The sequence below is a fragment of the Allocellulophaga tsushimaensis genome, assembly GCF_055383085.1.
In genome coordinates this window covers 4,036,998-4,152,340 of record NZ_AP039451.1, presented here as the reverse complement: position 1 = coordinate 4,152,340, position 115,343 = coordinate 4,036,998, and the positions used below count along the sequence as shown (strand labels likewise).

Genomic DNA, 115,343 nt, shown 5'->3' with positions numbered 1-115,343 from the left:
TTTCATATTCCAATCTTTAACAGATTTCATTTATTGAGTTTTTTTAAATTATGTTTCTATAATTTTATATGAATAAAAACATTTATGCAATTTATTTTCTACATAATATTATTTTATTTATGTTTGTTTAATAAAATTAAATAAAAACAAAAATCAAATTATGAAAAAAATATTTGTAGTTGCAGCATTCACATTATTTGGATTTGTGAACATAAATGCACAAGATGCAATATCTGGTGGACAAACTGATGAAGGAAGTTGGTTGATTGAAGCAAATACAGGTTTTGGTACTCCAATAGGTGCAAACACTTCTTTTGGACTACTATCTGTAGATGGCACTACGATTTGGTCTTTAGGTGCAGAAGGAGGTTATTTTGTTGCAGATGATTTAGCAATAAAACTAGGTTTAGGTTATACTGATCAAGGAGTAGGTATATTTTCTTATAAAATAGGGGCAAAGTATTATATTTCGGGAATGATTCCTATCCAAGTAGATTATACTGGTGCTAGTATCAATGACGCTGACGTTAGTCTAAATTTTATTGGTTTACAAGGTGGTTATGCTATCTTTTTAGGAGATAATGTAAGTATTGAACCAGGTTTTCGCTATAACCTTACATTGGATGATGCATTAGCAGAAAGTGCATTACAATTTAATATAGGTTTTGCTCTTCATTTCTAAATAGTAAATAATATAATATAAAAAACGGAAACACTTAATGTTTCCGTTTTTTTGTTTTAAAGAATATTTATAAAAAACTAAAGCCATTAGTTTGTACGTATCTATTATATCAATTAATTTTGATTAAACTTAAAACAAACAAAAACAATAGAAAATGAAAAAAATAGGAACATTAGTTTTAGTTCTTTTTGCATTTGGAATCATGAAAACCAATGCGCAGTCTGATTATAAAATAGCAGCAGGTCTTGGTTTAGATTTTGGTGGAGGATCTACTTTTGTAGGCCCTAGTGGAAAATTCTTCTTGGCTGAGCAACATGCTATTCAAGCAGAAATTATGTTTGAAACAGGAAGAACACTTATTACTGGAATCTATCAATATCATGGGGATATTACCAATGCCGATGGCTTAAATTGGTTTGCTGGTGGAGGACTATCAATTGGTTTTATAGAAGGAGGTGATTCTGCTTTCGCTTTAAGACCTACGGCAGGTTTAGAATACAGAATTCCTGATGTTCCATTGGCTTTTTCGTTTGATTGGAGACCTTTTATTGGTTTAGGGGATAATGCAGGAAATGAAGTAGGCGCTTTCGGATTAGGAATTCGTTATGTAATTGAATAAATTATATAGGTAAGATTTAAAAGCAGAAGTTTTACTTCTGCTTTTTTTATGCCTTCTAATTTGATATTTTTACAAAATGAAATTATTACTTTTAAATGGCCCCAATCTAAATTTACTTGGAAAACGAGAACCAGAAGTATATGGGAATACTACTTTTGAAGATTATTTTAAGCAACTACAATCTAAATTTTCACAAATATCATTAGAATATTATCAGTCTAATGTAGAAGGAGAGTTGATTAATAAATTACACGATTGTGGTTTTAATGCTTATGAAGGTATCATTTTAAATGCAGGCGCTTATACACATACTTCGATAGGAATAGGAGATGCTATAAAGGGCATAGAAACTCCTGTTGTAGAAGTACATATTAGCAATACCTTTGGCAGAGAAGAGTTTCGGCACAAGTCCTACATATCTCCTGTAGCGAAAGGTGTTATATTGGGTTTTGGTTTAGAAAGCTATGATTTAGCTATTCAAAGCTTTTTAAATAGCTAAACTATTCTTGCTCTTTATGAGTCTGTTTTTGTATTTTTTTTAAATCCATACTTTTTTTGATGCCTGCTCCAGCAATCACTGCCCCCACAATACTAAAAAAACCAGCTACACCAATTTTTCCAGCTACATCATAGATACCCCATAGTATTGAATTTAGTCGCATTTCTTCATTAGAGTTTTCCCAAGCTGCTAAATCATAATACATATAAATACCAAAAGCAATAAAACCAATGCCTACTAGTACACTCCATATCATGGATGTATTAGGGTTTTTAGACGATTTTCCTGTGTACATGTTATCCTTCATGATTTTAATTTTTAAGAAGTTAATAGTATATTATTCTGATTGTTCTATTTCAAAAATACCACCAGATAATTCTTGATTTTTAGGATCAAAACCATAAAACACACCCAACTTAAAATAAGTTAAGGATAATTTTATCGTCTTTTCAGTAAAATTCTCATTGTTTAAGTTAAACTCAAAATCTTCATCTTTACTAAAAGATTTATGGCCTTGTAGCCATATGCTATCTCCTTTAATCTCTTTTACTAAAAACCAGGTATGACCACTTTTTTTGGTGTCATTATTTACTGAAGTAATCAATCCCATTACCTTATCTCCTACACCAACATTTTTTACAGCAGCCATATTGTTGTTATAATTATTAGATTCATATGCAGAATACCCAATGCCACCAATTACTGCTATTACTAATATTATAATGATAACAATGAGCCCTTTAGAGAATTTAAACTTTTTAGGTGCTAGTTTAAGTTTTTGTTTTTCAGTGGTAAAATAGTTCTCAATTTCATCTGTCCATACAACTGGATTTATTTCTGTATTTGTGTGATGGCATACCAATATACCAGTAACTTTATTTGTGATATTGGTAATAAATGGAGTTTCTATTTTTTTTTGATAAAAGTTGAGTTCTAAACAATCTATATTTCCACAATCTGGACATTTAGAAGGTATTCTTTTACTTCCTACTGGATCATAAATTTCTTTAACTTGATAAAACATATTTAGTTAGTTGATTAGTGCAACAAATATAAAGGAATTGGTTAATGAGGCACTCCCTGAAAATGGTGAATTTATAGTTGCATATTTATACAAATCATTTCTATTAAGAAATATCCCTCATCTAAAATAGGGTACTTTTACGTATACACTAAAAAGAGATTATGAAATTAAATTTTTTTATTTCCTATGCGCTATGCATATTTTTTATATCCTGTAATAGTAATTCTGAAACGAATACAGTAGAAGAAGAGCCCCAGCCTCTTGAAAATACTACTGTTACTTTAGTAAATGCATATCCTGCACTTAGTTTTCAAAATCCATTAGATTTTCAAACAGCTAAGGATGGTACTAATAGGGTGTTTGTTCTTGAACAAAGTGGTATTATTAAAGTATTTCAAAATAATGAAGAAACAACTGAAGTTGAAATATTTCTAGATCTTAGAAATAAGATTAACACCAATGCAGGAGAACAAGGTTTGTTAGGGCTTGCATTTCATCCAGATTTTGATACTAACGGTTATTTTTATGTGAACTATACACCTACAACAACATTATCTTTAGTATCTCGATTTCAAGTTTCTACTACAAATAATAATGTTGCTAATCTAGATTCAGAACGTATCATATTAGAAATACCACAACCTTTTACCAACCATAATGGTGGACAATTGGCCTTTGGAGTAGATGGTTATTTATATATTGCATCTGGTGATGGTGGATCTGGTGGTGATCCTCAGAATAATGCACAGAATAGAGCTAATTTATTAGGGGCAATTTTAAGAATCGATGTTGACCAAACTGAAAATGGATTAAACTATGCTATCCCTACTGATAATCCATTTATCAATGAATCAAATGTGAGATCAGAAATTTATGCTTATGGATTAAGAAACCCATGGCGAATGAGTTTTGATGCCCCAACAAATACACTCTGGGTTGGAGATGTAGGACAAAATGTTATAGAAGAAATAGATGTTATTGTATCTGGTGGAAATTATGGATGGAAACTTTTTGAAGGAACTTCTTGTTTTTCGGGTGCTTGTGATTCTAATGGGCTAATAGCGCCAATATTTGAATACGACCAAACGAATGGAGATAGATCAATAACAGGCGGTTATGTGTATAGAGGAGAGGCAATTAGTGCTTTAAATGCTAAATATATTTATGGCGATTTTGCTAGTGGTAGAATTTGGGCCTTAAATTTAGATGGTAGTGCGAATACCTTAGTAGTAGAATCTAATTTAAATATCGCCTCTTTTGGTATTGATGCTCAGAATGAATTATATATCTGTGCTTTTGATGGTATGATATATAAATTTGTAGAAAATTAATTTTGTAAGGGTTTTAAGTACTTTTTATCAATATAAAAAGTAGCGAAAGGAAGCAGAGAAGCTATAAAGAGAATAATAAACCTTTTTATACTCCATTTCCGTTTTATACAAAAAAGAGCTGCTAATACTACATAAGCTATAAATAAAAATCCATGCGCATAACCAATATAAATATTAGGCTCTGGTATCTTAGCCATATATTTTAAGGGCATTCCTAAACCAAAAAGTAATAAATAAGAAATTCCTTCTAAGAGTGCGGTAATCCTAAATATTTTTAGCATAAAAGGATATTTAGTTTTTTACCTATCTGGTTTTAAAAACCAGATAGGTAAAATATTTTATAAATGTATTACTTCATCATAAGCAGCAGCAACAGCTTCCATTACAGCTTCACTCATGGTTGGGTGTGGGTGTATTGCTTTTAAAATTTCATGACCTGTAGTTTCTAATTTACGTGCCACAACAGCTTCAGCAATCATATCAGTTACCCCAGCACCAATCATATGGCAACCTAACCATTCACCATATTTAGCATCAAAAATTACTTTTACAAAACCATCTGGAGTACCACCAGCTTTAGCTTTACCACTAGCAGAAAATGGGAATTTACCAACTTTAATATCAATGCCTTTCTCTATAGCTTGTTTTTCTGTTAAACCTACTGATGCTATTTCAGGAGTACAATAGGTACAACCAGGAATATTGCCATAGTCTAAAGGATCTACATGCATATTTGCTAATTTTTCTACACACAGTATTCCTTCAGCAGAAGCCACGTGAGCTAATGCTGGTCCAGGAGTTACATCACCAATGGCATAGTAACCAGGAATGTTAGTTTGGTAAAAATCGTTTACCAATATCTTGTCCCTATCTACTGCTATACCTACATCTTCTAAACCAATATTTTCTATATTGGTCTTAATTCCTACAGCAGATAAAACAATATCAGCTTCAAGGATTTCTTCTCCTTTACTGGTCTTTACTGTAACTTTTACACCTTCTCCAGAAGTGTCTACTTTAGTAACTTCAGAAGATGTTTTTATTTTAATGCCAGTTTTTTTGAAACTACGTTCTAATTGTTTAGAAATATCTACGTCTTCTACTGGTACTATATTAGGTAAGTATTCTATAACAGTAACTTCTGTCCCCATAGCATTGTAGAAATAGGCAAATTCTATTCCTATGGCACCACTACCAACCACAATCATTTTTTTAGGCTGACTTTTTAAAGTCATTGCTTGTCTATACCCTATAATTTTATTTCCATCTTGCGGTAAACTTGGCAATTCTCTACTTCTTGCTCCTGTTGCTATTATAATATTGGTAGCGTTATATTCTGTTTCTGTACCATCTGCTGCCGTAACCGCTACTTTTTTTCCAGATTTTAATTTTCCGAAACCATTGATGACTTCAATTTTATTTTTTTTCATTAAAAATTGAACACCTTTACTCATACCGTCAGCAACTCCACGACTTCTTTTTACAACAGCTTCAAAATCTTTATCAACACCATCAACTTTTAATCCATAGTCTTCAGCATGCTGCAAATAATTAAATACTTGAGCAGATTTTAATAAGGCTTTTGTAGGGATACATCCCCAGTTAAGGCATACACCACCAAGGTTTTCCTTTTCTACAATAGCAGTTTTAAAACCTAATTGAGAAGCTCTAATTGCAGTTACATATCCGCCAGGACCACTACCTAAAACTATAATATCAAAATTACTCATGTATGTATTTTTAAGAAGATTAAATTTTAAAGTTGCAAAAGTACGGAATTCAAGCCCCAATTACCAAATAGAATAGTGTTGAATAAAGGTTAAATTAAAGTAGTTTTTAATCTTTTTGAGACTTATAAAGTGATTATGATTTTTTAGACACTTGGATATATTCTATGTCATTAATTTTATTTCGGATCAAACCCGATACTTGCAGAATTAATACAATAGCGTTGCCCAGTTGTTTCTTTAGGACCATCGTCAAAAATATGCCCTAAATGTCCGCCACAATTAGAACATACGGTTTCAGTTCTAATCATTCCATGTGTAGTATCTCTTATGTAAGTTACTGCTCCTTCAATAGATTTATCAAAAGAAGGCCAGCCACATCCACTTTCAAATTTATGCTCACTCGTAAATAATTTAGCATTACAGCCTTTACAATGGTAATCTCCATTTTCAAAATGAAGATTTAGGGCTCCTGTATGGGGGTATTCGGTCCCTTTTTTTCGTAATATTCTATATTCTTCTTCTGAAAGTTGTGCTTTCCATTCTGCTTCAGATTTTTCTACATTGTATTTTTTTTCTAGCATAGTATAAATTTAAGAAGAATAAGTAGAAATATAAAATGGGTTAAGAAATATCAAATTTCATAAACCCATTTTTTTAAAACATCAACCAAATAGGATACGTCTGAATATATAATTCAGCAATTGTATTTTTTTATTTTGAAGGGACAAATTTTAATGCCCCACCATTAATGCAATGTCTTTTTCCTGTAGTTTCTCTTGGTCCGTCAGAAAAAACATGACCTAAATGACCGCCACAATTTGCACAATGTTCTTCAGTTCTGGCATAACCTATTTTATAGTCAGTATCAAAGGCTACATTTCCCTTTATTTCTTGATCAAAACTTGGCCATCCTGTACCAGAATTAAATTTATTTTCACTTTTAAATAAAGGAATGTCACAACCCGCACAAGTATATACACCTTCTTGTTTATTATCTAATAAGTTACTTGTAAATGCCCGTTCTGTACCTGCTTTTCTTAAGATATAATATTGTGTATCTGTAAGTGCTTTTCGCCACTCTTCATCTGTTTTAGTAACCTTATAAACAGTTTCTTTAGTACTAGAAGTACTATCGTCTAAAGTAAGTTCTTTCTCTTGTGAAATTCCTTTGCAACTTGCTATAAGTATTACAATACTAAATGCTATATTTTTAAACATATGGGACTTTTTTTTAATAGGTCGTAATTGATCTTCATTACTTCCAAAAATTAACATGCTTTAACAATCTAGAAGTCAATTTCTTACTTAATAATTAGAATTTAATTCAAATTACTTTTTCATATAAAACCTCTAGTTGATCTTTGTATGGGCTCCCAAATTAATATTTTTTTAAATAAAAAACCTCAATATGCAAAATGCTATTGAGGTTTGTATTTTTCTTTAGAAATGTATTATTTCATTTGAAAACGTTGAATGTCTTTTTCTTCAATCCCTATACTTTTTAAAACAGCAGTCATATCTGTTCTATCAAATTTACCGCTTGCTGCGTCACTAGGAATAATAACCACTCTGAATATTTGATTATCTGTAAAATCTGTGCTTAAATTTATCAAATCAAAATTCCCATCAATAAATATATCAGTATCCACAAAATTGTGAGCAAATGTATATTGAATAGTTCCTTCGTTCAAGAAAAAATTCTGCGGTATTAAACTCCAATTATTAGCAGGCCCATCACTTAAGTCTACAGTTCCATCAAATCGATAGATTAATATAGCATCAGTTTCTCTTACTTCAAAATTGGTAAAATCACCAAAAGTAAGCCTGGTTGTATGCCAATTATTAGCATTTTCATAAATAAAATTAACATTTTCTATTTCAAAAACCTGCCCTTGTACACCAGGTTCTCCATCAATTCCGTCTCTTCCAGGTGTACCATCTCTTCCAGTATCTACACTACAAGATGTGGCTATAATTGCTAAAAATATTCCGAATACTACTGTAATTTTTTTCATATACTTTGTGGTTTTAAGTTCTATAATTTTTAATATTTATGTTAGTATAGCAAAGAGCGTTCCAAACTTTTTATTGTATGGTATTTAAAAACTAACGTCATATAGGTTTATGTATTATATAAACTTGTTTTATATTGCGATAAATACATTAAAAAATGCCAGAAGTTTTAGTTCACAGCTTATTTACAGATTTTGATATTAACTTATTTAAGTCAGGAAAACATTTTAAATTATATGAAAAGCTAGGTTCGCATGTAACCGAAATTAATGGTGTAAAAGGTACTTATTTTGCTGTTTGGGCTCCTACAGCCAAATCGGTTTCCGTTGTTGGAGATTTTAATTTTTGGGATAAACATACACATCAACTCAATGTGCGTTGGGATGAAAGTGGCATTTGGGAAGGTTTTATACCTGAAGTTAAAAACGGTGCTTTGTATAAATATAGTATTACCTCTAATAATAATGACATTGTTACAGAAAAGGCAGATCCTTTTGCTAGATATTGTGAAACGCCCCCAAAAACTGGTTCTGTAGTTTGGGAAGAAAACTATCAATGGAAAGATACCAATTGGATGGGATACCGATCTGATAAAAATGGATTGGATAAGCCTTATGCTGTTTATGAAGTACATTTGGGGTCTTGGAAAAGAAATGCAGCAAATGAATTTCTTAGTTATACAGCATTAGCTGAAGATTTAGTGAATTACGTAAAAGAAATGAATTTTACACATGTAGAATTTATGCCTGTGATGGAGTACCCTTATGATCCTTCTTGGGGGTATCAACTTACTGGGTATTTTGCACCCACATCAAGATTTGGGAATCCTGAAGAATTTAAATTTTTAGTTGATACTCTGCATCAGAATGATATTGGCGTAATTTTAGATTGGGTGCCTTCTCATTTTCCGGAAGATGCACATGGACTCGGTTTTTTTGATGGATCTCATTTATATGAGCATCCAGATAGGAGAAAAGGCTATCATCCAGATTGGAAAAGTTTAATATTTAATTATGGTCGTAATGAAGTACGTGCCTTTTTAATTAGCAATGCCGCTTTTTGGTTAGATCAGTTTCATATAGATGGCTTAAGAGTAGATGCAGTTGCTTCTATGATTTATTTAGACTATTCTAGAGAAGAAGGGGAGTGGGAACCAAATATATATGGTAATAACGAAAATTTAGAGGCCATATCATTTATTAGAGAAATGAATGAGTATTTGTATACTACATTTGAGGGTATACAAACCATTGCAGAAGAATCCACAGCTTTTTCTGGAGTTTCTAAGCCTGTAAATTTAGGAGGTTTAGGATTTGGAATGAAATGGATGATGGGATGGATGCATGATACTCTAGAATATTTTAAAAAAGAACCGATCTACCGAAAGCATCATCAAAACGATATTACGTTTAGTTTAACCTATGCATTTACAGAAAACTTTATGTTGCCTTTTTCTCATGACGAAGTCGTTTATGGGAAAAAATCACTTCTGTATAGAATGCCTGGAGATGAGTGGCAGCAGTTTGCAAACCTAAGATTACTTTTTGGATATATGTATACACATCCTGGGGCTAATCTTATTTTTATGGGAGGTGAATTTGGGCAATCTTCGGAATGGAACTTTCAACAAAGTTTAGATTGGCATTTAACGCAATACGATTTTCATTCTGGTGTTCAAGATTTGGTAAAAGATTTAAACGGTATTTATAAAACTCATCCAGCACTTTATGAAAAACAATTTAGTCCAGAAGGTTTCCAATGGATAGATTATAGCGATCATGAAAATTCTGTATTAAGTTATATCCGTAAAGGCCATGACACAAAAAACGACCTTATTATTGTTTGTAATTTAACACCTGTAGTACGAGAAAATTATCACCTTGGTATTCCTATTTCTGCTGGCGTAGAAGAGTTATTTAATACAGATTCTAAAAAATATGGAGGTAGCGGAATACACAATACAGTTATAAAAAAGATAAAAAAACCATTACACGGACATCAGAATTCTATTAAAATTAATCTACCTCCTTTAAGTATTATCATTTTAAAGTAAAAAAAATAGGTATCTCATAATAGTTAATAACTCATAGTAATATCTTTTTATTATGTAATAGTAATTCTATTAATTTATACCGCAAAAGAAATTAAACTATGATCACTAATCAAGAATTAGAATATAAAGGGAATCTTTATCCCAATCAAATTAAAGATTTTAAAAGAGACGCAGATAAATTCTATTTTACAACTGCTAACGGAGTTATTTTAGAAATAACAGTTTTACGAGATAGCGTTGTACGTTTTAGGTATGCCACAGAGAATACTTTTGAGCCAGATTTTTCATATGCTATTAGTGATGATAGTAATAGTGGATACAATACATTAGAAATTGAAGAAACCAAAGGAGAGTATTATATCATTACTTCTAAAATAAAAGTATTAGTTGATAAGCAAACCTTAAGAACTCAAATTTCTGATTTAGAAGGTAATATTATAAATGAGGATGAATTGGGCTTTCATTGGGAAGAAAACCACCAATATGGAGGTAATACCGTAAAAATGAGTAAGATTACGCAATCTGCTGAGAGTTTTTATGGAATGGGAGATAAGGCTACACACTCTAATTTAAAAGGGAAAAGAATAGAGAATTGGGCAACAGATCAATATGCTTATGGAAAAGATCAAGATCCACTTTACAAAGCCATTCCTTTTTACACCGGATTGCATCATGGAAAAGCCTATGGTATTTTCTTTGATAATACCTTTAAAACACATTTTGATTTTTCTCAAGAGCGTAGAAATGTAACAAGTTTTTGGGCAGATGGTGGAGAAATGAACTATTATTTCTTTTATGGTCCTAAAGTGTCAGAAGTAGTTCTTGCTTACACAGATTTAACAGGTACACCAGAAATGCCACCCTTATGGGCACTAGGTTTTCATCAGTCTAAATGGAGTTACTATCCAGAAAGTAAAGTAAAAGAAATCACTAATAAGTTTCGAGAATTAAGAATTCCATGTGATGGTATTTATTTAGATATTGATTATATGGATGGTTTCCGTTGTTTTACATGGAATAAAGAATACTTTCCTAATCCGAAGAAAATGATTCAGGAACTTAGTGATGATGGTTTTAAAACGGTTGTTATTATAGATCCAGGAATTAAAGTTGATAAAGAATATTCTGTTTACCAAGAAGGCGTAGCAAATGATTATTTCTGTAAGCGTGGTGATGGGCCTTATATGAAAGGGAAAGTTTGGCCAGGTGAATGTAATTTTCCAGATTATACCAATCCAGAAGTTAGAGAATGGTGGGCAGGTTTATATAAAGAACTTATTGGTGAAATGGGTGTAAAAGGTGTTTGGAATGATATGAACGAACCAGCAGTAATGGAGGTTCCGGGAAAAACATTTCCTTTAGATGTGCGTCATGATTATGATGGGCATCCATGTAGTCATAGAAAGGCACATAATATCTACGGAACGCAAATGGCTCGTGCAACCTATGAAGGAGTAAAACAATTCTCATACCCTAAAAGGCCTTTTGTTATTACACGTTCAGCATATTCCGGAGCGCAGCGTTACACCTCTACTTGGACAGGAGATAATATTGCAACTTGGGAACATTTATGGATTGCAAATGTGCAAATGCAACGTATGTGTATGAGCGGTATGTCTTTTGTAGGATCTGATATTGGAGGTTTTGCAGAACAACCCAACGGAGAATTATTTGCAAGGTGGATTCAACTTGGAATTTTCCACCCGTTCTGTAGAGTACATTCTAGTGGTGATCATGGAGAACAAGAGCCTTGGTCTTTTGATACTGATATTACTAATATAGTAAGAACATATATAGAATTAAGATATCAATTATTACCTTACTTGTATACCATGTTCTGGAAATATTCTGAAGAAGGAACACCAATGTTACAATCTTTAGTACATTATGATCAAGAAGATGCACAAACGCATTTTAGAACAGACGAATTTATTTTTGGAGATCAGATTCTTGTATGCCCAGTTCAAGAGCCTAATGCTAAGGGCAGAAGAATGTATATTCCTAGAGGGCAATGGTATAACTATTGGACTGGTGAACTTTTAACTGGTGGAATGGAAAAATGGGTGGTAGCAGATATCGATATTATTCCTTTATTTATTAAAGAAGGTGCTATAATCCCTAAGTATCCTGTACAGCAATATGTAGGAGAAAAAGAAATTAAAGAATTGGTTTTGGACGCTTACTATAAATTGGGTGTAGAAAAATCTACCGTGTATGAAGATGATCAAGATGGTTATGATTATAAAAAAGGAAGATATAGTTTAAGAAACTTTAGACATAAAGGAAAGGAAAACGAAGTGATTATTCAACAATTTAAAGATGGTAAGTTTATTACTGCTTATGAAACGTTTAAATTTAATTTTCATGGACTTCCTTTTGAAATAGGGACTATAGAAATAGACAATGAAATAGTGTCGTTAGAATCTGTAAATTTAAATGGGAATACTATAGAAGTAAGTAAAGATTTTACAGAGCTGCATATTACAGGAAAGTAATTTTTTTTGTAATTTTAACATACACTAACTAGTTTAATAATTTTGATTTAAGATGCTTATTTTAAGTTATTTATAATCAGTATTATTAGGCATAACAAAAATATCATGAAAAAAATAGTATTAGTTGTATTCATTTTTTTAGGTGTTGCAGCTTGTAAAACAAATCCTTTTACTGGGAAAAAAATGTTGAATTTTTATCCCAATAGTCAAATTTTCCCAACTGCTTTTGCACAATACAATCAGTTTTTAACTCAAAATAAAAAAGTTGAAAACACTCCAGAATCACGTATGATTTCAAAAGTGGGTCAACGTATTGCAGTTGCGGCAGAACGTTGGTTAACAGCAAATGGACACCCAGGATATCTTAAAGATTATAAATGGGAGTATAATCTAGTAGATGATAAAACTGTGAATGCTTGGTGTATGCCAGGGGGTAAAATTGTTTTTTACACAGGAATACTGCCTATTACACAAACAGAAACTGGTATAGCAGTAGTTATGGGGCATGAGGTGGCGCATGCACTAGCAGATCATGGAGCACAACGTATGAGTGCAGGTACTATCCAACAAGGATTAGCTGTAGCAGGTAATGTTGCTTTTAAAGACGATCAAAAAAGAGCAATTTTCAACCAAGCATATGCAGTTGGTTCTCAAGTAGGTGTTATGTTACCATTTAGTAGAAGTCATGAAATAGAAGCTGATAATATAGGTTTACATATTATGGCAATTGCGGGTTATAATCCAGATGAAGCAGCAAATTTATGGAGACGTATGAAAGCAAATAGTGGTGGACAAGCACCACCAGAATTTATGAGTACGCACCCTTCAAACGATACCAGAATTAATAACTTAACAGAATGGGCACCGCTTGCTAGAGCTGAGGCAGCTAAATTTGGAATTACTTCTTTTGATTAGATAAAACATATTAAAACCTTATATTTATAAGCTGTTCTAAATCTAGAACAGCTTTTTTTAGTTCATTTTTTAAATACCAATCCTAACTATGGCAAGAGTACAAGCAGAAAAAGGAAGTAAAAAATTATTAAATGCATGGGCATTTTACGATTGGGCTAATTCGGTATACAGCTTAGTTATAGCTTCTGCTATATTTCCTATTTTTTATGGTGCTATATTTAGAGCTGCTGGGATTGAAAAAGTTAACGTTTTTGGTTTTGAATTAGAAAGAACGCCACTCATAAGTTATACTACTTCCGTAGCATTTGTTTTTATAGCTATCATAACCCCTTTACTCTCTGGAGTAGCAGATTACCTAGGGAATAAAAAGATTTTTATGAAATTCTTCTGCTATTTAGGAGGTTTATCATGTATAGGGTTATATTGGTTTTCTATAGAAAATATCTATTTAGGTTTAGCTTGTTACTTTTTTGGTTTAGTAGGCTTTTGGGTCAGTTTTGCTATTAATAATTCGTATTTACCAGATGTGGCTTTTTTAGAGCAGCAAGATAAAATTAGTGCAAAAGGCTTCTCTATGGGCTATGCAGGTAGTGTTTTATTACTATTAATTAATTTAGCAATGGTGATGCAACCCCATTGGTTTGGTATTATGGCTGATTCTGAAACAGCAGAGATAAAAGCAATGAAAATATCATTCGCTACTGTTGGGATATGGTGGATTGGTTTTGCACAATATACCTTCTATCATCTGCCAAAAGGGGTAAAAAGAGAAGGAGAACGTAAAAATGTGATCTTAAATGGTTTTAAAGAACTAAAAGGAGTTTGGAAACAATTAGGGAACGAAATAAAACTAAAAAGATATCTAATTGCTTTTTTTGTATACAGCATGGCTGTACAAACGGTAATGCTAATAGCGACTTATTTTGGAGAAGAAAAAATAAATTGGGGAGGCGATACGGAAAGGACAATTGGACTTATTGTAAGCATATTAGTAATTCAATTAGTTGCTATACTAGGAGCTCTTTTTACAGCCAAAGCATCAAATGCGTTTGGAAATGTTAAAACCTTAATTGGTGTAAATATCCTTTGGGTAGCGATATGTATTTATGCTTATTTTGTAATTACGCCAACAGATTTTTATATCGCAGCGGGTTGCGTTGGTTTAGTTATGGGAGGTATCCAAGCGCTTTCTAGATCTACCTATTCTAAATTTATACCAGAAACAACCGATACTACTTCATTTTTTAGTTTCTATGATGTTTCAGAAAAAATAGGAATTGTTATCGGTACGTTTATGTTTGCATATATTACACAAATAACGGGTAATATGCGCAATGCTATTATATTTTTAGGTTTGTTTTTCTTAGTAGGAGCATTTTTACTGACTAGAGTAAATAAAGTGAAATAAAAATAAAAACAAGCTTATTTATTTGTACTGAATTTATTCGGCTAATACATTTAAAAACAGAAAATCCCGTTCAACATCTTGAACGGGATTTTTTAAAGTCTTAAAAAGTATATATTATAGTACTCTTACGTTTACCGCGTTTAATCCTTTTCTTCCTTCTTCTAGATCAAATTCAACTTCATCGCCTTCACGAATTTCGTCTACTAATCCAGAAACGTGTACAAAGTGATCCTTGTCTACGCCTTCTTCAGTGATAAAACCAAAACCTTTAGTGTCATTGAAGAATTTTACTGTTCCTTTACTCATGTTAAAAATTTAAATTAATTATGTATTAAAATGCAAAGATGGTGCCAATAATTTTAAAAAACACCATTTTATGAAAAAAATTAAATATAATTTTATTTTAAGCTTTATTTAGCAGCCTAGTTATCATGTGGTTAGCTGCTAAAAACCTATAGTATATCAGTATTTTTCTGATAAATATCTTATCTAAACAGTAATACTAATGCCATCTGCATTTATGTTTTGGTTATCATCAAAATAAAAATCTATCTTGCCTAGGTTAATACCAAAACAACCAACCTGATTTATTAAAACTTTTTTGCCCTTTGCATTAGTAGCTATAGTGGGTTTATCTAAAAAAGTATGCGTATGCCCACCAATAATTAAATGTGTATGTGCTGTTTTTGAAGCTAATTTATGGTCATCTGGTTTATTACTATCCTCATATTTATACCCTAAATGTGATAAGCAAATAATAAGCTGGCACCCTTTTTCTTCTTTTAATTTACGTTCCGTATCCAAGGCTATTTCAATAGGGTTGAGATATTTAGTTTCTTTATATAACTTTTTGGTTACCAAACCATTTAATTGAATTCCTATACCATATACACCAATTTTAATACCATCTACTAAATAGATAGTATATGGTTTAGTGTAGCCATCTAAGATAGTATTGCTAAAATCATAATTTGCAGAAAGTAGTTTAAATTTTGCATTTGGTAATTGGGCATATAAGCCTTCAATACCATTGTCAAAATCATGATTACCTATTGTGGCTGCATCATATTTTAACATACTCATTAGTTTAAATTCTAACTCGCCACCATAAAAATTAAAATATGGAGTGCCTTGAAAAATATCACCTGCATCAAATAATAGGGTATTTGGATTTTCTTTGCGAATAGAATTCACTAAAGTAGCTCTACGGGCTAAACCACCTAAGTTTGGATATTGAGAATGTGTTTTTGGGAAAGCATCTATATGGCTATGTACATCATTAGTATGCAAAATAGTAATCTTTTTACTTTTCTGAATGGAACAAGCATTTAAAGAAAGTCCTCCTAAACCAATAAAACTTAAAGTAGCACCAGTACTAGAAATAAATTGTCTTCTTTTCATAATTATTTAATCTAGTTTTTTAAATCTATCATCTCTTACCGGAAAAATAGTGTCATACTTTATAAAATAATCTATCATAACATTTCTAATTAAATAATCCGTTTCAGTAAGCGTAATCTTATCTTCAAAAAAAGTCATTTGATCACCTCCATTTACTAGATAATTAGATGTAGCTACATGGTAAATTACGTTTTCATCAAAAGGTTTCCCCTGTATGTTTACTTCTGATAAGCTATTATTTTTATCTAAAATTATTTGTATGCCAGCTATGGGATGAGGTCTGTTAGACTCTATTAAGTATTTTACAAGATTCCGTATTGCTTTTCCTCGCAATGCAACCACTACTACTGTATTCTCAAATGGCATAACTTCATAGGCTGTTCTTCTTGTAATAGTTCCTTTGGAGATAACACTTCTAATGCCTCCATGGTTTAATAATACAAAATCTATTTCTTTTTGAGTTCGAGATTTAAAAATAGGATTAGTAAGTTCAAAAACAGCATCAGCCATTAAATTCCCTGCGGTGGTATTGTATTTTCCATCTTCTTTAGAAATTGTTTTGGGTGTGTACGCTAAAGCACTATCTAAAACTTTATTGATGTGTTCTTGAAAAGGTGCTACAAAGTTAGTGATCTCACTCACTTCTTTAAGATCTTTAGAAATAGGGATGTTTTTAGCTTCTATTTCATGCAAATACTTTTTTTTGTCTTCACAGGAAGAAAATGAAATAATTGTTATAAATATAACAAATTGTGTTAATTTTAAAAGCATATAAGTTTTTATCTTCGTATCAAATTGCTCTGAATATTATTTACATTTGTATAAATGTAAAAATACATGTTTTTAAAGGCTTTAAAAGAAAAACTTAAACATAAATCTGGGCAGAAATATGTGAAACAGCTTTTAGCTAATCCAGAACGTAGTTCTAGACCGGGTAAAGGTGGGGTATTATCTATTGGATGTATAGTAGATTTAGATAAATTTGATAACACTAATGTTTTTTATGAGTTAGTAGATGAATTTTCTCTGCGACCTAATTCGGTAAAAATAATTGGATATAAGAATTTTTATGATAAAAATTCGCCTTATTCAACGCCTGTTTTTTCCGATAAGGATTTAGGATGGAATGGGAACTTAGAAAATAGTTACGTTTTAGAATTTATCAATAAAGAGTACGATCTCCTTATAAATTATTATACAGATGATAATTTATTACTACAGCTAATGAGCGTAAAAACAAAAGCTCGTTTGCGTGTTGGTTTTTATGAAGTAGATAAAGATTTTAATGATTTAATTATTAATACTCCAATTACTGATTTCGCACTATTTAAAGAAGAATTAAAAAAATATCTTAAGATTCTTAAAGAAGTTAGGTAAAATGAAAGAATTGCGTGGTACAGGAGTTGCACTAATAACTCCTTTTAAAGAAGATTTATCTGTAGATGTATTAGCACTACAACGTGTTGTTGAATATAATATAACTAATGGTACCGATTATTTGGTAGTACTAGGTACAACAGCAGAAACAGCTACACTGACCCCCTCAGAGAAAAAAATTGTGGTTGATACTGTAGTGAAAACAAATGCTGGAAGATTACCATTAGTTATAGGAGTTGGTGGTAATAATACAGCCTTAGTAGTAGAAGAACTAAAGAATATTGATTTAGCTGAGTTTACTGCTATTTTGTCTGTTTCTCCATATTACAATAAGCCTACACAAGAAGGAATATACCAGCATTTTAAGGCAATAGCTGCTGTTTCTCCAAAACCAATTATTGTATATAATGTTCCAAGTAGAACAGGAAGTAATATGCTGGCAGAAACCACTTTACGTTTAGCTCATGATTTTAAAAATATAGTAGCTATAAAGGAAGCTTGTGGTGATATGGCTCAGATTGCGGCTATTCTTAAAGACAAGCCTACAGATTTTCTGTTAATTTCTGGAGATGATATAACAGCTTTGCCTACGGTATTAGCAGGAGGAGCAGGAGTTATATCAGTGATAGGTCAAGGATTACCTTCAGAATTTTCTAGAATGATTAGTTTAGGAATTCAAAAAGAAATCGGAAAAGCATATGAAATGCATCATGCTCTAGAAGAGGGTATGAATCTTATTTTTGAAGAAGGAAATCCTGCAGGAATTAAGACCATTTTTGAAGTGTTACAAATTGCTAATGCTACAGTTCGCTTGCCTCTAATGGAAGCAACACCGCAATTAAAATCAAAAATTAAATCGTTTGTACAACAAGCTACTCAAGTATTGGCATAGCCATTTATTAATTACATAACGTTAAATCTAAGCTAAATTACTTTGTATACGACTATAGGCTATCTATTTTAGTATGCTAAAAATGTTTTTTATATCCAGTAAGAATCCTTAATTTTGCAGAATGTTTAAAAATATGCGATCTTTTTTTAGTTTGCTTTTAATAGTTATAGCTTTAAGTTCTTGTAGTGAATACCAAAAAGTACTCAAGGAAACGGACATTAAAGCTAAATATGAGATGGCGGAGAATCTTTATAATGAAAAAGATTATAAACGATCTAACCGGCTTTTTGCTCAAATAGCACCTAAGTATATTGGCAAGCCACAGGGAGAAAGAGTGTTATTTTTTCTTGGAGACACCTATTATAAAATAAAAGATTACAACTTTTCTAGTTATCAATTTGAACGTTTTATAAAATCATACCCAAAAAGTGATAAAGCACAAGAAGCAAGTTTTTTAGAAGCTAAAAGTTATTATTTACTCTCTCCAAAATACAGTAGAGACCAAACAGATACAGATAAGGCGCTTACTAAATTACAAGGATTTATAAATATATATCCTACCTCTGAGTTTTTGCCTGAAGCCAATAAAATGGCACAGGAATTAACGGCTACCAAGGAAAAGAAAGCTTTTGAAATAGCTAAACAGTTTAATAAGTTAGGTGAATTCAATTATCCTTTATTGGTTTCTTCAATAACGTCTTTAGATAATTTTATTTTAGATAATCCAGGTTCTAAATTTAAAGAAGAAGCACTATTTGTTAAAATGCAGGCAACAACAAGTTTAGCACTAAATAGTACTGAATTTAGAAAGAAACAAAGATTGCAGAATGCTAAAGATGCATATGCAACATTGAAAAAGTTTTTTCCACAAACAACATTTGAAAAGAAGGCAAATGATTTATTAGAAAAAATTGATAAAGAATTACAAAACTATTCCAAATAAAATATTTTCAGAATGAATATGAATGATTTAAAAAATTCAAAAGCAGCTGTTTCAACGGTTACAATCAACAAAAATGAGTTTGATGCTCCAACAGGAAATATTTATGAAGCAATCTCTATTGCTTCTAAAAGAGCCATCCAAATTAACTCAGAAATTAAAAAAGAGTTATTGGAAAAGCTTGAAGAATTTGCTACGTATAGCGATAGTCTTGAGGAAGTTTTTGAAAATAAGGAACAAATAGAAGTTTCAAAATTTTACGAAAAATTACCAAAACCGCATGCTCTAGCTGTGGAAGAATGGTTACAAGATAAAATATACCATAGGAATACAGCGAAAGACTTGTAAAGGAATGTTGAGCGGAAAAAATATCCTTTTAGGAATTACTGGAGGTATTGCTGCTTATAAAACTACCTTTTTGGTTAGATTACTTATTAAAGCTGGTGCTACTGTTAAAGTTATTTTAACAGAGAGTGCCAGCTCTTTTGTTTCTCCACTTACATTAGCTACCTTATCTAAAAATGCAGTGTTGTCTTCTTTTGTAAATGAAGAAACTTCAGGAGAAATTTCATGGAACAATCATGTAGAATTAGGACTTTGGGCGGATGTTATGTTAGTAGCGCCAGCAACAGCAAATACCTTATCCAAAATGGCTAATGGTACATGCGATAGTCTTTTGCTAGCTGCTTATTTGTCTGCAAAATGCCCTGTTTTTTTTGCTCCAGCTATGGATTTAGATATGTATGTACATCCCAGTTCTAAAAAATCCTTTGATACGCTACAATCTTACGGTAATATAATGATACCAGCTGCTTCAGGAGAATTAGCAAGTGGCTTACATGGTGAGGGTAGGATGGCAGAACCAGAAACAATAGTAGGATTTCTAGAAGCATATTTTTCTGAAAATTTACCATTAATAGGTAAAAAAGTATTAATTACAGCCGGACCTACTTACGAAGCAATAGATCCCGTTCGTTTTATAGGAAATCACTCCTCTGGTTTAATGGGTTTTGAATTGGCTAAAGTAGCGGCAAATCTAGGAGCTGAAGTTTTTCTAATATCTGGCCCATCGCATTTAGATGTCCATCATAATCGTATAAGGCTTGTACGTGTAGTATCTGCAGATGAAATGTATGATGCGGTACATAAGTTTTATAAAGAAATAGATGTAGCAATAGCGGCTGCTGCGGTTGCAGATTATAAACCAAAAATAAAAGCTGATCAGAAAATAAAGAAGAATGATAGCGAAATGGTAATCTCTTTAGTTAAAAATAAAGATATATTGCTTTCTATGGGAGAACAAAAACAAAAGCAATTTTTGGTTGGCTTTGCTTTGGAAACTCAAAATGAAGTGGTGAACGCTAAAGGAAAATTAAAGAAAAAGAATTTAGACGTAATTGTTTTAAATTCGTTAAATGATTCCGGAGCAGGTTTTGGAAAGAAAACCAATAAAATATCTTTTATAGATAAGAATTTGGAGATAAAAACGTTTGAACTTAAAACCAAAGCAGAAGTTGCTGAGGATATTTTTAGTGAAATTATAAACCGTATAGATGCGTAGATTTGTTTTAATATTGGTATTGTTTGCTCTTCCTATAATTATGTTTGCACAAGAACTTAATGCAACATTTACGGTAAATGCAGATCAAGTAAGTCAAACCAATCAGCAAATTTTTAAAACCTTAGAAACTTCGCTAAGCGAATTTGTAAATAAAACCAAATGGACAAATAGAAAATTTGAGAAGGAAGAACAATTAAATGCTCGGTTTTTTATTACAGTTACAGAATTTGAGAACAATAGATTTATTGCTAACCTTCAAATTCAATCTTCAAGACCAGTTTACAATACCTCTTATGAAAGTTCTGTTTTTAGTTTTAAAGACGATAAATTTAATTTTGAATATACAGAATTTCAACCGCTAATTTTTAATGAAACTAATTTTACTTCTAATCTAGTAGGTGTTATTTCATACTATGTCTATATTATACTTGGTATAGATGCCGATACATTTGAATTAGAAGGTGGAACAGAATATTTTAAAAAAGCGCAGAATATAGTAACACAAGCGCAGGGGAGTAATGCTGCAGGTTGGAGTCAAGATGTACAAGGTAACGGGAGGCGTTCTCGTTTTGATTTAGTTGATAATTTACTTTCTAATACTTTTAGAGAATACAGAGTAGTTATGTATAACTACCATAGAAAAGGACTAGATATATTAGCCGATAATAATAGTACTGGAAAACAAGTTATTTCTGGTACAATGCGTTTGTTAGATATATTGCAAAAAAGACGACCAGGCGCTTTTTTGATCAGAATATTTTTTGATGCAAAATCTGAAGAAATTTCAAATATTTTTTCTGATGGACCCAAAGTTGATGTGGTGAAATTAAAAGAAATATTAAATCGTGTTGCTCCTTTTTATTCCAGTACTTGGGCTTCAATAAAGTTTTAGTACAAAATAGTTATATCACTAAAGGTTTTTTAGGCTTATAAATACGTGTAATTTTTGGATTATTACATGTTATATCTTAACAGATATAACTTATATTTACAGCAATAATACACAATACATTGCTGAGTACACTTTCCATACAGAATTATGCATTAATAGACCATTTAAATGTGTCTTTTACGAATGGTTTTACTATCATAACAGGTGAAACTGGTGCAGGTAAATCCATACTATTAGGTGGTCTCGGTTTGGTTTTAGGAAAGCGTGCCGATTTAACTTCCTTAAGAGATCAAACTAAAAAGTGTGTTATAGAAGCTTCTTTTGAAATTGGAAAATATCAATTAGAAGATTTTTTTGAAAAAAACGATTTAGATTTTGAAGTGCATACCATCATCAGAAGAGAGATTTTACCTAGTGGAAAATCTAGAGCTTTTGTAAATGATTCCCCAGTTACTTTAGCAGTATTAAGTAATTTAGGGAATAACTTAATCGATATTCACTCGCAGCACCAGACTTTACAATTAGCAGATAATGATTTTCAGCTTAAAGTAATTGATGCTCTAGCCGATAACGAACGTTATCTTTTAAATTTCAGGAAGGGCTTAGCCCTATACCTAAAAACAGAAAAAGAGTTAGCAGCACTTCTGGATTTTCAAGAGAATGCAACCAAAGAGCATGATTATAATAGTTTTTTATTAAAAGAATTGGAAAATGCTCCTTTAAAAGACGGGATTATTCAAGAATTAGAAGAGCAGTATGAGCAACTGAATAATGCTGAAACCATTATAGAACATCTAGCAAAAGGGCATGCTTTATTAAATGCAGAGCAAATAGGAATTATTTCCGCGATGACCGAATTTAAATCACTTACAGCTAAATTAGCAGGGTATGGTACATCTTACACAGGTTTAAATGAACGAGTACAATCTGCATTTATAGAATTAGATGATATAGCTACAGAATTAGAGCAAATGCAAGAAAATGCAGATACTAATCCTGAATTATTAGAAGAAATAAACGGAAAATTACAATTGTTATATGATTTACAAAAAAAGCATCATGCTAGTGATATAAGTGAATTAATAGCAGTTAAAGACGCATTATCAGAAAAAGTAAGTGTTACAGAAAACCTTGAAGAAACTATTAAAGAGAAACAAGGGGCGTTAGCTACTCAAGAAAGTGGTTTAAATAGTTTAGCAGAAACTTTATTAAATAGAAGGAAAAAAGTAATACCACTCCTTCAAAAACAGTTAGGAGAAAGTTTGATGCAATTAGGAATGGCCAGTGCAACATTTAAAATAGAACTCAATGCAACAACATCTTTTCATAAAAACGGGAAAGATGAACTTATATTTCTTTTCTCAGCCAATAAAGGGGCTAATTATGGTGACCTTAAAAAAGTGGCTTCTGGTGGAGAGTTATCTCGTATTATGTTGACCATAAAATCTATTTTAGCAGAATATGAGCAGTTGCCTACTATGATGTTTGATGAAATTGATACTGGTGTCTCTGGAGAGATTTCTAACAAAATGGGCGATATTATGAAGGCAATGAGTTCAACCATGCAAGTTTTTTCCATTACACACTTACCTCAAGTAGCAGCTAAAGGAGCACAGCATTTTAAAGTATATAAAGAAGAAGTTGGTAAAGAGACGCATACAAGAATGAAAAAATTAGGGGAAGATGAACGAATTGCTGAGCTTGCAGAAATGCTAGGGGGTAAAGACTTGTCTGATTCTGCTTTAGCACATGCTAAACAGTTGCTAAGCTGAGTATAAATTATAGCTACATTACACTTTTTTTAAATATCTTTGAAGCTTCAATAAAACGAAAATAAAGTACACAAAATGTCATACAACCTATTAAAAGGAAAAAGAGGAATTATTTTTGGCGCTTTGGATGAAAATTCAATCGCTTGGAAAACTGCAGAGCGTGTTCATGAAGAAGGCGGAAAATTTGTTTTAACAAATGCACCTATAGCAATGCGAATGGGACAGATAAAAGCTTTAGCAGAAAAAACAGGTTCAGAAATTATTCCAGCAGATGCTACTAGCGAAGAAGATTTAAATAATTTAGTAGCGCAAGCAACAGAAATTCTTGGTGGTAAATTAGATTTTGTTTTACACTCCATAGGAATGTCTGTAAATGTAAGAAAAGGACGTGCTTACACCGATGAGAAATATGATTTTACAACCAAAGGTTGGGACGTTTCTGCACTTTCTTTTCATAAAGTAATGCAAAGTTTATACAAAGCCGATGCTATGAACGAGTGGGGTAGTATCGTAGCACTCACCTACATGGCAGCACAACGAACTTTTCCAGATTATAATGATATGGCAGACAATAAAGCCTATCTAGAATCTATAGCACGTAGTTTTGGATATTTTTATGGAAAAGAGAAAAAAGTAAGGGTTAATACAATCTCACAATCTCCCACGCCAACAACTGCTGGGCAAGGAGTTAAAGGTTTTGATGGTTTTATAAGCTATGCAGAAAAAATGTCCCCATTAGGCAATGCAACTGCACAAGATTGTGCTGATTATACCATTTCTTTGTTTTCTGATTTAACCAAAAAAGTTACTATGCAGAATCTTTTCCATGATGGAGGTTTTTCTAATACTGGTGTAAGCCAAGAAGTTATAGAAAGGTTTACAGAAGAATAACAATTTAATACAAAATAGAGAGCCATTCGCATTGTCGAGTGGCTTTTATGTTTATAGCTATAACAATGAATTTATTTTTTTCTTTTATAGTTCCTGTATATAATAGGCCTAATGAAATAGATGAGCTTTTACAAAGTTTATTAGAACAAACGTATACAAAAGCCTATGAAATTGTAATTATAGAAGATGGTTCTACAATAAGTTCAAAAGAAGTAATAGCCATATATCAAGAACAATTACCAATAACATATTTAGAAAAAACAAATTCTGGCCCAGGAGATTCTAGAAATTATGGCATGAAACATGCTAAAGGAAACTATTTTGTAGTTTTAGATTCTGACTGTATACTACCTCCAAACTATTTATTGGAGGCATCGGAAGCATTAGAAAAAGAGTATGTAGATTGTTATGGAGGACCCGATGCTGCGCATGCATCATTTTCTAAAGTGCAAAAAGCTATTAATTATGCGATGACTTCGCTATTAACCACGGGAGGCATACGGGGTAATAAGAAAGCTGTAGATAAATTTCAGCCAAGAAGTTTTAATATGGGAATATCTAAAATTGCTTTTGAAGCTACTGGTGGATATGGAAATATTCACCCAGGAGAAGATCCGGATTTAACCATCCGTATTTGGAATAATGGCTATAAAACAAAATTACTACCAAATGCTTTTGTGTATCATAAACGGAGAATAGATTGGAATAAATTTTATATTCAAGTCAATAAATTTGGTATGGTACGGCCTATTTTAAATAAATGGCATCCAGAAACAAAGAAAATAACCTATTGGTTTCCAACACTATTTTGTTTGTTTTTTTTAGTGTCAATACTTCTTTTTGTATTGGGCTTTGGATTTCCATTGTACCTATATGCTTTGTATTTTTGTTTAATTTTTATTGATTCATTGCTAAAAAATAATAATTTGGGTATAGCACTGTTATCTATAGTAGCGGTTTGTATACAATTTATAGGCTATGGCTATGGTTTTTTAAAAGCAACTTTAACACTTAATTTTAGTAAAAATAGAGCTGAAGACTTATTTCCTAAATTGTTTTTTAAAACAAAATAATAAGCATGATTAAAAAAATTAAAAATGGACTAAATAAACGCAAAGTAAAAATCTTTGTTGTATTTCTGTTTTGTTCTGCTTTAGCTTGGCTTATTAGTAATTTATCTGAAACCTATACTGGCAATACGGTTTTTGATTTAAAATATAAAAATATTCCAGATAGTTTACTTTTTGTAAAAGCTTCTAAAGAAACTTTAGAGGTAAAATTAAAAGCGAGTGGTTTTGCTTTTTTAAGTTATAATTTTCAAAATAAAGAAGTAGTTATAGATGTTTCTAAGGCGTTACAAAAAGGGGAATTATATTATATTCCTAAAAATGCATACGAAGTTCAAATAGAAAAGCAATTACCTAATGCAATGAGTTTAGAAGGTATTTATGAAAAAGAAGATCTTATCTTAGAGCTGTATCAATTACACACTAAAAAAATTCCTGTAGTTCACCAGTTAAAAATAGATTTGGGACAAAATTACCTTTTAGATAAACCTGTAAAAGTAGTTCCAGATAGTATTGTTATTAATGGACCTAAAAAAGAAATTGAGACTATAAAACAGATAAGTACAGAAAATAAAAGTTTAGAAGAAGTTTCATCCAATTTTTCTGAAAAATTAATGATAGCTATTCCAGAAAAATTAAAAAACACCTCTTTCAATACGAAATTTGTTCAAGTTTCAGGAAAAGTATTGCGTTTTTCAGAGAAAATAGTGAATGTGCCAGTAACTGTAAATAATCTACCAGAAAATTATACGATAAAAGTATTTCCTGATGAAGTCCCTATTTTGTGTAAAGGGACATTAGAAAACTTAAAAAAGCTAAAACCAACAGACTTTAAAATTGTGGCTAATTATTTAGATGTAGCAAATACAGAAGGAGAGACCATTCCTCTAAGTATAAAAACAAGTCCAGAAGAATTGCATAGCACACAATTATTAGAGATAGAAGTCACCTATATTTTAAATAGAAAATAATGGTTGTAGGGTTAACGGGTGGTATAGGAAGTGGAAAGACAACAGTAGCTAAAATGTTCTTAGATCTAGGCGTACCCGTGTTTAATTCCGATAAAGCTGCAAAGCATTTAATGCAAGAATCTAACGATTTACAAATAAAAATAAAAGAGTTGTTAGGTAGCAACTCATATTCAGACAATGAACTTAACAAAGCATATATTGCTTCGATAATTTTTAAAAACCCAGAAAAACTTAAAAAGTTAAACAAAATTGTTCATCCAGCCGTTAGAGCTTATTTTTTACAATGGAAAAAAGAACAAAAATTTCCTTACGTAATTCAGGAAACAGCAATTATTTTTGAAAATTCTTTAGAGGAAAATTATGATAAAATTATTTTAGTTACTGCTCCAGAAGAAATTCGTATAAATAGAGTAATATCTAGGGATAACGTAACTTATGAAGCTGTAATGTCTCGCATTAAAAATCAATGGCCTGATGCTAAAAAAGCAGAAAAGTCCGATTTTATTATCGAAAATATTGATTTAATATCAACATTACCTGAGGTGTTGAAAATACATAATGATATTATAATTTCCATTAAGAATCTTCTTTAATTTTAACATTTTTGTTAAGTTTAGGTTAAACACGTTAACATATATTTTTTTAATATTTAAATTTACCCCTAATGAATAAGCGGTTATTTTTTTTCTTAGTCGTTTTAATGAGTATTTCCCTTATTGGGATCATTTTTGTACAAGCGTATTGGATTAAACAATCGGTAGAAGACAAAGAGGAGCAGTTTGCAAATACGGTTACTGAGATACTGGTTAAAGTTACTGAAAATGTTGAAGATAGGGAGGTTGCAGAATATACAGAAGAATTTCTTAAATTAAATGATACTGTAAAAAGCCAATCAAACAAATCTAATATAATCAAAAGTTTGTTTTTTTATGAGCGTGATTTAAATTCTAATGAGATTAAATACTATTCTCATGGAATCTTAGAAGAAAACTACAGCTTATCATCATCGTTCTTTGACAATGGTATTGATACTGATACCACAACTTTTAAAAATTATACTAGTACTAGAACTGAAAAGATTTTTAAGGAAGAGTATGGTTTAGATGGTAAGTCTTATACACTTACACCGCTTCAAAAAATTGAAAAAATAGGAGGCTTATCAGCTACAGATAAATTACTTTATGAAGACGTTTTTAAAGAAAAAGCAAAATCACGGCCTATACATACAAGAGTTTCTAAAAAAGAGATTGACCTATTATTAAGTCAAGAGCTTAAAAATAGAAATATAGATACAGAATATGAATATGGCATTTATAGCAAAGGGCTTCCAACCAAAATAAAGTCCAAGAAATTTAAATTTGCAAAAAGCACGTTTTTTAAGTATCCAATTTTTAAAGATGTAGAAGGGGAAAGTAATTTTTCGTTGTTAATTACATTCCCTAAAAAGAAACGATACTTAATTGGTGAAATTTTACCAATGGCAATTCTTTCATTGTTATTTACATTAATAATTGTGTTAGCATATTCTAGTGCAATCTATCAGTTAATACGACAAAAGCAGATTTCAGAAATAAAATCTGATTTTATAAATAACATGACGCATGAATTTAAAACGCCTATTGCTACTATAAATCTTGCGGTAGAAGCTATTAGAAACCCAAAAACAATTGAAGATAAAGAAAAAGTGCAGCGCTACCTTACAATGATTAAAGAAGAGAATAAACGAATGCACTCTCAAGTAGAAAATGTATTGAGAATTTCTAAATTAGAAAAGAATCAACTAGATATTAGTAAGGATAGGGTTGACGTTCACGACATAATAAATGATGCTTTAACTCATATAGAATTAATTGTGGCAGATAGGGGCGGATATGTGAATTTAAATTTAAAAGCAGAACAATCTGAAGTATTGGCAAATGATATGCATTTTACAAATGTGCTTACTAATATTTTAGACAATGGAATTAAATATTCTCCAGATGCGCCCAATTTAGAGGTGCATACAGAGAAAGTAGAAAATGATATCATTATAAAAATTAAAGACCAAGGTGCTGGTATGAGCAAAACGGTTTTAAAGAAAGTTTTTGAAAAATTTTATAGAGAACATACAGGGAATATACATAATGTTAAGGGACATGGTTTAGGCTTAGCTTATGTAAAAAAAATAGTAGATGATCACCAAGGTGAAGTTTATGCAGAAAGTGAAAAAGGAAAGGGAAGCACTTTTTATATAAAATTACCTTTAATATAATTTAATATGGAGACAATAAATAAGAAAATACTTTTAGTAGAAGATGATCCTAATTTTGGAATAGTTTTAAAAGACTATTTATCAATGAACAATTTTGATGTTGTTCTTGCCAAGAATGGCATGGAAGGTTTTGAAAAGTTTAAAAAAGACAATTATGACATTTGTATTTTAGATGTTATGATGCCTTACAAAGATGGCTTTACACTCGCTAAAGAAATAAGAGAAAAGAACGAAAATGTTCCTATCGTATTTTTAACAGCAAAAACAATGAAAGAAGATGTCTTAAAAGGATACAAAGCTGGAGCAGACGATTATTTAAATAAACCTTTTGATTCTGAAGTGCTTTTAATGAAGCTTAAAGCAATTCTTCAAAGAAAAGCATCAAGTACTTTAGCAGATAGCCGAAAGTTTGAGTTTGTTATAGGTAATTTTAGTTTAAACTCTAAATTACGTTTCTTAAAGTTTAGAGAAGAAGAAGCTATTAAATTATCTCCAAAAGAAAATGAGTTATTGCGTTTATTAGCATTACATGAAAACGATTTGATGCCAAGAGAATTAGCATTAACTAAAATATGGAGAGATGATAATTATTTTACATCTAGAAGTATGGATGTTTATATTGCAAAACTTCGAAAATATCTAAAGATGGATGATAGCGTGGAAATATTAAATATTCACGGTGAAGGATTTAGGTTAGTGGTTAAAAATGAAGTGGTAGAATAGTTTAAAATATAAATCTCCATAGATAAAAAAAGCCATCTGTTTTCCCTCAACAGATGGTTTACTTGCTTTTATAGGAAGAAATTAATAATGCTAACAGTTATAAATCCTGTAAATGCTAGTATGGTTGTCATTATAGTCCAAGATTTAAAAGTTTGTTTTTCTGTAATTCCTAAGTATTGGCCAACTAACCAAAACCCACTATCGTTTACATGAGAAAAAATACTAGCGCCAGAAGCTACGGCAATAACAATGCAAGCTAATTTAGCATTGTTTAATTCTGCATGAACTAAAAGAGGTGCTATTAAACTTGCAGCAGTTATCATGGCAACTGTTGAAGAACCCTGAATAATACGTACAATAGCCGCACTAATAAAAGCAAAAGCTAAAATAGGAAAACCAGCATCACTTAAGGAGTTTGCTAAAAGCTCACCTGCACCTGTATTGGTTAATGTTTGTTTAAAAACACCACCAGCACCAGTTAATAATATTATGGTTCCTGTTGTTTCAAAGGATTTACTGCTGATTGTAAATAATTTGTCTTTAGAAAACCCTCTGCGAATTCCAAAAAAATACCAAGCTAAAATATTAGCGATAATTAAAGCAACAAAGGGATGCCCTACAAGTGCAATACTATTTTTAAAAGTTTCGTTATCAAAAAACAATAGAAAACGATCTAGACTGCTAAGATTTTCTATATGTTTAGAATCAATAGTAAATATTCCGCTAGAAAAAAATGTATTTAATAATATTAAGACAATTGGTACTGCAATAATTCCTAAGGTTAATCCAATATTTGGTAAAACAAGATCTTCATTTTTTTCATTTTTGCTAGGAGCTTCTATATGAATTTTTTTTGCTATATATTTTCCAAATACTAATCCACTTACCAAAGCTGTTGGAATACCAACGATAAACCCTATTAGAATTACCCATCCCAATTCTGCTCTAATAATTTTTGCAACAGCTATAGGACCTGGGGTTGGAGGTATAAATGCATGTGTAATGGCCAAACCTGCTAATAATGGAATGGCATATAATAAAAGCGACTTTTTTGTTTTTCGCTGTAAAGCATAAATCATAGGGACTAAAATGATGAAAGCAACATCAAAAAAAACAGGAATTGCGATTAAGAATCCTGAGATTACCATTGCAATAGGAGCATTTTTAAGCCCAAATTTGGCAACCATAAAATTGGCAATGGCTTTAGCTCCACCAGAATATTCTAAAATGGCTCCAAACATGGCACCTAAACCAACTACAGTAGCAACAAAACCTAATGTACCCCCCATTCCATCTTGTACAGTGGCTATAATTTCAGTAGCATTTAACCCTGCTATAAGACCAACAGTAATACTTGCTATTAATAAAGCTATAAAAGCATTTATTTTTAATTTAAGGATTAAAAAGAGGAGTATGCTTATACCTCCCACAACTGCTATAATTAGTTGGTGCTCCATTATTGTATTTGTTTTAAAACGCTATGTATAATCTCTTCTGGAGTATTTGTAATGGGTACTGTAATAGCATCATTTGGTACTTCTAAGGTGTCAAATTGTGACTGTAATAATTCTGGAGGCATAAAATGGTTTTTTCTGCTGTTTAATCTGTTTAAAATTAAATTAAAGTCACCTTCTAAAAATATAAATTTTACTTTTGGAATATCTAGAGATAAGCTTATCCTATATTTTTCTTTTAAAGCAGAGCAAGCTATAACTGCCCCAGTGGTACTAGATTCTTTGGCTAAATCATTCAAGCGTTCTAGCCATCCTTTTCTGTCGTTATCATTTAAAGGCATTCCAGTAACCATTTTATCAATATTTTCTTGTGGATGGTAATCATCACCATCATAAAATGGACTAGCAACTGCTTTTGCCAATAGTTTTCCTATGGTACTTTTTCCTGTTCCGGAAACTCCCATGACATAAAATATGGTAGTATCATTCATAATAAGGCATCAATTTTAGAAAGTGTACTTTTTTCATCATCATTAAAACCTACCCATACTATAGTTTTATTTTTTTTAAACCAAGTAAGTTGCCTTTTTGCAAACCTTCTAGTATTCTTTTTAATTTCAGATAGCGCAAAATCTAGCGTAAAAGTTCCATCAAAATAAGAAAATAACTCTCTATACCCAACAGTTTGTAAGGCGTTTAGGTTTTTATGTTTTTCTAGTGCTTTGGCTTCTTCAACTAAACCTTCCGAAACCATGATATCTACTCTTTGGTTGATGCGATCGTAGATGATCTTCCTCTCAGCATCAATCCCTACAGAAATAAGATTAAAACCTCTTGCTTTTTTTGGCTGATTTAAAAAAAATGAATAGGGTTTACCAGTACCAATACAGACTTCTAATGCTCGGATAAGCCTATGTGGGTTCTCTAAATCTACTTTTTTATGGTATTCTGGGTCTAATGCTTCTAGCTGCTTTTGTAAGGGGGTAATCCCTTCTTTCTTTAAAGTTGTATTTAATTGTAATCGTATTTCTGATGCAACCTCAGGAAAATGGTCTAAGCCTTTAGTTACCGCATCAATATAGAGTCCACTCCCGCCAACCATCACTACAATAGCATGTTTTTGAAACAATTGCTCTAATAATTGTATGGCATCACGTTCAAAATCGCCAACAGAATAGGGTTCTAAAATACTTTTATGTTGAATAAAATGATGGGGAATTGTAGCAAGTTCTTCTTTTGATGGCACCGCAGTACCAATAGTCATTTCTTGAAAAAACTGCCTAGAATCTGCTGAAATGATTTCGGTATTGTAGTATTTTGCAATATTTATTGCCAATTTTGTTTTACCAATTGCAGTTGGACCAACAACAGAAATTAGTGTTTTTTTCATTATAAAATTCCTCCACAATTATAACAATGCTTTGCATTATCTCTATGTCCTTCAGCAGAACAATCTGGACAAGACTGCGTATTTGTATGAACAAAATTTGTGTTATTTTTCTTTTTTCCTTTTGCATTTTTAGCAAACTCTGTGGTAACGATACCTGTTGGAACTGCGATAATGCCGTAACCTAAAACCATAATTATGGTAGCAATAAATTGTCCCCAATGCGTTTGTGGTGCAATATCTCCATAACCCACAGTAGTGAGGGTAACAATAGTCCAATAAATACTTCTAGGAATACTCGTAAAACCAGTTTCATCACTTTCTATATAATACATTACTGTACCCATTATAACAGATAGGATAAGCACAACATATATAAAAACTGCTATTTTGGCTCTACTAGCCTTTAATGCCCTAGTTAATTCAGAAGCTTCCCCAATAAACTTCACTAATTTTAATATCCTAAATACGCGTAGTAACCTAAGGGCTCTAACGGCTAAGAATATTTGCGAACCAGCAAAAAAGTAGGAAATATAAAGTGGAATCGTAGATATAAAATCGATAATACCATAAAAGCTAAAGATATATTTAAATGGTTTTTTAATACTAATAATTCTGGCAATATACTCTATAGAAAAAAAGATCGTCACAATCCATTCAAAAGCATATAGGATATCATGATATGCAGCATCTATCTCTTTTACACTTTCTAACATTACTAAAATAACACTGATAATGATGAGTACAAATAATGTAATATCAAACGATTTACCTAAAGGAGTGTCTGCCTCATAAATAATTTCATGAAGCTTACTTTTCCAGTTTCTTTGTGTTTTTTTAGTTTCCAATTTTTACTTGATAATCGAGATTTAAATGCTTCGACGCTTGCGTCGAAATCAATGTGAATTCTTCCTTTTAATACCTCTTGGACTTGCCCCGAGCTTAGTTATTCAATAAGTGGTATAATTTTTTGCACACGTCGCTTTCTTAAATAATTGTCTATAATATGATTGGTATTTGCATTACCATCCATAGGAGTAATTATGGTTTCTAAGATATGCAAATTATTTATTTGGTGGTTTAAATCGCAATAACCTAGACCCTTAAAAATACCATTTTTAATTAGAATAACACTGCGTTCTCCTATTTCTCTTCCTCTATCTAAAATAACCATGTTTTTATCTACTAGGCTATATTTTTCAATTGCTTTGCTAACTCTTGCATTGTAATTTGTTACCTCCTCTTTTGCTATGCATGCACCAAAACATATACCCTCATCATATTTAGAACAATTATTTTTTGCAGCAGACAAGCCGTTTATTTTATCACATAATTGAAATTCTTTAGAGACAGCATGTAAGAAATTTTCAGCAGAAATTATGCTATTAAAAGTAGTTACTCTGTTGGTGTCCTCATTTAATTTCTGCGCTCTTAATTGCGTATATCCATTTTTATTTGTTGATGCATACACTCCAAAAGAAAAAAACTTTCTTCTATTATGGCGATTAAATTTAGGTTTATTACGCATTAATTCCTCATTTTCTTTTAATAAGGCAATAAGCTGATTTCCCGTTTTTTCATGACTGACACTCCTTGTTTCTTTTTGCAATTTTTTTGCTTTAGTTCCATTCGTAGTAAAATGTTTGTTTACCCTCTTTTTAATATTACTGCTTTCTCCCAAAAAAATAATTTCAGCTTCTTTATTGTGCATATAATACACACCCGTTTCAGATGGTAAACTATCAACCATATCTAATTGCCTAGATGATAATTCCCCTAAAGTTTCTGCTTTAATTACCGTTTTTATAATATTCTTATCTACATCTTTAGACAGTAATAGTTTAAATAATTTTAGGGTAGCTAAGGCATCACCATTTGCTCTATGCCGATCACTAACAGGAATGCCTAAAGATCTTACCAATTTACCTAAGCTATATGATTCTGCATCTGGGATAAGTTTTTGAGATAATTCTACAGTGCAAAGTGTTTTACGTTCAAAATTATATCCCAAACGTCTGTATTCTGTTCGTAAAATACGATAATCAAATTGGGCATTGTGGGCAATAAGCACACAATTTTCTGTAATTTCTATAATACGTTTTGCTACTTCATGAAACTTAGGAGCTGTTCGTAACATTTTATTGTTTATCCCGGTAAGCTTTACAACAAAAGGTTGAATATCTTTTTCAGGATTTATAAGACTTATAAATTTGTCTACTACTGTATGCCCATCAAATTTATGAATTGCAATTTCAGTAATGCCTTCTTCATTAAATTTTCCTCCAGTAGTTTCAATATCTAATACTGCATACATATATTTTAGAATAATCTAAATAATCTTTTCATAATGATTATTTTAATATTTTTAAGACATTACAAGAACCATATTAAACAAATGCTATTTTTTAAATCTCTATTTATCTAAATAAAAAAGTATTACTATATACTTTCATTTTATATGTATTCAACACAAATATAAGGATTACCAATTTTATCGACTCCCAAAAATACTGCTTCCAATGCGTACCATAGTACTTCCTTCTTCAATAGCTATTTTATAATCGCCACTCATTCCCATAGATAAAGTGTGTAAGTCTGGTATCTTTTTTTGGGTGAGATCAAAAAGGTTTTTTAAATTTTTAAATTCTTTTCGAATCTGAAGTTCGTCATCTGTAAAAGTAGCCATTCCCATGAGTCCAACTATTTTTATGTTTTCTAGTTGGTTAAATTCTTCGGAGCGTATTAAAGTATTTAATTCTTCAGCATTTAAACCAAATTTTGTAGTTTCTTCAGCAATATGTATTTGTAACAAACAGTCTATAATTCTTTCATGCTTTTTGGCTTGTTTGTTAATCTCTTTTAGAAGTTTAAAGCTGTCAACACCATGCACTAGAGAAACATATCCACCCATATACTTTACCTTATTGGTCTGTACATGCCCAATCATATGCCATTGTATGTCTTTTGGTAATGTTTCCCATTTTTGGGTCATTTCCTGAATTTTATTCTCCCCAAAGATGCGCTGACCTGCATCATAAGCTTCTTGTAAATCAGAAATAGGCTTTGTTTTAGATACCGCAACAAGTGTTACATGTTCTGGGATAGTTACTTTTATGTTTGCTAAATTTTCTTTAATAGACATGAAAATAGGTTATCAGGTGATGAGCGAAGTTCGGTTATTAGGGGTATAAATTAGCATAAACTTACAAACCAGTGAAGCGAATAGACTCATAAACTATATTTTAAATTGAGATGAAACCTTTTCTGCTTTTCTAGATTCCGAATAATCATAAAAACCTTCTCCAGATTTTACGCCTAATTTATTTGCCATAACCATATTTACTAATAGTGGGCAAGGCGCATATTTAGGGTTTTTAAATCCATTGTACATTACATTTAAAATAGACAAGCATACATCTAAACCTATAAAATCTGCTAATTGCAATGGCCCCATAGGGTGTGCCATCCCTAATTTCATAACTGTATCTATTTCGACAACTCCAGCAACACCATTATATAAGGTTTCTATAGCTTCGTTTAGCATTGGCATTAAAATACGGTTAGCAACAAAACCAGGATAGTCATTCACCTCAGTAGGCGTTTTACCCAATTTTTCAGATAATTCCATAATCGTTTTTGTAGTCTCATCAGAGGTACTGTAACCTCTAATAATTTCAACCAGTTTCATAATAGGAACTGGGTTCATAAAATGCATCCCAATAACTTTATCTGCTCTTTTAGTAGCTGCTGCTATTTGAGTGATAGAAATAGAAGATGTATTGGAGGCTAGTATGGTATCAGCACTACAAATAGCATCTAATTCTGTAAATATTTTAAGTTTTAAATCAATATTTTCTGTAGCGGCTTCAACTACCAAATGCGTGTCTTTTACACCTTCACTTAAAACAGTGAACGTACTAATATTTTGTAGGGTTATCGCTTTTTCTTCCTCAGTTATTTTTTCTTTAGATAGCATTCTATCTAAATTTTTAGTGATGGTTGCTATACCTTTATCTAAAGAGGCTTGGGAGATATCTATAAGATGTACTTTATACTTATTTTGTGCAAATACATGAGCAATTCCATTCCCCATTGTTCCTGCACCTATAACAGCAATATTTTTCATTCTTTTAAATAGTTTAAAATTTATAAATAGTTAAAAGCATTTTATAATTTGTAGTGCCACACGTAATGCATTGGTTCCTTGTGTTAAACTTACAATAGGAACGGTATCATTAGCTATGGCATCAGCAAATGTTTCTAACTCATCCAAAATGGCATTATTGTTTTCTATAGTAGGGTTTTCAAAGTAGATTTGTTTCTTATCACCTTCTGCATTTTGTAAAACCATATCAAAATCGCCTACTACTTCAGGGGCGTCTTTCATTTTTACGACTTCTACTTTTTTCTCCAGAAAATCTACAGAGATATAGGCATCTTTCTGAAAAAACCTAGATTTACGCATGTTTTTTAGTGAAATTCTACTAGCAGTTAAGTTGGCTACGCATCCATTTGTAAACTCAATCCTTGCATTTGCAATATCTGGTGAATTACTAATTACAGATACACCACTTGCATTTATTTGTTTTATATCGGCATCTACAACACTTAAAATTGCATCAATATCATGGATCATTAAATCTAAAACAACAGGGACGTCTGTTCCTCTGGGATTAAATTCTGCCAACCGATGTGTTTCTATAAACATTGGGTTTTTAATGGTATCCTTTACTCCTATAAATGCTGGGTTAAAACGTTCTACATGTCCAACTTGACCTTTTACATTGTATTTTTTTTCTAAAAGGATTAATTCTTCAGCCTCTTCTATGGTATTGGTAATAGGTTTCTCTATAAAGATATGCTTTCCTTTTTCCATAGCTTTTTTAGCACAATCAAAATGAGAAAGGGTAGGCGTAACGATGTCAATTACATCTACGGCAGCTATTAGGGTATTGATATTGTCAAAATAGGTATAGCCAAATTCGTCGGCAACTTTTTTACTTCGTATGGCATCGGGGTCATGAAAACCTACAAGGGTATATTTTTCGGACTGATTTAACAATCGTAAATGTATTTTTCCTAAATGGCCAGCTCCTAAAACTCCTACTTTAAGCATAAAAAAATATTTTTTCAAAAATAAACATACTTTAAAAGTTTATCGCTTAAAGCTCATTTATTTTGTGTAATTTTTAAGTTTGTTAGGATAGACTTTAGCTTTTAAGCTTTCTAGTTTGTAATTTGATAGATTAGAAGCTAACTTTACATTCCAAATTAAAACCAAACCCCTTTTGAAAGATACTCTTAAACATAGTGGTATGCGTAATAAATTAGCTAAAATACTTTTGGCTAAAGGTATTACAGATGCTAAAGTATTAGATGCTATAAAAAAAATTCCACGTCATTTATTTTTAGATAGTAGTTTTGAAGCGCATGCTTACCAAGATAAAGCATTTCCAATAGGGGCAGACCAAACCATTTCTCAGCCCTATACAGTTGCTTTTCAAACGCAACTTTTGGCTTTACAGCCTAATGCTAATATTTTAGAAATAGGAACGGGTAGTGGTTACCAGACAGCTGTTCTTTTACATTTAAAGGCTAAAGTATATACTATAGAAAGACAACGAGAATTATTTAAAAAAACACAGTTGTTCTTTTCTAAAATGGGCTATAGGCCTAAGAAAGCTATTTTTGGAGATGGCTATAAAGGTTTACCAGAAGAAGCACCTTTTGATGGCATTATTGTTACTGCAGGTGCTCCAAGAGTCCCAAAGCCTTTATTGGCACAATTAAAAGTTGGTGGTAAATTGGTAATACCAGTAGGTGTAGACGAACAAATTATGACACTGTTTATACGAAAATCTGAAAAGGAATTTGAAAAGAAAGAATTTGGTTCTTTTCGTTTTGTGCCAATGTTAGAGGATAAGAATTAGCATTTATTTCTTTAACTATTAAAATTCTTCTTAATTCTATCAAGACTTTTCTTATTATCTCTATCTTTTATCGTTTCACGCTTATCGTAGAGCTTTTTACCTTTAGCTAAAGCGATGTTTAGTTTAGCAAGCCCTTTTTCGTTTAAGAAAAGGTTTAAAGCAATAATAGTAAGGCCTGTATTACGTACTTCTCTACGCCATTTTTTTAATTCTCTACGGTTTAGAAGAAGTTTACGTGCGGCTTTTGGTTTGTGATTAAAAAGATTACCGTGTGAGTATTCATCAACTTGCATGTTTATCACAAACAATTCATCTGCATCATTAAACTCGCAAAAACTTTCAGAAATAGAAGCTTTTCCAAGTCGTATTGATTTTATTTCTGTTCCAGATAATACAATACCAGCAGTTAAGGTATCTAATAACTCATAATCAAAACGAGCTCTTTTATTTTTTATATTGATTTTCTTCTGTATCACGATGCAAAAGTATGGAAAAAGTTATTGCTTTTTATGTCAAGAATCTCTCCAATTGTTTTTGAATAGATAGTTCCGTTATTGACTTGAATAAAAAGAGTAAAGTTGGATAGAAATAATTTTAATTGTAAAAAACGTTTCAAAACTTAAATAACCTCATAAAAGTTTATACGCTTGCTGGTTTATAAGTTTATGCGCTGCACGCTAGTTTATATGTTTAAGAAAAAAGTTATGAGTTTATGAGCTGCGCGCTAGTTTATATGTTTATAAAAATATAAATTTTAGAAACCAGAAACCAGAAACCAGAAACCAGAAACTAATTTAGTCCATATTCAAATGGATGTCTGTAACTGCTCCATCAATAATACGAACAATAAAAAGACTTCCATTATCATAATCGTCCATTTGTTGGTATTTTTCTTCTCCAATCATTTTATTTACAAAATCTGGAGTAGTATTGCTATGGCCCACCACTAAAACATTTTCACCTTCATGATTGGCTTTAAATGCTTCTACATCTACTGTACTAGGATCATATTCTCTTACTACAATATCTTTATTTACGGCTAGTGGTGCAGCTGTCATATTAGTGCGTTCATAGTTAGTACTATATATAGCGTTTATGGGTATATTAGTTAATACCTTTTCCCATCGCATAGCACGCCCTAATCCATCTTGATTTAGTTCTGGGTCTGGGTTTTCAGGATCACTTCTATCTTTTTCTGCATGTCTAATAAAATAGAAGGTAGAAACCACAGGGTCTAGCGCTACTTCTTCAGTAGGAACATCATCTTTACAACTTGTAAAAACAACTAGAAATAAAATAGGTATTAATCTGAAAGCTTTCATTTTGTATTTGTTTAAGGTTTTTAGATTGCTTATTTCTATTTACAATAACTAAATATAGTATAAAAAAGTATGTAGATATGGTTTTGGAGTGTAGTTTTCGTAAAATTTGAATTTCCAAACAGCTTTCTTTTATTTTGTTATCTTTTCATAAGCGTAAACAAAAGCATAAAAATAGGTTGCAGATAGCAAGAAAGGTAATTATCTTGCGGGCATTAAAATTAATATTTTAAACCCTATAAATAATACAATACTATTTATAGTTTAAATAGCAGAAAACAAGTAAAATGAACAAAAAAATAGATCAATCAGCAGCAGACAATATTAGGGCTTTATCCATTGCAATGGTAGAAAAAGCAAGTTCTGGACATCCAGGAGGACCAATGGGTGGAGGAGACTTTATGCATATTCTCTATTCAGAGTTTTTTAATTATGACCCTTCTGATATGGAATGGCCATTCCGCGATCGTTTTTTTATGGATGCAGGGCATTTATCGCCTTTAATGTATGCACAGTATTACTTATTAGGTAATTTTTCTAAAGCTGATGTTCAGAATTTTAGACAATGGGGTTCTGTAACACCAGGGCATCCAGAAGTTGATGTAAAAAGAGGAATAGAAAATACTTCTGGCCCATTAGGTCAAGGGCATACTATGGGTGTTGGAGCAGCAATTGCGGCTAAGTTTTTACAGGCTAGGTTTGGAGATTGGATGAATCATAAGATATATGGTTTTATTTCTGATGGTGGTGTTCAAGAAGAAATATCTCAAGGTGCTGGTAGAATTGCAGGACATTTAGGTTTAAGCAATTTTATTATGTTTTACGATTCTAATGATGTACAATTATCTACAAAAACAGATGAGGTAACTTCTGAAGATACTGCTAAAAAATATGAAGCTTGGGGATGGAAGGTAGTGACTATAGATGGTCATGACCATGAAGAGATTAGAAAAGCATTAAAAGATGCTAATGCAGAAACAGAACAACCTACCTTAATTATTGGTAAAACCATTATGGGTAAAGGTTGTGTTGCGGCTGATGGTTCTATGTACGAGGGGCATACCGAATTACATGGTAAACCTATAGGAGATACTGGAGCCGATTATACTAAAACACTACTTAATCTAGGGGCAAATCTAGAAGATGAGTTTGCTATTTATGATGAGGTTGCTAGTGAGTATAAAACAATTATAGAAAGAAAAGTAGCGCAAGCTAAAGCTAAAAAAGCGGAAATAGCAAGCTGGAGAACAGCTAATACTGCTTTAGCAACAAAATTAGATAGTTTCTTATCAGGAGAATTACCAGAATTAGATTTCTCATCTATAGAAAATAAAGAAGGTTTAGCAACTAGAGCTGCATCTTCTACCGTATTAGGGTATTTAGCAGGGAAAGTAGAAAATATGATTGTTTCTTCTGCCGATTTATCGAATAGTGACAAAACGGATGGCTTCTTAAAGAAAACAACTTCTTTACAAAAAGGAGATTTTAGTGGTTCTTTCTTACAGTCTGGAGTTGCAGAATTAACAATGGCTTGTATGGCAAACGGTATGGCATTGCACGGAGGTGTTATCCCAGTAGTGGCTACGTTTTTTGTTTTTTCTGATTATATGAAACCAGCCATACGATTAAGTGCTATTCAAGAATTACCAGTAAATTATGTATGGACGCATGATGCCTTTAGAGTAGGAGAAGATGGGCCTACACACCAGCCTATAGAACAAGAAGCGCAAATACGTTTATTAGAAAAATTAAAAAACCATAGTGGTGATGCTAGTTTTATAGCATACAGGCCTGCAGATTCTGCGGAGACTGTTGTTGCGTGGGAAATGGCATTACGGAATAATAAAGTGCCCTCAGGTTTAATACTTTCTAGACAAGGTATTAAAGATATCCCTGCACAAGGAGACTCTAGATATAGCGAAGCCTTAGCGGCTAAAAAGGGTGGCTATTTGGTGAAAGAAGTTGCTAACCCAGATGTGGTTTTATTAGCAAATGGTTCTGAAGTAGCTACGCTAGTAGAAGCTGCGGCATTATTAGAAGAGAAAAAAGGCTTAAAAGTAAATATTGCATCTGTTATTTCAGAAGGATTGTTTAGGCAACAACCTAAATCGTATCAAGATAGTGTAATAGCACCAGGAAAACCAGTTTTTGGACTTACCGCGGGATTACCTGTAAATTTAGAGGCTTTAGTAGGAGCAGAAGGGAAAGTATTTGGATTAGACCATTTTGGATACTCAGCCCCTGCCAAAGTATTAGATGATAAATTTGGATTTACTGGTCCTAAAGTATACGAACAAGTTTTAGCTTACTTAGGAAAATAAATTTTAAAATAGAATGATTAAAAAAGCCAATATAACCTAAGTTGTATTGGCTTTTTAGTATTGTGTATATCATAAAAATATTTCTGCACAATTATAAATTAATATCTATAGTCCCTGAAGTTAAGTTTAAAATAGCATTATCCATTGATTGTACAGGTCCAGATAACGTTCCTTCAATTTTATTAGCATTATTAATTGTTATTGAAGAAGTAAAAGTACCTACAACATTTGAAGTAGGAGTATAGTTTTTAGATATTATATGTATTGTGAAATCAGAGATAATATCGACACCTGTTTCTCCTTCTTGTACATTAAAAGAAATCCAATCATCAGATAAATTATTTTCTGCTCTAATACTTATAGTAGTGCCATTCGATTGAATAGTTATATTTTTATCAAAACTTGTAGGTAATGTTCCTATTCTTACGTTAATTGAACCTTGCAATATTGTATTAGAACAATCACCTAGACTATCTATTAATAATTGTAATGTACCTAATTCATCACCACAAGAGGATATTTGATTATTTAATGCAGTTTTGTATGCATTACACAATTCTTCTGAATTAGTATTGTTATAATCAGTTGCAGCATTTGCGGTTGCTACTTCTAAATCAGAACAATTACTGTCATCATTACTTTCACTACAACCAATGATTAAACTATTTATACATAAAGAGAATACTATAATTATTATTATTTGCTTTTTCATTTTTATCATTTAATTATAGTGTATAACGATCAATATAAATCTATATTGTTTAAAAATTTAAATATAATAGTAATTATTCTATATTGAAATTAATAGAGTTTAAATAAAATGACTGAAACTAAAATAAAGTAATTAAAACTTTATAAAAATGTAGTAAAAATGAAAAATTTCTATTGTAGGCAAATCGTTGACAATGGTATTTTTATGGTTATTTTGTTAACTCATTTAATTCGCTCTGTAGATTTTTTCGGGCTATGTTTTCATAAAGCCCGTAATACTCAGAAGTATTGAAAATTACTTTTCTAGAAAGCATTTTCTTTAAAAATTGTTTTCGTCCAATTTTATATAAGTAATTAGGAATTTGTATATGTTCTTCCCTTATTTGATTTTTATATTTTTGATAAATTTCTTTGGTCTGTCCTAATACAGAAAGATCCATATCAAGAAATATTTTGGTTAAGGAATTAGAAGATTGATGCGTTTTTGTAGCTCGTATGATATCACAAATTAATTGTGATCTACTGGTTTCAAAGTTTAATTTTTCTAACCAATGATTAGCAAATACAGCACTTTTGTGTTCGTTATCTTTTTTTCCTGCTTTATATATCACATCATGAAATAAAGCAACATTTATAAGGATGGCTTTGTCATCATTTGAAATAGACAAAAAAGCTATTTGTTGAATTAAATCTTTAATATGTTTTAAATTGTGATAATGTCTACTGGGGTTAGCATACTGTTCTGTAACAATTGAATAACAATGTTTTAGATCACTACAAAGCGCTTTTTTAAATGTTCTACTCCAAATAGTATAAATGTCTATGGCTTTCATAATTCAAATTTCTGAATAATGAGGAGTCATAACATTGATGTATGTTAAGATTTACCTTTTAATAAACAATCTCCTGGTAAGCTAATTGTTTGTAGGGGAGGCTTAAAAATATTAAAGCAAGCCTAAGAGCAATTAAATCTCTATTATCAAGTAAAAGTCTTACGAATACGGCTTAGTGATTCTGGTGCAATACCTAAATAAGAAGAAATATAATGATGTGGTATTTGATTTAAGAGTTTGGGATAAAGCTTCAAAAACATTTCGTAACGTTCTGTTGCATTTTGATACTGTAAAGATTCTATCCGTTCTATAGCTAATAAGTAATTTTTTTCAGCCATCAGGCGACTAAAAATATTTAATTCTAAGCTAGTTTTATATAGCTCTTGCCAGTCTGAATAGGATATAGATAGTACTTCCCCTGGTATGATACATTCTATGAATTCTGTGCTAGGTTTTTGGGTTAATAAACTAGCAAATGATGCTACTAATGGATTTCTTTCTTGATAATTAAAATAACTGGTAATTTCTTTACCATCTTTTAGTTGGTAAACTCTATAAACACCTGATAAAACAAATTTTAAAGTTTTTGATATTTGATTCTGCTTTAGAATAAAATCGCCTTTGTGATAACTTTCAATAGTTAATTTTGAATTTATTTTTAAGACATCACTATCTGAGAGTTGAACTATATGAGATATAAAATCAAATAGTTTTTGAGATTGGCTAACATCCATATGAATTGCAATTTATATGAAATAAATTTAGATATACTTTATGAGGAATCTTGTGCTAGATACCTTTATCTTAACCAATTCTTTTTTATGGAATAATTGGAGAACCATATTAAAAATAAACCAAATAGCACCACTAATAAAGGCATTGTAACGGCCTGTGCCGTACCATAAACTTCCATAGATGTTGTAAAAAATACATTGTGAATCATTTGTGGGATGATAGCACATAATGAAATGATAAATGCTAGTTTAGACCATTTCTTTTTTAATAGTAAGCCTAAAGCCCCAAATAAACCAAAAAATACGGCTATTGCAAAAACAACAGTTGTCCATGCAGGATATTCTCCATAAAGTGCTCTTTCATTTTTTGGAAGTGCAGCTAAACTTTCTTCTGATATAAAAGTATGAGAGATGAAAGAAAAAACGCCCATCATATTCCATAACAGAAAAAAAATAGCGAGCGCCCAAAACCAAATAGGTATTTTTATGTTTTCCATAATTGTTTATTTTAATATAAGGAATACAGTATAAATTAGGTGTAACATTTTGATACTGTATTGTTTATATAAAAATACTAATTTTTATGTAATAAGCGCAATACCTATTTTTTTGATAAGATAACTTATGTTATAATTTTCTAAGGTTTAACATCCCAAATATTCCAATAAGGAATGCAATTATTAAAGTTGGTAAAAGTAAACGGTACCAACAGAAATCACGTTTTAAAGTATAAAATTTGGCTTGGTGATTTGCCCAATCAATAGAATCAGCAGCATTATTGTCAAAAATTTTAGTGTAAAACCCTAAACGTAAATTCTTATGAAATTCGGTAAGCGCTTCTAAAAAGTTTAAATGACTCAACATATCTGTACCTGCTAAATTATTAAAGCTAAGTTGGGCATGCATGGTAGGGATAAATAGTGCAACGTTGTTACTTACATGATTACGAAGCAATATTTTTTCTTTCATTTCCCTACTTGTTTCTTTTGCCGCAATATCTCCCATATGTTGCATTCCATAATACCAAATCCAACTAAATTCATCTTCAGGAACGGTATACTTTTTATACTGTGGGTAGGCTTTGTAAAATCCAGTCATGGTAGCATCTTTTTCTAAATCCCATTTTTTATGATACCCATCTCGTTGTTCTACCATAGCATCTAAAGCTTCTGGAACTTGATATTGGTTCAATACATAATTATTAACCATTGCCGGAAGTAAAATAGTAAGCACCATCCAAATAGAAATTAAAACTACGGCATTAAAACTAGAATTTTTTAAAAGGGAAACGATCCATAAACACAAGGCACTCCAGAATAATACATACAGAATGCCTTGCAGAAGTATCGCCCAGAAGTTCTCATCCATCGGTATTTGGAGTAGTATACTTGCCATGAACATAAGAAATAGTAGAATTATAAAAACAAAAGCTATTCGTACCAATAGCTTTTTGAGTAAAAAGCTTGTTTTTCCAGAGGTTTGTGCAGCTAATATTTGCCAAGTCCCTAATTCTTTTTCTTCAGCATATAAATTAAAAGTCATAGCTATTAATACCAACGGAAATAGATAGATGATTACAAAGCCTAAATCTAAATTTCCAGACATTAATAAGGACGGATTCTCAAAATCGGTATCATATTTCTGTCCTTCTAAGCCGCGAATCGTAACAGCTTGTAATGAAGGATTCACATCACTCTGACCAATAGAAAGCGCACTGATATTGTTTGGTTTTTTTATGAATGTAAATCGTAAATAATATAAGAGTAAGCCAAGATCATCATTATAATATTCTTTATTTTTTTCAATACTTTCTTTTTGAAATTCTTGCGCAGCAATAATAGCTTTTTCTTGTTTTACCAAATATTGTTTGCCAATTAAGATGCTTATTATTCCTACTGTTACGAGTAAAACTAGGCTTACCAAGAATATCTTGCTTCTAAAAAATGATTTAAATAATAAATGATACATTTAAATGGCTTTTAAGTTTGTGGATATTTTTAAGAGACCAAAAACGGCTAATACTCCCCATAATAACAGTGCTAAGATGGAAGTTAACTCGTTTTGAAATACGCTTGAAATAGCTAAAAAATGATATCCAAATGGCGGAAATTCTTTCCAAAATTTGTTAGAGATTTTATTGGGTCCAGCTTTTCCTTTATTGGGAATAAAATCCATCTGTAGCTGATTCATTTGTTGCGCTAATTTATAGCGATACGCTTCGGCTTTACCTTTAAAATGAAGATACGACTGAAAGTTGGTCCCTGAGAACCCCATCGATAAGTTTTTTATAGCAGTATATGGATTTATAAAAGCAGAATTGCGCTCTAAATTATTTTGTTTTGTATATACTTGGTATAAGTGTTCTTGATGTTTCAGATAAATTGCTGTACTCATCGTTTCCCCTTTAGCCATAACAAACCCACCGTAGTTAAAAGGAAGATCTGCTACTTTTTCTACATTATTTGCTAAAAGCACAGAATCTTTTAAGGCCTTAAAATGTGGGTCGTCTGGATCATGACTATCCCCTTGCTGAATAAGATCGTGTTCTACAGCAGTTTCCATTTCTATCTTTGAGGGTGTAGGGTAGCGATAGTACCCTATAGCTTGTAATGATTTTGGTAAAATAATGACAAACAGCAACCAAATTCCTAAAAGTTTTACCAAAGCTCCTTTAGCTGTTTTACTAAAAGCAGATACTAGTATGGTAATGGCACAGAGAATGGCAAAAAATAATACATAAGAAATAAATAAGACAATAAACCTTAATAAACTATCGGTATAACTACTATCATGAGATGCGATGAGCACAAAAAATAATACGATTAGAAATACCGAAAAAAGAAAAATTAAAGATAAACCCCATAATCCTAATACCTTACCAAAAACAATTTCCTTTCTACGAATGCCTTGACCTATTAAAAGTTTTAATGTGCCATTTTCCCGCTCTCTTGCTATACTTGCAAAGCCAAGGTAAAAAATTAAAAGGGGTACAATAACTTTTAGTAACATTGCTAAACTTACTTCTCCAAAACGCAATAAACCTGTAGACATGCTGGCTTCTGAAAAGTTGACCGTATTCTGTTTGTGCGCTTCTAAGAATACGGCATTGCCCACAAAATTTTCCATACCTAAATCAAAAACACTTAACACATGTTTTAATCTAAAGGCAAAAGAGCCATAATGTGACATTCGATGCGGATGCTTATCAGGATTACTTTCCCAACTTTCCCGAACTACATCTTGCATTGCATCTCGTGTATTGTTTTGGTCATGATAATTTTCCCAACCACTGTAGGTAGAAAAAAGTAATAAAAATGCCATGAGACCCAAAGCTATAAGCATAACTCTGGATCTAAAAGCATCTTTCCATAGCTGGCTTGCCAACAAATAGACATTTCTTTTTCTCATCCTTAAAATTTAAAAGTGGCATTTAACAAGGCATTTCTTGGTGCACCTGGACCTAATCTAGATGGGTTAAGACCACCTAACCAATACGTTTCATTCAATAGGTTATTTACTTTTAAGGCCAACTGCATCTTTGTATTATTTGGTTTGTAATATAAAGCCGCTTCTAACACGGTATATTCTGGTAATAATACTCTATCTGTGTCGTATGCCGGATTGTACCAAGTAAATCGCTCGTCAACAAATTGAGCTCCAAAACCAATTCCAATTCCTCTTAATTTAGAGTGTGAATTAAAATCGTATCTACCCCATAAATTTGCATTATGTTTGGGCGCTCCACCAATCCGAGCTCCTACAAATTCTTCTACAGTATCTTCTACAATTATTGCATCTGTATAAGAATAAGACACTACTAATTGTAAATTTGGTAATACATAACCAGAAATATCAGTTTCAAAACCTCTACTTCTTTGCTCACCTCTTGTGGTTAAATTATCTAAATCAAAAGTATCCCCTAGTAAAATATTTTTTTGTGTAATATTAAAAATGGCGAGATTGGCAAAGACTTTTCCATTTAAAAATTCTCCTTTAGCACCTAGTTCTACTAAGCTACTTTCTAAAGGGTCAAACCTGCCTGGTGAAGCTGCCCAGAAGAATCCTTCTGCTGTGGGTGATAAGGATACCGTATTAGTGTGTGGCTGAAATCCTTCTAGATACGTGGCATAAGCACTAACAGTATTGGTTACCTCATAGGTTAAACCAAGCCTAGGAACAAAAGAACTAGTCTTAAATTCTTCTTCATCCCCTTTATAATCAAATATATCTGTAAACCACTCATATCTTAGGTTTGCCAAAGCTGAAAATTTTCCGATTTTAAATTGATTTTGAATATAGACACCACCTGAAGTATTTAAATTTGCAGGTATTGTTAATTCAGCAAGGTTGTAATTATCTGTATTTCTAGCGCCGTTAAAAGGATCTTCTAAATTAAAATGCGGAACAGCTGGTACGGGTAAAGTAACACCATCTACAACCATTTGTTGAAAATTATCTGGATTACTGGCGTCAAAATTAGCCTGTCCACCACTAACCGTTAAATACCTTCTAGCACGTAGAAATCCTGCTCCTATTTGTCTTTCCCATCGTGTGGCATCATATCCAAATAATAATTTATTGGTAATATTCCCTTTTTTAATATCATAATTAAAATAAGCGCTGAAGTTATCTGTTTCCCAAAATTGTTGCCTTCTATCGTATCGTAACCTTGCCAATGTAGGAATCACGTTACCATCAATATCAACTGCAGCACCGTCAACTCTATGTTCCGCCAAATCTTCATCCCAAGTTTGTTTCATAAACTGGGCATTGAAACCAAAATTGTCAGTGAATTTTTGATTAAAGTTGGCCATAAAGATGACCTCTTTAGTTTTATAATGGTCGTTTGATGCACCAACATTTCTTGTAATTGGAGTACTGTTTAAATCAAAATTACCGTTAATAGCACCAAAAATAGGTTGCCCTCTGTCTAAATTTCCTTCAGCATCATTGTATATCATTTCAACATTAAATGATGTATTTGGATTAGGCACATAACTGAAAGATGGAGAAATTAAAATAGCATTGTTAGTGACAACATCCCGGAAAGAGTCTGCTTCTTGGAATGCTGCATTAAAACGATATAATACGGTTTCAGCATCATTCAATGGTCCTGTAAAATCTGCTGTAGCTCTTAGCGTTCCAAAACTCCCTGTAGTAAAACCTATTGCACTTCTTTTTTCTGTTAATGGCTTTTTAGTGACCATGTTTACCGTTCCACCAGGATCTGCACTAGAAAAAGTTACCGAAGACGGTCCTTTAATTACTTCTACACGCTCTAAATGAGAGGTAATGGGTTGTAAAAAGTAATATTGCCTTGTACGCATTCCATTCAGCATTTGTCCATCATCGGCTTGCGTTATACCTCTTATGTTATAATGATTGTATAAACCCGTAGCCGATACTCCACTGACTGTTTTTACAGCGTCTGGCAACTGAAATGCAAGACGGTCATCTATAAGCTCTTTAGTTACAGTTGCTACTGCTTGCGGTAATTCTTTGTTTTTGATTGCTATTTTAGTGGCTGAGAAAGAATAATCGCTGTTATAATCCTTTCGGAGTCTACCAGTAACTTCAACGGACTGTAATTGTTCTACATTTTCTTTCAGCACTAATGTACCTAAGTCGTAGGTTTTAGTTTGGTCAAATTGTTTTTGTAACTGTAAAGACCCCATCCCTATATAACTGATATCAATTTGGTAATCTCCTGTTTCTGTAAGTTCAAAACTAAAACTTCCATTTTCTTGTGTAACGGTACCTTTTGTTACACCAGAGTTTAGGTTTTTATACATAATGGTTGCTCCTAGTATAGGCTCTTGATCTATAGCAACAATTTTTCCGGTGACTGAAATTTGAGCAAATGATGTATGTATTGTAATTAGCGTTAATATGATTATAATATAGTTTTTCATGATTTAAATTGTTTCTAAGTAAAGTTGATTTAATTCTCCAGCATTTATTTCACTGGCTTTTAGTTGTTGTATTAAGGTGCCTTCTTTCATAATGCCTATTGTTGTAGCTAGCTCTACGGCATTAAAAATATCATGGGTGGCCATAAAAATTATTTTTCCCATTTGTGCTAGTTCTTTACAGATTTTTGTGAATTCTGCGGTTGCTTTTGGATCTAAACCAGAAGTAGGTTCATCCATAAAAATAACTTCTGCATTTTTGGCAAGTGCTACTGCGATCCCTACTTTCTGCCGCATTCCTTTAGAGTAAGTAGATAGTCTTTTGTGATGGGCATCAGATTGCAAGCCAGTTTTTGTTAGAAAATCTTCTAATGCTGAAGTAGTGTATTTGAATCCTGCCAAACGGCTAAAGAAATTTAGGTTTTCTACACCACTAAGGTTACCATAAAGTTGTACCGTTTCAGGAATATATGCAGTAAGTTTATTAGTATTGTCTTTGCCTATTTCTTTATCAGCTATAAAGGCTTGGCCACCATCTTTAGAGATGAAACCTAAAAAAATGTTGATGGTTGTTGTTTTTCCTGCGCCGTTCTGACCCAAAAGGCAAAATATTTCGCCTTTAGAAACTTCAAAGGAAACGTCTTTTAAGGCCATCTTTCCTTGATAAGACTTACTTATGTTTGTTGCTTTCAACATAACGTTTAATGACTTAAATGATTCGTAAATCGTATAATCACCTATGCTTACCGTTGTGAACAATAATGAGGTGTTATTAAATGTATTGAAGTGATGTCCTGTAAAAAGGACTTAGTCCTATGTATGCTATACGCTTGCGTAATGGGTAAACCCAATTTATACGAAATTTCGAAATATTCCACAATATGCAGAAACTATCAAATCGAGAAAAAATGAATGAATTGGGTATACCTATCCTATTAAAATAAGGATGGTGCTAGATACAAAATGGACTATGTGAGTTGTGGTGGTGGCCTAGTAAAGAGGTAGCTTGATAGGTGCCTGTTGTTAAAAGTAACAAGAAGGGCTTTATCTGTGATTTGTTGTTCTATGAAAAAATATTCAACCTCAGGTAAAACAGTAGGGTCTGTTTTTAAAATGGGTATAAGATTAACTGCTGTTGAAATATCACAAATTTCACAATGCTGAACAGAAGAGTCATCATCATGATGGGTAAGCGCATGCAATCCACCCACTTTGAGTATTAAAAACAAAGTGACAAAAAACATGATAATAAAATTCTTACCTTTTTTCATCGTATGGGGTAAAAATAAATATATTTTAAACTATTAATGGAATTTTGAATAAAAATCTTTCAATTAATTTAATTATTGATTTTTAGCTATTTTATAATGTATATAATTATGATATTAAAAAAATAAGTTGTCTTATGATATAAATATGTTTAAAACTATTTACCATTAGATTCTAAAAACAGGTTTTATTATCAACTATTTTATTACAGAAAACTTGAATCTATCCTTAACTTTGTTATGCTAAAAGTATTATAAGTATGAAAAAGACTTTCCTGTTTCTAAATATATTTCTAATTATTTTGGTAGGTATGCAATGCAAAGAAAATGTACCATCAAAGGAAAAAGAACCTAATAATGCTACTGAAAAAGGCGAAGCAGATTCAACTACAAAAACAATTGCAGTTATAACAGAAAAACCAAAAGATTTAGTAGTTCCTAATAACATGGTATGGATTCCAGGAGGTACTTTTTTACAAGGAGCCGTTTCACAAGATAAAGAAGCAATGCAGCACGAAAAACCAGCCCATAAAGTGGCTGTAGACGGTTTTTTTATGGATATCACTGAAGTTACAAATGCCCAGTTTGCAAAGTTTGTAAAAAAAACTGGTTATGTTACTGTAGCAGAAAGGCCTATTGATTGGGAAGAAATGAAAAAGCAACTTCCAGAAGGAACCCCAAAACCACATGATTCTATCTTAAAACCTGGAGCTTTAGTATTTAAACAAGCAAAAAAACCGGTTCCTAATTTATATGATTTTTCGCAATGGTGGGAATGGAAAATTGGCGCTAGTTGGAAACACCCATATGGGCCTAAAAGTTCTATAAATGGAAAGGATGATTATCCAGTAGTACAAATATCGTATGAAGATGCGCAGGCCTATTGTAAATGGGCAAATAGGCGTTTGCCAACAGAAGCAGAATGGGAGAGAGCAGCTCGTGGTAATTTAAAACAAAAAATATATGCGTGGGGAGATGATGCTACAGAATTGCATAAACATGTAAATTCTTGGGAAGGTGAATTCCCTGTGACGAATCTTAAAATAGATGGTTATGCAAAACAAGCTAAAGTAAAATCATACCCTTCTAACTCGTATGGTTTATTTGATATGGGCGGTAATGTATGGGAGTGGACCAGCGATTGGTATAGTGCTAGGTATTATAATGAAATTGCAAATACTACTATTAAAAACCCTATTGGAGCAAAAAAGACTTATAACCCTAACAATCCCTACGCTATAGAAAAGGTGTTGAAAGGAGGCTCTTTTTTATGTAATTCCTCTTATTGTGCAAGTTATAGAGTTTCTTCAAGAATGGGCTCTTCAGTCGATTCTGCTTCAGAGCATGTAGGTTTTAGAACAGTAGCAACAATTGAAATGCTAAAAAAATAAGAAATGTACTAGGTAACTAGAGTTACCAAAAAGATCAGGTATTATCTTTATTTTTGATAAAAATTGTAGATTCATCCAAACTATGGAAAAATATAGTATCGCTTTTCAAAAAGCTTTTACAGGAAGTATAGACTGGACACTAAAATCTATCCTTTTTGAAGTTCCTTGGTATAAAAATTACTTTTGGGGCTTGTTATTTATTTCTATATTGGTTTGGGGTTTAGAAATACTTTTTCCTTGGCGTAAAAACCAATCTATTTTTAGAAAAGATTTTTGGTTAGATGGGTTTTATATGTTTTTTAATTTTTTTGTTTTTTCGATTGCTATAAGTGGTATTTATAAAATTCTTCAGCTTGGTTTTTCAGATTTGGGCATTTCATCCGCTAGTCTCACCATAATTAATTTATCTACGCTGCCAAGTTGGTTACAATTAGTAGTTTTCTTTATTGTATTAGATTTTGTGCAATGGGTAACCCATATATTACTTCATAAATTTCCCATACTTTGGCAATATCATAAAATTCATCATTCCGTAAAAGAAATGGGTTTTGCTGCACATTTGCGTTATCATTGGATGGAAAATATTTTATACAAACCTTTAAAAACATTAGGTGTAATGGTTTTAGGTGGTTTTGAACCTGAGCAAGCCTTTATTGTTCATTTTATAGCTATTAGCATTGGCCATTTTAACCATTCTAATATTAAAATTACTTGGGGTATTTTTAAGTATATCATTAATAATCCTGTAATGCACTTGTACCATCACGCTTATAAAATACCAGAAGGAAGTTTTGGTGTAAATTTTGGAATTAGCCTTAGCGTGTGGGATTATATTTTTAAAACGAATTATATTCCAGAAACTAGTGGGAAAATAACCTTAGGTTTTCCTGGAGACGAAGAAGTTCCTAAAAGCTTTTTAGGGCAATTTAGGTATGGTATCTTTAGCAATAGAAGTAAAAAATAACAGCTATAGTAGTTAAATACAAGCAATGAAATTTTAGCGTGTTTTTTTCAACATAACTTTTAATAACTTTAAAGTAAGTTTTTTGTTAAAAATCCTACTTTTGTATAACTAATATTAATTGAATAGATTAATTATGTCTGAAAACATAGAAAGAATAAAAACATTAATAGTGGGTTCTGGTCCTGCGGGATATACTGCAGCAATATATGCAGCAAGAGCTGATTTAAAACCAGTTGTTTATACGGGTATGGAGCCAGGAGGACAGTTAACTACGACTACAGAAGTAGATAACTTTCCAGGATACCCAGAAGGTATAGACGGTCCAAGTATGATGGTACAACTACAGCAGCAGGCAGAGCGTTTTGGAACAGAAGTACGTATTGGGATGGTTACCGCAGTAGAATTAAGTACAGAAGTAGGAGGTATCCATAAAGTTACTGTTGATGATTCCAAACAGATAGAGGCAGAAACTGTAATTATATCTACAGGAGCAAGCGCTAAATATCTTGGTTTAGAAAGTGAACAACGTTTAAGAGGTGGAGGCGTTTCGGCTTGTGCGGTTTGTGATGGTTTTTTCTACAAAGGACAAGATGTTGCCATAGTAGGAGCAGGAGACACTGCAGCTGAAGAAGCATCGTATTTAGCTAATATTTGTAATAAAGTGACCATGCTAGTTCGTAAAGATTATATGCGAGCATCAAAAGCAATGCAGCATAGGGTAAATAGTATTAAAAATATTGAAGTACGTTACAATACAGAAATAGATGAAGTATTAGGGGAGCAGGTTGTTGAAGGTTTGCGTATGGTAAATAACCAAACAGGAACTAAAGATGAGATTGCTATTACTGGTTTGTTTATTGCTATAGGGCATAAGCCAAATACCGATATTTTTAAAGGACAGTTAGATATGGATGAAACTGGCTATCTAATTACCAAAGGAAAATCTACTAAGACAAATTTACCTGGTGTTTTTGCTTGTGGAGATTCTCAAGATAAAGAGTACAGACAAGCAGTTACAGCTGCAGGAACAGGTTGTATGGCTGCTTTAGATGCGGAACGCTATTTAGCAACAATAGAAACCCCAGAAGAAGTAGCTTAATTTAGATTTCTTCATAAAGAATAAAAAAGAGCCACTATTTTTATAGTGGCTCTTTTTTTTTAAAAATTATTGGTAAATATAAAAGCAGTAATTATAAGTATATGATTGCTGCTTTGTTTTATTTTAAGAAACCGTTTCTTTCGCTACAATTTTATCTCCAAATTCGGCTAACATTCCAATAAAAGGTAATGCATTTGCTCCTAACGAAGTAAGTGAATATTCAACCCTTGGAGGTATCTCTGGATATGATTTTTTATTTAAAATGCCATGTTCAATTAAATATTTTAATTCTTGATTTAGCATTTTTTCACTAATCTCAGGTAATAGTCTTTTTAGACCACTAAACCGATGAACCTTCTCTTGAAAAAACTGAGCAATAATAAGTAGCCTCCATTTTCCACCGATTATATCTAGCGATTTTCGTACTGGACAGGTGTCTATTAACTTTTGTGCATTTTTTTCCATTTGTAATTATTTGATTTTCAACATATCTAACTTTTAGGTATGTACCTAACCTTTTGGTAAGTTGTTGGTTATTAAGTATTTAGGTGCTAAATTTATAAGGAAATAGACTTAAAATAATACACTTATGAATTTAGTTTTATTCAAAAAAAACCATCCCATACAAGGTACACATGAAATTGAAAATTTGCAAAAAATAAGTGCCAATTTTTAAAATGTGTGTGAATTTAAAATACCAATATTTCATATAAAGCTTTAATAGAAGAAAATATAAAGCACTCCCCTGTACTATTTTTTATGGTGTAAATATTTGTACTCCGGTTCACCACACTTTGAGACACGAGTGTAATTTTTAATTAACTGAATATTAAGTGTTTAGTAGTTTTTTTGGTTGCCTTTGGTAAACCAAATAGGTTTTCTAAATATATTTTTTTAAGAAAGAAAAGAGTTGTTTATAAAAAAGAAAAATGATTATGGTTGAAGAAAAAATTACAAAAAATGCAATGTCAGTAAACAAGACCAAAAAGAGTAAAGTTAAAATTTTCTATGGTTTTGATCCTTTATGTGGATGGTGTTATGGTTTTTCTGATGAATTAAAAAAAATTACAGATGAATTTAAGCAAAATATAGATTTTGAACTGGTTAATGGAGGATTGTTTTCTGGTGTTAGAGGTCCAAAAATGGAATATATGAGTGCGCATATTAAAAGAAATATGGAGTATGTAACTGATCGTAGCGGAAAAAAATTTGGACCCAATTTCGTCAAACTTCTAGATGTGCCAGAATACCCTTATGATTCAATGAAAGCATCTATAGCTATTGAGGTTATGAAGGATATGAATTCTAATAAAGTATTTGATTTTGCTTCCGATATTCAGACAGCGTTTTTTTATGAAGGGAAAGATATTCATATAAATGAAACCTTTCACGAAATTGTTTCTGGTTATGCTATAGATCAAATTTTATTCTTAAAAAAATTAGATACGTCCCTGTACCAATTAAAGGTTGAAAAAGAATTTCAAAGAGCCCAAAAATTAGGTTTTTCAGGCTATCCTGCCTGCAAAATTAAGATTGGAGAGAAGGTACAAAGTTTAACACATGGGTATATCTCTTCCAATGAATTTAAAATTCTTATTCAGAAAATACTGAATTAAAAAGATTAAAAATTTTCTAATTTAATTTATCACCTTTAATGACACCAAATCCAAAGAAGTCACCGGCTTTTGACTATATTGTCTATGCTGAAAAAATAAATAAAAAATATGGAAACGAAAATCGCGGTTTCCTTTCATTTCAAAGAGGGTTCATGCCACTTAAAGCTCCACAAGAAAACCTTCCTTATCCGTTTTCAATTTGGGATGATGTGGCTAAACAAATGCCTCAACATTATAAAAATCAGTCTTTAAGAGCTGCATTAAAACAACTACCAGTCTTAGATGCTAACAAATTAGATGCTGTATATTTATGTAGAGCATCTATGTTAATGAGTATGTTGGCTCATGCTTACGTAAGGAATGAAAGAAATGAAGATTTAGAAATCCCTGAAAGTATTACTATTCCTTGGAAAGTAATCAGCAAAAGATTAAAAAGGCCAAAGCCATTTTTATCCTATATAGATCTTATTATATATAATTGGAAAGTTAAAGATGCGCGTAAAAAGTATACGCTAGAAAATCTAGAACTCTTAACGCCAACAGTAAATAACCAAGAAGAGAATGTATTTTATTTAACGCAAACAGAAATAGCTTTTAAAACAGATAAAATTGTTAATCTAGTAGTTCATATCCAAAATGCAATCATTCAAAATAATGTTAACACAGTTATTAAAGGTTTAAAAAAGCTTACAAAAGTGGTTACTAAAGTTACTAAGAGTAGCTTTTTAAAGATAGATCCTAATCCTAGAAGTAAAACTTATGTAGATCCTGTGGTTTGGGCTAAAACAGTAGCACCATTTGCAGTTCCATTAAGAGAAGGGGTGCAAGGGCCAAGTGGTACTTCGTCTCCTTTTTTCCATTTAATAGACACTTTTATTGAAAGAGCTAAATATGATACCATATTAGGAGAAGAGGCACTTTTTATTAGAGAATGGTATCCAGAGCATTGGAGGAATTTTATAAATGCTGTTAGTGAAGTTTCTATTCTAGATTATATGGAAAAAGTTAATAGCGAAGCGCTGAACGGAGCTTTTTATGATTTTGTAGAAAGCTATGCTGGCGATAAAGGTTTTTTAGGTGTACATAAGCGAAAAGTATACGGCTATTTGCAAATGGCATTTAAAGTTGGACGTTCAGTTACCATAGGAGGATTTAGTGGTTTGTTTAAAGAACGTACTTGGGAAGAAGTAGATGATGAATTAGAAACTACTCGCTTAGAGCGTTTTTATGACAAAAAAATAAAATGCCCTTATGCTGGAGTAATGAGCAAATCTACCATCGGAGAAAATTCATCAAAAAAAATAGTTTTAGATGTAAAAAATAAAGGCTTAAGCTACAGCCATGGTGATAGATGTGCTATAGTTCCTAAAAATACAAAAGAAACGGTTAAAGAATTACTAGACTTAATGCATTTTGAGGGGAGCGAAATCGTAAAATTAGAAAATAACTGGCAGAATTATTTTGATGCGTATTATAACGAAAAGAAAGAAACTGCTACAATAACACAGGTTTTAGAGTCAGCTAAGCTAAGTGATGCTGCAGGAGTACTGGAAATGTGTTCACATATTCAGCATTTTATAGATCAAAAAGAAGAAACTCTAACATTCAAAAAATTAATAACACAATTAAGAAGTGCGCAAATAGATTTGAAACAATTTATGTTACCTTATTTAACGAGTATTTTAAAACCTGAAGGAGAAAGAATGTATAGTATATCTTCTGGATTTAAAAAGGGTAAGATAGCATTAGTTGTAGGTGATGCTACAACAACAATTGGAAACCAAACATATAAAGGAATAACATCATCCTATTTAAATACAAATGAGGTAAATGCAAGTACTAAACTACCTGTAAAAATTATAAGGCCTTTGCGTTTTTCACTTCCAGAACAAGAATCTGAGATTTTCTTATTTGCAGGAGGCTCAGGAATAGCCCCTTTTAAAGGATTTTGGAAAGTATTAAAGAAAAAAGGTCAATTACATAGGCTATCTATATTTTACAGCGTTAAGAAAAAATCTGATATTGTTTTTGAAAAAGAGCTTACTAAACTATTCACCAAATATGGAGTTAACTTAAATATCATAATTACTAGAGAAGGGAAAGAATTAGATAAAGTGAGTACATTATTAAAACATAAATTGGTTTTTAAGAATACAAATCATAAGAGCATTGCTAACCTGATGCTAGAACAAAAGAATTCGAATAAAATACTTAAATCAATTCTTAGTGAGACAGAAAAGAGCAAAGGTTATTTTTTTATATGCGGTAAAGCTGGCTTTGCATTATCAATTCTAGAAGCCATAAAAACTACAATTAATTTAAACTCATATACCAAAGAACAGTCACAAGAAATTTATTATTCGTTGTTTTCAGAAAATAGAGTTAAACAAGACATTTTTACTTCAACACAGGTAGATGAAACATCAAAGAGTGATACATTTTACTTGTCGGATGTTATTTCTCATAATAATAAAGAAAATGGCTATTGGGTTGTTTTAGAAGATAAAGTATACGATTTAACGGAGTTTAAAGAAATACATCCAGGAGGCAATAAAATTGTTGAAGATAATGCTGGGAGAGATGCTACTCATGAATTCAGGAGAGCAAAGCACCACACTTCTAAAGAAATAATGTCTATGCTAAGCATGTATTATATTGGAAAGCTAAAAAAGATTTCTTTTACTTCAGAGGATATAAAAAATAAATATCAGCTGTGGGAAGATAACCTCCATCTTATTACCGAAATGCAAAACACCTTTGTGAACGATTTTTCTTTTAAAAATAGAAAATCTACTATTTATTGTGGTGCTAATGAAATTACACCTTATAAATTAGCATTAATTATTGAAAATCAAAATCGATTTTTTGAAGAATATGTTAAAAATATACATCAGATTTTTAAAGATCTTTTTCATAATAACAGTAATTATAATGCGCTTGTAATACTTTTAAATGAAGTTATAAAAACGAATGTTGATTTAAAAACACAAGGTATTACGCATAAAGAAAGTAAATTGAACAACCGATGGCATGAATTGGTTGCATTAGAAAATAAGCATTTAAATATTTTAAATAAAACCAGAGATTTTTTATGGGAAGGTATAAAGTTATTTGAAATTAATTTTGAAAACCCTTCCATGGAAATCAATTTTGTTTTTGATGCTATCATTACTAATTATCAAATAAGTTTAGAAAAAGTTTTAGCGCATGATACAGAAAAAAGCAATTAGGGGACTATCTACGTTATAGCTTTTATCGTAATAATAGTTGTTTTGATTAATAAATCTATTTAATGTTAGTCTATTTTAAGGAGCAGACAAATTTTATATAAGAAAGCCCACTATGACAATAGTGGGCTTTTTGTTTTTGGTTAGTTGATAAATAAGTGTCTAATTTCTGTGGTTTACACTACCAGAAACGTGTTTTTTAGTATCAGCACTAGCGTCTCCATAGTAGGTAATATTTCCACCGCTACTAGCTTCAGCAGTTAAGTTATCTGTAACATCAATAGATGCGTTACCACCACTACTTGCCTCTGCATCACATACTTTAGCTGTTAAATCTTTAGCCCTTATCCTACCGCCACTGCTCACATCTAAAGAGGCAGTATCTGTTTTACCACTTAATTTAATATGAGCACCGCTACTAGCATCAATATCTAGTGATGTCGCAATTATTTCGGCATTTATTTGAGCACCGCTACTGGCACCAATTTCTAAAATATCACTATTTATAGTATTGATAACTTTTAATTGTGCGCCACTAGAGCTTTTTAAAGTATTGATATTTGGTAAAGAAACATATATCTTTTTTGTGGCGCTACCTATATTTTTAGAAGAATGAATACGTAATTTCCCGTTTTTTATTTCGGTTTCAATTAAATCTATAATATTTTCATCTGCTTCTACTTCTATATTAAATTCATCTGCTTGTGTAATAATAGCTTCTAAACCTTCCGATACTGAAATAGCAGTAAAATCATCAGATACTGTTCTTGTATCTTTTACTACGGTACCATTTCCTTTAATACCACTACCTAAATTAATATCAATATTACATGATGATACGAATACTGATAGGGCTAATGCGATTACGATTCTTGCAAGTGTTGTCATGATTGTTTTTTGTTTTTATGCTGTCCTGATATTACACAAGACAGCTAGTTGATTGTTGTTTTAATTCCTGAAACAAGTTCAGGATAAATGATTGATGTAAAATTGCTGTTTTTATTTGTATTGCTATACTTTTAATTACTGAGTTGTAGTATTATGATGCTGAATTGTGATGAGCAGCTTCTAAACGGATTTAGTCATTTTCATTATTTTCTATTTTTACGCCCTCTTCATTAATTTTCATTTTTACAGACTCTCCATCCTCATTAATATCAATATTAATTCCGTTCTCATTTATTTGTACTTTATTGCGTTCTCCATTTTCATTAATATTAATATCAATACCATTTTTGTCAATTCTAATTCTATTTTCAGTATCGTCTTCTTCTATTTTTTCTGGACAATCTAAACATTTAAATTCTCCATCTGCTCCCATTTTCCAATTATAATCTTGGATTTTTCGCCCATGCATGTTTTTATCATTATTATTTCTGATACGGTACCCATTAGTTTTTTCTAAATCATACGATACCGCAATTCCCTCAGGAATATATAGGGTTACAATAACTTCTTGATCTTTAAACTTATTTGATTTTTCGGTACTTAAAAAACTATTTAAATAAATGGCATTGCCTTTTACCTGATAGGAATAGTCTATTTTTTCTGCTGTTTCTCTAGCGTTCTTAAAAGACCTTCCTCTTGCTTCTTTATGCAATTGAATTCGTATGATAGAATCTTGAGATTTTTTTATATTATACCTCACATCATTAGATAATAACATCTCATTTCCATTGGCATCTTCGTATACTTTTAAATTTCCAAGATTCATAGTGTCATGAATTCCTTGATCATTAGAAGATGAAATTTTTATGTGTACAGGTTCTTGCGCATTTTCTACAAATAATTCTGTTTTATTTGTAGAACTGCCTTGGTAAGCTCTTTCAGTACCCTGTCTAATGCCTAATACAATTAAAGCTATCAAAGAAATTAACCATAAACCTAGTAAAGAAAATTTGGCTATTGCACCAATAGATTTTAAGTTTTTTACCAATATTTTTAAACCTAAATAGAGTAAAAAGAATAGCGGAATTGCTGTAATAAAAAACACAAAAATGGAGGTTAACCATATAGGAGTATTAGTAACATCGGCTATCTGATAAAAATTTACCCCTGGAAAATGCACAGAATCTAGAATAATTCCTAAAGGCAATGTAATAAGTAATGCAATAATACTAACAGCACCAACAAATATGAGTATGATACCAATAAACTTTGCAATTACTTTAAAGAAAAACATGATAATATCTCCAATAGTATCAAAAAAAGTTTTCCCACTACTTTTTACTTTTTGACCAACTTGTTCGTAATCTACGTTCTTAATTTTTTGGGCAACATCATCAAAGCCTTCCTTGACCTTACGTTCTATATTGCTGATGTTGATATCCTCCCCCCGCATGTCTAGCTTTTGAGAAGTTGTAGCTGCTTCGGGAATTAAAATCCATAAAAGTCCATAAATTAAAATAATACCTCCACCAGAAAAAATGGTTAGTACAATCCATAAGATGCGAATCCAAATAGGGTCTACATTAGCATAATGCGCTAAGCCCGATGAAACTCCGGCAACATACTTCGTTTCTACATCTCTATATAATTTTTTAACTCTTCTTCTCTCTCCAGAATTGCCTCTAATTGGCTCATCATCAAAAATATCTTCATCTATCTGATAATCCTCGGGTTGCCCCATAATAGCGATTACTTCATCTACTTCTTTTTGTGTAATTACCTGGCGTTCATCTTTTAATTTTTCTTGAAAAAGTTCTGCAATTCTAGCTTCAATATCAGCTAAAATTTCATCGTTCCCAGGAGTATTTACAAAAGAACGTTTTATAGTTTCAAGATAGCGTCTCATTTTATTGTACGCATCTTCATCTATATGAAAAAGTATATTTGCGAGATTTATATTTACTGTCTTGTTCATTTTTAATTGTTTTTGTTGTTGGTTACAAGATTTGTTGCATTTCTTAATTCATCCCAAGTGGAATCTAATTCTTTTAGAAACAGCTTACCCGTTTCGGTAAGGGTATAATACTTTCTTGGTGGTCCAGATGTGGATTCTTCCCAACGGTAATTTAATAGTCCTGCGTTTTTTAGTCTAGTGAGTAATGGGTAAATAGTACCTTCTACGACTAACATTTTAGCATCTTTTAAAGTGCCTAGAATTTCAGATGCATATTTGTCATTTCCGTTAAGGATAGATAATATGCAATATTCTAGCACACCTTTACGCATTTGTGCTTTTGTATTTTCTACATTCATATCTTCTTTTTGCTTTTTATGCCGTGCCTGTTTTTTATAGGACAAGCTTTTTTCTTGTGCTTTTGTAGTTGAGGTCTGCATAGATTAACTGTTCGTTTTTTGATTGATGAATAAACATTCTTTTTTGATTGATTTTTAATCTCGGTTTTTGCCGAGTGATGAATAAACTGTTTTTATGAGGTATGATGAGTACCTCTTTGATTACTTATTTGATAAATTTTATAGTGATAGGGTATTTAAAACGTTCCCCTTCATTAGTTTTAATAGTTGCTAATATGGTATAAACAATATTAACAATAGTTAATGCGCCATGTAATAAACCAGAAATTCCTAAAGGCCAAACCCAATTTCCATTTCTAAAAAAGTTACTATCAAAATGAAAATTGAAACCGCTGTTTCCAAAATCAAAAATATTTGGCATAAAGCCTACAAAAAAAGGAATGCTTACAACACTTAAAATAATTGCATAAAGCGCTAGGCTAATTTGAAAATTTAAAGCTTGTTTTCCATTGTAGTCTACATATTCGTATTCCTTTTTATTTGCAGTCCATAATACAAGCGGAATGATGAAATTTCCGAAGGGAATAAAATATTTAGAAAAAGTAGAGGCGTGGATGATTGCCGATAAGTTTCGTTCGTGTTTTGATACTGTTTCTGTCATGACTTTTAATTTCTTAGAAAACGTGTTTTTTAGATTAGTTGTTTTTTGTGTATTGATCGTTAATTTAATTGATGATTTTTTATCAGATTTAGTAATCACATAATAGCTGACTATGCAAATATATGGCTAAAAGAAGGTACTATGCAAAACAAAGTACTATAATTTAACATAAAATTAACAAATTAATTATCTTTTCCTATTCATTTTTGATAACCCTTTTTATTCCATATTTTTAGCATTAAATCATACGTAATATGGCAATGTCTACAAGCAAATTCAACACATTTACTTTTTTAAAATTACCATCTGCATGGTGGTGTGGCGTGCGTTTAAAGCATATAGATAAAAAAAAATGTATTGTTAGTGTTAAACATAGATGGGTAAATCAAAATCCGTTTAAATCTATGTTTTGGGCAGTACAAGGTATGGCAGCAGAGTTAAGTACTGGTGCTATGGTAATTGCACAAATTAAAGAAAGTGGACAGCGTATTTCTATGTTAGTGGCTAATAATAATGCTAATTTTTCTAAAAAAGCAACTGGTAGAATAACCTTTACTTGTGAAGATGGTCATTTGATAGGGGAAGCCGTTAAAAAAACAATTGAAACAGGAGAAGGGCAAACGTTTTGGATGAAATCTGTAGGTGTAAATACAGATGGTGTAGTAGTGTCTACCTTTAATTTTGAGTGGACCGTTAGGGTTAAAAAGTAGTTTTTTAAGGAGTTTATGAGTTTATGCGCTGAGCGCTAGTTTATAAGTTTATAGAAAAGGTTATGAGTTTATTTGCCATAGTAGTGTATAAGTTTATTGAAAAAAGATTATGAGTTTATCCTAAACTAACGTATGGGTTCATTTAGAGAATTTCCCCTTGAGGGGACTTTAGGGGTATAAATGGAAAGTTAATTAGGTTTAAAAAAAGTTTATGAGTTTATGCTTTGCGCACTAGTTTATAAGTTTATGAAAAAGTTTTAACCTTAATGAAAGTAATAGTTTTGAAAAATATAGTTTTTAAAAGCCAAAATAATATAATTCAAATATGAGTTTTATAAACCTATTCAATTTTTTAGAAGAACTTCAAAAAAACAATTCAAAAGAATGGATGGATGCTAACCGGAAACGTTATAAAGAAGTAAGAGATTTTTATATTGGTTGGTTAGATCTAATGGATGGTAAATTAGCTGCTATAGATTCTGAATATTATGCAACTCCTGGGAAAAAGGGCATCAATAGAATTAATAATAACTTATTATTTCATCCCAATAAACCCGTTTATAAAGATCACTTTGGAGCAGGTTTAGATAAAGCACCAAATACAGGAGATTTTTATGTGCAAATAGGCATCAATGAATCTCTTTTTGCTGGTGGAATATGGCGTCCAGATGCTAAAACCCTAAAGAGTATAAGAGATGCTATTGATTATGATGGAGAAGAGTTAAAAAAAATTATCAATAAAAAATCATTCAAAATTACTTTTGGAGATTTATATGAAGATGTAAAATTAATAAGACCTCCAAAAGGTTATGCTAAAGATCATCCGCATATTGATTTATTAAAAAATAAAACATTTGCAGTGGTATGTTCTTTAACTAAGAAAGAGGTTTTACAAGATAATTTTAATGATAAAGTAATCACTGTGTATAAAGAAATGTTGCCTTTTAGAAGGTATTTAAATAAAGCAATAACGGTTTAAATACGAAAATTTTGAAAAATGGTAAAGTAAGAAATATTAAAAACGAAGTATTATCAGATAATTGGTACACACTAAACAAAGTAACCTTTGAATACCAAAGAGAAGATGGTACTTGGGAAGAACAACAGCGAGAAGCCTATGATAGAGGTAATGGAGCTGCTATTTTATTATATAATAAAAAAAAGAAAACTGTTATTTTAACCAAACAGTTTAGAATGCCAACTTATGTAAATGGTAATAAAAGCGGAATGATGATAGAGGTTTGCGCTGGGCTTTTAGATGGCAATAACCCAGAAGACTGTATTAAAAAGGAAGTAGAAGAAGAAACAGGATATGAGATTACTACAGTAGAAAAAGTGTTTGAATCTTATATGTCTCCTGGTTCAGTCACAGAAATACTCTATTTTTTTATTGGCGCATATGAAGATAAAATGAAAATATATCAAGGAGGGGGCGCCACTGATGAAACAGAAAATATAGAAGTTTTAGAATATTCTTTTGAAAAAGCAATAGCGATGATGGCTAGTGGCGAAATCAAAGATGCTAAAACAATAATGCTACTACAGTATGCAAAATTAAATGCACTATTTGTTGAATAAAAAATGAAATCTGTATCTAAAATTGCATTAGGAGGTGGCTGCCATTGGTGTACAGAAGCTGTATTTCAATCTCTTAGAGGTGTAGTTGCTGTAGCACAAGGTTTTGTAGCATCAGATGGAACCAATTGTACTTATTCTGAAGCAATTATTGTACATTATACTCCCGAAATAAGCTTAGAAGATTTAATTAAAATACATTTATACACACATAAGTGTACAGCAAATCATTCCATGCGAAATAAATATAGGTCTGCAGTGTATACTTTTAAAGAAGGAGATAAAGATATTATAGAAGGGATACTAAAAAATATGCAAAATAATTTTCCGGAGAAGTTAATTACAAAAGTGCTATCATTTGTATCTTTTAAACCGTCTGATAAAATGTTTCATAATTACTATTATTCTAACCCTCAAAAGCCTTTTTGTGAGACCTATATTGCACCTAAATTACAGTTGCTACTTCAAAAATTTTCAAAAAGCTTAAAACCCGAACTTGTTAAAATTTAATAGGTATCTCTAATTTTTTCAAAAATTAGTTGTGCCCTTTTTTTTACAGCTATGCTGGGCTGAGTATAATGATTGTTCATAAAACTAAAAATCAACGTTTTTCCTGAAGCAGTAATTAAATAACCGCAAATAGAATAATTATTTCCTAGGCTTCCTGTTTTTGCATAAATATAGGGTTCAGGATTACCAGCATACCATTTTTTTAAGGTTCCGGAAACTCCGCCTACTGGGAATAAATTAAATAATTGTTGTTTAGGAACAGTCATATACAATTTGTGTAATACATGAACCATATTTTCTGGTGTGGCTAAATTATACCGTGATAACCCAGAACCATCTACCCAACGCGGTACTTGTTTTAAGTCTTTTAGTTGTGTCTTTAAAATAGTATCAATTACTTTATTGATCTGCAATGTATCAGAAATTGTAGATGATGCAGTGATTAATAATTGTTCTGCTAGAAAATTATCACTCTCTAGCATCATTCTTTTGTAAATAGAATCTGTGGCTATACCATACACTATTTTTTTATTCCCTTTAGGAAAATTTGTGATAAGGCGTATTTCTTTTTTTAAGATTTCTTCTAATAATTTTTGAGTAATAACTGCATTAACTTTAAAAGGGATAGTTAGCGTATCCTTTTTAGCATAGTTATAATAGAAGGTATTGGTATCTTCTTTTCTGCGGATTGCACCTTTATGGAAACGCACATTTTTCTTAAAATAAGAAGGGCTAACCTGTAATGAATTTGTTTTGTGCACTTTAATTACATTGCCATATAATGGAAGACTATTCCTCTCTGTTTGAAAACCATATTGGTAATCTTCCCAGGCCCAACCAGGACCATACCTGTTTTCTTGAAAATGATGTACAGATAAAGCAATATTTTTATAGGGGCGTAAAAAATTAATACAACTACTATCTTTAAAATATGGATGCAATGTAGTTGGGTTTCCGGTTCCTTCTATATATAGTGTATCATTAATAGTGATATATTTTAAGGTGGGTATTTTTTTGGGTAAAAGTTGTAAACCACTAAAAAGACTAAAGATTTTTATAGTACTTGCAGGAGTAAAATATTTAGAACTATTGTTTTTATAAAGCGTATCATTCGTAACTGGATCAAAAATTAGGAGTCCAGTAAATTGATTTTCATAGAATTCCTCTTTTAATATCTGATTCGTAAGCTTACTGATTTTTCTTTTTTTACCACTAGAACAACTAATTAGTGTTAAAATAAAGCAGATGACAATAATTATATTTTTCAATTTTTGCTATTTTTCTAATTTTATGTTAAAAAATTTTGTTTAACTTTTTTGTTTAACTTTTTTTGCTAAATTAGTAACACTAATCTAAACGTAATATATCATATGACGCAAAGTATGTTAGAATACTCAAAAATAGTACTTAAAAAAGTTAGTTTTGATACTAAATTATTTTGTAAAGAACTTGAAAAAGCAATTTCTTTTTTATTACCAGAAGAAATAGAAGAATTACACTCCTGGTTAATACAATTTGTTACAGATAAGCCAGAGTTGGAACAAAGCATCATTTATTTAAAATAAAAAAATAAGCCACTTTAAAAGTGGCTTTGTTTTTTGTTTACAGGACTTATAATTTCAACATCTTGAAAAGCTATAGCCCCCCTTACAATACTAGAAATAACATCTTTTATAGCTTCAGTAATTTGAATTTTTAATTCACTTTTATGATAAATAAGACTTACTTCTCTTGCAGGAGAAGGTTTTGTAAAGTGTTTTAAATTGCTTTGTCTTGTATCATCCAAACTTAAGGTATTTAAAAAGGGTAAAAGTGTCATACCCATACCTTCATCTGCTAAATTAATTAAGGTTTCAAAACTACCGCTTTGTAGTTGAAAGTGTTCTTCTCTAGAATTTTTAGAAGATTTGCAAAGATTTAAAACACTGTCTCTAAAGCAGTGACCGTCTTGTAGTAAAAGCACATCGTTAATATCTAGATCAGAAGTATTTAGTTCTAAATTATTATTTAATTTATGATTATTAGGGATATAACCAACAAAAGGTTCATAATATAAAGGACGCTCTTTTATAAACTCTATTTCTAATGGTGTTACTGCTATACCAGCATCAATGTAACCATCTTGTACATTTCTAATTAAATCTGAGGTATTTTGTTCTTTTATAATAAGATTTACTCTGGGATACTTTTTTATAAAGGTATTTAAAAACATAGGGAGTAATGTGGGCATTACTGTAGGAATAATACCAAGCGTAAATTCTCCACCAATAAATCCTTTTTCTTGATCAACAATATCTTTAATTCTACTTGCCTCGTTTACAACATTTTTAGCTTGAATGATAATTTTTTCACCAACTTCTGTAATTGCGATGGGTTTTTTAGAACGATCAAAAATTTGAATATCCAATTCATCTTCAAGTTTTTGTACTTGCATGCTTAAAGTAGGCTGCGTTACAAAGCTCTTTTCGGCAGCTAAAGTAAAGTTTTTAAATTCTGCTACTGCTAGTACGTATTGTAATTGTGTAATAGTCATTTGTATCTGTATTATAAATCAAAAATTAAAAAACTATATAACAGAACTATAATTTTTTACAATAATAAAACTATAAACTTTATGTTTAAATAATTTTTGTAAAAAGCCCTGCTACATACTTATACGTAACAAGGCTTTTAAACAAACAAAAAACAATCACAAACTTTTACTTTAATTTCTCTTTCATTATGTATTTATGTGGTATCTCCTAGTAAAGAGAGTACCTTTTTGATAATTTATTATTCATTATTAAAAATTCATTTTTGATTTCAACAAGTCAATTTTTTAAAACATATCGATTAAATGGTTAAAAATGAACTACTTAATCAGACAAGAATAGTAGCAGCTTCTTACATCTTAAAACTGTTAAATTCTATTTTTATACTTTAATAATTTGATTTACAGTATATTATGTTTCTTAAATATAAAAGTTAAAAATTTACTCCTCAATAACTTTATGTAATTAGAATACAAAAATGATATTGTCATGATATCTATGTGAACTTTTTTAGTTTTTAATTTTATGAATAGTAAAGTAAGTTGATCAGAATTATATTTGTATAAGAGAGGTTTTACTCTTTATTGTATATGCTTTCTAAATTTTCAGCAACTATTTTAAAGAGTACCTCTTCAAATTTTAGACTGCTTATATTATATTTTATACTTGTTATAAACCTCTTTTAGTACCATTTTTACCATAAATTCAACTTATTTTTCAGAATAAGGTTTATTGCTCCTTTTATTTATTGTCATTTATGACTAAACTTTTTCCTTGTTATTATAATACCATAACAAGTACATGTATAAATAGATATAAGATTTGTTATACCATCTCTAATCTTACTTACGATATATAGAAGACCATGAAAGAATGTTTAAAATGCAAAAAATCTATAATATTTTATTTGGATTACAATACATTATATAATAGGTAGCATCGTGATCATATTTTTCTACCAATACCAATACTATTTTTTAATGCTTATGACTAATTTTTCTCTTCTGATATTTTAGTTACTTGATGGAATTTATAAATACGCCCGTAATTTTTAATAAGTAGCATATATTAATAGATAATAACTATCACAGAAGTATCAACAAGTTATTCTTTTTAGGTTTCGTTTTTGTAATAAAATTCTTGTTTTTGGCTATATTTTTTTTTGGCTTTTTTTTAACATGTTAAAATAATCTTTTCAACTAATTGATTTTCAGTTATTTAAAAATTTTAACACATGTGATGCAAAATATTAGTGTAAGTACTTTTATGTATTCCTGTCTCAACTAGTAATTCATATTTAGGCCTTTTGAATTAAAAAAAATAAGAATAACACAATAGAAATATAACAACATTTAAAAATTGAACATGAAAAATTTAAGAACATTATTTTTAGGAATGGTAGCGACTACAATGTTTGTAGCGTGTACTAAAAATCCAGTAGTAGATGCACCAGATGCACCAGACGTAGAGGCTACAGAAGCAGAATTATTATTAGCAAGTATTGAAGAAGATGGAGGAGTTCCTTATGATGCTGAAAATCCAGCACTTACTTTTACAGCTGCACAAAACGTTTTCTTACCTAGTGTTTTAGGTATTGATTTTAGAACAGATAGATCTGTTGTTCCTGCAGGACCAACTGGAAGATTCCCTATGTTTAAAGGGTGGGAAACTACGCCTAATGGACCAAGAGAATGTTACTACGTAATTACAGAATCTTCTGATAGAGATATGGCTGTAGAAATGGGTCTTATTTTTGCACCAAGAATGGCTAATGCACTCGGTTCTGATGGAGTTCAAAATGCAACATTTACAGAAGATGGTAGACTTATTTTTGAAGGATCTGTTGATTTTTCTCCAAAAAGATCTTTAGTAGCAGGAGCAGGTTCTGGCGATGGGATATTAGATGCTTTTCCACCAGCAGCAGTTAATCCTGGAGCAATTGCAGATGCCGCTTGGTCTTCTTATGTAGTATTACCTAGTGGAATTGTAATTAACGCTCAAATGGTAGCAAATAGTACTGGTATTCATGATAGAATTCCAAATCCAAATGGAAATGCACAAGAAGATGAGGATGATTTTAACAATCCTAACTTTGCTCCAGAAAGAGCATCAGTTGTTATGCAACTTTTAGATGGATGGCATGAAGAAAGACCTTACTATTTCCACCTTGTTACAGATACTTCTGATCCTGCACCAGCAACAATTGAATTAGGAGTTTTTGCACCAAGATTAGCAAACTTACCAACATTTGGTTTATTCCCAGGAGGTTCTATGTTACCTTTTAGCCCAACCGCTAACGGTAGAACTTTTGATAACGGAGATGGTTTTGGAGTACAAGGTTTAAATGCTGCTTCTGCAAGTGATAGACAAGTACAAGATCCAACAAATACATTCCCAATCGATCCAAGTAATGATTTATATTCTCCAATGTGGGATGCACATATTACTGAATTTACAGTTCCAGAAGCTGATCGTCCAATCTTAAGAAGTTTTGGTCAAATTAATGATCTTTTAGCTGATGGTACATTAATTAACTTTAGAGGAAATGGAAATCCAGAGCCTTTAGATAATGCATTATCTAACTTATTAACTGCTACTGGAGCAATCATCAATTGCCCAGTAATTACACAGCCAGATGCTAGTGTTATTGGTACTCAAATAGGTGAGCCACGTAATTAATAAAAGATTTTTTAATCATTAAAAAGCCTAGTTGCATTTGCAGCTAGGCTTTTTTTATGTGTATTATTTTTAGCATAGAACCCGTTTTTTACATTTCAGAAGTAAAAATCGGCAATTCAGTATTTCCTTTTATGTGAGTTTGTTTTTGTAAGCCACTTTTGTGTCAAACAAAAATAATATCATGAAAACAATTACCACTCTTTTACTACTTTGCAGCATATTACAGGCAACTGCTCAACATACTATTTCTGGAACAGTAACCAATAAAAAACAGCAACCAATTGTTGGTGCAAATGTATATTTAGAAGATACTTATGATGGAACTTCTACTGACGAAAATGGAAATTTTTCTTTTATAACTTCAGAAACTGGAACTCAAAATTTAATTGTTTCAATGGTTTCTTTTGAGATTTTTACACAAGCAGGCGATGTTTCGTATTTAAAAGATTTAAAAATTACTTTACAAGAATCTATTAATGAATTAACAGGAGTTACTTTAACCGCTGGGACTTTTGAAGCAGGTGATAATTCTAAAGTTTCCGTATTAAAACCGTTAGATATTGTTACTACCGCTGGCGCTTTAGGAGACTTTGTTGGAGCTTTACAAACACTACCTGGGACATCTACAGTAAGTGAAGATGGGCGTTTATTTGTAAGGGGTGGTGATGCAGGCGAAACACAAATATTTATAGATGGTATACGTGTTTTTCAGCCTTTTAATGCTACAGCTAATAATATTCCAACTAGAGGTCGTTTTTCTCCTTTTTTATTCAAAGGAATGTCCTTTAGTACTGGGGGGTATTCAGCAGAGTACGGACAGGCACTTTCTAGTGTGTTGCTTTTAAATACTACAGATTTACCAGATCAAGAAAAAACTGATATCTCTATAATGTCAGTTGGAGGTGGAGTAGGGCATACTGAGATGTGGAAAAATCAATCTTTAAGTGTAAATACTTCATATATTAATTTAGCACCGTATGAGAGTTTAATACCGTCCGATCAGGGTATTGCATGGAATAAACCATTTGAATCTATTTCTGGTGAAGCTGTATATAGAAACATACAAGATAAAAGTGTTTTTAAGGTGTATACTAACTTTAACCATAGTAATTTAGACATTAGTCAAGAGGATATTAATTTTGAGGACTTCGTTAGGTTTAAATTAAAAAACAATAATATTTATTTTAACAGCACCTATAAGTACTTTTTTGAGAATAATTGGGTCTTATCTTCGGGAGCAAGTATTTCTTATGATGAGAATAAAATAGGAATTATTGAAGATAGAATAAGAACACAAGAAAATGCAGCACATGTTAAAGTAAAAGCAAGAAAAAAAATTAGTAATAAGTTTAAACTTAATATTGGAATTGAACATTTTAATACTAATTATGCAGATATTTTTGAAGGAAATAATAATTTTATAGCCGAAACTGAAGTAAAAGATAATTTAAGTGCGGCATACACTGAAGCTGATTTCTTTTTCAGCAATAGTTTTGCGATTAAATTTGGTGCAAGAGGTGAGTATAGTCAGGTTTTAAAAGATTTTAACTTCTCTCCTAGAATTTCTTTGGCCTACAAGAGCAGTGAAAAAGGACAATTTTCTTTTGCTTATGGAGACTTTTATCAAAATCCATTTAATGATTATTTAAAGTTTGATAAAAGTTTACAATCAGAAAAAACGACTCATTATATTTTAAATTACCAATATACAGGAAATGGAAAAACATTTAGAGCGGAGGCATATTATAAGAACTATACTAACTTAATTAAATTTGATACAGAACGCCCCCAGTTTAATTCTAATTTTAATAACCTAGGAAAAGGTTTTGCGAGAGGGGTAGATCTTTTTTGGCGCGATAATAAAAATATTAAAAATCTAGATTATTGGGTTTCCTATTCTTTTTTGGATACAGAAAGAGATTACCTGAATTTTAGAACACAAGCTACACCAACTTTTGCTGCTAAACATAATTTTTCGTTTATCACTAAATATTGGATAGATAGTTTACGATCCCAAGTAGGTTTATCATATAATTTTGCTTCAGGAAGATCATACGATAATCCAAATACAACTGCTTTTTTAGCAGAAAAAACAAAGCCTTTTAATAATGTAAGTATAAACTGGGCATATTTAATTTCTCCGCAAAAAATACTATACGCATCAGTAAATAATGTTTTGGGTTTTAATAATGTCAATGGGTATCAGTATGCTAATACACCTAATGCACAAAATCAATTTGATAGAAGGGCTATTACGCCACCAGCAGACAGTTTCTTTTTTGTAGGTTTCTTTTGGACTATTAGTAAAGATAAAAAAACCAACCAGCTAGATAATCTTTAAAGCATGTTAAACTAATTATATGACTCGCTTTTTTAAATGCAGTAAAAATATGAGTAATACAATATAATTTACAAAAGGAACACCTTACTCTAAAAAATTAGTATCAAATAAAAATGGATTTTCTAATGAAGGATCTACGGTTACTTGTACAGCTCTTGAACCACCAATGATTTGGACTCTATGGATGTTTTTTTCTTCATAAGGCGTATCATTAATCCAAAAATGTCCATCGCCATTTAAAAATAAGATTGGTTTATCATACATCTTAGCAGACTTTCGGAATTGTGTTGTAAACGTATTATATTTTTCTGGCTCAAAATTTACAATATTGGCGTGAGCAAATAGTACCGTTGCAATTGCTTCATCTTTATAGTCTGTTAAAAGTTGCGTTACCCAATTAGCATCATCGGTAAGTCTTTTTTGCCATTCTTCTGCATCGTGTATTCTACCACCTACCAAATTTATTGCTATAAATAATACATTATCTTGTATCCAACTGAAGTTTTCTAAGCGTTCTGTTTGATAGCTAATTTTATGTAAAAAATTAGGTTTTGTATTAAATGGTAAAAAATACCTATTCCAATTTTCAAGTCCTGTTATAGGATCAATACAATCGTTATATTCATTATCACCTAAAACCACAAAAGTAGGTGCTGAAAAATCGGAAAGAATAGCGCTAACGTCCTTATAAATAGATGTGTCACAGGGCGTTCCACCAGGCGTAATATCACCAACATGAATTATAAATTCTGATGTATTTTGTGCATTGTGTTTGGCCACCATTTCCACAAGATCATTACGTTGTTCACTAGTATAAGGAACGTCTCCAATTGCTGTAAACACAATTTTTGATCTCGCTACCATAGGAGTTTGTTCTGCGGGTTCTACATTTCTATTTCCACATGACACTACTATTAAAACGCTAAAGATGCATAAATATATATTGATTCTTATAGCTTTCATGAGTTGTTTTTTATCAAAGATAAAAGTATAATTTAGTTAAAGATAAACTCTAGTTTTATCTAATTCTTGATAAAGAGATATCATAAATTATAAAAAAGTTTTTTTATTCAAGGTAGATATGGTCTATTAATAAAATAAAATCTTCTTCTTTTTTATTCCCAATTAAAAAGGCTATTTCATTTATTTCTTTTCCATCATAATTTGGAATAGCTAATTTTCTACCTCTAAAAGCAGGATACATTTGGGAGAAATTAATTGAGATAGTCTGCCATTCACCAGTAGTAGCAAAATTTCCAATATAAGAATGTCTATCACTTTTACCAGATTTAATTCTAAATTGATATGATTTTTTATCGCCCTTAACTTTTAAAACAACTTTTTTATAATTTGTAAGCTCTTTTATCTGATTTCGAAATCGTACAGAAGCAAACCCTCCATTATTTTCTAAAGAAACATGCCCTTTAAATTCCCCATAGCCATCATTATTTAAAGAAAAAATAGCAGATGAAACACCACCCATAACGCCGTCATTAATTACATACCAATTAGAAATATCACTTTCGGCATTAAAATTAAATAGCGTTGCGGTATTCATAAGATATAGGATATAAATAATTATATAATTCATACTACAAATTACAATTTTTAAGTCTAAAAACCTTTGTAAGTACTTTTAAAAAATATCAGGCGAGTTATTTTTCTAAAAAAGCGATTTCTTTTTTAGATAATTTTCGGAAAGCAAATTTATATCCTAAATACGATGCAATTCCATAAAATAGTAAGTCTGCATAACTAAAAGTTTTGGAGAGTAACGGAAAAATATTTGCATAGTCAAAGAACAATAAGGATTCTACATACCCAAGCCCGTTTTGACAAGCATTACTGCCTATAATGCTAAAAAAATTTCCTAATATACAACTACAAACTGCCACTATAGCGCCAGTAATACCAAATACTTGCTCTACTCCATTACCAAAAAGGCGAATAGAATACCCTATAATAATTCCTACAACAAATGCTAAATATCCTATTTGATAACCACTAGAAACTACAATAGTTGCCCATAATATAGCACATAATATACCTACAGATATGCCCCCAAATAATGCCATTTTATAATCTTGTTCCTCTTTTATTTTGTGTAAAGATTTTTTAGAAAGGGTAGGTAAAACTGCTTTATGACTTATAGACTCCTTATTATCTAAATGAGCAGTTATAGATGTGTCTAGAATAAAGTGAGGACATGTAGGGTTAAAATCTGCTTTTTGATCTGTTAAACCACATAGAACATCTTGTTCCTTATCTAATTTACGATTTATACACTTTTTACAGTATATCAATTGCTCTTCTCTTGTCATTTGTAGGTGTTAGGTGGGTATGCCGTACTTAAACAATTTGTTTTTGTACACATATACAACGAACAAAAGAACGATAAATTATTTTTCCTACAAATTTTATGTAAGAAATATTATAATTTTTTGTTAGTAATCCGATTACGGTTATTGGATTTTTTCTTGTTGGATTTGTTTTTAGATCTATTTTGAGTGTTATGTTTTGGTTTTTTTGTATGCTTTTGTGTTTCTTTAGTTTCATCAACATAGGGATGCTCTGAAATTACGGGTACTTTTTGACGTATTAATTTCTCAATATCTCTTAAATAAGGTCGTTCTTCAACATCACAAAAAGAAAGTGCTATACCACTAGCTTCTGCTCTACCTGTCCTCCCAATACGGTGTACATAAGTTTCTGGCACATTGGGTAAATCATAATTGATGACTAATGATAATTGATCTACATCTATACCTCTAGCAGCAATATCTGTTGCTATAAGTACCTTTAACTTTCCATTTTTAAAATCACCTAAAGCATTTTGCCTTGCAGTTTGCGATTTATTTCCGTGAATTGCGGCTGCTGCAATTTCTGCCCTACCTAAAAGTTTTACAATTTTATTAGCCCCATGTTTTGTTCTAGAAAAAACTAATACGGCATCACTAGCTTTCGTTTCAATTAAATGAATTAGTAATTTAACTTTATCACTTTTAGCAACATAGTAAAGTGCTTGTGCTACCTTTTCTGCGGTAGCCTGTTTTGGTTTAATGGTAACCTGTTCAAAATCACCTAAAATTTTTCGTGATAATTCTACTATTGTTTTTGGCATTGTTGCAGAAAAGAAAAGCGATTGTCTTTTTGGAGGTAATTTGGCAATGATTTTCTTAATATCATGGATGAAACCCATGTCTAGCATTTGGTCAGCTTCATCTAATACAGCAAATTCTATATCGCGTAAAGAAATAAAGCCTTGGTTCATTAAATCTAAAAGGCGCCCAGGTGTTGCCACTAAAATGTCTATTCCTTTTCGTAATTCAGCCACCTGTTTTCCTTGTTTAACTCCGCCAAAAATCACAGTGTTTTTAATACCAGTAAATTTACCATAATCAGTAAAACTTTCTCCAATTTGTATGGCTAGTTCTCTTGTAGGGGTAACCACCAATGCCTTTATAGTTCTTTTTCCATTTTGTTTTGCATGGTATAAATGATGTAGAATTGGAATGCCAAAAGCTGCAGTTTTTCCTGTTCCAGTTTGCGCAACGCCTAAAAGGTCTTTTCCTTGTAATAAAATAGGAATGGCTTGTTCTTGTATAGGGGTTGGGTTGGTATAACCTTGTGCTTCTAATGCCTTTAGTATAGGGGTGGCTAGACCTAAATCTTTAAATGTCATATAATATATGTATGTAGCAAAGGTAGTTGATTATGAATTGATAAGTTGATCCGTTTCATAATTATTAAAAAGTTAAAATATCTTAAAGTCTATATGGATCATATTTTATAACTATCGCAATCTTTTATATTTGCGCTACACTAAAAATAAGAATATGGAATATAGAGTATTAGGAAAAACTAACCTTAAAGTATCAGAAATAAGTTTAGGTACATGGCAAGTTGGTGGTAAATGGGGTTCTCCATACAACCATGCTAATGCAGAAGAAATTATTAATACAGCTATAGATAATGGTATTAATTTTATTGATACTGCGGATGTGTATAGCGATAAACTTAGCGAGCAAACTGTAGGTAAAATAGTTCGTTCTAGGTCTGAAGAAGTTTTTATTGCTACGAAGTGTGGAAGACAATTAAACCCGCACAATAATAAAGCATACCAAGTTGATGTATTAAGAAAATTTGTTGAAGATAGTCTTACTAATTTAGGAGTAGAGCGTATTGATTTAATACAATTACATTGTCCGCCAAGAGAAGTGTATTACCGTCCAGAAATTTTTGAATTATTTGATACCTTAATGCAAGAAGGGAAAATTAGAAACTATGGAGTTAGTGTAGAAAAGATAGAAGATGCTTTAAAAGCTATTGAGTTTGAAGGGGTGAGTACGGTACAGATTATTTATAATATGTTTAGACAAAGACCTTCTGAATTATTTTTTAAAGAAGCTAAAAAGAAAAATGTTGGTATATTGGCTCGTGTTCCTTTGGCGAGTGGATTGTTAACAGGCAAGTTTTCAGCAACTTCGTCTTTTGATAAAGAAGATCATAGAAATTTTAATAGAGATGGTGCTAGTTTTGATAAAGGGGAGACTTTTTCTGGTGTAAATTTTGATCTAGGTTTATTGGCAGTTGAAGAGTTGAAAAAAGTTTTTGGAGAAAATGAAAACCTCATTCATAAAGCATTACAATGGGTTTTAACGGATGATGCTGTAAGTTGTGTAATACCAGGGGCATCTTCTTTAGCACAAGTAAAAAGCAATATAGCAGCAGCTAATGCTTCTAAACTAAGTGCTGATGAGTATGCGAAAGTAAAAGAGATTTACGAAAAATATATTAAAAAAGAAGTACACCACTTGTGGTAGTACACATAAAATAATTTATGGACGCCAATATCATCAATAATGATATTGGCGTTTTTCGTTTAAATCTAATCGTGTGTTTTAGAAGATGCTTCTACAAGTCTGTTTATTTCTTTTAATTCAGCTTTGGTAAGATCTCTCCATTTACCAACAGGAACATCCAATTCTATATTCATAATCCGGATGCGTTGTAATCTTTTTACACGATACCCTAAATATTCACACATTCTACGAATTTGTCTATTTAAACCTTGTGTTAATACAATGCTGAATGTATACCGATCTATCATGCTAACCTTGCAAGGTCTTGTAACGGTATTGAGAATAGGAACACCCACACTCATTTTACGAACAAAATCTGTGTTAATGGGTTTGTTTACCGAAACAATATATTCTTTCTCATGGTTGTTTCTGGCTCTAAGAATTTTATTTACGATATCCCCATCATTCGTCATAAAAATTAGGCCTTCGCTAGGTTTATCTAACCTTCCAATAGGGAAAATACGTTCAGGGTAATTAATGAAATCTATAATATTATCTTTTTCTACACCAGTATCTGTAGTACAAACAATGCCTACTGGTTTATTAAAAGCTAGGTATATGTTTTTTTTGTGATCCGCTTTTGAAATTAATTCGCCGTCAACCCTAACTTCATCTCCAGTACTAATTTTAGTGCCCATTTCGGGTACTTTACCATTAATAGTTACTCTCCCTTGATCAATTAATTTATCAGCTGCTCGGCGAGAGCAATAGCCAACTTCGCTTAAATATTTGTTTATTCTGGTTGTTTTTTTTTCTTCCATTTATTTGAAATCATACGGATTGTAAAATTACTGTATTATTATGGTAATTGCTTGGTGAGTTTATAAGTTTAAAAAGTTTATTTGTGTTTTAAGTTTAGGAGTTTAAAACGTTTTAGTGTTTATTAGTTTAGGAGTTTATAGATTTATATTATCAAGTACTAAGTTTATATGAGAGTTATTGTCCCCTTGAGGGGATTTTAGGGGTGTAGAAATTAAGGTTAGCAAGGTTATAAGTTTATTTTAAAGGGGTTATGAGTTTATGTTTCGTCTAGAAAAATTGTTGAATCGTTTACTTGTTGAACTATTAAATTGTTTATGAGTTTATACGCTAGTTTATAAGTTTATTAAAGTATTGTCCCCTTTGGGGGTTTTAGGGGTGTAGAAATTAGGGTTAGCAATGTTATAAGTTTATTTTAAAGGGGTTATGAGTTTATGTTTCGTTTAGAAAAATTGTTGAATCGTTTACTTGTTGAACTGTTAAATTGTTTATGAGTTTATACGCTAGTTTATAAGTTTATTAAAGTATTGTCCCCTTGAAGGGACTTTAGGGATGTAGGTACTAAGTTTATTATGTTTAAGTGGTTTAGAAAAATTATTTTCAACCATCAACCCTTGTCCTGAGCGGAGCCGAAGGGAACAGCTACAGTCCTCTAATTGCAGCTTCAGCGCATCGTTCTCCATCCATAGCCGCAGAAACAATCCCGCCAGCATAGCCACCACCTTCTCCGCAAGGAAAAAAACCTGATATTTCTGGATGTTCTAGGTTTTCTTTTCTTGGAATATTTATGGGAGATGAGGTTCTAGACTCTACACCAATAATATTAGCTTCTTGGGTATAATAACCTCTCATTTTTTCTCCAAATGCGGCAAAACCACCGCGTAACCTACTTCCTATCAATTTGGGTAATAAGGAATGCATAGGAACAGAATTTAACCCGGGTTGGTAAGAAGTTGGATTTAGCGTATCTGATAATTTACCTTCAACAAAATCGGTTAAACGTTGTGCTGGTGCCGTCTGTGTGCGTCCACCAGAAGTAAAAGCTAACTTTTCTAAGTTTTTTTGATACTCTAAGCCTTTTAAGGCACCAAACCGTTCAAACTTCTTTAAATCTTCCTCTACATTAATTTCTACAACAATTCCAGAATTTGCAAATAAATTATTTCTTTTAGAAGGGGACATGCCATTAACAACTACCTCACCTGGAGCAGTAGCAGCAGGAACAATAAAACCACCAGGGCACATACAAAAAGAATATACGCCTCTGCCTTTTACTTGTTCTACTAAACTGTATGATGCGGCTGGTAAAAGTTCGTTACGATCACCTGAACAATGGTATTGAATGGAGTCTATAATATGTTGCGGATGTTCTACCCGCACCCCCATGGCAAAAGACTTGGCTTTTAAAGCTATTTTTTTCTGATCTAATAGATGAAAAATATCGCGAGCTGAATGTCCAGTAGCCAAAATAACACGATTTGTTAGCATTTCCTGGCCATCTTGTAATTGGATGGCTTTGATTGTGCTGTTTTCTATCGTAAAATCGATTACTCGGCTTTCAAAATGAACTTCTCCACCATGTTTTAGGATGGTTTCTCTAATATTCTGTACAATTTTAGGCAGTTTATTCGTTCCAATATGAGGATGTGCATCCACTAAAATTTGTGCTGTAGCACCATGATGTACCAAACTTTCAAAAATACGGCGAACATTACCGCGCTTTAAACTACGAGTATATAGTTTACCATCAGAATATGTACCTGCACCGCCTTCTCCATAGCAGTAGTTAGAATCTACGCCAACAGTATGCTCTTGGTTAATTGCTTTTAAATCTCTTCTGCGGTCTTGTACATTTTTTCCTCGCTCTAAAACAACTGGTTTAAACCCTAATTCTAAACATCGGAGGGCAGCCCACATCCCCGCAGGACCAAAACCAATAATATGAACCTCTTTAGCTTTAGAAACATCTTTATACTTAAACGTATAATCTGGTTTTTCAGGAGGTTTTTCTCTAATGTAAACTTCTAGTTTATAATTAAAATAAATTCTTGGTTTACGAGAATCTATAGATTTCCGAAGTACTTTTACCACAACTTCTTCTTCAGAAGCACCTACATGTCTTGCTGCTTTTTTTAGGAGAATGCCATCTATTGCTTCTTCTTTTAAAGAAATTCGTAATTGAAAAGTTCTGATCATAGCACAAAATTAGTGGAAATAGAACAATTTAACTCTGTATGCAAGATTTAAATGCACTGAGATTTTCTGCTAATTCAAATTAATTTTTTCATCTCTTTTCATTTGCTTTGTATCCCTTTGCTAGAGTGTTTTATAAATAACTTAACCACCATTTGTCTTTATGACTTGCTTTATAGCGCATATACCTTCTGCAAATTGGGTAGAGTAGGAGCACAATTCCAATCCAAATGAGATATACCACACTTAGCGAATACCCATAGCCAGTTAATATGTTTGGATCCATAAACTTATCAAAAGTTAAGATCATCAGGGTCCAATCTTTACCAGCAATAAGAAGTACTAAAATAGCAGCGATATGGATGATAAATACATGTAACACATAGTAGAAAAAGGGAACCCTACCAAATACTAAAAAGAAATCTGTAAGCTTATTTTGTATGTTCTCAATAGCATATAAAAATAATAGCGCAGGTCCTAAGGTTATTAAGAGGTAGTCTAATGATGGAGGGTATTTGGTAAGGTTAAAAAATGAAATAATAGTTTTTGCTGTGGTTTCTTGGGTTTCCCATGGCAATAGATTTGCATAAACATTAGCACCTCTTAAAATAAAAAATAGTGTTATAGCACCTAGACCAATATACAAAAGCCATTTTTTGCGTGTAGCTGCAGAAAAATCAGTTGTATATAATTGTCCAAAACTATACCCTAAAAAGATCACTCCAGTCCAAGGTAATATAGGGTATAAAAATGATACAAAAGTATGATCAGAAATAGAAATAAAATTAGACTGATGCAGGATATACCATAAGATTGATGTGGTACTCTTTCCTTCTAATACAATGCTATCTAAAGCATTATGCCCAAAAACAATAAGTAATCCCAAGATAAGAACAATCCGTTTTGGTAGGTATACTGCAACTCCTAGAATGACCATGCATAGTCCAATAGCCCAAATAACTTGTAGGTTAAAAAAACCAAAAGAAACATCAAACCACCAAAGAAACGTCATGATAAATAGTTCTACAAAAACAAGCCATATACCACGGGTAATTAAAAATTTAGAAAGCTGTTTTGAATTTCGTTTTTGCCCATATAAGTAAGCAGATGTACCTGCAAGAAAAATAAATGTAGGCGCACAGTAATGTGTGATAAAACGAGTGAAAAATAAAATAGGCGTTGTAGTGGCTAAGTTTTCTGGAAAATTGGTGGTTAATGCATTGATATGAAAGTAATCGCGGACATGGTCTAATGCCATAATTACCATAACCAAACCTCTTAAAATATCTATAGATTGAATTCTGTTGGATTTTATTTCATTCATTGAGACTTATTTTAAAAGTTTTACAGGCATAAGTAGGTATCTTTCTTGCTTGTGATACTATTTACTTAATTTCTATAGTACTCATATATTTTGTTCATTTAAGAACTCTATTATATAGAGTTTAGATGTTTTATATAATTATTTAACAAGCCCCTAATTTGTTCAGCTGCAACTGGATTAGCAGAATGCACTTTGAATTTTAAATTTCGTAAGTCGTATCCTGAATCATAAACCAACCATTTTGCAGCAGCAAGTCCATCTGGTGCAATATTACCATTTTCTCCAAGTCCTAGATCATTGTCAAAACTGATATAATCTGGAAGTCCATTATTTTTTATATATTCAACAAATTCAGAATATGTTCTTACAATATCAAATTCAGATTCCATTGATTTGTCATAAATCATTTCAATAGTTCTAACATCATCTAAAAAAAGTTTTTTCATTACGTTTGAGAAAATTTCTGCTAAAAATTAAAACAAACCCGAATATAATAACTTTATTTCTGTTATTTAATTGATTTACAATATTCTAAAATAAAAATTAATAGCTAGCGCTCACTAGCATCCTCCAAAGGTTCATTTTTATTAGGGTTTTTAAAAGGATATACAAATTGTTTGGCAAAGCCTTTTGGGAAAGAAACATCTCCTAAACCAGTACTTTCTGGCCAAGTATCTTTCATAGGGTAATAGGTGCCAAAAAGCATATCAATAAATGGAAAATGAATTGCGAAGTTCTTATCATAAGCATCAGGATTATCAGAATGATGCCAATGGTGAAATTGTGGGGTTACAAAAATATATTTGAACCATCCAAAATTAATACGAGTATTAGAATGTGCTAAAACTGCCTGAAAGGAGACAATAACAATATAGGTTGCAAAAACAGAATAGCTAAAGCCGCATACATAAATAGGAATAAATGATATGGCTCTTACCGCAATTAAATCTATAAAATGTGTTCTAGAACCTGCTAACCAATCTAAATGTTTGGTAGAATGGTGTACGGCATGAAATCGCCATAAATAGGGTACTTTATGAAAAATATAATGTCCTGTATACTGAAATAAATCTGATACTAATAAGGCTAAAAAGAGTTGCGGTATAAAATGTATGGATTGTATTGTTGCTTGAAAACTCGCTAAGCCCATATTTTTAAAAAGAGCTTCTGCAGGTAGTTGTACCAATACTCCTGTGACTTGTATTAATAAATGACTAATTACGAAGTAAACAAGATCTGTACGCCATTCTTCATGAAATTTAGATTGCTCGGGTCTTTTGGGTAAGAATAACTCAATAGGAATAAAGATTACTGTTGAGATTAAGATGTCTAATAGTAACCAATCTAATCCTAAAGAGAAACTTTTTGAGGCTATTGTTTGTGTTTCGGGTAAACCAGTAGCTAAGATAATAGTGATCCCTAATAGTATGGTTGCTATAAAGCCGTATTTGCTAGTTTTACTTAATAATACACTGGTAATTGCAAAACCAAAAGATACGGTAAGTACTCCTAGTAAAATCCATTTTACAAATTGCGGTGTGTATAAATCTCTGAAATCTGATGTGGTAAAAAATTCAGGAAAATAAGCACAAATTACTGCGCCTAAAGCTAATATTGCTAAGAATATTGCAATATATCCACTAATTTTTCCTTCTCCAATTTTAAGTCTTTGGTTATTATTCATGTATTTGTTTTAGTTACGATATGATACTAACATACAATTCAGTATCAAAATTGTACAGTTCGGTAGTTCTTTTTTCTAAAAAGGTGTAAAAATATAGAGTTTTGAGGTATCAATTTAATTAAAATTATATTATCATGAAAAAACAAATTACAATCGTATTACTTTTAATCACGGGATTAGTAGCCGCGCAAGACCAATACACTAAGGGCATGCAAAAGGCCTTTGAGTTATGGGGGCAACAAAAAACAAATGAAGCAGCCAATCTGTTTGAGCGTATAGCCAATGTAAACACAGACAATTGGTTACCTTATTATTATGTAGCACAAATTAATACTATTGCTGCTTTTCAGGAAAAAGAGAAAACTGTACTGAAACAAAAACTAGACAAAGCACAAGAGTATATAGATTTAGCAAAAGCAATTTCTCCGGAAAATCCAGAAATTATGGTACAACAAGCCATGATTTACACGGCTTGGGTAGCTTTTGATGGTGCTACATATGGAATGACTTATTCTGGAAAAATTATAGGGATTTATGCAAAAGCTGAAGTAATAGCTCCGGAAAACCCAAGAGTAGTTTTTGCAAAAGCAGAATGGGATATGGGTTCGGCAAAGTATTTTAAACAAGATACTACTCCGTTTTGTAAGGATATCGAACGCTCTTTAGAACTTTTTACTAACTTTAAGCCAGAAACACCTTTTCATCCTAATTGGGGAAAAGAAAGAGCAGAACAGGTAGCTGCTACCTGCAAAAATTAAACACATAAAATGCAACGATTTTTAAAACATTTGCTTAAAGCTTTCCTTTGGGGTACCATAATTTTTATAGTAATATTCGCATATTTTTATTTCACTAATGATAATTTGTCTAGTATATCCTTTATTGAAATATTAGAACAATACGGAAGGTCTCTTATTTTTGGAATTATTTTATACCTTGTTAATTCATATTGGATGGAGTATTTAGCGACAAGATTTAAGAATGCCCTATTTACTCCAAAAATTTTAACTATTGCTATTATTGGAAATGTGGTGGTTTCTTTAATTGGAACATTTATAGCAAGGGTAATTGTTTTAATACTAATTGATAAAAAACCTTTAGAACCTTTTTTAGCAAATGAAAAATTATCCTATTACTATCAATCGCTTATTATTGCTTTAGTTGTTTCATTGGCTTTTTATGGTGTTTGGTATTATAAATACAAGCAAGAAACAAGAGTAAAAGAACAGAAAATTATTGCGGGTACGGCATCGGCAAAGTTTGATGCCTTAAAGAATCAGTTAGATCCGCATTTTCTCTTTAATAGTTTAAATGTATTAACCAGCCTTATAGAAGAAGATCCATACCAAGCACAAAAATTTACCACTTCTTTATCTAAAGTATATCGGTATGTTTTGGAGCAAAAAAATAAAGATTTGGTTTCAGTTGATGAAGAATTACGATTTGCAAGAACCTATGTAAGGCTATTAAAAATGCGTTTTGAAGATAGTATTGTTTTTGATATTCCTGAGCAAAGTACAAATCCAGAAGCAAAAATAGTACCCTTGTCTTTACAGCTTTTATTAGAAAATGCAGTGAAGCACAATGTAGTAACTTCAGAAAAACCTTTACATATAAAAGTTTTTGAAGAAGGAGGGATGCTGACTATTAGCAATAATTTACAAGAAAAACAGGTCGTTAAAAAAAGTACAGGTGTTGGTTTGCAAAATATAATGCAACGCTACAGTATTTTATCGGACAGAAAAATGAATATTAATAAAACAGCAACGGATTTTAGTGTGCAACTACCGATGTTATCTAAAAAAATATCAGTGATGGAAACACAACAAACCTATATACAAGACAAACGTTATGAAAAGGCTAAAGAAAAAGTAGAAGCTATAAAAGGATTTTACGGAAACCTATTAGCCTATTGTATTGTAATTCCTTTTTTAGCTATTTTAAACTATAATACAACTGATTTCCCTTGGGTGTTATTTCCAATGTTAGGCTGGGGCTTTGGACTGTTAATGCATGGTTTTCAGGCCTATGGTTATAATCCTATATTAGGGAAAGACTGGGAAGAGCGTCAGATGAGGAAATATATGGATGACGATAAGTTTTAAAATATTAAAAAATACAATTGAGTATTAAAAAACAACAATTCAGAAAAGCATATTTAGAAAAGAGACACTTACTCCCGAAATTTGAAGTGTAATCAATTAAAAACTTTACAATGGAAAATTTAGATCAGAATAAATATCAAAGAGCAAAAGACCGAGTAAGTGAAATAAAGAAATTTTATAATAAGGTTCTCTCTTCTCTAGTTACAATAGCAATTGTAGCAGCAATTAACTATTATGTAAATGAGTGGCAACACCCTTGGTTTTTATGGGTTGTTTTTGGAGTAAGTATTAGTTTAATTTTTAGAGCTATAAAAACCTTTAATCTAAATCCTTTCATGAATAAAGAGTGGGAAGAACGTAAAATGAAAGAATTTATGGAAAAAGAAAATAGAGAAAACAGATGGAACTAAACGATATAAATTCAGAAAAAAGAGAAAGTGCTAAAAAGCGAGTAGAAGCGCTAAAAGCATTTTATAGACACTTCGTTGTTTATTGTTTTGTAAACACTATGATTACGCTAATAAAAGTAGTTAGTAAAACATATTATGGTGAAAGTTTTGTGGATGCTTTTTTTAGTTTTGAAACACTTGCGGTATGGTTGTTTTGGGGAATAGGATTATTGATTCATGGCTTAAAAGTGTTTTCTGTGATTTCTATTTTTACTAAAAGTTGGGAAGAAAGACAGCTTCAAAAATATATGGATATAGAAGATAAAGTAATCCAAAAATATAAATAAAGCAGTTATGAAAATGGAGCAAGAACAAAATTTAGTATATGACAGCGCTCAGAAAAGGCTTAAATGTATGAAAGACTTTTACAAGCATCTTTCAGTCTATTTAGCAATTAACGTACCTTTATTATTGTTTATAGTTACTTTACATTTAAAAACTTTTGATTCAGCTATTTTAGGACACCCTGAATTTTTTAGCTGGATATACTGGAACGTAGTATTATGGGGAATAGGTTTAGCTATTCATGGTATTTACGCTTTTAAACCTTTTTCAAAACTTTTTAAAAATTGGGAAGAGCGTAAAATTAAAGAGTTGATGAACAAAGAAAATACAGAAAACAGATGGAGTTAGGACATACAAATTCAGCAAAAATAGAGCGAGCTAAAAAACAAGTGGAAGCTGTTAAAGGTTTTTATATACATTTATTAGTTTACATTCTTGTAAATTCATTTATAACTGGTGTTGTTGTGGTAGCACATGTAAACAACGGGCAAACACTAGGAACGGCATTTTCTAACTTAGGAACAATTTTTACGTGGTTAGGTTGGGGGATTGGTTTAGCTTTTCACGCCGCTAGAGTATTTATACGCAACCCATTTTTTGGAAAAAATTGGGAAGAGCGTCAGATTCAAAAATATATAGAAAAAGATAAAAATGAACTTACTAAATATAGGTCATAATTTTAAAGCATAAAGAAATGGAAAATAAGCAATCACCAGCCTTTATAAAGGCAAAAGCAAAACTTAAAATGCTTAAAGGGTTCTATAACCATTTAACGGTTTATATACTAGTATGTGCAGTGCTTTTACTATTTAGGACTAAGATTAAAGTTACTATTTTTAGTGCAGAAGCTTTGGGGAATCCTGAATTTTTAGAATGGATCAATTGGAATATATTTGGCACACCGATTATATGGGGAATAGCATTGCTCATTCATGCTATTTGTGTTTTTAGTCCTTTTTCTAAGTTTTTTAGAAATTGGGAACAACGCCAGATTCAGAAATATTTACAAGACCATAAATAATAGTATTGGCATAACTAATAATTACACTATAAAGCAACAACCTAACTTAAACTATGAAAACAATTATTATAGAAGATGAGAAACCCTCAGCAAGACGATTAAACCGCTTACTAGCAGAACTAGATGTTACCGTTTCTGTGATGTTGCACTCTGTTGAAGAAGCTATCCAGTGGTTTCAGAACAATGAACATCCAGATCTCATCTTTTTAGATATCCAATTGTCAGATGGACTCTCTTTTGAAATTTTTGAAGTGATAGATATTCATAGTTCTATTATTTTTACAACGGCCTATGATCAATATGCTTTGCAGGCTTTTAAATTAAATAGTATTGACTATTTGTTAAAGCCTATAGATGACGAAGAGTTAGAAATAGCGGTAAAAAAGTATAAAAATCGTGCCCCTAAAACAGAAAAAATAGCATTAGATTTTGAGGATATTAAAAAGCTTTTAGTAAATCCGGTAGATCGCGAATTTAAAACTCGGTTTACGGCAAAAGTTGGGCAACATATTAAAATTATAAATGCTGATGATATTGAGTGTTTTTATAGTGAAAATAAAGGTACCTATGCCGCAACAGTAGATGGTAGAAATTACTTGATGGAAACTACATTAGAAAATTTAGAGCCAGAACTGTCTCCTAAAAATTTCTTTAGAGTAAGCCGAAAATTTTATGTGAATATTAATCATATTAAAGATATTGTTTCCTATACCAATTCTAGACTTCAAATTAAACTTCATAAGTTTAATGATCAAGAAATTATTGTAAGTAGAGAGCGGGTAAAAGATTTTAAATTATGGTTGGAGTAGGGGTGAATACCATTTTCTATTATGACTAGGTATTGTATGAGGAGACTAGTAAATATGAATGCTAACTATTATTTTTGATAAACTAAAGCTAGCTGGGGGGATAAAATTTTATTCTGACTTTTTACCCCAAATAGACTGCCTTTCAAGAAAGTATGTTGTTAATTTGTTTCCATCAAATTCTCCATTTACACAGTCTCCCAAGTTTGGATGAGCTTTTAATCTTTTATAAAGAGACTTTCCTTCTCCATCGTTTACAATTAAAGTATCATTAACTATAGAGATGCTACCTTTATTTATGGGTTTATGATAACCTCCTAGTTCTTCTATATAAAGAAAATCACCTTTTAGATGATATTTTACAGATGGTACCCAACCAATCTCGTTAATACGATAGACTTTATCATCGGTTATATAAAATTCAAAGTAGTAATTTTCACCTTCTGAGGTATAAATTGGACACCAATTTCCTTTTAATTCCTTTTTATTGATTTCTTGTGAATTACAAGAAATACAAACTAATAAAGTGAGATATGTTAATATTTTTTTCATCACTATTTCTTAACTTTTATAGTATTCTTTATATACTCCATCTTACGTTATACTTTATCTCAAACTTTTTTTATTCGAAAAATGCATGCATAATATCGTATTGCTCATAGATAATTGATGAATCCAGTACGTTAATATGTTGCAAAATAGCAATAGTATTTATTACGTTGAGTATTATATTGTATAAAACCCGTTGTGCATTTAGAATAAAATTCTGTCAATTCGAGTAATTTTTAGGAATGAAATGAGTAAAAATTGTATCGAGAATAAGAGTTTTAGTTCCAAAACAGTTCTCGATACACTTTTTCGTACCTTAAAAGCACTCGAACCGACATTTTAGGACTATTAAAAATCCTGAATGCATAACGAGTAAAGTATTATTTAATTATTTTCTAGGATCAATTCTAACATTCCATACCCAGACGAGTGAGAGTCTTTTGTTGATTTTAGTAGGCTTTGTCTATAATAGGCTAATCCTTTTGGAAACATAGCTCCATGACCAACTTGCCCTCCTATACTCTTTAAAGTGATATCTAAATTCCATTCTGGCGCTATTACCTGAATTATTTTTGGAATATTTTTTCTTTTACTGATAGCATCCGAACTTGTATCGATAGTTTTTAGTGTAAATCCAGGAATTGTTTCCACTACTATTTTACTTTCTTCTAAAGACCATTTTGTTGCGGTTTGGATTCCTTTATGTTGTTCAAAATGGTAAAACTGACCTTGAATTACTAATGGAATCCAGTAAAAACTTTCAAAATCTCCAAAATCTTTCACTTTTTCTTTTCCCCAACGGATCCTTTCATAGATCATCCACCCAGTTCTTGTTTTTCCTTTTACGGAGGCCGTTGTTCTAAAACCGTATATTTTCTTTTCCTTAGCATTCGTATTTTTTGGCATCAGTACCCATTCTTCCGCATTAGGAATTTTAAATCGTACTTCAGGAGCGTCTTGTATCTTTGAAATTATTTCTCGTGAAGTAGTATTAAATTTAAAAAAAGAATTGTTCTTATGTTCCCAAGCTTCTTTTGGAATATCAGATCCCTCAGACGCAATATCTTTTTTAAAATATCCTATAGGCCAATTTCCTTTTGTACCATACCAAACTTTAAATTCGGTTTTATATCCTTGTTCACTAGGAGACCAATTAATGTCGGCAGGAATTACTAAGGGAGCACCCCCATCATCTGCAATAAAAACAAAATAATCACTGTAGTATGCTATAGGATTGTTGGGAGAAGAGAACTTGTTAAAAGAAGTAATACTAATGAAAACGATAAATAGTAAGATAAATCGAATAGGTGATTTCATATATTCTTTTAATCAATAGCCGTTTTGAATTTTAAAAGCTTACAAAATTATCTTGAAGTGTATAACATACAGAAAAATCTAAATCTCTAAGAAGTATTACAAGGTTTTTTGTTCGGAGAATTTCTTTTTTCTGAAGAAAACTAATCATTAAGAAAAGCTAGATGTTATACTAAAGCTAAAAATTCTTTTTAATCTCATTAAAACTTTTTACCATTATTTCTCCTTTAGTAGGTAGCATATTTTGCCATACCCAATTATAATGATCTATCACTTGTTTGGCTTTTAGTTGAGGTCTGTCTCCTGTAGTATGGCAGTCTGCTACAACAGTAATAGTATAATCTTTTGTAATTGCAGATTGTATGGTAGCTTCAACACAAAAATCTGTGGCACAACCTGTAATATAGATGTTATTGATATTTAATTCTGTTAGGCTATTTTGAAGATTAGAATTATAGAAAACATCATTTGCATATTTATCTATTAAAATATCAGTTGACTCCACTACTAGATCATTTAACAGTTTCCATTCTTCAGTATGTTTTTCAAATTCACCTGTTCCAGAACCATCATGTTGAATATAAATAATAGGAAAATCTAAATTTCTAAAAAGTGTAGCTAGTTTATTTATTCGAGTAACAACTCCATGAGTATCATAACGAGGCGTTTTAGGAATAAAAGAGCCTTTTTGCATATCAATAATGAGGAGCGCACTTTTAGTTTTCATCTACTTCTTTTTTGTCTGATATATGAGATATAGGTATAGGAATATTTTTTTTAGAATCTATATCAGAAAAATCAAAGAAGAGTAGCCTCAATCCAATTATCTCATCAATTTTTTTTCTTTTTTGATTAGACAATTCTGAAATATTTTTTTCGTACCATTTTTTAGATAAGTATTCTTTATAATTATTAATCCCCCTTACAACTTCAATTACTGCTAATTGTAAGTTAACAATAGATGAATATTTGTTATTCATTATGATATCAAATCTTCCAGTTGCAATAGAATCAAAAGAATTTGTCTCTGGAATTTTTACTTTTCTTTTTAGACTAGAAGATATATTAGGTTTGCCAAGTTGTAAATACTTAAAAGAGTTTAGATGCAAAGAGTCTAGATTAGTTAATTCGTGATCAAATAAGACTTGTTTGTTATCGTTTATGTTAACATGGGAATTAAACCTAAAGCAACCACCAAAATCTCCAATACTATCCTTTAGAAAGTTGTATTCTGATAATGCCTCAGAAAAATATGTTGAAGATGGATATTTCTGAATAAATTTTCCATAATCAATATAATTTCTTGACTTTTTTGTTTGAATCCATTCACTTTCTAAAAAACTATTTTTTTTAGGATTTTTACATTGAATGAGAAACATTATTAATACTAAAAGGCTAACGTTCCTCATAAATAATTTTGTTTTAGTGTTTCTTAAGTTTTATTTCTCCTTCGTATCAGCATCAAGATCTAAATAATTAATCTTACCCTCTTTATCAAAGGTGATTTCATCAAAACAAATAGAACGGCGATGGTTGTTCTTAGACAATTTCATATTATGATAAAAAACATACCATTTTCCTTTAAATTCTACGATAGAACCGTGCGAAGTCCAAGAATCTACAGGACTCATGACTTCACCAACAAATTCAAAAGGGCCTAAGGGGTTATCAGCCATAGCATAAACTAATGTGCTTTCTTCTCCCCATCCATTAGAGTACATAAAATAGAATTTCCCTTCTCGTTCAAAAACCCAAGGGCCTTCTCCATAAAATCCACCTTTTTCATTTTCTTTATCACCTTCTATACCCTTAATTTCTAATGGCATTACATCGCCATCCAATTCCATCATATTCTCGTTGAGTTTTACCACTCTAAGATCACGACAGCCAAAGTACATATAGGCTTGGTTATCGTGTACTAATAATGCTGGGTCTATAGGCTCACGACCTATTTTTTCGATCTGATTGGTGTGGTCTATCAAAGGTTTTTTTAACTCATCTACAAACGGGCCTTCTGGAGTATCACTTACGGCTACTCCAATTTTTGCACGCTCTACCGGATAATAGAAATAATATTTTCCATTTCTGCTAATAGCGTCTGGTGCCCATGCCCATTTTTCGGCCCAATCTATCTGATCTATACTTAAAATTGCGCCATGATCTTTCCAATCTACTAAATTATCCGTTGAAAAAACATGCCAATCTAACATATCAAAATAGGTAGCATCATTTTCATCATGCGAAGTATACACATAAAGCTTGTCATTAAAAACTCTTGCGGAAGGGTCTGCAGTGTACATATGTTTTACTAACGGATTGCCTTCCATTTTAAATTCTTTGGTTTCTTGCGCATTACTAAAAAATGAACTTAAAAGGGCTGCTAGGCTTATTATTCGTATTTTATGAAAATTCATGGGTTTTGTTTATTGGGTTAAGATTATGGGAAGCAAAATAATAAAATTATTGGGTATTCTTTGATTTTATATAATAATTAGGATCTACTTTTACAGATATAACATTATTTTCTATTTGCTTAGTTTTCCATTCATTAGATGGGCTTAGCCAAATGGTTGAATTATCATTTATAGCAACCTCTACAGGCATGTCAAAATCTTTTACAATATTAGTGTATCTGTAACTGATGCTTTTTTCATCAAATTTATATTCTAATACTGGAATTTTTGTTGTTCTAAGATATTGGTTAAAAAAGGCTGAGAGGTCTTTTTTAGTATGCTCACTAATATAATCTTCTATTTGTTTCGTAGTTACGGTTTGATGATAGAATTCCGTATTTAAGCCACGTAAAATTTGTCGCCATTTTTCATCGTCTTCTACTAACTGACGTAGGGTATGTAACATATTAGCGCCTTTGTAATACATATCTGAACTACCCTCTTTATTTACATTGTACGGTCCTATAATGGGTTTGTCATTTCTAATCCTTTTTCTAATCCCAATAATGTATTCAGAACTTGCTTTTTTTCCATAATAGTAATCTAAAAATAAGCTTTCAGAATAATTGGTAAAGCTTTCATGCAACCACATATCTGCAATATCTTTATTGGTGATATTATTAGCAAACCATTCATGACCAGCTTCGTGGATAATAATAAAATCAAATTTTAAGCCCCAGTTTGTTCCAGATAAATCTCGGCCTAAATAACCTTTTTTGTACTGATTTCCGTAGGTAACAGAGCTTTGGTGTTCCATACCTAAATAGGGTACTTCTACCAATTTAAAGCTGTCTTCATAAAAAGGATATGGCCCAAACCAATGTTCAAAGGCTTTCATCATTTTTGGCGCATCTTTAAAATGTTCTTTTGCTTTTTCTAAGTTATCTCTAAGTACATGATAATCCATATCTAGGGTTCCTTTTTCCCCTTGGTATTTTTCTCCAAAAGAAACATAATCTCCTATATTGATATTTACCCCATAATTATTTATAGGGTTGCTTACAAACCAGTGGTAGGTGTTATCCTTTTCTACTTTACGTAAACGTCCGTTAGAGATATTCATTAAGCCTTTTGGTACCTTTACACTAATTGCCATACTATCTACCTCATCATACATATGATCTTTATTAGGCCACCATACGCTTGCGCCAAGGCCTTGGCAAGAAGTTGCTACAAAATGATTTCCATTGGAGTCTTTTTTCCATGATAAGCCTCCATCCCAAGGAGCATTTTTGGCCTCTCTAGGATAGCCTGAATAATGAACAATAATTTCGTTAAATGCTCCTTTTTTTTGTTTCTTTTTTAGGGTGATAAAATGCGCATTTCCATTAGACTTTATTTTTAAAGATTTCCCCATTTGGGTTACTTTTTTAATTTTCATGGGGGCTTGTAAGTCTATCTGAAGTATTTGTTGTTCTGCTAAGACTTTATATCGAATAGTATTTTTACCAGAAATAAATTTTTTATGAGGCTGTACTTCAATATCAAGGTGATAATAATTTAAATCCCACCATTCTCGCTCTGGCGTTATGCTCCCTCTTAAGGTATCTTGTTCCGTAAATTTATTTTTGCCTTCTAGTAACTGTGCGTTGAGACTTAAACCAATACAGAAGCTGAAAATGAATACTATTCCTCTCATTTTTTAAAATTCAACATTTATAATTTACAATTGAATGTATTTATCTAAAAATTCCGTTTGGAAAAACAACAGGACTTTCATGTCCATCTTTGCCTACTGCTGCAACTCCGAAGAAAAAATTATCAATAACAATACCATTTAACAGATATTCAGTAACATCGCCAACATAACGGCTATGATCCCAAGTAGGTGATGTGGTATCTCTCCAATAAATTTTATAACCTATGGCATTGGGTACTTTAGACCATTTAAACTTAGCGGATGGTTCTACAATACCACCAATTTCTACTTTTTCCGGTGCTGGAGGCGCCCATGCTAAAGATGCTAAGTTAATGGCGTTTACAGCGGTTAATTTTTTAGCATATTCAAAATTTACGTGTTCTAAAACATCTCCGTAGTTAATACCATTTTCGGTACGCACATCTTGGTGTTGCTGTGTATAGTTTTCATGAGCTTCCATAATACGGATACCTGCAAAACCTAAATCGTTAAAAGGTCTATGATGACCACCTCTACCAAAACGATCTAAACGATAGATCATCATAGGATTCATTTCTGGCATGTATGTTTTTACATTTTTGTGAATATAACGCGCTAATTGTCTTGAAATACCGTCTACTTCACCTCCATAAAAACGTCTAGCATTCCGTTGTTTTTCAGTTTCATTTGCAGGTACAGGTTCAGAAAATATGCGAAAGTCTCGATTGCTGGTTACGCCATCTACACCAGTAATATTTCCAATCATATCATTATTTAAAATACCAATAATATCCCATCCTTTTTCTTTAGCATATTTTGCCAGGCCAGCACCACCAAAAAGTCCTTGTTCTTCACCAGAAAGCCCAACATAGATAATGCTATTTTCAAATTTATATTTGGAAAGTACTCTCGCTGCTTCAATAGTGCCTGCCATTCCGCTAGCATTATCATTGGCACCTGGAGCATCTGTAGTAAAATCCATAGTATTACTTGCTCTAGAGTCTATATCGCCACTCATAATTACATACCTATTAGGATATTTTGTTCCTTTTTGCACCGCTACAACATTTACCACCCATGCATCTTTAGGAATTCTTCTGCTCATAGCTGTAGTAACAAAATCTTTCTGATAAAAAACATCAATGCAATTATTACATTTTTTGGAGATGCTTTCAAATTCAGATTTTATCCAACGTCTTGCAGCTCCAATACCTTGTGTAGTAGAAACCGTATCACTAAAAGTATTTCTGGTACCAAATTCAGTGAGTGTTGTAATATCTTTTTCAATTCTTTCTGCGGAAACGGCATCTACAATATCATAAATACGCTGATCTGTTTGTGCGTATATAGCTGTTGTAATTAAAAGAAGGCAGAGTGATAGTAATTTTTTCATTTTTTGTGTTTAAAAGTCAATTGTTGTTAATTATTTTCTTAGGAATGTAACCTTAGCTATTTTTCCATTTTCAATTTCGTAAATGGCTACAGCATCAAAGTAATTATCATTAGCTCGTACATATTCTTGATCGATAACTTTATTTCCAATAACTATTCTATTTTTAAGTTCGCAATAAAGATTAGGGGCTCTTTCGAACATTGCTTCAAAGTTTTTTCTCATATCAGCTTTACTTGCTACGGAAATTTCTTCTGGAAAATTATACAGTTTTATATCGTCTGCATAGGTATTCATAAAAGTATCGATATCTCTAGCGTTATAGGCATTTAGTTGTCTTTGTACAATGTATTCTGGAGATTCTTTACTTATGGTATTTAAGTCTAGTACTTTACCACTTTTAATAACCGATGTTATCGTAGTTATATTCTCAATATTTTCTAAAGGATTTTTATCCAAAATAACAAGATCAGCCAGCTTACCTGTTGCTATAGATCCTAGTTTTTCTTCTAGCCCAAAGCCTTTAGCAGCGTTTATGGTTGATGCTTTAAGAATTTCTATGGGGCTAAGTACATTTGCCATAGTTGCAGTCTCTTGCAAATAGGAAGAGGCGTGCATTGTGCCAATATTTCCGGCATCTGTACCCGTTGCAATATTGATACCTGCATCTGAGAGCATTTTTAAATTATTCAGCATTATAGCATCTTTAGTAGCATAGTTTTTAAAGATGCTTCTCTCATTTTTACGCATTACTTTAACAATCTCCGGAGCTTGCTCATCGGTATACTGTTTTACATCTGTCATAGTTGCATAGCTAATAGGGTTAGCAAAAGCTAAATCTATAGGGTGGTTGCTAGGTTTGCCTAAAAAAGCACGACCATAATTTTTAGCAACAATTAGTGTTGGGATATAGGTAACCTTATTTTTTTGAAGTAGGGCTATAAATTCATCATCTACTTTTACATCATCCACACTATGCACTAAAATATCTGCCCCAGCTTTCACTACCATTTTTGCTGTTTCGAGATCGGTAGCATGTACCGTAAGTTTTAAATTATTTTGATGCGTTAATTTAGCAATATGCGCTACAATAGGGGCTACCCTTTCTAAAGTCATTTCATTGGTAATTATACCCCAGATTTTAATAAAATCTGGTTTATAAGCCATCATTTTATTAAAATGTGCTGTTGCTGCGGCTATAGTTTTAATTTCCTCAATAGGGATATCTTCTATCTTAGAGAGTGCCTCTGGTTGATAAGGCGAAAATAAAGGTCCTGTTACATATATATTTGGGGCTATATGCTCTGCTGCTATTGAGTCTCGTATAGTAAAATTAGAAAAGGGTCCCCCAACATCCATTACTGTGGTAATGCCTAATCTTAAATACCGCTTAAAATGATCCGTAATAATAGAATTCGCAAATTCTATTTCTTTTTCATAGGGTTTAATAGCAGTTAAGTCTATAGCATCAGGTCTTGTGTATAGACTTCCTGTCTGAAAAAAATGCATATGTGTATCTATCAATCCAGGGATGATAAATTTTCCAGTGGCATCTATAATTGTAGTTTGTTTTTTGGTTTTAATTTTTCGAGAAGAAATTTTTATAATCTTTTCTCCTTCAATTAAAATATTTCGCCCTACCAAACTTTTCCCTGTTTCTACATCAATTAATGTGGCATTATTTATTACTGTAGATTGTGCTATAGTATGTAATAAAAAAAGGAAAAACACACATAAAGTAAGGCTGTATTTTTTCATGCTAGATATTATTTTTTAGTCTGCACTAAAGTACGTTTATCTCTAGGTTTAATTTCTTAAAGTAATGTTAAGAGCTTTTTTGTAGTAAACTCCATATTCCAATGATGGGACCTATAGCAAGTAAAAGGAAAATATAGCTTGGATTGATATCATTTAGTATGCTTGATAGGATTTGAATACTAACGATGCTTATGGCAAAACCAAAGCAGTTTACTAAAGTAAGTCCCGTACCTTTTAGTTCGGGTGGTGCAGCACTAGCTACTAAATTAGAAAATTGCGGAGAATCTGCAATAACAGCCATTCCCCAAATAGACCAACCGATTAGAAATAGTATAGGAGGTAGTGAAAATAATAATGGAGAAAGCAAACACAAAGCTCCTGAAATTAGTAATGCAGTTAGGGCTACTTTATAACTCCCAATTTTCAAAGAAATATAGCCTCCTATAATACAAGATAATGTTCCTACGCTAATCACAACGAAGGTCCATACAGGAATGGAAAAGTTAGTATGGTGAATGCTATTAAATGTTTTAATGGCTAAAGGTGTAAAACCCCAAAAAGCATAGAGTTCCCACATATGTCCAAAATAACCAAATGCTGCTTTGCGAAATGCGCTTATTTTAAAGAGTGATATACCTGCTTGTAATTGTATTTTAGGGCTAGATTTTCTATAAGGGCCATTAGGAACTAGGACGAAAAGTAACAGTCCGCCTATAATAGCAATTATAGTGGTTGTTTTAATGACGATACCAGAAGCTCCACTAAATTGTAATCCATTTATAAAATGTGGAAAAGCGGAGCCTAATACTAAAGCGCCTACCAGATAACCTAATGCTTTGCCTAAGCCCTTTTCATAATAATCAGCAGCAATTTTCATGCCTACGGGATATATACCAGCTAAGAAAAAACCTGTGCCAAACCGCGCCAATAATAAAGTCCATTGTGTTATTTGTTCTAGTAGTAAAAAGGCATTGCAAATGGATGCGAGAAGTGCACAAATTAAAAATACTTTTGATGGGGAAAACCGATCAGCAATCATTAATAAAGCAAAAACAAGCGTACCGATAATAAAACCAAATTGTACTGATGAGAGTACATAACCCGCTAGCGCATCGCCTAAACCTATTTTTAAAGCCAATTCATCTACAATTGCATTACCTGCAAACCACAGCGAGGTACAAGCAAATTGCGAAAGGATAATGATTGGGAGAATATAGGATTTTGGTTTCAAGAATTTTGGTTGTTTATTCGCTCAGTTATCAATTTTTTTTCTGATTCGCTGTTCAATGATTTCTCAAAATGTTTATTAATCCAATAATTAGCTGAGTTAATATCATTCTTTTGTTTGTATAAAAAACCTAAAATATATTCGAATGAAATTATTCTTTGTCCTATTTCATAAGGTGGATTTTTAATATCAATTAATAATCCTGAAATATTTTCTTCAATTGTCTTTTTTCCTTGAAACCATTGATGAAGTTTAGTGATATTTTGAGACAAAACTTTGTTTAAACTTTCTCGGAACTTTTTTTCATTTACAGTACTAATTTTATCAGGATTAATTGGACTATTGTTTTCCATTTTTTCTTGCCAACCTTCAAGTCGTTTAAAGTATATTACTTTAGTTGATTTATCTGTACGATGATTAATTAGTTTCTTTCCGGATAATGTTGGGGTAAAATTGTAACAATTACCAAAAGAAAATGACCCACCATAATATTTGAATACATTATACTCGATTACGTGTTTTATTCCTTGATCATTAAAATCACTATACCATAAATACTTTCCATTCCAATTGTTGAGTCCTATTTCTGCAAATTTAGGTGTAACAACTTCTTTAAATATCTCAATTCTTTTTTCAAGTAAAACTTCATCCAAATTTTGAATGTCATCATAGATGTCATTCACAGCTTTTCGTCTTTCAATTAGATTTCGAATTTTACTAAAAAGATTCATGGTTTTTTATAAAAAAATCAAATATAATAGATAATAATTAGTTTTTTATGTTAGAATTATTCAACAAACTTTTTCAATAATTTCCGAACACTTTCAGTACCATCTACATAGTAAGTAGCTTGTGTTTTTTGCCTTCCTACTTTTACGGTAACGGCATCTTTTGGAAGTTCCTGAAACATATACTCATCTGTCCAATCATCTCCAATAGCAAAAACAAAGTCGTAATTTTGTGCTGCATAGACACGCATAGCAGCCCTACCTTTATTCACATTACCACTTTTTACCTCCATCACCTTATTACCGTTTAATACGCTAAGCCCATCATTAGCAATTAAGCTTGTTAATACGGTATTGAGTTCTCTAGCACGTTTTGTCCCAAAATCTGGATCTGTATTGCGGTAATGCCAGGCTAGAGAATAGTTTTTTTCTTCAATAAAACTTCCAGGAGTTCTATCTACAAAAGATTCTAAAACGGGATGTATTTTTGTCATCCAGTCTTTCTTAATATTCTCTAACATGCTAAATGCAGCTCCGTTTTGAGAAATCCAAACGCCATGTTCTACAATCATGTTATACTTTTTGTGTAGAAACCATTTGCTAAACGTTTCTTTGTCCCTACCACTAATTAAGTATAGATCTGTATTAGGCTGATTGGAAATTTGATCTAATAGCTGATACAATTCTTCATCTGGACTAGCTTTTTGTGGGTCTATATGAAAATTAGCAAGGGTGCCATCATAATCTAGAAAAATAAGCTTACGTTGTGCGGCTTTATATTTTTGAGCAACTATATCCATTAAGGTAGAAGCTAGTTTTTTGGAAATATAGGTTTGGTTACTATCTTTTTGGTTTTTAAGTGAGGTCATAAAATCATTAGCCCATTTTTCTACATTGTATCGTGCCAATCGTTTTTGTAAAAAGCCATTGCGTTCTTGTTGCTCAGTTTTAGGCATTGTAATAGCATGTGAGAGTGCCTCCGAAATCTGTTCAAAATTATTGGGGTTTATCAATAAAGATTCATTCATCTCATTAGCAGAACCTGCCATTTCACTTAAAATTAATACCCCCGTTTTATCGGTTCTGGTTGCAATATATTCTTTAGCCACCAAATTCATTCCGTCTCGTATCGGCGTAAGCCAAGCAATATCACAAGAGGTATACAGATCTATAAGATTCTCAAAAGGCATGGATCTGTAAAAATACCAAATAGGCGTCCAGCTTACTGTAGATAATTCTCCATTAATGCGCCCTACCAATTCATCTACTTCTTTTTTAAGTAATTTATATTGTGGTACATTAGAACGAGAAGGTACTGCCAGAATAATAAGCCTTACTTTTTCCTTGTATTGTGGATTTTTATTTAAAAAATATTCAAAAGCATTTAAACGTTTTGCAATTCCTTTGGTATAATCTAAACGGTCTATAGATAATAAGAACTTTGCTTCTGGATCCGATTTTTTATGGGTGTCTAAGCGTTTCTGAAGTTCAGATTTTTGATCTTCTGTGCGTAAGCTATGCTCTTTTGCAGCATCACTAAATTTTTTATAATCTATTCCCATAGGGAAAGAGTCTACTTTTACAATTCTATCAGCAATATAAATATCATTAAAGCTTACCTCTAAGCCCAATAATCTTCGTACAGAACTTAAAAAATGACGTTCATAATCATAGGTGTGAAAACCAATTAAATCGGCACCTAATAAACCTTCTAAAATTTCTCTACGCCATGGCAGTGTTCTAAAAATTTCAAAAGAAGGAAATGGAATATGTAAAAAGAAACCTATAGAAATATGAGGCAGTTTTTCTTTTACCATTTGTGGCACTAGCATTAACTGATAATCATGTACCCAAATGGTATCTCCTTCATCTGCATTTGCTATAATAGTATCTGCAAATTTTTGATTTACTGCTTTATAAGTTTCCCAATTTTGAAGTTCAAACTCTGAGTATTCTAAAAAGTAATGAAACAAAGGCCAAATAGTACGGTTGCTAAATCCAAAATAATAACCATCTATTTCGTTAGCTGTTAACCTCACTTTTGATGCTCCATGTTTGGCTAGAGCTTTATCAATACTTTCTTCTAAATGCGTAGGAATTTCTTCATCTGTAAGTCCGCTCCATCCAATCCATAGACTATCTCCACCAGAATGAACCGATTTCATTCCTGTGGCCAACCCTCCAACACTTGGTATTGCAGAGATGCTTCCATTGCTAATTTGTAATTGTACGGGTAGTCTATTTGAGATTATGATAGTTTTACTCATAATTTGACTCTTTTTTGGAGTTTTGGTTTTTAATTTTTCTAAATTTCGATAAAAATAGAGTAGAAACCTATAGAATAGGCTTCTGAATTAAGATTTTTACGAAATGGATAATTTAGATTACGGAATAATAGGAAATTGTAGAAGTGCTGCCTTAATATCAAAAAATGGGGCTATAGAATGGTGTTGTCTTCCAGAGTTTGATTCTCCATCTGTTTTTGGGAAACTGTTAGATGATGAAATAGGAGGAAGTTTTGAAATTTTAGTGGATGATTCCTATACTATTGAACAATATTACCACACTAATACTGCTATTTTAGTGACTAAATTTACTTCGGGAACAAATTGTTTTGAAATCCAAGATTTTATGCCAAGGTATAAGAAAACAAACGATACCTATAATACGAGACCCGAACTGATACGCTTTGTAAAACTGCTATCTGGAACACCTAAATTTAAAGTGCTTTACGATCCTAAATTAGAATATGCACAAGGAGAAACCAATACCTTTGTAAAAGACAATTTTATGGTTAGCCTTACCAAAGAAGTAAAATTTGACACCGTATTTTTATATACTTCTTTTGATAAAAATGCTGTTGTAGATAGCACTGAAATAACACTTACAGAAGATGGGTATTTTTTATTAGGCTATAATGAAAAGATTACGCCTCCCAATCAGCAAGATATTGGTATAGAGTTAGAACGCACTAGGTTGTATTGGTTAGATTGGTCTTTACGTACACCAAATTTTAAAATGTTTAATGACCAAATTAAACGGAGTGCTATTACCCTAAAATTATTGAGTTATGATAAAACGGGAGCAGTTTTAGCAGCAGCAACCACTTCTTTGCCAGAAACTATAGGAGAAGTACGCAATTGGGACTATCGCTTTTGTTGGATAAGAGATGCTTCTATGGTTATTAAAGTAGTTTCTAAGCTTGGACACAAAAATGTTGCAAAACGTTATTTGCAATTTATTATAGATCTGATACCGGACAAGGATGAGAAATTACAAATTATGTATGGGATCAATAAAGAAAAGAAACTCACTGAAGAAACCTTACATCATTTAAAAGGCTATAAAGGTTCTAAACCTGTCAGAGTGGGCAATGCTGCTTATGAACAGGTGCAGAATGATATTTATGGCATATTAATGGATGTTATTTATGAACTGCTTGTTAAATTTCAGGTAGATAATGAGTATGGAGAAGAACTTTGGAGTATTACCAAAGGGATTGTTTGGATTGTAGAAAAACATTGGAAAGAAGCAGATAAGGGCATCTGGGAGTTCCGTTCAGAAGACAAGCATTTTACCTTTTCTAAAGTACTGTGTTGGACCGCTATTAACCGAGCTATTATGGTTGCAGAATTATTACAGAAAAAGCATAAAATAAAAAAATGGCAGCCTTTAGAAAGTGAAATTCGGAAAGATATTATAGAAAATGCTTGGAATGAGAAAAAACAAGCCTTCACCCAATCCTATGGTTCCGAACATATGGATGCCTCAGTTTTATTAATGGAATCTTACGGTTTTATTGCAGCGAAAGACCCTAAGTTTATAAGTACTGTTAAAGCCATAGAAGAAGATTTGTCTAATGATGGCCTATTATACCGTTATAAAAATGTGGATGATTTTGGGGAACCTTCTTCTTCTTTTACCATTTGTACATTCTGGTTTATTAATAGTTTGATTAAAATTGGGCAAAAAGAAAAAGCATTGCAACATTTTAATCAGTTGCTAAGTTATAGCAACCATCTAGGATTATTTAGCGAGGATATCGATTTTAAAACAAAACGACTTTTAGGGAATTTTCCGCAAGCCTATTCGCATTTAGCATTGATTGAATGTGCTATGAATTTTTCAGAGCGCGTTTAAAAAGTGTCTTTAAGAATTACCAAATAAAATTACTTGATCACTAATCCTGTAATCTTGTCTAATAGCTGCTCTAAATGTGCTAGAGTGGTAAATGGATTCATTATAGTAGTTCGTAAATAATGTTTGCCTTTTAGTTTCGTTTGTACAATATAAAACTCCCCATCTTCTAAAAGCTTCTGACGGATATTTTTATTTAATGCATTCAGCTCGTTTTCATTTAGATTTGGTCTTACATATCTAAAACAAACAATATTAGAAGTTGGTGTAACAGCCAATTCAAAGTTAGGGTGTTGCACTAACATTTCTCCAAACTGATGCCCAAGATCATATAGTGTAGTTACGTTTTGATTAAAGACTTCTTCACCATAGGCTTTTAATAAAGCAAACCAATGCAAACACATCATGTTTTTGGTACATTCAAAAGTACGTTTGCCAGAATTATACCAATCTTGTTCGTTAGAATTTTCTAAAAGGTAATCTGCTTTTTGACTGAATGTAGCAAAAGAGTCGCTACTATTTTTAAAAAGTAAAGCGGTAGTGACTCCTGGCATCATCATCATTTTATGACCATCGATAACTACAGAGTCAGCGTGTGCTATCCCCTTAAGGGTATGTTTGTATTTAGATGAGAAAATACCAGCGCCACCATGTGCTCCGTCAGCATGAAACCAAATATGGTGCTTTTTAGAAAAAGCAGCTATGGTTTCTAGATCGTCAAACATTCCAGTAGCGGTTGAAGGAGCACTTCCCACTATAGCAAAAACTTCAATTCCTTCTGAGCTTGCTTTTTGATAGTATTCTTCTAAGTATGAGGTATCCATTTTAAAGTCTGAAGTGGCGGGGATTTTAATGATTCCTTTTTCTCCTAGTCCCATAATCTTAGCAGCACGTTCTATACAATAATGCGCTTCTTTGCTTACTAAAATACCTAAAGGTTTTGTATGTCCTTTATTCCAGATATCATCAGAAACTTTAGCTTTTCTGGCAGCTAATAAAGCAGTAAGATTAGCTAAAGTTCCACCTGAAGTTAAGAAACCGTTAGAATTGTTACCATAACCAATTTTAGTACATAGCAAATCTGTAATGATACACTCAATAGCATTAGAAGCCATTCCCATTTCATACACTGCCATACCATTATTAAGCATAGCACTTACCATTCCAGATAAAATAGTAATAGGAGCTGTAGGACTTACTTGATGCCCTATATATTTAGGATGGTGTACGCTGGTAGAATGTTTAATAACGGTATCAAGAAATACATTTTTATTTCCATTTTTTAGAAATTCTTTCCAAAATTCCAATTCATTTTCGGGGCTATTCCAAGGAATTACTTTTGGGTTTTCTGCATTAATTTGTGTCTGCATATGTTGTGCCAACGCATCAATAAGCTGATGTCCATTTTCTTTAAAATCAGTAAGCTTATATACTTTTTCTAGAAGCGTATTTTTCATGGTATAAAGTTACTAAGTATAGTTGTATTGTAGTACTATTTTAATGCTTAGGATACTATATAAATAATTTAACTATTAAATTTGAAAAAAGATAAGTAAACATGTTTTATGAGAATTATAATTTTTTTACTTTTTCAGTATTTAAACAAGAAATAAGTATTATTGAAAAAGAATTTTCAAAATTAGAGAAAGATAAAAATAATATCACAATATCTCATATAGATTCTATTGACTCCATTAATCTTATTGACTTCATTAATCCATTAAATGGAGGTGCGCATTACCCTATCTATTCGCTCATAAAGATTAAAGATATAGCAGATCATACTTTTTTTCTTTCTAATTATCAAGATGGCTTAACAAATATGGTAAATATAGTAGCCGAAAAGTTAAATAGTTATCTTATAGAAATTAGTCTTTCAATAGATAAAAAATATCCTTTTTACCGATATGCAGTTAGATCTGCTGATGGAAATAAAAGAGTAATTCAGTTGATTAAAGATGAGAAATGGGAGTTTTATCAAACAGGAAACCTACTTTTCTATGAGGATGTAGCCATATATAAATCTAAATATTTAAAAAATAGACTTTCAAATGCGCTTATCCTATTTTATTTAGAGCAAGAGAATATTAAAATAGAAAATTTTGAAAAAGATAAATTTGAAAAGGGGTTTCTTTTTAAAAGGATCAATTGGTAACTGATTTAATTAAAAACTTCTTCTCGCTTCCGCTAGTTTTAAAAACTTGTTGTGGTAAGTGTAAGAAAGCATGTGAGATAAAAACTGAAGTATAAGCTGTGATCCCCCTGCTAGCAATTGTCTGTGACGAGTGACGGCAAGAGTAAGCAAATACAAAAGCTATGATTTTAATGTCATAGCTTTTTGTATTTTAGTTGTAGGAGGAAGTATAATTTCCATAATCATGATTATATTATTTGAGTTTTACAATAGTATATTGGCTAGATATATTTATCAAAAATGTGTATTATGATGTTTTGGAAATAGATGCTGTTGACTTTTTGAGATAATAGTAAAGAGATTTAATTAAAAACTGATATGGCACTCGTCACAGACGAGCGCTAGCGAGAGAAATTTACCAAAATAGACATGTAAAAACAGTAACCAAAGGAATAAAACAATAAAATAATGATATGAAAATATTTAAAATAATATTTTTTAGCTTTCTTATTAATAATATTAGCTGTGTGGCTCAAACAAAAATCAGTATAAATGAATTGGAAGAGAGTTTACTTCAGTCAGAAGACAAAATTAATACTTCAAGAATAAAGCTATTAAAGGAATTAAGATCATTTCTTTTTAAAGATGTAACAGAAATTGGGAAAGAGTTTATTTTAATTGAAGAATTGAGCCATACTAGTTTTTTATATAGAGGAGTGTTATATTCTAAATTTAAGACATATTCATTTGAATTAGATTATTATAAGGGTAATGAAGATATACATTTAGAAGAAATATCAAATGAAAACCTTTTTAAAGAGACTTATATAGAGTCATGTATCATACTTGAAATTTTAAAAAAAAATATTCCAAATTTATTAATTGAAGATCAGAATACTATTAACACACATTCTGTATTTTATGCAACAATTGCTAATAAGAGTGATATAAAGTTTCATACAATAAAAAGATTATGCATGATTGATTCAAAAGGAAAAGTGGAGTATAATTGGTAAGGTAATATAAAAAGTTATTATTTAGATTGTAAAAAGGAATCTAATTATTATCCCTTGTGTTCCTGTACTTTAGCTAAGATTTCTTAGTGACGGCAAGAGTAAGCAAATAAACAAAAGCTATGATTTTCATGTCATAGCTTTTTGTATTTTAGTTGTATGAGTAGGAAGTATAAATTTCATAATAAGTCAGGATTATATTTTGTAAGTTTTGCAACAGTATATTGGCTAGATATATTTACCAAACAAGTATATGATGATGTTTTAGAAATAGATGTTATTGACATTGGGATAATAACGAGGGTTAATTAAAACTGATATGGCACTAGTCACAGACGAGCGCTAGCGAGGAATTTATAAAAATAAATTTATATACGATAATATACGTATAAAAACATATCCGAAAGGAATAAAAAAGTTATAATAATATGAGAAATCTTATCGTAATACTATTGATTGTATTTAATTTAAATAGTTGTAGTAGCCAAGAAACTTTAATTTCTCAAAAAATAAATAATGAGTTTCAAAAATTTTTAAAAAAATATGAAGAAAATATCCAAGATGATAGGTACAAATTAATAATTATTGGAAGAGATAGGCTTTTTAATAAAATAGAGAAAAAAGTAAATGTTAAAACAGCAAATCTTCTCGAAGTTTTTATGCCGAATCATGAATATGTTGGGTATTTACAAATAAAAGACAGCATGTATATCTATTCTGACGATTTTCAAAAGTCTATAAGCATGAAAAAAATGACAGTAGTGGATTTTATTAACAAAGGTAGTGTAGAAAGTTGTTTAATGTTTGAATTGATTCAGAAAAATCTAATTGATTTAAATAAAGATAACCAATCGTCCTCTAATCCTAACCATTATTTTGTCACTACAATTAAAAATGATAAAATAGAAATACTTTCGGTAAAAAGTATATGTGTACTAGATAAAAAAAAACCTAACTACAAATTTGAAGGACTTATTCAAAAAGATTACATGAATCATGAAAATATCTTTGGTGGTAATGTCCCAAAATAGTAGTGCAAATCCCCTGCTAGTGCTAGTATGTTAGCGTAATGGCTAGCACTCGTCTATTACGATTGACGGCAAAGAGTAAGCAAGTAAACAAAAGCTTTGATTTTTATGCTATAGCTTTTTGTATTTTAGTTGTATGAGCAGGAAGTATAATTTCCATAATCATGATTATATTTTGTGAGTTTTACATTAGTATATTGGCTAGATATATTTACCAGACAAGTATATTATGATGTTTAGAAATAGATGCTGTTGACTTTTTGGAATAGTATTAGTAAAGGTTAATTAAAAACTGATACGGCACTCGTCAAAGACGAGCGCTAGCGAGAGTATCATAGACTTAATATTAAATTACAGCTTAAAGAAAGCAAACTAAAAATTGAATATGAACAAAGTAAAACGGATAACATTTATTTCTTTATCTTATTTATTTGCTCTGTTGGTAAGTTGCTATGACATAAATAACAAAGATAATTCCGTTTTAGGTAATTGGAAAAGTATTGCAAATGAGGACGCAGAAAAACTTTACACAGAAATTTACATAGATAGTGAAACTATTAATATCTTCTCAGAAGAGGTTAATGAAATTATTTTTTCTGATTACTATAAAATAACTGATACAGAAATTTTTGTCTTGAAAGAAAACAATGGAAATAAAAAAGATACTATTTTTAATATAACATACTTGGTTTCTGGAAACAATTTAAAATTACATAACGATAAATTTGATTCTAACTATAAAAAAATAAAAAAAGGCTACACTTTGGATGAATATATAGATGGATACATCACTATTGAAAATTATTTAAATTCCTTTAACGAAAGAAAGGATTAAGGATAGCTAGAAGAGATTGTAGATCTTACTTTGTCTTAAAATAGGCTTACCCAGTTTTGCTCTAAAAAATTATAATCCTAAAATAACGATATAATCTATTCTTAATCTCCATATAAAAAATAAAAAACCGCTCTATAGAGCGGTTTTTATTCGTATTAAAACCATAGTTTTAATTTGAATTAGTCAAAGGTATATCCATTGTCTGCAGCTACTTTATCCGCAATTTGTGTGCGTAAAGCTACTACATTAGGATGATTGGTATATTTTGTAAAGCGTTTAAGCCCCATTAGCATCATACGCTGCTCATCACCTTCTGCAAAAGAAATAATAGCTTCTTTCCCTTTTTGGATAATCGTTTCTGTAGCGTTGTATACATATAATTTAGCCATGGCTATTTGAGTAGCTTGTGTTTCTGCTCCAAAACGTTTTGCATTCTTCTCTGTTCGTAATACAGTAGATTCTGCCATATAGGTTTCTATAAGAATATCTGAAGCAGCTAACATTAATTGCTGGTGTTTTTCTAATTCTGGTCCAAATTTTTGAACGGCGCTCCCAGCCACCATTAAGAAAACCTTTTTTAAACGGGCTATAATATCTTTTTCTTCCGAAAATAGTTCAGAAAAATCTGGAGCCTCAAAAGATGGGATTCCCATTAATTCTTCCGCTACTGCTGTTGCAGGCCCTAAAAGGTCTACATGCCCTTTCATTGCTTTTTTAACGAGCATTCCTACCGCTAACATTCTATTAATCTCATTAGTACCTTCGTAAATACGAGAAATACGAGCATCTCTCCAAGCAGATTCCATTGGCGTATCTGCACTAAAGCCCATTCCGCCAAAAATTTGGATACCTTCATCTGCAGTTTGTTGTACATCTTCGGAAACCGCAACTTTTAGGATAGAACATTCAATAGCATATTCTTCTACGCCTTTTAATTCCGCCTCCTGATGTGTATTCCCATCTGCTTCTCGTATGGCTATTCGATCTTCTATATTCTTAGCAGCCCTATAACAAGCAGATTCCCCCGCATAGGCATTAATAGCCATGGTCGCTATTTTAGCTTTTATCGCACCAAAATTCATGATTGGCGTTTTAAACTGAATACGCTCATTAGCGTATGTAGCTGCTTCTGCTATCACACGACGTTGTGCATCTAAACAGGCAGCAGCTAATTTAATACGGCCTACATTTAAAGCATTCATGGCAATTTTAAATCCGTTGCCACGAGCAGAAAGCATATTGCCAATTGGTACTTTGGTATCATTAAAGAAAACCTGACGGGTAGAGGAGGAGTGAATTCCTAATTTTTTCTCTTCATCTCCTAATGTAATTCCGTTACTAGGGTCGTTTTCTACAATAAAACCAGTAATATTTTTATCATCTTCTATTCTAGCAAAAACAATAAATAGATTACAAAATCCGGCATTAGATATCCACATTTTTTGTCCAGAAATGCTATAGAATTTTCCATCATCAGAAAGTACCGCTTTTGTTTTTCCAGAATTGGCATCAGAACCTGCACCTGGCTCAGTTAAGCAGTAAGCCCCAAACCATTCGCCTGAAGCTAATTTAGGAACATATTTTAATTTTTGTTCTTCTGTACCATACAGTGTAATTGGCATCGTACCAATCCCAGTATGTGCGCCAAAGGCAGTGCTGAAAGATCCGGTTGCTCCAGAGATATAATCACAAACTAGCATGGTAGAAACAAAGCCCATTCCCAATCCGCCATAAGCTTCAGGAACAGCAACGCTAAGTAAGCCTAGCTCGCCAGCTTTACGCATGGTTTCTTCTGTATAGGCATAGTCTTTCTTTTCAAAGCGTTCCCAATGCGCCCAAAGATCTCGGTCTACAAACTCTTTGGTACTCTCTCGCATCATTTTTTGCTCTTCCGATAAATCTTCTAATGTAAATATATCTTCACATTTGGTTTCTTTAACAAGGAACTGCCCTCCTCGTAATAAGTTGTTTTCTGTTGCTTCCATTTTGTATTTTGATTATAGAAGAAAGAAAATAGAGAATAGACTTAAATAAGACTATTTTGAAACCCCATTGTCATTCTCTGGAATTCTTCTATTTTACTTTCAAGCATTTTTAAATTGTTTTCGGTTATATAATTTCTATGTTTTGCTACTAATAGCTGTGTTCCTAATTCAAAAGAAGAACCTAAAGAGATATCCAAAAAGTGACTGAAAGATTTATCTGTTCTAGCAGATCCTTCTGCAATATTACTTGGCATTGATACAGAGCATCTGCTAATTTGAGAACTTAAATCGAATCTTTCATGATTTGGAAAACTAATTAACAAGTCGGAGATATGATGTGTAATTTCAAGACCAAGTTGCCAAATTTTCAAATTTTTATAATTATGTCTTTGTTTAGTCACACATAAAGTATTTTTCTCTATTCTCTATTCTCTATTCTCTATTCTCTATTCTCTATTCTCTATTCTCTATTCTCTATTCTCTATTCTCTATTCCATTACTATTTAAGAAACTCAAAAATTCCTGCTGCACCTTGCCCTGTCCCTACACACATGGTTACCATTCCATATTTTCCTTGCATGTTACGTTTACGCATTTCATCAAATAATTGTACGGATAGTTTAGCACCGGTACAGCCTAAGGGATGTCCTAATGAAATGGCACCACCATTTACATTTACAATCTCCTGATTTAGATTTAACTCGCGCATTACTGCTAAAGATTGCGACGCAAAAGCTTCGTTTAGTTCTATCAATTCAATATCATCTTGTTCTAGTCCAGCTTGTTTTAATGCTTTTGGAATTGCTTTTACGGGTCCTATTCCCATAATTCTAGGTTCTACACCTGCGGCAGCATAATTAACCAATCTAGCAATAGGTTCTAGGTTTAATTCTTTTACCATTTCTTCACTCATCACCATTACAAAGGCAGCACCATCACTGGTTTGTGAGGAGTTACCAGCCGTAACGCTACCACCAGCAGCAAAAACTGGTCTCAACCTAGCTAATGCTTCTTTAGAAGTTCCTTTTCTAGGGCCTTCATCTTTAGTTACCGTATATTTTTTAGTTGCTTTTTTTCCATTCTCATCTACATATATCTGCTCTACATCTATGGGTACAATTTGATCTTGGAACCGATTCTCTGCTTGCGCTCTTAATGCTTTCATATGTGAGTGATAGGAAAACTCATCTTGATCTTCTCGAGACACTTTAAATTGGTTGGCAACCGCTTCCGCCGTATTTCCCATACCCCAATAGTAATCTTCATGACCCGATTTTGCAATGTCGTAATTTAATTCTGGTTTATTACCTGTCATTGGAACAGAACTCATGCTTTCTGCACCACCAGCAATAATACAGTCGGCCATTCCTGCTTGAATTTTTGCGGTAGCAATTCCTATAGTTTCTATTCCTGAGGAACAAAAACGATTTACTGTTACGCCGGGAACATCAATAATGTCTAAGCCCATTAAAGAGATTAAACGTGCCATATTTAGTCCTTGAGATCCTTCGGGCATGGCATTACCAACAATAACATCGTCAATTCGTTTTTTATCTAATTGCGGTAGCTCTTTCATCATATGCTGAATGGTTTCAGCCGCCAATTCATCACTTCTTTTAAAACGGAACACACCTTTATGTGCTTTCCCTACTGCTGTTCTATATGCTTTTACAATATATGCGGTCTTCATAGTTCTTATTGTTTTTAATAGTAGAGTCTAGAATCTAGATGATTAGAAATTAGACTAATCAGTTAAGTTATCAATAAACTTTCCTAACATTTTTTGAATTTGTAATATTTTATTTTCTAATTCTTCAAACTTATTTTTACTTAAATACGCTTCATTATAAGAAACTATTAATTGTGTTTCCCATTCAAAAGCTGAACCAAGACTATTCTCAAGATATTTCTTGAAATGCCTGTCTGTACTTTTACTAGAACCTTCAGAGATGTTAGAAGGGATAGATACAGCACATCTGTTCATTTGGCTAATTAAATTATATCTTTCAAAATCAGGAAAAGTTTTAGTTAGTCTATAATTTTCTCTAACTAAAGAAATCCCATCTTGCCAAACTTTCATTTTTTTAAAATTGTGTCTTCCCATCGTCTAGCATCTAGATTCTATTTGTCTAACATCTAATTTCTTAGCGGTTTCCCCGTTTTCAACATATGCTGGATACGTTCTAATGTTTTGCGTTCTGTACATAAAGACAAAAATGCTTCACGCTCTAGATCTAATATATATTGCTCTGTTACCAATGAGGGTTCAGATAAATCTCCACCAGCCATTACATAGGCTAGTTTATTTGCTATTTTCTGATCGTGTTCACTAATATAATGACTCGCATTCATCGCGTCTGTACCCACTAGAAACATCCCTAATGCTTGTTTTCCTAAAACTTTTACATCTTTGCGCTTAGGGGGTTGTGTGTAACCAGCTTCTGCCATTAATTTGGCATGTGCTTTTGCAGTAGCTATTTGCCTGTCTTTATTTACAACTACAATATCTTTTCCTTTCTGGAGCAATCCTAAATCATACGCTTCATAGGCCGAAGTAGATACTTTTGCCATACCAATAGTTAAGAAATGTTCTTGCAATACGTTTAATTCTACATCATCTTTTTTGAAGGTATCTGAGGCACGCATGGCCATTTCTTTTGAGCCACCGCCACCAGGAATAACACCTACTCCAAATTCTACAAGTCCCATATAGGTTTCTGCAGCAGCAACGATTTTATCGGCATGAAGCGAAAGTTCACATCCACCTCCTAATGCCATACCATGTGGAGCTGATATGGTTGGTATAGAGGAGTAGCGCATCCGCATCATCGTATCTTGAAACATTTTTATCGCCATATTAAGCTCGTCATATTCTTGCTCAACTGCCATCATAAAAATCATTCCGATGTTGGCTCCAACAGAAAAATTAGCAGCCTGGTTCCCTACAACTAATCCTTGGAAATCTTTTTCTGCTAAATCTATAGCTTTATTTAAACCTGCTAAAACATCCCCACCAATGGTATTCATTTTAGATTGGAATTCCACGTTTAAAATTCCATCTCCTAAATCTTCAACCACTACGCCAGTATTTTTAAATACTTCATTAGATTTTCTAATATTATCTAGAATAATAAAGGCATCTTGTCCAGGGATTTTTTCTGCTGATTTTTTGGGAATATCATAAAAATATGTAGCACCATCTTTTACAGTATAGAAAGATGTTGCACCACTAGCAAGCATTTCAGCTACCCAACTAGCAGGAGTTTCACCCTCCGCTTTCATAATTTCTAATCCTTTTTCAAGGCCAATAGCATCCCATATCTGAAAGGGTCCGTGTTCCCATCCAAAACCAGCTTTCATGGCATCATCTATCTTATAGAGCTCATCTGTTATTTCTGGAATACGATGCGAAACATAAGCAAATAGCGCAGCAAAACTTTTTCTGTAGAATTCGCCAGCTTTATCTTTTCCTGCTACCAAAACTTTAAAACGATCTACAACTTTATCAATAGTTTTGGTAAGTTCTAGCGTTGCAAATTTTGCGCTTTTTTTAGATCGATACTCCATCGTATCTAAATCTAAAGTCAATATCTCTGTTTTTCCTTTAGCATCTTTTGATTTTTTATAGAAACCCTGACCAGATTTACTCCCTAACCATTTGTTTTCCATCATGGTATTGATAAAATCTGGGAGTTTAAATAAATCTAATTTTTCATCGTCTTTACAATTATCAGCAATGCCGTTTGCTACATGTACTAAGGTATCTAAACCAACCACATCAACCGTACGGAAAGTAGCAGACTTAGG

The 115,343-nt window shown here is 31.7% G+C and carries 111 protein-coding genes and 1 pseudogene (1 of these 112 only partly in view); 50 read left to right on the top strand and 62 right to left on the bottom strand.

Annotated elements, in window-relative coordinates; translation table 11 throughout:
* Positions 1-160 precede the first annotated feature (160 nt).
* The 3 genes from ACZ451_RS17830 (at position 161) to aroQ (ending at position 1,800) form a co-directional block, all read left to right on the top strand.
* Positions 161-682 carry a hypothetical protein gene (locus tag ACZ451_RS17830; protein ID WP_464214766.1) on the top strand — a complete coding sequence of 174 codons (522 nt, stop codon included), beginning with the start codon at positions 161-163 and terminating at the stop codon, positions 680-682.
* Between the two features lie 154 nt (positions 683-836).
* Positions 837-1,301, top strand: coding sequence for a hypothetical protein (locus tag ACZ451_RS17825; protein ID WP_464214765.1), 465 nt, complete (start codon positions 837-839; stop codon positions 1,299-1,301).
* Between the two features lie 76 nt (positions 1,302-1,377).
* Complete coding sequence (aroQ, locus tag ACZ451_RS17820; protein WP_464214764.1) at positions 1,378-1,800, top strand: type II 3-dehydroquinate dehydratase; 423 nt, start codon at positions 1,378-1,380, stop codon at positions 1,798-1,800.
* A 1-nt stretch (position 1,801) separates the two neighbouring features.
* Here aroQ and ACZ451_RS17815 read toward each other — a convergent pair whose 3' ends face one another.
* Together ACZ451_RS17815 and ACZ451_RS17810 are read right to left on the bottom strand one after the other, a co-directional pair.
* The gene (locus tag ACZ451_RS17815) at positions 1,802-2,107 is read right to left on the bottom strand and encodes a hypothetical protein (RefSeq protein ID WP_464214763.1); all 306 of its coding nucleotides are present in this window, start codon (positions 2,105-2,107) and stop codon (positions 1,802-1,804) included.
* Positions 2,108-2,137: 30 nt separating this feature from the next.
* Entirely contained in the window at positions 2,138-2,824 is a 687-nt protein-coding gene (locus ACZ451_RS17810; RefSeq protein WP_464214762.1) for a hypothetical protein, read from the bottom strand.
* Between the two features lie 161 nt (positions 2,825-2,985).
* Between ACZ451_RS17810 and ACZ451_RS17805 the strand changes: the two genes are divergently transcribed.
* The gene (locus ACZ451_RS17805) at positions 2,986-4,155 is read left to right on the top strand and encodes a PQQ-dependent sugar dehydrogenase (protein ID WP_464214761.1); all 1,170 of its coding nucleotides are present in this window, start codon (positions 2,986-2,988) and stop codon (positions 4,153-4,155) included.
* Here ACZ451_RS17805 and ACZ451_RS17800 read toward each other — a convergent pair.
* From ACZ451_RS17800 to ACZ451_RS17780, 5 genes are all read right to left on the bottom strand, one after another.
* Complete coding sequence (locus ACZ451_RS17800; RefSeq protein ID WP_464214760.1) at positions 4,152-4,436, bottom strand: DUF3817 domain-containing protein; 285 nt, start codon at positions 4,434-4,436, stop codon at positions 4,152-4,154. The genes ACZ451_RS17805 and ACZ451_RS17800 overlap by 4 nt on opposite strands.
* A gap of 57 nt (positions 4,437-4,493) precedes the next feature.
* The gene (gene lpdA / locus ACZ451_RS17795; RefSeq protein ID WP_464214759.1) at positions 4,494-5,885 is read right to left on the bottom strand and encodes a dihydrolipoyl dehydrogenase; all 1,392 of its coding nucleotides are present in this window, start codon (positions 5,883-5,885) and stop codon (positions 4,494-4,496) included.
* A 176-nt stretch (positions 5,886-6,061) separates the two neighbouring features.
* Complete coding sequence (msrB, locus tag ACZ451_RS17790; RefSeq protein ID WP_464214758.1) at positions 6,062-6,466, bottom strand: peptide-methionine (R)-S-oxide reductase MsrB; 405 nt, start codon at positions 6,464-6,466, stop codon at positions 6,062-6,064.
* Between the two features lie 130 nt (positions 6,467-6,596).
* The gene (gene msrB / locus ACZ451_RS17785; protein WP_464214757.1) at positions 6,597-7,103 is read right to left on the bottom strand and encodes a peptide-methionine (R)-S-oxide reductase MsrB; all 507 of its coding nucleotides are present in this window, start codon (positions 7,101-7,103) and stop codon (positions 6,597-6,599) included.
* Positions 7,104-7,336: 233 nt separating this feature from the next.
* Entirely contained in the window at positions 7,337-7,900 is a 564-nt protein-coding gene (locus ACZ451_RS17780) for a collagen-like protein (RefSeq protein WP_464214756.1), read from the bottom strand.
* Positions 7,901-8,055: 155 nt separating this feature from the next.
* Between ACZ451_RS17780 and glgB the strand changes: the two genes are divergently transcribed.
* The 4 genes from glgB (at position 8,056) to ACZ451_RS17760 (ending at position 14,769) form a co-directional block, all read left to right on the top strand.
* A complete protein-coding gene (gene glgB / locus ACZ451_RS17775; RefSeq protein WP_464214755.1) occupies positions 8,056-9,951 on the top strand; it encodes a 1,4-alpha-glucan branching protein GlgB in 1,896 nt (631 codons plus the stop codon).
* Positions 9,952-10,049: 98 nt separating this feature from the next.
* Entirely contained in the window at positions 10,050-12,446 is a 2,397-nt protein-coding gene (locus tag ACZ451_RS17770; RefSeq protein ID WP_464214754.1) for a glycoside hydrolase family 31 protein, read from the top strand.
* A gap of 105 nt (positions 12,447-12,551) precedes the next feature.
* On the top strand, positions 12,552-13,361 hold the full coding sequence (locus ACZ451_RS17765) for a M48 family metallopeptidase (RefSeq protein WP_464214753.1): 810 nt from the start codon (positions 12,552-12,554) through the stop codon (positions 13,359-13,361).
* 88 nt (positions 13,362-13,449) lie between these two features.
* On the top strand, positions 13,450-14,769 hold the full coding sequence (locus ACZ451_RS17760) for an MFS transporter (protein ID WP_464214752.1): 1,320 nt from the start codon (positions 13,450-13,452) through the stop codon (positions 14,767-14,769).
* A gap of 114 nt (positions 14,770-14,883) precedes the next feature.
* On the opposite strand, the gene ACZ451_RS17755 is transcribed toward ACZ451_RS17760, so the two are convergent.
* The 3 genes from ACZ451_RS17755 to ACZ451_RS17745 all read right to left on the bottom strand — a co-directional run bounded on the left by ACZ451_RS17755 (position 14,884) and on the right by ACZ451_RS17745 (position 16,941).
* On the bottom strand, positions 14,884-15,075 hold the full coding sequence (locus ACZ451_RS17755; RefSeq protein ID WP_464214751.1) for a cold-shock protein: 192 nt from the start codon (positions 15,073-15,075) through the stop codon (positions 14,884-14,886).
* Between the two features lie 183 nt (positions 15,076-15,258).
* A complete protein-coding gene (locus tag ACZ451_RS17750; RefSeq protein WP_464214750.1) occupies positions 15,259-16,170 on the bottom strand; it encodes a bifunctional metallophosphatase/5'-nucleotidase in 912 nt (303 codons plus the stop codon).
* A gap of 6 nt (positions 16,171-16,176) precedes the next feature.
* Positions 16,177-16,941: a 5'-nucleotidase C-terminal domain-containing protein gene (locus ACZ451_RS17745; RefSeq protein WP_464214749.1), complete on the bottom strand. Its 765-nt coding sequence runs from the start codon at positions 16,939-16,941 to the stop codon at positions 16,177-16,179.
* Between the two features lie 66 nt (positions 16,942-17,007).
* Between ACZ451_RS17745 and ACZ451_RS17740 the strand changes: the two genes are divergently transcribed.
* The 13 genes from ACZ451_RS17740 to ACZ451_RS17680 all read left to right on the top strand — a co-directional run bounded on the left by ACZ451_RS17740 (position 17,008) and on the right by ACZ451_RS17680 (position 29,507).
* A complete protein-coding gene (locus ACZ451_RS17740) occupies positions 17,008-17,547 on the top strand; it encodes a DUF6913 domain-containing protein (RefSeq protein WP_464214748.1) in 540 nt (179 codons plus the stop codon).
* A gap of 1 nt (position 17,548) precedes the next feature.
* On the top strand, positions 17,549-18,439 hold the full coding sequence (gene dapA / locus ACZ451_RS17735) for a 4-hydroxy-tetrahydrodipicolinate synthase (protein WP_464214747.1): 891 nt from the start codon (positions 17,549-17,551) through the stop codon (positions 18,437-18,439).
* 133 nt (positions 18,440-18,572) lie between these two features.
* Positions 18,573-19,382, top strand: a complete 810-nt coding sequence (locus ACZ451_RS17730; RefSeq protein ID WP_464214746.1) for an outer membrane protein assembly factor BamD — start codon at positions 18,573-18,575, stop codon at positions 19,380-19,382.
* A 12-nt stretch (positions 19,383-19,394) separates the two neighbouring features.
* Positions 19,395-19,727, top strand: a complete 333-nt coding sequence (locus ACZ451_RS17725; RefSeq protein WP_464214745.1) for a DNA-directed RNA polymerase subunit omega — start codon at positions 19,395-19,397, stop codon at positions 19,725-19,727.
* Positions 19,728-19,731: 4 nt separating this feature from the next.
* The gene (gene coaBC / locus ACZ451_RS17720; RefSeq protein ID WP_464214744.1) at positions 19,732-20,940 is read left to right on the top strand and encodes a bifunctional phosphopantothenoylcysteine decarboxylase/phosphopantothenate--cysteine ligase CoaBC; all 1,209 of its coding nucleotides are present in this window, start codon (positions 19,732-19,734) and stop codon (positions 20,938-20,940) included.
* A complete protein-coding gene (porD, locus tag ACZ451_RS17715; protein WP_464214743.1) occupies positions 20,933-21,832 on the top strand; it encodes a type IX secretion system protein PorD in 900 nt (299 codons plus the stop codon). Before coaBC ends, porD begins: the two co-directional genes overlap by 8 nt.
* Before the next feature lie 119 nt (positions 21,833-21,951).
* Entirely contained in the window at positions 21,952-23,604 is a 1,653-nt protein-coding gene (recN, locus tag ACZ451_RS17710) for a DNA repair protein RecN (RefSeq protein WP_464214742.1), read from the top strand.
* Between the two features lie 75 nt (positions 23,605-23,679).
* Entirely contained in the window at positions 23,680-24,495 is an 816-nt protein-coding gene (locus ACZ451_RS17705) for an enoyl-ACP reductase FabI (protein WP_464214741.1), read from the top strand.
* A gap of 65 nt (positions 24,496-24,560) precedes the next feature.
* Positions 24,561-25,568 carry a glycosyltransferase family 2 protein gene (locus ACZ451_RS17700; protein WP_464214740.1) on the top strand — a complete coding sequence of 336 codons (1,008 nt, stop codon included), beginning with the start codon at positions 24,561-24,563 and terminating at the stop codon, positions 25,566-25,568.
* 5 nt (positions 25,569-25,573) lie between these two features.
* Complete coding sequence (locus tag ACZ451_RS17695) at positions 25,574-26,533, top strand: YbbR-like domain-containing protein (protein ID WP_464214739.1); 960 nt, start codon at positions 25,574-25,576, stop codon at positions 26,531-26,533.
* Positions 26,533-27,126 carry a dephospho-CoA kinase gene (gene coaE, locus ACZ451_RS17690; RefSeq protein ID WP_464214738.1) on the top strand — a complete coding sequence of 198 codons (594 nt, stop codon included), beginning with the start codon at positions 26,533-26,535 and terminating at the stop codon, positions 27,124-27,126. The genes ACZ451_RS17695 and coaE overlap by 1 nt, the downstream gene beginning before the upstream one ends.
* A gap of 71 nt (positions 27,127-27,197) precedes the next feature.
* Positions 27,198-28,784 (top strand): sensor histidine kinase, encoded by a 1,587-nt coding sequence (locus ACZ451_RS17685; RefSeq protein ID WP_464214737.1) that lies wholly within the window; start codon positions 27,198-27,200, stop codon positions 28,782-28,784.
* Positions 28,785-28,790: 6 nt separating this feature from the next.
* Positions 28,791-29,507, top strand: a complete 717-nt coding sequence (locus ACZ451_RS17680; RefSeq protein WP_464214736.1) for a response regulator transcription factor — start codon at positions 28,791-28,793, stop codon at positions 29,505-29,507.
* Between the two features lie 68 nt (positions 29,508-29,575).
* Here the strand turns inward: ACZ451_RS17680 and ACZ451_RS17675 are convergent, their stop codons facing one another.
* From ACZ451_RS17675 to ACZ451_RS17640, 8 genes are all read right to left on the bottom strand, one after another.
* The gene (locus tag ACZ451_RS17675) at positions 29,576-30,964 is read right to left on the bottom strand and encodes a GntP family permease (RefSeq protein WP_464214735.1); all 1,389 of its coding nucleotides are present in this window, start codon (positions 30,962-30,964) and stop codon (positions 29,576-29,578) included.
* The gene (locus ACZ451_RS17670) at positions 30,964-31,452 is read right to left on the bottom strand and encodes a gluconokinase (protein WP_464214734.1); all 489 of its coding nucleotides are present in this window, start codon (positions 31,450-31,452) and stop codon (positions 30,964-30,966) included. The genes ACZ451_RS17675 and ACZ451_RS17670 overlap by 1 nt, the downstream gene beginning before the upstream one ends.
* Positions 31,449-32,351 (bottom strand): tRNA (adenosine(37)-N6)-dimethylallyltransferase MiaA, encoded by a 903-nt coding sequence (miaA, locus tag ACZ451_RS17665; protein WP_464214733.1) that lies wholly within the window; start codon positions 32,349-32,351, stop codon positions 31,449-31,451. The genes ACZ451_RS17670 and miaA overlap by 4 nt, the downstream gene beginning before the upstream one ends.
* Positions 32,351-33,196: an ion transporter gene (locus ACZ451_RS17660; RefSeq protein ID WP_464214732.1), complete on the bottom strand. Its 846-nt coding sequence runs from the start codon at positions 33,194-33,196 to the stop codon at positions 32,351-32,353. Before ACZ451_RS17660 ends, miaA begins: the two co-directional genes overlap by 1 nt.
* 98 nt (positions 33,197-33,294) lie before the next feature.
* The gene (locus ACZ451_RS17655) at positions 33,295-34,662 is read right to left on the bottom strand and encodes an exonuclease domain-containing protein (protein WP_464214731.1); all 1,368 of its coding nucleotides are present in this window, start codon (positions 34,660-34,662) and stop codon (positions 33,295-33,297) included.
* A gap of 177 nt (positions 34,663-34,839) precedes the next feature.
* Entirely contained in the window at positions 34,840-35,490 is a 651-nt protein-coding gene (locus tag ACZ451_RS17650; protein ID WP_464214730.1) for a YggS family pyridoxal phosphate-dependent enzyme, read from the bottom strand.
* A gap of 93 nt (positions 35,491-35,583) precedes the next feature.
* A complete protein-coding gene (locus tag ACZ451_RS17645; RefSeq protein ID WP_464214729.1) occupies positions 35,584-36,474 on the bottom strand; it encodes a 3-hydroxybutyryl-CoA dehydrogenase in 891 nt (296 codons plus the stop codon).
* 30 nt (positions 36,475-36,504) lie between these two features.
* On the bottom strand, positions 36,505-37,464 hold the full coding sequence (locus tag ACZ451_RS17640; RefSeq protein ID WP_464214728.1) for a Gfo/Idh/MocA family protein: 960 nt from the start codon (positions 37,462-37,464) through the stop codon (positions 36,505-36,507).
* A gap of 172 nt (positions 37,465-37,636) precedes the next feature.
* Between ACZ451_RS17640 and ACZ451_RS17635 the strand changes: the two genes are divergently transcribed.
* Positions 37,637-38,278: a protein-L-isoaspartate(D-aspartate) O-methyltransferase gene (locus ACZ451_RS17635; RefSeq protein WP_464214727.1), complete on the top strand. Its 642-nt coding sequence runs from the start codon at positions 37,637-37,639 to the stop codon at positions 38,276-38,278.
* Positions 38,279-38,289: 11 nt separating this feature from the next.
* Here ACZ451_RS17635 and smpB read toward each other — a convergent pair whose 3' ends face one another.
* A complete protein-coding gene (gene smpB, locus ACZ451_RS17630) occupies positions 38,290-38,751 on the bottom strand; it encodes an SsrA-binding protein SmpB (RefSeq protein ID WP_464216940.1) in 462 nt (153 codons plus the stop codon).
* Positions 38,752-39,072: 321 nt separating this feature from the next.
* Positions 39,073-39,600 (bottom strand): SixA phosphatase family protein, encoded by a 528-nt coding sequence (locus ACZ451_RS17625; protein WP_464214726.1) that lies wholly within the window; start codon positions 39,598-39,600, stop codon positions 39,073-39,075.
* Between the two features lie 284 nt (positions 39,601-39,884).
* Here ACZ451_RS17625 and ACZ451_RS17620 point away from each other — a divergent pair, with 284 nt between their 5' ends.
* Positions 39,885-41,918 (top strand): transketolase family protein, encoded by a 2,034-nt coding sequence (locus ACZ451_RS17620; protein WP_464214725.1) that lies wholly within the window; start codon positions 39,885-39,887, stop codon positions 41,916-41,918.
* Positions 41,919-42,009: 91 nt separating this feature from the next.
* Here the strand turns inward: ACZ451_RS17620 and ACZ451_RS17615 are convergent, their stop codons facing one another.
* The 9 genes from ACZ451_RS17615 to ACZ451_RS17575 form a co-directional block, all read right to left on the bottom strand.
* A complete protein-coding gene (locus ACZ451_RS17615) occupies positions 42,010-42,630 on the bottom strand; it encodes a hypothetical protein (protein WP_464214724.1) in 621 nt (206 codons plus the stop codon).
* Between the two features lie 208 nt (positions 42,631-42,838).
* Positions 42,839-43,462: an HD domain-containing protein gene (locus ACZ451_RS17610; RefSeq protein WP_464214723.1), complete on the bottom strand. Its 624-nt coding sequence runs from the start codon at positions 43,460-43,462 to the stop codon at positions 42,839-42,841.
* Positions 43,463-43,608: 146 nt separating this feature from the next.
* On the bottom strand, positions 43,609-44,196 hold the full coding sequence (locus ACZ451_RS17605; RefSeq protein ID WP_464214722.1) for a Crp/Fnr family transcriptional regulator: 588 nt from the start codon (positions 44,194-44,196) through the stop codon (positions 43,609-43,611).
* Positions 44,197-44,261: 65 nt separating this feature from the next.
* Positions 44,262-44,693 carry a hypothetical protein gene (locus ACZ451_RS17600; RefSeq protein WP_464214721.1) on the bottom strand — a complete coding sequence of 144 codons (432 nt, stop codon included), beginning with the start codon at positions 44,691-44,693 and terminating at the stop codon, positions 44,262-44,264.
* A gap of 130 nt (positions 44,694-44,823) precedes the next feature.
* Complete coding sequence (locus tag ACZ451_RS17595) at positions 44,824-46,164, bottom strand: DUF3526 domain-containing protein (RefSeq protein WP_464214720.1); 1,341 nt, start codon at positions 46,162-46,164, stop codon at positions 44,824-44,826.
* Positions 46,165-47,604: an ABC transporter permease gene (locus tag ACZ451_RS17590; RefSeq protein ID WP_464214719.1), complete on the bottom strand. Its 1,440-nt coding sequence runs from the start codon at positions 47,602-47,604 to the stop codon at positions 46,165-46,167.
* Between the two features lie 2 nt (positions 47,605-47,606).
* Positions 47,607-50,108, bottom strand: coding sequence for a TonB-dependent siderophore receptor (locus ACZ451_RS17585; protein WP_464214718.1), 2,502 nt, complete (start codon positions 50,106-50,108; stop codon positions 47,607-47,609).
* A gap of 3 nt (positions 50,109-50,111) precedes the next feature.
* Complete coding sequence (locus tag ACZ451_RS17580; protein ID WP_464214717.1) at positions 50,112-50,801, bottom strand: ABC transporter ATP-binding protein; 690 nt, start codon at positions 50,799-50,801, stop codon at positions 50,112-50,114.
* A gap of 272 nt (positions 50,802-51,073) precedes the next feature.
* Entirely contained in the window at positions 51,074-51,349 is a 276-nt protein-coding gene (locus ACZ451_RS17575; protein ID WP_464214716.1) for a hypothetical protein, read from the bottom strand.
* Positions 51,350-51,633: 284 nt separating this feature from the next.
* Here ACZ451_RS17575 and ACZ451_RS17570 point away from each other — a divergent pair, with 284 nt between their 5' ends.
* From ACZ451_RS17570 to trxB, 3 genes are all read left to right on the top strand, one after another.
* Positions 51,634-52,764 (top strand): formylglycine-generating enzyme family protein, encoded by a 1,131-nt coding sequence (locus tag ACZ451_RS17570; protein ID WP_464214715.1) that lies wholly within the window; start codon positions 51,634-51,636, stop codon positions 52,762-52,764.
* 82 nt (positions 52,765-52,846) lie between these two features.
* Positions 52,847-53,728: a sterol desaturase family protein gene (locus tag ACZ451_RS17565; RefSeq protein WP_464214714.1), complete on the top strand. Its 882-nt coding sequence runs from the start codon at positions 52,847-52,849 to the stop codon at positions 53,726-53,728.
* Between the two features lie 133 nt (positions 53,729-53,861).
* Entirely contained in the window at positions 53,862-54,827 is a 966-nt protein-coding gene (trxB, locus tag ACZ451_RS17560; protein ID WP_464216939.1) for a thioredoxin-disulfide reductase, read from the top strand.
* Positions 54,828-54,950: 123 nt separating this feature from the next.
* Here trxB and ACZ451_RS17555 read toward each other — a convergent pair whose 3' ends face one another.
* Positions 54,951-55,292, bottom strand: coding sequence for a winged helix-turn-helix transcriptional regulator (locus tag ACZ451_RS17555; RefSeq protein ID WP_464214713.1), 342 nt, complete (start codon positions 55,290-55,292; stop codon positions 54,951-54,953).
* A gap of 470 nt (positions 55,293-55,762) precedes the next feature.
* Between ACZ451_RS17555 and ACZ451_RS17550 the strand changes: the two genes are divergently transcribed.
* Positions 55,763-56,443 (top strand): DsbA family protein, encoded by a 681-nt coding sequence (locus ACZ451_RS17550; protein ID WP_464214712.1) that lies wholly within the window; start codon positions 55,763-55,765, stop codon positions 56,441-56,443.
* A 38-nt stretch (positions 56,444-56,481) separates the two neighbouring features.
* On the top strand, positions 56,482-59,673 hold the full coding sequence (locus ACZ451_RS17545) for a cytochrome b5 domain-containing protein (RefSeq protein ID WP_464214711.1): 3,192 nt from the start codon (positions 56,482-56,484) through the stop codon (positions 59,671-59,673).
* A gap of 159 nt (positions 59,674-59,832) precedes the next feature.
* Here the strand turns inward: ACZ451_RS17545 and ACZ451_RS17540 are convergent, their stop codons facing one another.
* The 4 genes from ACZ451_RS17540 to ACZ451_RS17525 all read right to left on the bottom strand — a co-directional run bounded on the left by ACZ451_RS17540 (position 59,833) and on the right by ACZ451_RS17525 (position 63,532).
* Positions 59,833-60,558 (bottom strand): head GIN domain-containing protein, encoded by a 726-nt coding sequence (locus tag ACZ451_RS17540; protein ID WP_464214710.1) that lies wholly within the window; start codon positions 60,556-60,558, stop codon positions 59,833-59,835.
* Positions 60,559-60,748: 190 nt separating this feature from the next.
* The gene (locus ACZ451_RS17535) at positions 60,749-62,533 is read right to left on the bottom strand and encodes a PspC domain-containing protein (protein ID WP_464214709.1); all 1,785 of its coding nucleotides are present in this window, start codon (positions 62,531-62,533) and stop codon (positions 60,749-60,751) included.
* Positions 62,534-62,535: 2 nt separating this feature from the next.
* Positions 62,536-62,871 carry a PadR family transcriptional regulator gene (locus ACZ451_RS17530; protein WP_464216938.1) on the bottom strand — a complete coding sequence of 112 codons (336 nt, stop codon included), beginning with the start codon at positions 62,869-62,871 and terminating at the stop codon, positions 62,536-62,538.
* 205 nt (positions 62,872-63,076) lie between these two features.
* Positions 63,077-63,532 (bottom strand): DUF4870 domain-containing protein, encoded by a 456-nt coding sequence (locus tag ACZ451_RS17525; protein ID WP_464214708.1) that lies wholly within the window; start codon positions 63,530-63,532, stop codon positions 63,077-63,079.
* A gap of 254 nt (positions 63,533-63,786) precedes the next feature.
* Between ACZ451_RS17525 and ACZ451_RS17520 the strand changes: the two genes are divergently transcribed.
* The 4 genes from ACZ451_RS17520 (at position 63,787) to ACZ451_RS17505 (ending at position 66,327) form a co-directional block, all read left to right on the top strand.
* Positions 63,787-64,242 carry a DUF4442 domain-containing protein gene (locus tag ACZ451_RS17520; protein WP_464214707.1) on the top strand — a complete coding sequence of 152 codons (456 nt, stop codon included), beginning with the start codon at positions 63,787-63,789 and terminating at the stop codon, positions 64,240-64,242.
* A gap of 325 nt (positions 64,243-64,567) precedes the next feature.
* Positions 64,568-65,221, top strand: a complete 654-nt coding sequence (locus ACZ451_RS17515; RefSeq protein ID WP_464214706.1) for a DUF2461 domain-containing protein — start codon at positions 64,568-64,570, stop codon at positions 65,219-65,221.
* A gap of 11 nt (positions 65,222-65,232) precedes the next feature.
* Positions 65,233-65,820 (top strand): GDP-mannose pyrophosphatase NudK, encoded by a 588-nt coding sequence (gene nudK, locus ACZ451_RS17510; RefSeq protein ID WP_464214705.1) that lies wholly within the window; start codon positions 65,233-65,235, stop codon positions 65,818-65,820.
* A gap of 3 nt (positions 65,821-65,823) precedes the next feature.
* Entirely contained in the window at positions 65,824-66,327 is a 504-nt protein-coding gene (locus ACZ451_RS17505; protein WP_464214704.1) for a peptide-methionine (S)-S-oxide reductase, read from the top strand.
* Here ACZ451_RS17505 and ACZ451_RS17500 read toward each other — a convergent pair.
* Positions 66,324-67,595, bottom strand: a complete 1,272-nt coding sequence (locus ACZ451_RS17500; RefSeq protein WP_464214703.1) for a D-alanyl-D-alanine carboxypeptidase — start codon at positions 67,593-67,595, stop codon at positions 66,324-66,326. The two genes, ACZ451_RS17505 and ACZ451_RS17500, sit on opposite strands and share 4 nt — an antisense overlap.
* A gap of 102 nt (positions 67,596-67,697) precedes the next feature.
* On the opposite strand from ACZ451_RS17500, the gene ACZ451_RS17495 reads away from it, so the two are divergent.
* Complete coding sequence (locus tag ACZ451_RS17495; RefSeq protein WP_464214702.1) at positions 67,698-67,892, top strand: hypothetical protein; 195 nt, start codon at positions 67,698-67,700, stop codon at positions 67,890-67,892.
* 14 nt (positions 67,893-67,906) lie between these two features.
* Here ACZ451_RS17495 and ACZ451_RS17490 read toward each other — a convergent pair whose 3' ends face one another.
* Positions 67,907-68,860 carry a LysR substrate-binding domain-containing protein gene (locus tag ACZ451_RS17490; protein ID WP_464214701.1) on the bottom strand — a complete coding sequence of 318 codons (954 nt, stop codon included), beginning with the start codon at positions 68,858-68,860 and terminating at the stop codon, positions 67,907-67,909.
* Positions 68,861-70,223: 1,363 nt separating this feature from the next.
* Between ACZ451_RS17490 and ACZ451_RS17485 the strand changes: the two genes are divergently transcribed.
* Positions 70,224-71,537: a hypothetical protein gene (locus ACZ451_RS17485; protein ID WP_464214700.1), complete on the top strand. Its 1,314-nt coding sequence runs from the start codon at positions 70,224-70,226 to the stop codon at positions 71,535-71,537.
* 181 nt (positions 71,538-71,718) lie between these two features.
* On the top strand, positions 71,719-73,878 hold the full coding sequence (locus ACZ451_RS17480) for a TonB-dependent receptor (protein WP_464214699.1): 2,160 nt from the start codon (positions 71,719-71,721) through the stop codon (positions 73,876-73,878).
* A gap of 84 nt (positions 73,879-73,962) precedes the next feature.
* On the opposite strand, the gene ACZ451_RS17475 is transcribed toward ACZ451_RS17480, so the two are convergent.
* From ACZ451_RS17475 to ACZ451_RS17460, 4 genes are all read right to left on the bottom strand, one after another.
* Positions 73,963-74,841, bottom strand: coding sequence for a metallophosphoesterase family protein (locus ACZ451_RS17475; protein ID WP_464214698.1), 879 nt, complete (start codon positions 74,839-74,841; stop codon positions 73,963-73,965).
* Between the two features lie 103 nt (positions 74,842-74,944).
* On the bottom strand, positions 74,945-75,469 hold the full coding sequence (locus ACZ451_RS17470; protein WP_464214697.1) for a CIA30 family protein: 525 nt from the start codon (positions 75,467-75,469) through the stop codon (positions 74,945-74,947).
* A gap of 64 nt (positions 75,470-75,533) precedes the next feature.
* Complete coding sequence (locus tag ACZ451_RS17465; protein WP_464214696.1) at positions 75,534-76,199, bottom strand: hypothetical protein; 666 nt, start codon at positions 76,197-76,199, stop codon at positions 75,534-75,536.
* A 110-nt stretch (positions 76,200-76,309) separates the two neighbouring features.
* Positions 76,310-77,560: a DEAD/DEAH box helicase gene (locus ACZ451_RS17460; RefSeq protein ID WP_464214695.1), complete on the bottom strand. Its 1,251-nt coding sequence runs from the start codon at positions 77,558-77,560 to the stop codon at positions 76,310-76,312.
* Positions 77,561-77,714: 154 nt separating this feature from the next.
* Here ACZ451_RS17460 and ACZ451_RS17455 point away from each other — a divergent pair, with 154 nt between their 5' ends.
* Complete coding sequence (locus ACZ451_RS17455) at positions 77,715-78,701, top strand: aldo/keto reductase (RefSeq protein WP_464214694.1); 987 nt, start codon at positions 77,715-77,717, stop codon at positions 78,699-78,701.
* 65 nt (positions 78,702-78,766) lie between these two features.
* Here ACZ451_RS17455 and rluF read toward each other — a convergent pair whose 3' ends face one another.
* The 5 genes from rluF to ACZ451_RS17430 all read right to left on the bottom strand — a co-directional run bounded on the left by rluF (position 78,767) and on the right by ACZ451_RS17430 (position 84,700).
* On the bottom strand, positions 78,767-79,501 hold the full coding sequence (gene rluF, locus ACZ451_RS17450) for a 23S rRNA pseudouridine(2604) synthase RluF (protein WP_464214693.1): 735 nt from the start codon (positions 79,499-79,501) through the stop codon (positions 78,767-78,769).
* A 640-nt stretch (positions 79,502-80,141) separates the two neighbouring features.
* Positions 80,142-81,695 (bottom strand): NAD(P)/FAD-dependent oxidoreductase, encoded by a 1,554-nt coding sequence (locus ACZ451_RS17445; protein WP_464214692.1) that lies wholly within the window; start codon positions 81,693-81,695, stop codon positions 80,142-80,144.
* 130 nt (positions 81,696-81,825) lie between these two features.
* Positions 81,826-83,016: an acetyltransferase domain-containing protein gene (locus ACZ451_RS17440; RefSeq protein WP_464214691.1), complete on the bottom strand. Its 1,191-nt coding sequence runs from the start codon at positions 83,014-83,016 to the stop codon at positions 81,826-81,828.
* A 110-nt stretch (positions 83,017-83,126) separates the two neighbouring features.
* Positions 83,127-83,462 (bottom strand): cyclic-phosphate processing receiver domain-containing protein, encoded by a 336-nt coding sequence (locus ACZ451_RS17435; protein WP_464214690.1) that lies wholly within the window; start codon positions 83,460-83,462, stop codon positions 83,127-83,129.
* Positions 83,463-83,566: 104 nt separating this feature from the next.
* Positions 83,567-84,700: a sterol desaturase family protein gene (locus ACZ451_RS17430; RefSeq protein WP_464214688.1), complete on the bottom strand. Its 1,134-nt coding sequence runs from the start codon at positions 84,698-84,700 to the stop codon at positions 83,567-83,569.
* A gap of 134 nt (positions 84,701-84,834) precedes the next feature.
* Here ACZ451_RS17430 and ACZ451_RS17425 point away from each other — a divergent pair, with 134 nt between their 5' ends.
* From ACZ451_RS17425 to ACZ451_RS17390, 8 genes are all read left to right on the top strand, one after another.
* Complete coding sequence (locus ACZ451_RS17425) at positions 84,835-85,458, top strand: tetratricopeptide repeat protein (protein WP_464214687.1); 624 nt, start codon at positions 84,835-84,837, stop codon at positions 85,456-85,458.
* A 9-nt stretch (positions 85,459-85,467) separates the two neighbouring features.
* Positions 85,468-86,805: a 2TM domain-containing protein gene (locus ACZ451_RS17420; protein WP_464214686.1), complete on the top strand. Its 1,338-nt coding sequence runs from the start codon at positions 85,468-85,470 to the stop codon at positions 86,803-86,805.
* Positions 86,806-86,915: 110 nt separating this feature from the next.
* Positions 86,916-87,215 (top strand): 2TM domain-containing protein, encoded by a 300-nt coding sequence (locus ACZ451_RS17415; RefSeq protein ID WP_464214685.1) that lies wholly within the window; start codon positions 86,916-86,918, stop codon positions 87,213-87,215.
* The gene (locus ACZ451_RS17410; RefSeq protein ID WP_464214684.1) at positions 87,206-87,541 is read left to right on the top strand and encodes a 2TM domain-containing protein; all 336 of its coding nucleotides are present in this window, start codon (positions 87,206-87,208) and stop codon (positions 87,539-87,541) included. The genes ACZ451_RS17415 and ACZ451_RS17410 overlap by 10 nt, the downstream gene beginning before the upstream one ends.
* A gap of 13 nt (positions 87,542-87,554) precedes the next feature.
* Entirely contained in the window at positions 87,555-87,887 is a 333-nt protein-coding gene (locus ACZ451_RS17405) for a 2TM domain-containing protein (RefSeq protein ID WP_464214683.1), read from the top strand.
* The gene (locus ACZ451_RS17400) at positions 87,878-88,216 is read left to right on the top strand and encodes a 2TM domain-containing protein (protein WP_464214682.1); all 339 of its coding nucleotides are present in this window, start codon (positions 87,878-87,880) and stop codon (positions 88,214-88,216) included. The genes ACZ451_RS17405 and ACZ451_RS17400 overlap by 10 nt, the downstream gene beginning before the upstream one ends.
* A gap of 17 nt (positions 88,217-88,233) precedes the next feature.
* Positions 88,234-88,560: a 2TM domain-containing protein gene (locus ACZ451_RS17395; protein WP_464214681.1), complete on the top strand. Its 327-nt coding sequence runs from the start codon at positions 88,234-88,236 to the stop codon at positions 88,558-88,560.
* A 53-nt stretch (positions 88,561-88,613) separates the two neighbouring features.
* On the top strand, positions 88,614-89,369 hold the full coding sequence (locus ACZ451_RS17390; protein ID WP_464214680.1) for a LytR/AlgR family response regulator transcription factor: 756 nt from the start codon (positions 88,614-88,616) through the stop codon (positions 89,367-89,369).
* 108 nt (positions 89,370-89,477) lie between these two features.
* Here the strand turns inward: ACZ451_RS17390 and ACZ451_RS17385 are convergent, their stop codons facing one another.
* The 11 genes from ACZ451_RS17385 to ACZ451_RS17335 form a co-directional block, all read right to left on the bottom strand.
* Positions 89,478-89,918, bottom strand: a complete 441-nt coding sequence (locus ACZ451_RS17385) for a hypothetical protein (RefSeq protein WP_464214679.1) — start codon at positions 89,916-89,918, stop codon at positions 89,478-89,480.
* Between the two features lie 381 nt (positions 89,919-90,299).
* Positions 90,300-91,232 (bottom strand): hypothetical protein, encoded by a 933-nt coding sequence (locus tag ACZ451_RS17380; protein WP_464214678.1) that lies wholly within the window; start codon positions 91,230-91,232, stop codon positions 90,300-90,302.
* 175 nt (positions 91,233-91,407) lie between these two features.
* Positions 91,408-91,956 carry an isochorismatase family protein gene (locus tag ACZ451_RS17375; RefSeq protein ID WP_464214677.1) on the bottom strand — a complete coding sequence of 183 codons (549 nt, stop codon included), beginning with the start codon at positions 91,954-91,956 and terminating at the stop codon, positions 91,408-91,410.
* Positions 91,946-92,638: a hypothetical protein gene (locus ACZ451_RS17370; RefSeq protein ID WP_464214676.1), complete on the bottom strand. Its 693-nt coding sequence runs from the start codon at positions 92,636-92,638 to the stop codon at positions 91,946-91,948. The genes ACZ451_RS17375 and ACZ451_RS17370 overlap by 11 nt, the downstream gene beginning before the upstream one ends.
* Before the next feature lie 30 nt (positions 92,639-92,668).
* Complete coding sequence (locus ACZ451_RS17365) at positions 92,669-93,643, bottom strand: family 43 glycosylhydrolase (RefSeq protein ID WP_464214675.1); 975 nt, start codon at positions 93,641-93,643, stop codon at positions 92,669-92,671.
* A 46-nt stretch (positions 93,644-93,689) separates the two neighbouring features.
* A complete protein-coding gene (locus tag ACZ451_RS17360; RefSeq protein WP_464214674.1) occupies positions 93,690-95,321 on the bottom strand; it encodes a M1 family metallopeptidase in 1,632 nt (543 codons plus the stop codon).
* Positions 95,322-95,361: 40 nt separating this feature from the next.
* A complete protein-coding gene (locus ACZ451_RS17355; RefSeq protein ID WP_464214673.1) occupies positions 95,362-96,693 on the bottom strand; it encodes a M28 family metallopeptidase in 1,332 nt (443 codons plus the stop codon).
* A 30-nt stretch (positions 96,694-96,723) separates the two neighbouring features.
* The gene (locus ACZ451_RS17350; RefSeq protein ID WP_464214672.1) at positions 96,724-98,448 is read right to left on the bottom strand and encodes an amidohydrolase family protein; all 1,725 of its coding nucleotides are present in this window, start codon (positions 98,446-98,448) and stop codon (positions 96,724-96,726) included.
* Between the two features lie 67 nt (positions 98,449-98,515).
* Positions 98,516-99,679: an MFS transporter gene (locus tag ACZ451_RS17345; RefSeq protein WP_464214671.1), complete on the bottom strand. Its 1,164-nt coding sequence runs from the start codon at positions 99,677-99,679 to the stop codon at positions 98,516-98,518.
* Positions 99,676-100,407, bottom strand: coding sequence for a hypothetical protein (locus tag ACZ451_RS17340; RefSeq protein ID WP_464214670.1), 732 nt, complete (start codon positions 100,405-100,407; stop codon positions 99,676-99,678). Before ACZ451_RS17340 ends, ACZ451_RS17345 begins: the two co-directional genes overlap by 4 nt.
* Before the next feature lie 56 nt (positions 100,408-100,463).
* Positions 100,464-102,671: a bifunctional alpha,alpha-trehalose-phosphate synthase (UDP-forming)/trehalose-phosphatase gene (locus tag ACZ451_RS17335; protein WP_464214669.1), complete on the bottom strand. Its 2,208-nt coding sequence runs from the start codon at positions 102,669-102,671 to the stop codon at positions 100,464-100,466.
* A gap of 103 nt (positions 102,672-102,774) precedes the next feature.
* On the opposite strand from ACZ451_RS17335, the gene ACZ451_RS17330 reads away from it, so the two are divergent.
* Positions 102,775-104,544: a glycoside hydrolase family 15 protein gene (locus ACZ451_RS17330; RefSeq protein ID WP_464214668.1), complete on the top strand. Its 1,770-nt coding sequence runs from the start codon at positions 102,775-102,777 to the stop codon at positions 104,542-104,544.
* Between the two features lie 29 nt (positions 104,545-104,573).
* Here the strand turns inward: ACZ451_RS17330 and ACZ451_RS17325 are convergent, their stop codons facing one another.
* Positions 104,574-105,998, bottom strand: coding sequence for a pyridoxal phosphate-dependent decarboxylase family protein (locus tag ACZ451_RS17325; RefSeq protein WP_464214667.1), 1,425 nt, complete (start codon positions 105,996-105,998; stop codon positions 104,574-104,576).
* Positions 105,999-106,099: 101 nt separating this feature from the next.
* On the opposite strand from ACZ451_RS17325, the gene ACZ451_RS17320 reads away from it, so the two are divergent.
* From ACZ451_RS17320 to ACZ451_RS17300, 5 genes and pseudogenes are all read left to right on the top strand, one after another.
* A complete protein-coding gene (locus ACZ451_RS17320) occupies positions 106,100-106,696 on the top strand; it encodes a hypothetical protein (protein WP_464214666.1) in 597 nt (198 codons plus the stop codon).
* A 452-nt stretch (positions 106,697-107,148) separates the two neighbouring features.
* On the top strand, positions 107,149-107,691 hold the full coding sequence (locus ACZ451_RS17315) for a hypothetical protein (protein ID WP_464214665.1): 543 nt from the start codon (positions 107,149-107,151) through the stop codon (positions 107,689-107,691).
* A gap of 156 nt (positions 107,692-107,847) precedes the next feature.
* A pseudogene (locus tag ACZ451_RS17310) lies at positions 107,848-107,955 on the top strand (transposase); the annotation flags it as partial.
* Between the two features lie 161 nt (positions 107,956-108,116).
* Positions 108,117-108,719, top strand: a complete 603-nt coding sequence (locus ACZ451_RS17305; protein ID WP_464214664.1) for a hypothetical protein — start codon at positions 108,117-108,119, stop codon at positions 108,717-108,719.
* 382 nt (positions 108,720-109,101) lie between these two features.
* Entirely contained in the window at positions 109,102-109,551 is a 450-nt protein-coding gene (locus ACZ451_RS17300) for a hypothetical protein (protein WP_464214663.1), read from the top strand.
* Positions 109,552-109,730: 179 nt separating this feature from the next.
* Here ACZ451_RS17300 and ACZ451_RS17295 read toward each other — a convergent pair whose 3' ends face one another.
* The 5 genes from ACZ451_RS17295 to ACZ451_RS17275 all read right to left on the bottom strand — a co-directional run.
* Positions 109,731-111,536 (bottom strand): acyl-CoA dehydrogenase family protein, encoded by a 1,806-nt coding sequence (locus ACZ451_RS17295; RefSeq protein WP_464214662.1) that lies wholly within the window; start codon positions 111,534-111,536, stop codon positions 109,731-109,733.
* Positions 111,537-111,577: 41 nt separating this feature from the next.
* Positions 111,578-111,907: a four helix bundle protein gene (locus ACZ451_RS17290; protein ID WP_464214661.1), complete on the bottom strand. Its 330-nt coding sequence runs from the start codon at positions 111,905-111,907 to the stop codon at positions 111,578-111,580.
* Positions 111,908-112,035: 128 nt separating this feature from the next.
* The gene (locus tag ACZ451_RS17285) at positions 112,036-113,226 is read right to left on the bottom strand and encodes an acetyl-CoA C-acyltransferase (protein ID WP_464214660.1); all 1,191 of its coding nucleotides are present in this window, start codon (positions 113,224-113,226) and stop codon (positions 112,036-112,038) included.
* A 54-nt stretch (positions 113,227-113,280) separates the two neighbouring features.
* Positions 113,281-113,616, bottom strand: a complete 336-nt coding sequence (locus tag ACZ451_RS17280; protein ID WP_464214659.1) for a four helix bundle protein — start codon at positions 113,614-113,616, stop codon at positions 113,281-113,283.
* 56 nt (positions 113,617-113,672) lie between these two features.
* On the bottom strand, positions 113,673-115,343 hold the 3' portion of the coding sequence (locus ACZ451_RS17275; protein WP_464214658.1) for a 3-hydroxyacyl-CoA dehydrogenase/enoyl-CoA hydratase family protein. Its footprint extends 735 nt past the window's final position; the window shows 1,671 of its 2,406 coding nt (coding positions 736-2,406); its start codon lies off the right edge, out of view; the stop codon is at positions 113,673-113,675.

Excerpts from the sequence above, each read along its gene's own strand:
- ACZ451_RS17830 (WP_464214766.1), top strand. The coding sequence starts at position 161 with ATGAAAAAAATATTTGTAGTTGCAGCATTCACATTATTTGGATTTGTG.
- ACZ451_RS17825 (WP_464214765.1), top strand. The coding sequence starts at position 837 with ATGAAAAAAATAGGAACATTAGTTTTAGTTCTTTTTGCATTTGGAATC.
- aroQ (WP_464214764.1), top strand. The coding sequence starts at position 1,378 with ATGAAATTATTACTTTTAAATGGCCCCAATCTAAATTTACTTGGAAAA.
- ACZ451_RS17815 (WP_464214763.1), bottom strand. The coding sequence starts at position 2,107 with ATGAAGGATAACATGTACACAGGAAAATCGTCTAAAAACCCTAATACA.
- ACZ451_RS17810 (WP_464214762.1), bottom strand. The coding sequence starts at position 2,824 with ATGTTTTATCAAGTTAAAGAAATTTATGATCCAGTAGGAAGTAAAAGA.
- ACZ451_RS17805 (WP_464214761.1), top strand. The coding sequence starts at position 2,986 with ATGAAATTAAATTTTTTTATTTCCTATGCGCTATGCATATTTTTTATA.
- ACZ451_RS17800 (WP_464214760.1), bottom strand. The coding sequence starts at position 4,436 with ATGCTAAAAATATTTAGGATTACCGCACTCTTAGAAGGAATTTCTTAT.
- lpdA (WP_464214759.1), bottom strand. The coding sequence starts at position 5,885 with ATGAGTAATTTTGATATTATAGTTTTAGGTAGTGGTCCTGGCGGATAT.
- msrB (WP_464214758.1), bottom strand. The coding sequence starts at position 6,466 with ATGCTAGAAAAAAAATACAATGTAGAAAAATCTGAAGCAGAATGGAAA.
- msrB (WP_464214757.1), bottom strand. The coding sequence starts at position 7,103 with ATGTTTAAAAATATAGCATTTAGTATTGTAATACTTATAGCAAGTTGC.
- ACZ451_RS17780 (WP_464214756.1), bottom strand. The coding sequence starts at position 7,900 with ATGAAAAAAATTACAGTAGTATTCGGAATATTTTTAGCAATTATAGCC.
- glgB (WP_464214755.1), top strand. The coding sequence starts at position 8,056 with ATGCCAGAAGTTTTAGTTCACAGCTTATTTACAGATTTTGATATTAAC.
- ACZ451_RS17770 (WP_464214754.1), top strand. The coding sequence starts at position 10,050 with ATGATCACTAATCAAGAATTAGAATATAAAGGGAATCTTTATCCCAAT.
- ACZ451_RS17765 (WP_464214753.1), top strand. The coding sequence starts at position 12,552 with ATGAAAAAAATAGTATTAGTTGTATTCATTTTTTTAGGTGTTGCAGCT.
- ACZ451_RS17760 (WP_464214752.1), top strand. The coding sequence starts at position 13,450 with ATGGCAAGAGTACAAGCAGAAAAAGGAAGTAAAAAATTATTAAATGCA.
- ACZ451_RS17755 (WP_464214751.1), bottom strand. The coding sequence starts at position 15,075 with ATGAGTAAAGGAACAGTAAAATTCTTCAATGACACTAAAGGTTTTGGT.
- ACZ451_RS17750 (WP_464214750.1), bottom strand. The coding sequence starts at position 16,170 with ATGAAAAGAAGACAATTTATTTCTAGTACTGGTGCTACTTTAAGTTTT.
- ACZ451_RS17745 (WP_464214749.1), bottom strand. The coding sequence starts at position 16,941 with ATGCTTTTAAAATTAACACAATTTGTTATATTTATAACAATTATTTCA.
- ACZ451_RS17740 (WP_464214748.1), top strand. The coding sequence starts at position 17,008 with ATGTTTTTAAAGGCTTTAAAAGAAAAACTTAAACATAAATCTGGGCAG.
- dapA (WP_464214747.1), top strand. The coding sequence starts at position 17,549 with ATGAAAGAATTGCGTGGTACAGGAGTTGCACTAATAACTCCTTTTAAA.
- ACZ451_RS17730 (WP_464214746.1), top strand. The coding sequence starts at position 18,573 with ATGCGATCTTTTTTTAGTTTGCTTTTAATAGTTATAGCTTTAAGTTCT.
- ACZ451_RS17725 (WP_464214745.1), top strand. The coding sequence starts at position 19,395 with ATGAATATGAATGATTTAAAAAATTCAAAAGCAGCTGTTTCAACGGTT.
- coaBC (WP_464214744.1), top strand. The coding sequence starts at position 19,732 with ATGTTGAGCGGAAAAAATATCCTTTTAGGAATTACTGGAGGTATTGCT.
- porD (WP_464214743.1), top strand. The coding sequence starts at position 20,933 with ATGCGTAGATTTGTTTTAATATTGGTATTGTTTGCTCTTCCTATAATT.
- ACZ451_RS17705 (WP_464214741.1), top strand. The coding sequence starts at position 23,680 with ATGTCATACAACCTATTAAAAGGAAAAAGAGGAATTATTTTTGGCGCT.
- ACZ451_RS17700 (WP_464214740.1), top strand. The coding sequence starts at position 24,561 with ATGAATTTATTTTTTTCTTTTATAGTTCCTGTATATAATAGGCCTAAT.
- ACZ451_RS17695 (WP_464214739.1), top strand. The coding sequence starts at position 25,574 with ATGATTAAAAAAATTAAAAATGGACTAAATAAACGCAAAGTAAAAATC.
- coaE (WP_464214738.1), top strand. The coding sequence starts at position 26,533 with ATGGTTGTAGGGTTAACGGGTGGTATAGGAAGTGGAAAGACAACAGTA.
- ACZ451_RS17685 (WP_464214737.1), top strand. The coding sequence starts at position 27,198 with ATGAATAAGCGGTTATTTTTTTTCTTAGTCGTTTTAATGAGTATTTCC.
- ACZ451_RS17680 (WP_464214736.1), top strand. The coding sequence starts at position 28,791 with ATGGAGACAATAAATAAGAAAATACTTTTAGTAGAAGATGATCCTAAT.
- ACZ451_RS17675 (WP_464214735.1), bottom strand. The coding sequence starts at position 30,964 with ATGGAGCACCAACTAATTATAGCAGTTGTGGGAGGTATAAGCATACTC.
- ACZ451_RS17670 (WP_464214734.1), bottom strand. The coding sequence starts at position 31,452 with ATGAATGATACTACCATATTTTATGTCATGGGAGTTTCCGGAACAGGA.
- miaA (WP_464214733.1), bottom strand. The coding sequence starts at position 32,351 with ATGAAAAAAACACTAATTTCTGTTGTTGGTCCAACTGCAATTGGTAAA.
- ACZ451_RS17655 (WP_464214731.1), bottom strand. The coding sequence starts at position 34,662 with ATGTATGCAGTATTAGATATTGAAACTACTGGAGGAAAATTTAATGAA.
- ACZ451_RS17650 (WP_464214730.1), bottom strand. The coding sequence starts at position 35,490 with ATGTCTATTAAAGAAAATTTAGCAAACATAAAAGTAACTATCCCAGAA.
- ACZ451_RS17645 (WP_464214729.1), bottom strand. The coding sequence starts at position 36,474 with ATGAAAAATATTGCTGTTATAGGTGCAGGAACAATGGGGAATGGAATT.
- ACZ451_RS17640 (WP_464214728.1), bottom strand. The coding sequence starts at position 37,464 with ATGCTTAAAGTAGGAGTTTTAGGAGCTGGCCATTTAGGAAAAATACAT.
- ACZ451_RS17625 (WP_464214726.1), bottom strand. The coding sequence starts at position 39,600 with ATGAAAGCTTTCAGATTAATACCTATTTTATTTCTAGTTGTTTTTACA.
- ACZ451_RS17620 (WP_464214725.1), top strand. The coding sequence starts at position 39,885 with ATGAACAAAAAAATAGATCAATCAGCAGCAGACAATATTAGGGCTTTA.
- ACZ451_RS17615 (WP_464214724.1), bottom strand. The coding sequence starts at position 42,630 with ATGAAAAAGCAAATAATAATAATTATAGTATTCTCTTTATGTATAAAT.
- ACZ451_RS17610 (WP_464214723.1), bottom strand. The coding sequence starts at position 43,462 with ATGAAAGCCATAGACATTTATACTATTTGGAGTAGAACATTTAAAAAA.
- ACZ451_RS17605 (WP_464214722.1), bottom strand. The coding sequence starts at position 44,196 with ATGGATGTTAGCCAATCTCAAAAACTATTTGATTTTATATCTCATATA.
- ACZ451_RS17600 (WP_464214721.1), bottom strand. The coding sequence starts at position 44,693 with ATGGAAAACATAAAAATACCTATTTGGTTTTGGGCGCTCGCTATTTTT.
- ACZ451_RS17595 (WP_464214720.1), bottom strand. The coding sequence starts at position 46,164 with ATGTATCATTTATTATTTAAATCATTTTTTAGAAGCAAGATATTCTTG.
- ACZ451_RS17590 (WP_464214719.1), bottom strand. The coding sequence starts at position 47,604 with ATGAGAAAAAGAAATGTCTATTTGTTGGCAAGCCAGCTATGGAAAGAT.
- ACZ451_RS17585 (WP_464214718.1), bottom strand. The coding sequence starts at position 50,108 with ATGAAAAACTATATTATAATCATATTAACGCTAATTACAATACATACA.
- ACZ451_RS17580 (WP_464214717.1), bottom strand. The coding sequence starts at position 50,801 with ATGTTGAAAGCAACAAACATAAGTAAGTCTTATCAAGGAAAGATGGCC.
- ACZ451_RS17575 (WP_464214716.1), bottom strand. The coding sequence starts at position 51,349 with ATGTTTTTTGTCACTTTGTTTTTAATACTCAAAGTGGGTGGATTGCAT.
- ACZ451_RS17570 (WP_464214715.1), top strand. The coding sequence starts at position 51,634 with ATGAAAAAGACTTTCCTGTTTCTAAATATATTTCTAATTATTTTGGTA.
- ACZ451_RS17565 (WP_464214714.1), top strand. The coding sequence starts at position 52,847 with ATGGAAAAATATAGTATCGCTTTTCAAAAAGCTTTTACAGGAAGTATA.
- trxB (WP_464216939.1), top strand. The coding sequence starts at position 53,862 with ATGTCTGAAAACATAGAAAGAATAAAAACATTAATAGTGGGTTCTGGT.
- ACZ451_RS17555 (WP_464214713.1), bottom strand. The coding sequence starts at position 55,292 with ATGGAAAAAAATGCACAAAAGTTAATAGACACCTGTCCAGTACGAAAA.
- ACZ451_RS17550 (WP_464214712.1), top strand. The coding sequence starts at position 55,763 with ATGGTTGAAGAAAAAATTACAAAAAATGCAATGTCAGTAAACAAGACC.
- ACZ451_RS17545 (WP_464214711.1), top strand. The coding sequence starts at position 56,482 with ATGACACCAAATCCAAAGAAGTCACCGGCTTTTGACTATATTGTCTAT.
- ACZ451_RS17540 (WP_464214710.1), bottom strand. The coding sequence starts at position 60,558 with ATGACAACACTTGCAAGAATCGTAATCGCATTAGCCCTATCAGTATTC.
- ACZ451_RS17535 (WP_464214709.1), bottom strand. The coding sequence starts at position 62,533 with ATGAACAAGACAGTAAATATAAATCTCGCAAATATACTTTTTCATATA.
- ACZ451_RS17530 (WP_464216938.1), bottom strand. The coding sequence starts at position 62,871 with ATGAATGTAGAAAATACAAAAGCACAAATGCGTAAAGGTGTGCTAGAA.
- ACZ451_RS17525 (WP_464214708.1), bottom strand. The coding sequence starts at position 63,532 with ATGACAGAAACAGTATCAAAACACGAACGAAACTTATCGGCAATCATC.
- ACZ451_RS17520 (WP_464214707.1), top strand. The coding sequence starts at position 63,787 with ATGGCAATGTCTACAAGCAAATTCAACACATTTACTTTTTTAAAATTA.
- ACZ451_RS17515 (WP_464214706.1), top strand. The coding sequence starts at position 64,568 with ATGAGTTTTATAAACCTATTCAATTTTTTAGAAGAACTTCAAAAAAAC.
- ACZ451_RS17505 (WP_464214704.1), top strand. The coding sequence starts at position 65,824 with ATGAAATCTGTATCTAAAATTGCATTAGGAGGTGGCTGCCATTGGTGT.
- ACZ451_RS17495 (WP_464214702.1), top strand. The coding sequence starts at position 67,698 with ATGACGCAAAGTATGTTAGAATACTCAAAAATAGTACTTAAAAAAGTT.
- ACZ451_RS17490 (WP_464214701.1), bottom strand. The coding sequence starts at position 68,860 with ATGACTATTACACAATTACAATACGTACTAGCAGTAGCAGAATTTAAA.
- ACZ451_RS17485 (WP_464214700.1), top strand. The coding sequence starts at position 70,224 with ATGAAAAATTTAAGAACATTATTTTTAGGAATGGTAGCGACTACAATG.
- ACZ451_RS17480 (WP_464214699.1), top strand. The coding sequence starts at position 71,719 with ATGAAAACAATTACCACTCTTTTACTACTTTGCAGCATATTACAGGCA.
- ACZ451_RS17475 (WP_464214698.1), bottom strand. The coding sequence starts at position 74,841 with ATGAAAGCTATAAGAATCAATATATATTTATGCATCTTTAGCGTTTTA.
- ACZ451_RS17470 (WP_464214697.1), bottom strand. The coding sequence starts at position 75,469 with ATGAATTATATAATTATTTATATCCTATATCTTATGAATACCGCAACG.
- ACZ451_RS17465 (WP_464214696.1), bottom strand. The coding sequence starts at position 76,199 with ATGACAAGAGAAGAGCAATTGATATACTGTAAAAAGTGTATAAATCGT.
- ACZ451_RS17460 (WP_464214695.1), bottom strand. The coding sequence starts at position 77,560 with ATGACATTTAAAGATTTAGGTCTAGCCACCCCTATACTAAAGGCATTA.
- ACZ451_RS17455 (WP_464214694.1), top strand. The coding sequence starts at position 77,715 with ATGGAATATAGAGTATTAGGAAAAACTAACCTTAAAGTATCAGAAATA.
- rluF (WP_464214693.1), bottom strand. The coding sequence starts at position 79,501 with ATGGAAGAAAAAAAAACAACCAGAATAAACAAATATTTAAGCGAAGTT.
- ACZ451_RS17445 (WP_464214692.1), bottom strand. The coding sequence starts at position 81,695 with ATGATCAGAACTTTTCAATTACGAATTTCTTTAAAAGAAGAAGCAATA.
- ACZ451_RS17440 (WP_464214691.1), bottom strand. The coding sequence starts at position 83,016 with ATGAATGAAATAAAATCCAACAGAATTCAATCTATAGATATTTTAAGA.
- ACZ451_RS17435 (WP_464214690.1), bottom strand. The coding sequence starts at position 83,462 with ATGAAAAAACTTTTTTTAGATGATGTTAGAACTATTGAAATGATTTAT.
- ACZ451_RS17430 (WP_464214688.1), bottom strand. The coding sequence starts at position 84,700 with ATGAATAATAACCAAAGACTTAAAATTGGAGAAGGAAAAATTAGTGGA.
- ACZ451_RS17425 (WP_464214687.1), top strand. The coding sequence starts at position 84,835 with ATGAAAAAACAAATTACAATCGTATTACTTTTAATCACGGGATTAGTA.
- ACZ451_RS17420 (WP_464214686.1), top strand. The coding sequence starts at position 85,468 with ATGCAACGATTTTTAAAACATTTGCTTAAAGCTTTCCTTTGGGGTACC.
- ACZ451_RS17415 (WP_464214685.1), top strand. The coding sequence starts at position 86,916 with ATGGAAAATTTAGATCAGAATAAATATCAAAGAGCAAAAGACCGAGTA.
- ACZ451_RS17410 (WP_464214684.1), top strand. The coding sequence starts at position 87,206 with ATGGAACTAAACGATATAAATTCAGAAAAAAGAGAAAGTGCTAAAAAG.
- ACZ451_RS17405 (WP_464214683.1), top strand. The coding sequence starts at position 87,555 with ATGGAGCAAGAACAAAATTTAGTATATGACAGCGCTCAGAAAAGGCTT.
- ACZ451_RS17400 (WP_464214682.1), top strand. The coding sequence starts at position 87,878 with ATGGAGTTAGGACATACAAATTCAGCAAAAATAGAGCGAGCTAAAAAA.
- ACZ451_RS17395 (WP_464214681.1), top strand. The coding sequence starts at position 88,234 with ATGGAAAATAAGCAATCACCAGCCTTTATAAAGGCAAAAGCAAAACTT.
- ACZ451_RS17390 (WP_464214680.1), top strand. The coding sequence starts at position 88,614 with ATGAAAACAATTATTATAGAAGATGAGAAACCCTCAGCAAGACGATTA.
- ACZ451_RS17385 (WP_464214679.1), bottom strand. The coding sequence starts at position 89,918 with ATGAAAAAAATATTAACATATCTCACTTTATTAGTTTGTATTTCTTGT.
- ACZ451_RS17380 (WP_464214678.1), bottom strand. The coding sequence starts at position 91,232 with ATGAAATCACCTATTCGATTTATCTTACTATTTATCGTTTTCATTAGT.
- ACZ451_RS17375 (WP_464214677.1), bottom strand. The coding sequence starts at position 91,956 with ATGAAAACTAAAAGTGCGCTCCTCATTATTGATATGCAAAAAGGCTCT.
- ACZ451_RS17370 (WP_464214676.1), bottom strand. The coding sequence starts at position 92,638 with ATGAGGAACGTTAGCCTTTTAGTATTAATAATGTTTCTCATTCAATGT.
- ACZ451_RS17365 (WP_464214675.1), bottom strand. The coding sequence starts at position 93,643 with ATGAATTTTCATAAAATACGAATAATAAGCCTAGCAGCCCTTTTAAGT.
- ACZ451_RS17360 (WP_464214674.1), bottom strand. The coding sequence starts at position 95,321 with ATGAGAGGAATAGTATTCATTTTCAGCTTCTGTATTGGTTTAAGTCTC.
- ACZ451_RS17355 (WP_464214673.1), bottom strand. The coding sequence starts at position 96,693 with ATGAAAAAATTACTATCACTCTGCCTTCTTTTAATTACAACAGCTATA.
- ACZ451_RS17350 (WP_464214672.1), bottom strand. The coding sequence starts at position 98,448 with ATGAAAAAATACAGCCTTACTTTATGTGTGTTTTTCCTTTTTTTATTA.
- ACZ451_RS17340 (WP_464214670.1), bottom strand. The coding sequence starts at position 100,407 with ATGAATCTTTTTAGTAAAATTCGAAATCTAATTGAAAGACGAAAAGCT.
- ACZ451_RS17335 (WP_464214669.1), bottom strand. The coding sequence starts at position 102,671 with ATGAGTAAAACTATCATAATCTCAAATAGACTACCCGTACAATTACAA.
- ACZ451_RS17330 (WP_464214668.1), top strand. The coding sequence starts at position 102,775 with ATGGATAATTTAGATTACGGAATAATAGGAAATTGTAGAAGTGCTGCC.
- ACZ451_RS17325 (WP_464214667.1), bottom strand. The coding sequence starts at position 105,998 with ATGAAAAATACGCTTCTAGAAAAAGTATATAAGCTTACTGATTTTAAA.
- ACZ451_RS17320 (WP_464214666.1), top strand. The coding sequence starts at position 106,100 with ATGTTTTATGAGAATTATAATTTTTTTACTTTTTCAGTATTTAAACAA.
- ACZ451_RS17315 (WP_464214665.1), top strand. The coding sequence starts at position 107,149 with ATGAAAATATTTAAAATAATATTTTTTAGCTTTCTTATTAATAATATT.
- ACZ451_RS17305 (WP_464214664.1), top strand. The coding sequence starts at position 108,117 with ATGAGAAATCTTATCGTAATACTATTGATTGTATTTAATTTAAATAGT.
- ACZ451_RS17300 (WP_464214663.1), top strand. The coding sequence starts at position 109,102 with ATGAACAAAGTAAAACGGATAACATTTATTTCTTTATCTTATTTATTT.
- ACZ451_RS17295 (WP_464214662.1), bottom strand. The coding sequence starts at position 111,536 with ATGGAAGCAACAGAAAACAACTTATTACGAGGAGGGCAGTTCCTTGTT.
- ACZ451_RS17285 (WP_464214660.1), bottom strand. The coding sequence starts at position 113,226 with ATGAAGACCGCATATATTGTAAAAGCATATAGAACAGCAGTAGGGAAA.
- ACZ451_RS17280 (WP_464214659.1), bottom strand. The coding sequence starts at position 113,616 with ATGAAAGTTTGGCAAGATGGGATTTCTTTAGTTAGAGAAAATTATAGA.